The following is a 115,343-nucleotide window of genomic DNA, read 5'->3' as shown; positions in this document are numbered from 1 at the left end:
GTAAGACCCAGCATCGCGACCATTGCGGCCAACAGTAATGAATATTTCATCGTAATCCTTATTGAGTGAGAGAAAAATACGTACACAAGGGTACGTAGGCAGCTGCTTCCTGCCCGTCCGTGAGTTGCTTGAAAATTATTCCTGCCACGGACAACAGGATCAACCTTCAATCTATCCGAGAAGTTCAGCGCGCGCTGTAGGACGATCCCACGATTGAGTGTCCGCGCACGGGGCCAATGAAGGCTCCTGGCGTCTTGTAGCGGCCATTGAGAAAAAGATTACAGCGTTAATTCACCAGCGCTTGCTTGCAAGACTTCGCTTTTGAGCAGCCGTCGACAGCCGGGCAACAGCATGCCGGGATTGGCGCTGGTATTGAAGGCGCTGACCAAATGGTCTGCCGTCATCAGCGTGACCGTCCGATCCGTGACTCCCGGCATAAGGCACCGAAGCTTTCCGCTTACTGTCCAAGCTTGGGGGCGTTTTGCAACAAGTCCGCAAGGTGGCGCGCCCAGAGTTTGGCTTGTTGACCTGTTGTGCCATGGCCGGCAGTGGTTTCACTCGCCAGCAAAATCACGTAGCGTCCATTCGTCACGCGCTTGACCTCGTTTTGCAACAGGCCCAGCTCCGGCGGGTTGCGTTCGTCATCGGCCGAGTTGATGGCAAGCAGCGCCGCCTGAATTTTCTCCAGCCCGGGTGACGGGTTGTAGTCGCGCGAGGAATCCCACTGATACAGGTGGTCATTCGCGTCGCCAGCGAACGGCGCGTTCAGGCGCTGGTTGAGCAACTGGTCGGCCTTCTCGCGCGTGGGCGCCGCCTTATAAAGCGCCTGCGTTCCGCCGTTGCTTGCAAAGGCATAGAACACCGAAGCGAATTGCAAGCTTTTGGGCTGCTTGGTGTAGTTGCCGTTCATCCACTCCGGGTCGTTGCGAATCGAATCGACGATAAGGCGGCGCATGATCCAGTTGCGGCTCGCCATTTCGGTAGGCAGCGAGGCCATCGGCACCAGCGCGTCCATGAACGCGGGGTAGCGCTGTCCCCATATCCAGGTTTGCATGCCACCCATCGAGTTACCTATGACCAAGCGCAGATGCTTGACGCCCAGATGCTCTTTCACCAGCCGGTATTGCGCGTCAACCATGTCGTCATAGTTGTACTGCGGAAATTTGGCGCGCAGTCCGTCTGAGGGTTTACTGGATTTTCCGGTGCCAATTGCGTCCGGAAGGATGACGTAGTAACGGCGCGCATCCAGCGCTTGTCCGGGGCCGAACAGCTCACCGCCGAAGCCCGGCGTGATCATGCTGGCGCCTGAGCCGGTGGTGCCATGCAACACCAGCACCGGCTCGCCGGTGGGCTCACCCACCGTGGTGAAGTTCAGGCGCAACTCGGGCAGCGTTTCACCGGTGTGAAAGCGAAAGTCACGCACGACCCAACTGCCTTCTTTAGGTACGGGAAAGTCCGCCGCCCATATCGAAGAGCCAATCAGGCAAAAAACCGCGCTGCAAGCCGCACGGGCAAGCGCTTTAAAAAACATCATGGTGGTGTCCTTAACTTGTTGACTCGGTCAATGCAGCACCGTACTGCGCTGTGCAACGTTGATCAGCGCCGCAGCGTTGAGCAGCCACGTCAGGCCGCTGGCCTGCGGCTTTTTGATCACGTATGAGGCGACAGTTTCATCCATCACGATGCGCGCGATGCGGGGCATCATAGAAAGTCGAAAAAATCTCATTTTTGTCTCCGTATTTTTATACGTTCGCGCATGCGTCTGGCGCACCACGCACTGTTTGAGAAAGTGTATCGGATGGCATGAAAATCTGTCCATCGGCAACAGCCTGGGAAGGCAGGGAAATCCCGTGGTTCTGTATGCAGTACGGGGTCATGGCCTTTGGTCACTACCCACCACCAGAGCCCCGACCGCAGCGCGGGCAAGCGCTGCGCACGACAATCCATACCATGAAAGCACTAAAAAATATCGCACTGTCCATGCTTGATCTGGTAGCCGTCCGCGAAGGCGGCACGGTAGCCGATGCGCTGGCCCTTGCCCTGCGCACGGCGCAACATGCCGAGTCACTCGGCTTCGCGCGCTACTGGCTGGCCGAACATCACAACATGCCGGGCATTGCCAGTTCAGCCACCGCTGTACTGGTGGGCTATATCGCCGGAGGCACGCAGCGCATCCGCGTCGGTTCGGGCGGCGTCATGCTGCCCAACCACGCGCCGCTGGTGGTGGCCGAGGCCTTCGGCACACTGGCCGAGCTGTACCCGGGTCGCATCGACTTGGGCCTGGGACGCGCACCCGGCACAGACCAGGCCACGATGCGGGCGCTGCGGCGCGATCGGGCAGAAACTGAAAATGACTTTCCGCGCGATGTCGCAGAGCTGCAGCACCTGCTGGGCCCGGCGCAGCCCGGCCAGCGCCTGATTGCCATGCCGGGCGCGGGCACCAATGTGCCAATCTGGTTGCTAGGTTCCAGCCTGTTTTCTGCGCAGCTGGCCGCCGAGCGTGGCCTGCCCTACGCCTTTGCATCGCACTTTGCGCCCGGCCTGCTGCTGCAGGCGATTGCGCTGTACCGCAGCCGCTTCCAGCCCTCGGCCACGTTGGCCCAACCGCATGTGGCGATTGGCGTGCCGCTGATTGCGGCGCCCACCGACGAGGAGGCAGACTACCTGGCCAGCAGCACTTACCAGCGCGTACTGGGAATTTTGACGGGCCAGCGAAGCGGCCTGCCACCGCCGGTGGCGCACTTCATGGCGCAGCGCCATCCGCAAGAGCGTGCCGCCATTGACGACTTTTTGGCCGCCGCGGTGATAGGCGGCCCCGAGACGGTGAAGCGTGGCTTGAACGCGCTGGCGCAGGCTACGGACGCCGACGAATTCATGCTGGTGTGCGACATTTTTGACCCGGCCTTGCGGCTGCGTTCGCTGGACATCGCCGCCGCTGCGCGCGCCGACTGACGCGCCCGGCCCTTAATCCCGCCGGGCTTCGGTGTGTCCGATGCCCGATGCCTGCCTCGTTTTGCCGCCCGGCGCTGTCCCGGGGTTTGACCCACAGTACAAATCGCGCAGTGACCGGCCCACGGGCCCGCGCCCGCTCAGGCACAGCCTGTCGGGCTCAATAGTCCGCGCGCATCAGCCGCTGGGCGCGAACGCTCATATTGCCGCGGATGTCAGCAGTCAGCCAGGGAAAGCGCTGGTCGCTGCTGATATCCGGCACGACGGCCGGCGCTGTAAAGATCGCTTGCGCGGCGTTCAAAACCCTGCGGACCAGGGACAAAGCGGGCGACCTGCGTTTGCCTACGGACGGTGCGGTGGCATCGGCAGGGCCGGCGAACAGTGCGGTGCGGGTCATGGAGCTTCCTTTCAAAGGGCACGAACGGCAGAAGAAAGATTGCCGAAACAGTAGCCATGAAGCAAATGTAGGGTTAACTACTACAAAAGTAAAATGACTTATATTGCATTTCAGTGCAATTTTTTTGTTTTATAAATTGACTACAGTCGGGAGCCGACGACATGGATATCAACCTCGCCCGTACCTTTCTTGAGATCGTGTCAAGCCACAGCTTTGCCCAGGCTGCAGAGCGGCTGCATGTCACCCAGACGGCGGTCAGCGCGCGCGTGAAGACGCTGGAGGAGTTGCTGGGGCGCCAGCTTTTCGTGAGGAACAAGACCGGCGCATCGCTGACTGCGGCGGGTGAGCAGTTCCTTCGCCATGCCATGACGCTGGTACAGGTCTGGGAGCGTGCCCGCCAGCAGATGGCCGTGCCGTCCGGGCGCCGCGCGCTGGTTATGGTCGGCTGTGAAATCAGCCTCTGGCAACCCTTGCTGCTCGACTGGCTGCTCTGGATGCGCCGTGGCGCGCCCGACCTGGCGCTGCGCACCGAGATCGGCATTGCCGAAGATCTGCTTGAGCGCGTGGCCAATGGAACACTGGACATCGTCATTGCCTATGCGCCACGGCAGCGCCCCGGTTTGCGGGTCGAACTGCTGATAGAGGAAAAGCTGGTGCTGGTCGCCACGTCCCCCGGCCTGCAAGCGCCGCTGGCGGCCGATTATGTGTACGTGGACTGGGGCCGCGAGTTTGCGGCGCAGCACAGCCTGGCGTTTCCCGAGCTGTCAAGCGTCGGCGTGTCTTCTAGCCTGGGCCCGCTCGGACTGGAGTATCTGCTTGCAGTTGGCGGCGCAGGCTATTTCCGGCAAAACGTGGTGCACCAGCACATCAGCGATGGACGGCTGCACCGCGTGCCAGGCGCGCCTGAATTTCTATACCCGGCTTATGCCGTTTATGCGGCAGACGCGGATATGGCGGTACTGGCGCCTGCGCTGGCCGGACTGCGGCAGGCCGCTGCCGGGGCCGTGCGCCAGCAGAAGGCGCCAGAGGCCTTCAGGACAGCGAAAACAGGGAACAAGAAAAGCAGCAAGACCGCAACGCCTTCGCCTTAAAGGCTGCGCGCTCAATGCGCCCCGGCCGCCGCATCAGCACGGCCCGCCCCGGCTTTACCATGCCGGGTCAAAAACACCAGCGGAATCAGCAGCAGAAAAATCAGCGCCGACACATAAAACACATCCGACGCGGCCAGCATGTAGGCCTGCTGATCCACCAGCCGGTTGATGCTTCCGAGCGCCTGCTCAGGCGTCAGCCCGGCGCTGGCCAGGCCCGACAGCGCGCTGGTGGTGGCGCTGCTGCCCAGGTTAACGGATTCACTGAGGTGCGCATGGTGCATGGCGGCGCGGTCTTGCCACACCGTGGTGGCAATCGAGGTACCGAAAGAACCGGCGACGATGCGCACGAAATTGGACAGGCCAGAGGCCGCCGGAATCCTCTCGGGTGAGATGCCCGACAGCGTGATGGTGACCAGCGGAATAAAAAAGAAGGCCATGGCCACGCCCTGGATGATGGTGGGAATCAAGATGGTGCCAAAGTCGGCCTGCGTGTTGAAGTTGGAGCGCATCCACAGCACCAGCGCAAACACCACAAAGGCAAAAGCGGCAAAACGGCGCGGGTCAACCTTGCCGATGCTTTTTCCGACCACCGGCGACAGCAGCAAGGCCATGGCACCGACCGGCGCCAGCACCATGCCGGCCTGCGTGGCGGTGTAACCCATGTACTGCTGCAACCACAGCGGCAGCAGCACCACGTTGCCGAAAAACAGGCCGTAGCCCACCGACAGCGCGAGTGCGCCGGCCCAGAAGTTGCGGCGTTTGAACAGCGTGAGATCGACCACCGGGTGCTCTTCGGTGAGCTCCCAGATGACAAAGGCAATCAACCCCACCAGCGCAACAATACCGAGCGCCACCACTTCACCGGAGTGAAACCAGTCCAGTTCCTTGCCCTTGTCGAGCATGATCTGCAGCGCGCCAACCCAGAGCACCAGCAGCGCCAAACCGATCGAGTCAATCGGCAGTTTTTTGGTCTGGCTTTCACGTTTCCTGAAAATACTCCAGGTGATGAAGGCTGCACCAAAACCCACCGGAATGTTGATGTAAAAAATCCATGGCCACGAGATGTTGTCGGTGATCCAGCCGCCCAGCAGCGGCCCCATCACCGGCGCCACCAGCGTGGTCATGGACCACAGCGCCATCGCCAGCCCAGCCAACGCCTTCGGGTAACTCGACAGCAGCAGCGCCTGCGACAGCGGAATCATCGGCCCTGCCACCAGCCCCTGCAGCACGCGAAAGAAGATCAGCGTGGTCATATTGGGCGCCAGGCCGCACAGCCATGAGGTGATGACAAACAAGATGATGCTGGCCATGAACAGGCGCACCTGGCCGAAGCGCTCTGACAGCCAGCCGGTCAGCGGCACGGCAATCGCGTTGGCCACGCCAAAACTGGTGATGACCCAGGTGCCCTGGTTCGGGCTGACGCCCAGGTCACCGGCAATGGCCGGCAGCGAGACATTGGCGATTGACGTGTCGAGCACGTTCATGAAGGTGGCGGCCGACAGCGCCAGCGTGCCCCACAGGCGAGCCGAGCCGCTCAGCGGTGGCAGGTGGACATAGGCCGGCGGCGATGAGGTGGATGCAGGTTCGGAAGCCATGAAAGTCCTGGAAAAATAGCGCGGGAAAACTACAGCGATCGACAGCAATCGACAGCGAACAATTGCGATAGCGCGGCCGCTTTAGTGCACCTGCGCGACGCTACTGCTGACCGCGAGGGCGCTCGCCTTGACGGCCGCTTTTTCAGTTGTCTTGGTGGCTGCTTTGGTTTTTCCGTCATTGGCGGCAATCACGCGCCGCACATCGGCGTTGGCGGCATCCTCTGACGCAGCAATAGCCGGGGCAGGCGCCAGTGCGGCTGCGTTCGGTGCATCGGCCAGGGTCTTGCCGTCTTGCTTGCTCACGTCGACTTCCGCTTCCATCGACAAGCCCACACGCAGCGGCTTGTCGGCCAGTTGCGCGGCGTCCAGCGCAATACGCACCGGCACGCGCTGCACCACCTTGATCCAGTTGCCGGTGGCGTTTTGCGCCGGCAGCAGCGAAAAGGCGGCGCCCGTTCCAGCGCCCAGGCCGGTCACCGTGCCGTGGTATTCCACCTTCTTGCCGTACAGGTCAGCCACCAGTCTTGCGGGCTGGCCGATACGGATATGGCGCAGCTGCACTTCCTTGAAGTTGGCATCGACCCAGACCTGCCTGAGCGGGATGATGGACATCAGCGGCGTGCCGGCGGCGACGCGCTGGCCCAGCTGCACCGTGCGCTTGGCCACATAGCCATCGACCGGCGCTGTCAGCGCGGCCCGCTGCGTTGCCAGAAAGGCCTCGCGCACCTTGGCTGCGGCCATCTGCACGCTGGGGTGCTGCTCGATACTGGTGCCTTCGGTCAGCGCCTGGTTGCTGGTGAGCTGCTCGCGCGCGGCCAGCACACCGGCCTGCGCGGCGGCCAGCGCGCTGTTGGCGTTGGCCAGCTGGCTTTGCGCATGCTTGAGTTCTTCCTGGGACACGGCACCGTTGCCGCTGAGCGACTGGCGCCGCTTCAGGTCGTCGGCCGCCCGGGCAATGTCGCTTTGCGCCTTGACCACGTCGGCAGCGCGCAACGTAATTTGCGCCGCCAGCGTGCCGTTGTTGGCATACAGCGTGCGCACCTGGCGCACTGCCTGCGCCAGCGCCGCTTCGGCCTGATCGAGTGCCACCCGGGCGTCGGCCGGATCGAGCTGCACCAGCGCCTGGCCGGCTTTCACGAAATCGGTGTCGTCGGCCAGGATGGCCATGACCGTTCCGCCGATTTGCGGCGTGATCTGGATCACATGGCCCTGCACGTAGGCGTTGTCGGTCGACTCGTAGTGGCTGGCGACCAGGTACTCGTAAATCGCCCAGCCCAGACCGGCCACCACGACAACACTGGCCAACAAAGTGAGGGCCTTTTTGCGCCTGGGGTTGCCGGCTGGCGGGCGCGCTGGCGCGGCGGCAGGATTAGTAGCTGTGGAAGTGTTGGAGGGAGTGGATTCTGGATTCATGGTGTTTGATTGATTGGTGGCTTGCGCCATAGCGGGTGCAACGGGTGCAGCGCCCATTTATGGGATAAATAGGTCTCTAGCCCATTAAGGACGGGCGCCAGCAGCTATTATTTTGATAGCATTTTCAGACCGCGCCGAAGTTTGCGCTGCGCTGGATTCAGGCGCGTAGCCGCCACCGAGCGCTCGTATCAGCGCGACCTGCGTATCCAGCGCACGGCCCGCCAGGTCAACCGCCAGGCGGCGCTGCGCCAGCACGCTGGTCTCGGCCGTCAGCACATTCAGATAAGTGCCCAGTCCGGCCTTGTAGCGCTGCACGGCGATTTCATAAGCGCCCTCTGCAGATTCCTGTGCGGCGCGCTGCTCGGTCTGCTGGCGGGCTATCGCTTGCGAGGAAGCCACTTGGTCGGCCACATCGCGCACCGCGTCAATCACCGCGGCGTTGTAGCTTTCGACTGCGGCATCCAGGTCGGCGGTTTTGCCGCGCAAATTGGCGCGCAGCCGGCCCGCATCAAAAATCGGCAGGCGCAGCGCCGGGCCGACGCCCCACTGCTGGCTGCCCGCGTCAAGCAAGCGGCCCAGGCCTATGCTGGAAAAACCGGCGAAGGCGACCAAATTGATGTTGGGGTAAAACTGCGTTTTGGCATTGACCACATCCTTGGACGAGGCTTCGACGCGCCAACGCGCGGCTGCAATGTCGGCGCGGCGGCCCAGCAGGTCGGCGGGGATATTCGCCGCCACTGCTACGTTTTTAATAGCTTCTTGCGCAGGTACCACCTGGGCTACAGCACTGTTTGGCTTCCCAATCAGGGCGGCCAGCGCGTTCCGCGTGAGCGCCAGCTGTTCTTGCACGGTTTCGAGTTGCAGGCGCGCCTCGGGCAGACCGCCTTCGCTTTGGCGCAGTTCCAGCCGCGTATCCAGCCCCGCGTTGACACGGTCTTGCACCAGCTTGAGCGCCTCGGTGCGCTGCGCCAGGGTGCGGCGCGCAACGCCAGCCTGTTCGTTCAGCCGTACCAGCTGAAAGTAGCTGCGCGTCACGTTGCTGGCCAGCAGCAGGCGCGCCGCCTGCGCATCGGCCTCGGCGGCTTTGACGCTGCCCAGGGCGGCATCGAGTGCAGCGCGGTTTTTGCCGAAGAAATCAAGCTCCCAGCTGGCGCTGAGCTGCGCCGTGCCGCTTTCGCGGATGGCGCCGGCCAGCGGCGGCGGTACCGCGCCATTGGCAGTGTAGCGCTGGCGCGTCAGGTCAAGCTGGCCATTGAGCTGCGGCCGGGTGGCCGCATCAGCCACTTCGGTGACAGCTTGCGCGCGGGCCAGCCGCGCCTGTGCCAGCTTCAGACTGGGGTTGGCCTGCAACGCCTGGGCCACCAGCGCATTAAGCGGCTCGTCGCCGAAATCGCGCCACCATTCGGCAGCGACCGGCGCCTGGGCGTTAACGGAAGAAGAAGCAGACGCCGCAGACGGGGCCGCCAAGCCCAGCGAAGCGCCATCGCGCAGGCTGGCCTTCGGGCTGATGCCCGACATGTCAGCACAGCCGCTGAGGCCAGTGGCCATCAGCCCCGCAGCCGCCAGACCGGCAGCCGCAACGAGAGCCATGCGGAACGAGGCGCGCCACATCGGCAGCGGCTTGGGGCTGTACCCAAGCGCGGCAATTTGAACGTTTTGGACTTCTTGAACGTCTGCCAGGCCGGCAAGGGTATTGGGTTTATTTTTCATTTTTCTCTACCGAGGCTTGCAGGGTCTGCGCCGTATTGAGGATGCGGCGCAGGTAGCCCTGGAGGGTCTGCCATTCTTCGACCGAGAAGCCCGCCAGATGGGCGTTCTGCACATGGCAGAGGATTTTAGGAATCTCTTTGGCGGCAACGCGCCCGGCGTCCGTCAGTTCGATATTGACCACGCGCCTGTCGTCCGAAGAACGGACACGGCGGCACAGCTGCTTGGCCTCCAGGCGGTCCAGTAAACGGGTCATCGAGCCCGCGTCCAGATCGCATTCACGCGCCAGCTCGGCCACCGTCGAGGCGCAGCCCATGTGCAGCTTCAGCAGCGGCACCCACTGCGCGTTGGTCAGCCCGGCCGGTTCAAGTTCACGCTCAATGCCGTGCCCCACCAGCGAGATGATGCGGCGCATCAGGTAGCCGACGCTGTTTTCAGGCTTGTAGCCTTGCGCACGGTAAAACTCGACCAACGAACATGACGTCGCGCTGGTGGAAGGGTCGGAATCGCTTTTGGGTGGGGTGCTAATAGCCATGAAGCAGATATTAACTGCTTAGGCAATTATTGTCAAAGCTATCTTTGCAGAGGCAACCTAATTGCCGAGTTCAGTTGATGGCTGCATGCCCATCCCTGCATCTTCAGTTTTGCCGCCGAGCTTTGGAAACGTTGAACAGCGCGCCATCAAGAACCATCCGCAAGAGCGGACGCTTCGACGATGTTTGAAAAGCCACTTCAGCGCCTTTGCCTTTGATACGCAACAGGCCTACGCTTACCCCCAGGGGCCAAGGCGACCCCGGCTGCGGCGCCTAGACCAGCGCGAAATGAGCAGCACCATGTCTTGCCCCCGTCCGTGAGGATGAGCACCAACGACGCCACGATGAACAGAAACCATGAGAAGTCGACCATGGCAACTTCAGGGGAAGTTTAAGTTTTAAGGTCGCATTTGAGGCAGGCGTCGCTTTGCCCGCATGCGATTGTTTTTGGAATTGGTGCTCAAGCACGCGCAGCGTCAACGCTGGAGTTTGACTCAGCCGCCAGGGCTTCCGTGAAGTTCAGCGGCGCGGTGCCGGCGCGCGCCGCTGGAACGGCAAGTTGGACGCGGTCTCTTCGAGGCGCTCAGCAAGCCAAACCTTGATCACGGATTGCCGTGTGCCCCCCATCTTGCTAGCTTCGCGATCTAAAGAATCAATCATCCACGTTGGAAAATCGACATTCACGCGCTTTTGCTCTTGCAAAACGCGCTTGGCTTTGGATAAATCCAACGATGCAGAGGTCGACACCCTGGTCAAACTGCTGCTCGAAATTTTTAGCTTTCATATATGGCCGCCTCGTCTGTGGGTGCGCGACGAACGGATATCAATCGAATAGTTGTGCCTTGGTAAGTAATGACGGCTGACCAATGCCTCCTATCGATAAGACCAATCACCAAATATCGAGGTTCGTCCTCTGTTTTCGCCGGTATTTCCAGCAGCAGCGGGTCATTTCAGAGACGCTGCGCTCCCACGAAGTCAATGCTGTGCTTTGCACTGCCGTTGATCCGGGCTTGTCCAATAACCGGTTCAGATCGCGGCTGCGCTTTGCTTGCGCGATCTAACCTTATTCGTTAGGCGTCTGTGTTGGTGCTGTGAGCAGCCGCACGTAAATATCCAAGCTACTCATCCGAGAGAATTTCGTGCGTAAGGTTGTCAACCACGACGGGGCTGTCAAAGTAAGTGACCGATGGATCTGTACCGTACTTCTCCCGTACGAAAACCCTCCAGCTCTCGGTGTACATCGCCTCAGCTTCAGCGCGGGAGTTCCAGAGATAGATTCCGCCGGCTGTATTCCCGTCTTCGGACAGGATATAGCACTTACGAAAAAGGCCCGCTACGCCCTGATATTTTGGAGCTGTGCTCAGGAAAATGCTTCGTGCCTCTTCCCGTGTGATCGACTTTGGCAACTGAAACGTGGTGATGGCGGTGATCATTCGGACTCTCTTTAAGGGGTAATGGTGACTGTGAGAGACACTAACATTCGCGTACAGCGGCTGCCGAAGCCCGACCGCTGGAACGCGGGGTTGGGCATTATCACGTTGACTTCGCTGGGGGCGTACGGTTCTTGCGGTAGGAATTTTTCAAGTGGATCTTGCCGTCTCTGAGAGTGAACAGATCACAGCCATGAACTTCGACCCGAGTTCCGTCCGCCCGTGTTCCCGTGAACGTCCACTCCGACACTCCCCTGTCGCCATGGACAAAATGCCGCGCGTTGCCCCAGTGGGCATCGGGAAAGACTGCCCAGACCTCCGCGAAGCCAGCTCGCACTGCCTCGCTGCCTACGTATTGGGTTCCGCAGACGTCAGCACCGGCGGAGGACTCGAAGATACAGTCCTCTGTCATGAACGACATGAGGGCATCGACATCGTGGCGATTCCAGGCGTCGGCAAAGGCCTGCAACAGCTCTGTGGTCACATCAGAAATCACCGTCTGCATGATTGGGCACCTCCATATAGCCTCTGCACTGGCTTGCAGTGTACTGACGCCCTGCAATCAGCGTATATCTGCCGCCGCGCTAAGTTTTCGTAAATCATCGATTGCCTTCTGCGGAAGATAAACCTTGTTGGGCTGAACCCCGGCGAGGCAGTCGATACGGGGATTGAAATCTTCAAGCCCTATTGACCAAACCAATTATGGATTGGTGCCTGCGCCGTTAGCAAGCCAAAGCTGAGCCGGCACAGGCAGGCGGGTCATTTTTTGGGTAGAGCCCTTCACCGGAGCGATCTGCATGAGCCGCATGGCGATTGACAGACGTTGCGCTGGCACCCTGGCCCGCCTGAGACTGCCGCGCAAACGCGCCGCAGCACGGCTGGGGTGTGATGGATGGGCTCGGCCAAAAACAGAAATCTGGCGGTGTCTGCCGGCACAACAAGCCCGCTGAATGCGTTGATGGAGTAGCGCCATAAGCCACATTTTTGCTATTCTTTTTATAGCTGCTTGCGCACGTTCTACTTGGGCTAACTGCCCTATTTTCCACTTTAGCTGTAGCTGCGCGCCGTTCCAAAAGTAACTTGTGTTGGGCTTTGCTGGGCGACTACTTCGCTTAGCCGGCAGCGCCAGGACGCGATCACCGATGTCGGGTTACGCTGCGCTAACGCGACCTACCTGGGAGACTTGGGACAACTGAGGCAGCTGAACCTCGGGCTTCGAGTGAACTGGTATGGCCGCGGTTGCGCCCCCCATTGGCAAACCCGCGAGTCAGCGGCTGTTTCTTTCATAATGACTGGACCCAATTCCCCCCGCTGTTCGTGAAAAACCGCCGGCGCCGCGCACTCCCGGCTCTTTCAATGATGTTTCTTATCACCCTTCAATCACCCTTTTGGTTGCTCCTTATTTGATAGCTTCTTGCACCCGTCCTTTAAGGGCTACAGGCATTTTTACACCCTAAACAGCCAAAATCGGGCTGTTCGTTCTTCGCTCCACGCAACCCTACCCTCCCCTCCATGCCCACTGATCGCGCCAAAGCCCAAAGCCCCAAGTCTCTTTCGGGGCTGCTGCCGTTTTTGCGGCCTTACCGGGGCCGCATTGCGCTGGCCATTCTGTTTCTGGTGCTGGCGGCAGTGGCCACGCTGATTTTCCCGCTGGCCTTGCGCAGCCTGATTGATGGCGGGCTGGTTAGCGGAGTTACAGCCGGGGGTGGCAGCGACGCGGCCAAGGGCACGCAGCTGATGGCGCTGCGCGAGCACTTTGTGACGTTGTTTGCGGTGGCGGTGGCGTTGGGCCTTTTTTCGGCGGGCCGGTTTTATCTGGTGAGCTGGCTCGGCGAGCGGGTGACCGCTGACCTGCGCAACGCGGTGTATGCGCATGTGCTCAAGCAGAGCCCGGAGTTTTTTGAAACGACGCAGACCGGCGAGGTGCTGTCGCGCCTGACGACGGACACCACGCTGGTGCAGGCGGTTGTGGGCTCGTCGCTGAGCATGGGCCTGCGTAACGCGGTGATGGGCGTGGGCGCGCTGGCCATGCTGGTCTGGACCAACCCTTATGTGATGGTGCAGGTGCTGGGGATTTTGGTGCTGATCGTGCTGCCCAGCCTGTGGTTTGGGCGGCGCGTGCGAAAGCTGTCGCGCGCCAGCCAGGACCGAGTGGCCGACTCCAGCGCGATTGCCGCCGAAGTGCTGAACGCCATTCCGGTGGTGCAAAGCTATACCGCCGAGGCGCGCGAGTCTGCCCGCTTTGACCTGTCGACAGGCAGCGCCTTCAAGGTAGCGGTGCGGCGCACGCGGGCGCGTTCGGTGCTGGTGGCCTTCATCATCATTGCCACGTCGGGTGCGCTGCTGTGGGGGCTGTACCAGGGCACGCAGGCGGTCATGCGCGGCGACATCACGGCCGGTCACCTGGGGCAGACGGTGGTTTACGTGATTATTCTGGCGAGCGCGTTTGCGGTGCTGGGCGAGGTGTACGGTGACTTGCTGCGGGCGGCCGGCGCCACCGAAAGGCTGATGGAGCTGCTGGGCAGCCGCTCGCCTGTAGTTTCACCCTCAAATCCGGCTGTAGCCCCCGTCATACGGGCGGGAAGCGCTATCGATTTAGAAGCAGTGACGTTTCACTACCCATCGCGCCCGGCGCAAGCCGCGTTGAGCAATTTCAGCATGCGCGTGGCGCCCGGTGAAACTGTCGCGATTGTGGGCCCTAGCGGTGCCGGCAAGAGCACGGTGTTTCAGCTGCTGCTGCGCTTTTACGATCCGGCCGCTGGCCGCATCGAGCTGGACGGCGTTACTACGCGCGAAATGGCGCTGACCGACTTGCGCCAGCGCATAGGCATCGTGCCGCAGGACGCGGTGATTTTCTCGACCAGCGCGCTGGAAAACATCCGCTACGGCAAGCCTGGCGCCAGTGACGAGGAAGTGAAGGCTGCGGCACAAGCGGCGTTTGCGCACGAGTTCATCACCGCTCTGCCCGAGGGCTACGCCACTTTTCTGGGCGAGCGCGGCGTACGCCTGTCGGGTGGCCAGCGCCAGCGCATTGCGATTGCGCGGGCGATGCTGAAAAACCCGCCGCTGCTGCTGCTGGACGAAGCCACCAGCGCGCTGGACGCCGAGAGCGAACGCATGGTGCAGGCGGCGCTGGAGTCGGCCATGAAAGGCCGCACCACGCTGGTGATTGCCCACAGGCTGGCGACCGTGCAGCAAGCCGACCGCATCCTGGTGCTGGACCACGGCCGGCTGGTGGAAGAAGGCAACCACGCCGAGCTGGTGCGCCAGGGCGGCATTTACGCGCGGCTGGCGGCACTGCAGTTCAACGCCTGACCGGCCCGCCCCCTGCGGCAGGACCAGGCAGGCGGAACCCCCAGTCCTTAGCATAAAACGGCCCCCAAGTTAAGACGGATGTGCGCAGGATTGGAGCCACTCATGACGGCATCCGCGCGGCTTGATCGAGTTAAATTGCCAGATGTATGCGCGGTCGGCATGCGTCAACCCATTCACCATTAGCAAGAGGCAAGCATCCATGAAACCGGCGCTTCAAGAAATTGACGAACGCACCAACCTGACGTCAAGCAACCAGTTCGAATTGTTGCTGTTCCGGCTGGGGGAAGCTGCAAACTCTGGAAACCGGGAGCTGTTCGGCATCAATGTGTTCAAGGTGCGTGAAATCCTGGTCATGCCGCCCATCACCAGCATGGCCAATGCATCTGCCCATGTGATGGGCGTGGCCAACGTGCGCGGCCAGATCATCCCGGTCATCAACCTGTCGTCGGTGGTCGGCTGCAAACCCAGCAATGGCCTGGCCATCCTGCTGGTCACCGAGTTCGCGCGCAGCACCCAGGCCTTTGCCGTTGAGGAAGTTAGTGAAATCGTGCGCGTCGAATGGGAGCAGGTGCTGTCGGCCGAAGGTCATGGCGGCGGGCTGGTCACCAGCATTGCCCGGCTTGACGGCGCTGCAGAAAACACCCGGCTGGCCCAGGTGCTCGATGTCGAACAGATATTGCGCGACGTGATGCCCGCGCAAAACCAGATGACCACCATCGGCTCGGGTATCCAGGTTAGCCTGCCTGCGGGCACCGTGGTGCTGGCGGCCGACGACTCCGCCCTGGCCCGCTCGATGATCGAGGAAGGGCTCAAGTCCATGGGCGTGCCCTTCATCATGACCCGGACCGGCAAGGAGGCCTGGGAGCGGCTACAGGCCATTTCCGACGAGGCGGTGGCCGAAGGCAAGACGGTGCGCGACAAAGTGGCGTTGATCCTCACCGATCTGGAGATGCCCGAAATGGACGGATTTACCCTGACGCGAAACATCAAGGGCGACGCACGTTTCAAAACCCTGCCCGTCGTCATCCACTCGTCATTGACCGGTGCGGCCAATGAAAACCACGTCAAGAGCGTGGGGGCCGACGCCTACATCGCCAAATTTGCCGCCGATGAACTGGCCGCCGTCCTGACGGAAGTGTTGTCACGCCGCTAGCCCCGCGATCATGGAAGGCGCCAATGGCCCGACCACGCCCGCAGCCGTCGACATTTTGAAGGAGCGCAATGTCCTGGTGCTGCCCGACGTGATCGCTAACGCCGCCGGCGTGACCGTTCCCAAGATTGCTGGCCAGCGAAGCCTCGATCACCGGCGCTGCTGAGAGTTTCAAGCTCTTTTCGCCGGGGCCGGCTTCCTGAAGGCGTTAGTAGCTATCACTTTTATAGCATGTAAGCCTGCTTGAAAACCGCTGGAATTTACATCGGCAGCGGTGACGGGTTCGGCTGAGGTGGGCCAAGTGCATCAGCGACGTCTTGAGGAAATCTGTTTTTTCACGCACTTGGCAGCTGCGCTTCTTGTAATTTTTGGTAATTTATAACGCGCCACGCCTTGCTGGCAGCGTGCCACTTGCAACGGCACTTTCTGCACGCGCGCCTCCCGCAGGAGGCTGTCTTTCAGCGACAAGCCGACACCCACTGGCGTTGGTCTCAAATGCCCAGCCATCATCCTCCTCGCTCCACACAAGTCACGCGACTGACATCTCGCCCTCCTAATCTGCGATGACCGCTTGTCGTGGCATCACAGCGGTGCCGCTTCGTTCCCATATCGGCTGCGTTTTGGCATTCTTGCCTCAACTTCGTAGGAGTGATTTGTATGGATTCCAAACTCAATGTTCGCGGCGATGTGCCGCTTCAGCGCGGGGTACTTTCGCTGTTGTGCGCCAGCGGCTTTTTGCTTGCACCTGTCGCCAGCCTTGCCAACGAGGCCGAATTCAACCGCTACCAGGGCAACCTGGTCAAGGGCGAGAGCATTCCAACAGGTGTCGAGATCACGCCAGCGCTGGCCCGTGGCGCGCTGTTCCAGCCCTTGAACCCTGACCTTGCGAGCCGCCCCGATTTCGTCGCAGGCCAGGCGGTCACCAGCGTGACCAGCCCCGACGGCAAGACCTTGCTGGTGCTGACGAGCGGCTACAACCGCAACAACGATGTGGCCGGCAAGCGCATCGCGGCCGAGTCCAACGAATACGTCTTCGTCTACGACATCTCAGGCCAGACCCCGGTGAAGCGCCAGGTGCTGCAGGTGCCCAACACCTTCGTCGGCATGGCCTGGAACCCGAACGGCAAGGAGTTCTATGTCTCCGGCGGCCGCGACGACAACGTCCACATTTACGCCCAGGCAGGCGGTGCATGGGCCGAAGTGGCCGCCGTGGCACTGGGGCATGCCTCCACAGGCGCCGGCAACCTTGGCGGCCTGTCGATCAACAACCGGCCCAACGCTGCGGGCCTTGCCGTCAACGCCGCCGGCACGCGCCTGGTCGTCGCCAACCATGAGAACGACAGCATCAGCGTGGTCGACCTCACCACACGCACCAAGCTGGCCGAGCTTGACTTGCGTCCCGGCAAGATCAACTCCGCAGACCGCGGCAAGCCGGGCGGTTCCTATCCATTCTGGGTCGCGATCCAGGGCAACAGCAAAGCCTACGTGACCAGCCAACGCGACCGTGAGGTGGTGGCCATCGATATCGATCGCCTCGCAGTGCTGCGCCGCATCCGCGTTGGTGGGCAGCCTAATAAGGCGCTGCTGAACAAGGACCAGAGCCTGCTGTTCGTGGCCAACGGCAACACCGACACCGTGTCAACCATAGACACCGCCTCGGACAAGGTGGTCGCGGAGTTCGCGACGACCGCGCCCAAGGACGTGTTTGAAAACCCGAAGCGCCTCAAGGGCAGCAACCCGAACAGCCTGGCGTTGACCCCGGACGAGCGCTTTCTGCTGGTCACCAACGGCGGCTCCAATTCGGTTGCCGTGATCAAGCTGGCGAAGGACAAAGAAGACAAAGAGGAAAAAGATAAAGACGACAGTGAAAAGCTTGCTGATGGCCGCGCCGAGCGCAGCAAGGTGCGCAATCGCGTGGTCGGCCTGATCCCGACCGGCCGCTACCCGAACTCAGTGAGCCTGAGCCGCGACGGCGCCAGAGTCTACGTCGTCAACGGCAAAAGCAATGCCGGGCCCAACCCGGCTGCATGCCGCGATTCCAACTCGATTGCAGCCGGCTCACAAAACAACTGTAACGCCGCCAATCAGTACGTCTGGCAGCAAACCAAGGCGGGCTTCTTGTCCATTCCCATGCCATCCGGCGCTGAACTGGCGAGCCTGACCTGGCAGGTGGCCAAGAACAATTACTTTCCAAAAACCGTCGGCGGCGACCGCAATGAAGCAAAGCTGGCTCGCATGCGCGGCCAGATCAAGCATGTGATCTACGTCATCAAGGAAAACCGCACCTACGACCAGGTGCTGGGTGACCTGCCTAAGGGCAACGGCGACCCGCGGCTGGCGGTTTTCGGCGCTGCGACAACGCCGAACCACCACCGGCTGGCGAGCAACTTCGTGACGCTGGACAACTTTCTCGACAGCGGTGAAGTCAGCGGTGACGGCTGGAACTGGACCACCGCCGGACGCACCACTGACTACACCGAAAAGACGGTGCCGGTGGCCTACGGTGGCCGCCGGAGTTTTACCTATGACTGGGAAGGCGATAACCGCAACATCAACGTCGGCCTGCCCACGCTGGCCGAGCGACTGGCACTTAATCCCGCGCTGCCAAACGATGCGGACCTGCTGCCCGGCACGGCCGACGTGGCTGCGCCCGACGTGGAAGGCGCCGCGGGCTTGGGCTACCTGTGGGACGGCGCGCTGCGCGCCGGCCTCACCGTGCGCAACTACGGCATCTATGTGGACAACATCAACGCCGTGACGGCCACGCCGTTTGCGGACGGTGTGAAGCAAGCCGTGCCGACCAAGGCTGGTCTGCGCGACAACACCGACCTGTTCTTCCGCGGCTACGACCAGGACAATGCCGACTTCTATCTGTTCAAGGAGTGGGAACGCGAGTTCGATCAGTACGCAGCCCATGGGAAGCTGCCGAATCTTTCCTTTGTGCGTTTCCCGCACGACCACTTCGGTAATTTCGGCACGGCGAAGTTCGGTGTGAACACGCCCGACACGCAGATGGCCGACAACGACTACGCGGTCGGCCTGCTGGTAGAGAAAGTGGCTAACAGCCGCTTCAAGGACGACACGCTGATCGTGGTGATTGAAGACGACGCCCAGAACGGGCCGGACCACGTGGACGCGCACCGCAGCATCGTCTTCTTCGCGGGGCCGTTCGTGAAACAGGGCGGTGCGGTTGTCTCCAAACGCTACACCACGGTCAACGCGGTGCGCACCATCCAGAGCGTGCTCGGCATCACACCCATGGGTATTACCGACGGCCTGGCCGAACCGATGCTGGACGTGTTTGACGATGTGGCGCGCCCCTGGACCTATCGGGCCATCGTGCCCGAAGTGCTGCGCACGACGCAACTGCCGCTGCCCACCCGGACCGCCGAGAACAGCCTGCCGCTGACCAAATCAGTGGTGGCCCATTCCAGGCCGCGCGGCGACGCCAACTACTGGGTCAAGGCCATGGCGGGGCAGAACTTCGAGCGTGAAGACGCGCTGGACGAGCCGCGCTACAACCGCGCACTGTGGAAGGGCCTCAACGGCACGCCCTATCCGGCCGTTCGCCATGGGCGCGACCTGAGTACGCGGCGCGACTCGCTTTTGAATGGGAATATTCCGTTGCTTAAATAGGCTTGATCGGATCGGTGCTGCCCGGCTCTATCGACGGGCGGCATCGAGGCAGCAAACCACCTACTCCTGTTTTAATAGCTGCTAGCGCCCGTATCTATTGGGCTGGCAGCCGTTTTAATGCTGAGGAATGGTCGTTTCACGCCTTGTCGGCTGGACCGGTGAGCTGTTGATTGGCTGATCTTGCGCCCCCAACGACAGCCGTCTTTCAGGTATAAAAGTCCTACAGCCCTTTATATACGTGCGTTAGTAGCTATCAAATTAATAGCGTCTTGGCGGCGTTTGGCCAGACGCAGGTAAATGGGCAGCAGACCCCAAGCGCGCCCTACTGCAGCGTCTCTTTCAGCGCCGCAGGCAGCGGCAAGGGCATCACATCAATGCCTTCCTCCAGCAGCTCCACAGCTTCCCGCGCACTGGCCTGGCCGCGAATGCTGCGCGCTCTCACCTCGCCGTAGTGCATGCGGCGCGCTTCCTGGGCGAACTGCTCCCCGACGTCTTCGGTGTGGGCCACCACATGGCGCAAGGCCTTGAGGAAGGCGGCCTGCGCGGCAGGGCTTGCGCCGGCCGGGTTGCCCGCCCCAGCATCGGTAGCGCGGTCTAAAGCGACAGCGCCCTTGGGCGCACCGGCCGGCGTGGATGACGTGGTTGGTGGCGACTCCTGGCTGCCGGTGCCGGGTGCGCCCTGGCTTTGCTGTGCGCCAAAATTGAGACGCGGCGCGCTGGGCATTTTGTAAATGCTTTTGTCGGCACACAACGGGCACTCGATCAGGCCGCGCGACAGTTGTGCCACAAAGTCGTCCTCGGACGCGAACCAGCCTTCAAACGAATGCTGCTGCGAACACTGGAGATTTAGGACTTTCATAGGCAGATTATCGCGAGGGCGCTACAGCGCAGCGGGCTGCCAATCCAATGTCCATACGCCTGACAACACGTTTTGCAGCCACAGCATGCCAGTCAGTGTCTTCGCGTCAGTCACCTGACCGTTAGCGCACCAGGCCAGCAACTCGGCCGGAGTGGCGGTGAACACGTCCAAAAATTCACCGTCGTCGAGCTTGCGCTGGCCCGGGGTCAGTCCACGCGCAAACCAAATGTCGATGAACTCGGTGGAGTAGGAAATTACCGGGTGCAGCACGCCGGCTTTGGCCCATTCGCGCGCGCTGTAACCGGTTTCTTCGCGCAGCTCTCGTTGCGCACAAGCCAGCGAAGTTTCGCCTGGGTCAAACTTGCCGGCCGGGAATTCAAGCATGACGGCCTGCATGGGATAACGGAATTGACGCTCCAGCACGAGGCGGCCGTCGTCTAGCAGCGCCACCACCATCACCGCTCCGGAGTGAACCACGTATTCGCGCGTGGCCAGGCTGCCGTCGGGCAGCTTGACGCTATCGCGCATTACTTGCAGAAAATGGCCTTTGAGAATTTCCTGGGAGCCTAGCGTGGTCTCGACCAGATGGGGATGATCTGGCTTGCTGGCCTCGTCCGGACCATGCGCGGGTTTCATGTGCGGTGCTTGAACAGATATCGGTAGGTAAAACCGGGAAAGGCAAAGGTCACGAAGAGTGCGCCAGTGATGGCGTAGAACTCCCAGCCCTGCGGCGCAATTTGTCCGTTGCGCTGCTCCAGGTACAGCCCGAATCCACCTGCCAGAAGATAGCCGGCGAAAAGCTCTGCCAGCCGCAACGCCAGGCTTTTAGGGGTGTTGAGCGCCAGCACCGCGAACAGGCGCTTGCTGAAAAAAGGCAGATTGGCCAGCAACAGGGCCAGCAGCACAACCAGCCAGACCGAAGCGGTTTGCGTCATGAAGGGAAAGCTAGCTGCCCAGAGACCGGACGATGCTGCTGATCGATTCTGCGCACAAGGTCATCAGGCCGCCGGGCATGATGCCCAGGATCAGGATCAGCGCGCCATTGATTGCCAACACGACCTTGGCATCGGCGGGGGCCGAGATTGGCTGGGCGTTGTGGCGCTGGGGCACATCGAAGTACATCACCTTGACCACGCGCAGGTAGTAGAAAGCGCCAATCAGCGACATCAATACGGCAAAAATGGCCAGCACCAGATAGCTGGTTTGCTGCGATGAAATGAGCGCCTGCAAGACGGCCAGCTTGGCATAAAAGCCCACCAGCGGCGGCAAGCCGCCCAGCGAAAACATGCAGATGGCCATCACGCCGGCATACAGCGGACTGCGCTGGTTCAGCCCGGCCAGATCGGCGATTTCCTCGGACTCGTGTCCGGCACGTGCCAGCAGCAAGATGATGCCGAACGCGCCCAGCGTGGTGAGCACGTAGGTAATGGCGTAAAACATGGAGGCGCTGTAGGCTGATTCCGTATTGATCTGGTTGCCGTTGACGACACCGGCCAGCAGGCCGAGCAGCAAAAAGCCCATTTGCGAAATCGTTGAAAACGCCAGCATGCGCTTGAGGTTGGTCTGGGCGACTGCGGCCAGGTTACCGATCAGCAGGGAACCGATGGCCAGCAGCGCCAGCATCTGCTGCCAGTCAATCGCCAGCGGCAGCAGGCCTTCGACCAGCAAGCGAATGCAGATGGCAAAGGCCGCGAGCTGCGGCGCGCCGCCTATCAGCAGCGTCACCGCTGTGGGCGCGCCCTGGTAAACGTCGGGCAGCCACATATGAAAAGGCACAGCGCCCAATTTGAAGGCCAGACCTGCAACGATGAACACCAGCCCAAATACCAGCACCTGATGATTGACTTGACGGCTGGCAATGGCGTTAAAGACTTCATTGAGGTCCAGCGACCCGGTCGCGCCGTACAGCATGGACAGTCCGTAAAGCAGAAAGCCCGAAGCCATGGCCCCCAACACAAAGTACTTCATGGCTGCCTCTGTAGCGGTCGCATGGTCGCGGCGCAAGGCCACCAGTGCGTAGCTGGACAGTGTCAGCAACTCCAGTCCCATATAAAGCACCAGGAAGTTGTGCCCCGAGATCATCACAAACATGCCGAGCAGGGCAAACAGGCTGAGCGTGAAATATTCGCCGCCGCGCAGCATGCCGCGATCAAAGGCGTAAGGCCGGCCGTAGACCAGCGTGACCATCAACGCGATGCAGGAAAAACACTTGAGCCAATTGCCCATGGGGTCGCTGACCACCATGTTGCCAAAACCGTAGAAGGTTTGGCCGCCCAGCGCGTAAACCGCTTCCATCACCGCCACCACGCCCAGCGTCAGCAAAGTCAGGGCATAGGTGCCGGTGCGGCGTGGCGATTTCACCCCAAGATCGGCCAACAAAATAATGCAAGCCATGGTGACGAGAAAGATATCGGGAAAAACCGCGACCCAACTGAGTTTGTCAATCATCTGAATTCTTTGGATAGGGTTGCTTAGTTCAGTTTCGGGGTCGCCACGTGCGTGAGCAGGTCAGCCACCGAGGTGTTCATCACGTCGGTAAACGGCTTGGGATAGATACCCATGAACAGCACCGCGATGGCCAGCAAGGCGAGCATCAGGAATTCACGGCTATTGATGTCACGCAACGCTCTGACGTTTTCATTGGTAACAGGCCCGAGGTAAACGCGCTTGAACATCCACAGCGTGTAGGCCGCACCAAAAATCAGCGCGGTTGCCGCGGCTCCACCAATCCAGAAGTTGTATTTGACAGCGCCCAGGATCACCATCCATTCACCGACGAAGCCGGCCGTGGCGGGCAAGCCGCAATTGGCCATGGCAAACAGCAAGGCAAAGGCCGCAAACTTGGGCATGGTGTTGACCACGCCGCCATAGCTGGCAATCTCGCGGGAATGCACGCGGTCGTACAGCACGCCAATGCACAGGAACATGGCAGCCGAGACAAAGCCGTGCGCGATCATCTGCACAATCCCGCCGGACACGCCGAGGTCATTAAAGATGAAGAAACCCAGCGTGACAAAACCCATGTGCGCCACGGAAGAATAGGCCACCAGCTTTTTCATATCCTGTTGCACCAGCGCGACCAGCCCCACGTAGATCACGGCGATCAGCGACAAGGCAATCATCAGCCAGGCCCATTCGTGCGAGGCATCAGGCGCGATAGGCAAGGAGAAGCGCAGGAAACCGTAGGCGCCTAGCTTGAGCATGATGGCTGCCAGCACGGCTGAACCGCCAGTGGGCGCTTCCACGTGCACATCGGGCAGCCAGGTGTGGACCGGCCACATCGGCACCTTGACGGCAAAGGCCGCAAAAAAAGCGAAGAACAGCAGGGTCTGCACCGTGCCGCCCAGCGGCAGCTTGTGCCACACAAGAATGTCAAAACTGCCGCCAGACTTGCTGTACAGGAAGATCAGCGCAACCAACAGCATCAGGGAGCCCAGCAGCGTGTACAGGAAAAACTTGAACGCCGCGTAGATCTTGTTGGGCCCGCCCCAGACGCCAATGATCAGGTACATCGGGATCAGCGTGGCTTCAAAGAACACGTAGAACAAGATACCGTCCAGCGCGCTGAACACGCCGATCATGAGGCCACTGAGAATCAGGAAGGCGGCCATGTATTGGTTGACACGCGTGGTGATGGCTTCCCAGCTGGCGAGGATGACGACTACATTGATGAAAGCGGTAAGTAGCACAAACCACAGTGAAATGCCGTCGACGCCCAAATGGTAGTTAACATTGAAGCGCTGGATCCAGCTGCTTTTCTCGACGAACTGCATGGCCGACGTACCCAGCTCAAAGCCGCCGTACAAGGGCAAGGTCACGACAAGACTGACGACGGCACCGATCAACGCGATCCAGCGCACACTGCGTGCGTTTTCGTCACGACCGAGTGCCAGCAAGACGACGCCAAAAATAATCGGCGTCCAGATGGCAAGGCTCAACAAACCCATTCTTATTCTTCCTTCTTCGTTTCGACTGAATAATCGAAAGCTTTATTGATTGAGCCAGACGAAATAGGTCATCAGCACGAAAACGCCGATGATCATGCCGAAGGCGTAGTGGTAGATGTAGCCAGACTGCAAACGTCGCACCATGCTGGAAACCCAGCCCACCAGCTTCCACGATCCGTTGACCAGGGCACCATCGATCAGCTTCTCGTCGCCGCCCTTCCACAAGCCCATACCAAGTGCCCGCGTACCACGGGCCAGCACGTTTTCGTTGAACCAGTCTAGGTAGTATTTGTTTTCAAGCAGGGTATAGATTGGTTGTGCCTTGCGCTTGATCGCTGCAGGCAAGGCCGGGTTAACCATGTACATGTAGTACGCCAGCACGACGCCTGACAGCGCCAGCCAGAAAGGCGCAGCCGTCAAGCCGTGCAACGCCATTTGCAGCGGACTGTGGAACAGCTTGGCCAGTTCTTCCATGGCAGGATGCCGCTCCAGATTGACGGAAATAGACCCTTTGAAGAAGTCACCGAACAGCATCGGCTGGATCGTCATGAAACCGATGACGACCGAAGGAATCGCCAGCAAAATCAGTGGTACCGTCACCACCCAGGGGGACTCGTGCGGTTTTTGCGGCGCATGGTGATCGCCATGGTGAGCATGGTCGTCATGATGGGCATCCGGGTTCTGGTCGTAGCGTTCCTTGCCGTGGAACACCAGAAAGTACATGCGAAATGAATAGAAAGCCGTGACGAAAACGCCCGCCAGCACGGCGAAATAGGCAAAATCTGCGCCCATCAGATGGCTTTCATGAACGGCTTCGATGATGCTGTCCTTGGAGTAAAAGCCGGCAAATAACGGCGTACCGATCAGCGCCAGCGAGCCCAGCAGCGAGGTAATCCAGGTGATTGGCATGTACTTGCGCACGCCGCCCATCCAGCGGATGTCCTGGTTGTGGTGCATGCCGATGATGACCGAGCCGGCCGCCAGGAACAGCAGCGCTTTGAAGAAGGCATGCGTCATCAGATGAAACACCGCAACGGAATAGGCCGAAGCGCCGAGTGCCACCGTCATGTAGCCCAACTGCGACAAGGTGGAATACGCTACCACCCGCTTGATGTCGTTCTGGATGATGCCGAGAAATCCCATGAACAGCGCCGTGATCGCACCAATGATCATGATGAAGCTCAGCGCGGTATCGCTGAGCTCAAACAGTGGCGACATGCGCGCCACCATGAATATACCGGCGGTCACCATGGTTGCCGCATGAATCAGCGCAGAAATGGGGGTCGGGCCTTCCATGGAATCCGGCAGCCACACATGCAGCGGGAACTGGGCCGACTTGCCCATCGCTCCAATAAACAGGCAAATGCAAATCACGGTAATCAGCATCCAGCCGGTCCCCGGGAATACCAGGTTGGACAGCTCGTCGGCCTTGGCAAAGGCCTCGCCGTAGTTGAGCGTGCCGGCGTAAGCGGCAATCAGGCTGATGCCCAGAATGAAACCAAAGTCACCGACACGGTTGACGATGAAAGCCTTCATGTTGGCAAAAATGGCGCTCGGCTTGTTGAACCAGAAGCCAATCAGCAAGTAGGACACCAGGCCCACCGCCTCCCAGCCAAAGAAAAGCTGCAGCATGTTGTTGCTCATGACCAGCATCAACATGGAGAAGGTGAACAGGGAAATATAGGCAAAGAATCGGTTGTAGCCTTCGTCTTCTTCCATGTAGCCGATCGTGTAGATATGCACCATGAGTGAGACAAAAGTCACCACGCACATCATCATGGCGGTCAGGCCATCAACCAGAAAGCCGATTTCCATTTTCAGGTTGCCAACCGTCATCCAGTTGTAGAGCGTTTCATTGAAATACGCGCCATCCACCACCACGCTCCGAAGCGTCATGGCCGAGATGATGAAGGCCACCAGCACGCCCAGTATGGTCAGGCTGTGCGACATGCGGCGGCCTATCCAGTTGCCTCCAAAAGTCGTTCCAAGAATACCGGCCGCCAGAGCGCCGGCCAATGGTGCTAAAGGAACGGCCAGCAGCGCGGCGACAGAAAGGGTTTGGCTCATCTTTTTATTAACCCTGCAGCGTGTTGAGTTCGTCGACGTTGATACTGGACTTGTTACGGAACAGCAGCACCAGTATGGCCAGTCCGATGGCGGATTCGGCGGCAGCGACGGTCAGGATGAAAAACACAAAAACCTGTCCGGCCATATCGTTGAGATAGTACGAAAAAGCCACGAAGTTCATATTGACCGCAAGCAACATAAGCTCAATCGCCATGAGCAACACGATCAGATTCTTGCGGTTCAAGAAAATGCCAATGACCGACAGCGCGAAGAGCATGGCGCCCAGCGAAAGAAAATGTCCCAGCGTCAGCATCATGATTGTTTTTCTCCGGTAGCTGCGCCCGCAGAAGCGGCAATGGGTGCCGCAACCACAGACTTCATCTTGACCAGGCGAACCCGGTCGCCCGGCTTGACGCGGATCTGATCGGCCGGATTTTGGTATTTGGAGTCTTTGCGTTCGCGCATGGTCAGCGCGATGGCCGCGATGATGGCGACCAGCAGGATCACGGCGGCGATTTCCAGCGGATAGAGATACTCTGAATACAGCACCTTGCCCAACTCTTTAGTGTTAGAAACCTGCGCGTCAATCTGCCCTGGCAAAACGGCCCCGGATGCCAATTTGGGGGGCTCGCGGAACCCACCCATCAGCACATAGGACATTTCCAGCGCAATGATGGCCCCCACACTGCCGGCAAGCGGGAAATGCTTCCAGAAGCCTTTGCGCATACCGTCGATATTGATGTCCAGCATCATGACCACAAAGAGAAACAGCACCATCACCGCGCCGACATAGACCAGCACCAGCGTGATAGCCAGAAACTCGGCCTTAAGTAAAATCCAGATGGCCGCCGCCTGAAAAAATGCCAGCACCAGGTACAACGCTGCATGCACCGGATTGCGCGCGGTAATCACGCGGAATGCGGCAAACAGCAACACCGCGGCGAAGACATAAAAAAGACCTGTTTTAGCGTCCATGTTCTTTGGATTCTTTCTTGAGCCAGCTACTTAAGCGTATGAATTCAGCGGTACTTGGCATCTGCCGCGCGGTTGGCGGCGATTTCGGTTTCGTAGCGGTCGCCCACTGCCAGCAGCATTTCTTTGGTGAAATACAGGTCGCCCCGTTTTTCACCGTGGTATTCAAAAATATGGGTTTCGACAATCGAATCGACGGGACAGCTTTCTTCGCAAAAGCCGCAAAAAATGCATTTGGTCAGGTCAATGTCGTAGCGCGAGGTGCGGCGGCTGCCGTCTTCGCGCACGTCCGACTCGATGGTGATGGCCAGCGCCGGGCAGACCGCCTCGCAAAGCTTGCAGGCTATGCAGCGCTCTTCGCCGTTTTCATAACGGCGCAACGCATGCAGGCCACGAAAACGCGGGCTTAACGGGGTTTTCTCTTCGGGGAACTGAATCGTGATCTTGCGCTTGAACATGTACTTGCCGGTCAGGGCCATGCCCTTGAACAGCTCGGTCAACATGAAGCTTGAAACAAAGTCCTTGACGGATGCTATTGACATATAAGTTTCCTGACGCAGGCGTGTGAGCCGATGTTTTTCCGCAGGGCCGCCCCAAGGAAAAATGCGCCCCCTCGGGGGGCAGCGTAGTACGCGAAGCAACAAGCGTGGGGGCTCATATTCACTTCCAGATGTTGTAAGGGGTCTGCATCCAGGCCCCGACGACCACCAGCCAGACCAGGGTCACAGGTATGAATATCTTCCAGCCCAGACGCATGATCTGGTCATAACGAAAACGCGGGAAAGTTGCCCGTACCCACAAGAACATCGTGACCACCACAAACGCCTTGATGCCCAGCCAGATCCAGCCCGGAATCCAGTTGAAGAAGACACTGTCAATCGGGGACAACCAGCCACCCAGAAAAAGGATGACGCACAACACCGAGACCAGAATCATGTTGGCGTACTCGGCCAGAAAGAACATGGCAAAGGCCATGCCGGAGTACTCGACCATATGGCCCGCCACAATTTCGGACTCGCCCTCAACCACGTCAAACGGGTGGCGGTTGGTCTCGGCCAGACTCGAAATAAAGTACACCACGAAAATGGGGAACAAAGGTAGCCAGTTCCAGGACAGGAAGGTCAACCCCCTGTCCGCAGCCATGCCTTTTCCCTGACCCAGCACAATGTCGGTCATGTTCAGACTGGCAGATACCATGAGCACCACCACCAGGCAAAAGCCCATGGCAATTTCGTAACTCACCATCTGGGCCGAAGCCCGCATCGCGCCCAGAAAAGCGTACTTGGAGTTCGATGCCCAGCCTGCAATGATGACGCCATACACCTCCATCGACGTGATGGCCATCAGGAACAACAGGCCAGCGTTAATGTTGGCCAGCGCGATATCGGGACCAAAGGGCACCACCGCCCACGCCGCCAGCGCCGGCATGATGGTCATGACGGGACCGAGCACAAACAGCCCTTTGCTTGCGGCCGTGGGGATGATGATTTCCTTGGTCAGCAGCTTGAGCGCGTCGGCAATCGGTTGCAACAATCCCAGCGGACCCACCCGGTTGGGGCCCAAACGGATCTGCGTAAAACCGATCGCCTTGCGCTCCCACAGCGTCAGGTAGGCCACACAGCCCATCAACGGCGCCAGAAGGCAAACGATCTTGATCAACGCCCACAAGACGGGCCAGACCGTACCCGGCCAGACGCCGCCCATCAAGCCTTGGCCAAAGCCGTAAACTGCCTCAATCATGCGCCGGCTCCTTCGAGGCTTTGACTGGCATGGGCCTGCCGGGCATCTGCGGTCAACTGCAGCGATGTGGCTCGCCGCACCAGACTGTCGAGCTGGTAAATGCTGGCAACGGCAGGCGCCGCGCCGGCACTGGCTGACACGGTGATGCGGGCCGGGCTTGCACTGCCCTGCTGCTGATTCAAGCGATCTGCAGACATTTGGCTTGCGTCAACATCGGCAATCTGCTTGAGCACATCCTGCGAAGATTCAAACTCAAAGCCGGGCAGACCCAGCAGATTGGCCAACACGCGCAACACCTTCCAGGCCGGACGGGTGTCCCCCAAAGGTTTTACGACTGCATGAAAGCCCTGCACCCGCCCTTCGGCGTTGACAAAAGTACCGGAGGTCTCCGTGAAAGGGGCAATCGGCAACAGCACATCACTGATACTCATGTTGGCCTTGAAAGGGCTCAACGTGACAACCATCTGGACGGCATTCAGCGCAGCCATGGCGCTGGCACCCGAAGCCGAGTCAAATTCCGGCTCGTTATTCAGCAGGAAGACGGCTTTGAGTTGGCCCTTCAGCATCTGGCCGGCATGAAGGCCTTGGCTGCCTGGCATGGCACCGGCCAGTTGCGCACCGACGGTGTTGGCCGCTTCGGTCAGATAGCCCACCGTGGCGCCGGTTTGCGCGCCAATCCACTGCGCCAAGGCCAGCAGGCTGGAGGCATTGACGTGGTGCGCTGCGGCATTACCCAGCAAGATGGCCTTTCGCTCGCCGCCGAGCATGGACTTGGCGATGGCCTGGGCGGTGGCCGTGGCCTGACCAGCGGCCGGTGCGGAAACGCCCTTCTCTGTCGCGATTACCGAGGCCACATCAGCCAGGGCCTGGGCCCAGGCATCAGGCGCTGTCGTCAGCGCGTTGGCGACCGGCATGGCCCAGGCATCCGGAGCAGCCAGCTCAGCTACTGAATTGATAGCATTGAGCGCGCATCCCTTGCGGACTGACTGCCGAATGCGTTGCGCAAACAGCGGATGATCCTTGCGCAGGTTGGAACCCACCACCAGCGCGCGTTGCAACTGCGACAGCGAGGCAATCGAAGTACCCAGCCAGTGCACCGACGCGACAGGCGAAAATTCGGCGTTGCGCAAGCGGTAGTCGATGTTTTCGCTGCCCAGTCCGCGCATCAAAGACGCGGCCAAATACAGCTCTTCCAGCGTGCTGTGCGGGCTGGCCAGCGTACCAATACTGGCTGCACCGTGTTCGCTCTTGATCTGCTTGAGGCCATTGGCCACATATTCCAGCGCGGTTTGCCAATCGACGGTTTGCCACTCGCCCCCCTGTTTGATCATGGGACTGGTCAGGCGCTCATCACTGTTCAGGGCTTCATAAGAAAAGCGGTCGCGGTCGGCGATCCAGCATTCGTTGACGTCTTCGTTTTCCAGCGGAACGACACGCATGACCTTGTTGGACTTGACCTGAACAATCAGGTTGGCACCGGTGGAGTCGTGCGGGCTAACCGACTTGCGGCGCGACAGTTCCCAGGTGCGGGCGCTGTAGCGAAAAGGCTTGCTGGTCAGCGCGCCTACCGGGCAAAGATCAATCATGTTGCCCGACAGCTCGGAGTCCACCGACATGCCAACGAAGGTTTCAATTTCCGCGTGCTCGCCGCGATGCGACATGCCGAGCTCCATCACGCCGGCCATTTCCTGACCAAAGCGCACACAGCGGGTGCAGTGGATGCATCGGCTCATCTCCTGCATGGAGATCAGCGGGCCCACATCTTTATGGAACACCACGCGTTTTTCTTCTTCGTAGCGGGATTCGCCGGCACCGTAGCCTACGGCTAAATCCTGCAGCTGGCACTCGCCGCCCTGATCGCAAATCGGGCAATCGAGCGGGTGGTTGATCAGCAAGAACTCCATCACTCCCTTCTGGGCCTTGATGGCTTTGTCGTTCTTGGTGTGCACGATCATGCCCTGCGTGACCGGCGTGGCGCAAGCCGGCATCGGCTTGGGCGCCTTTTCCACATCGACCAGACACATGCGGCAGTTGGCCGCGATGCTGAGCTTCTTGTGGTAGCAAAAATGAGGAATGTAAGTGCCGGCTTTTTCAGCAGCGTGCATTACCGTGCTGCCTTCTAGCACTTCCACTTTCTGGCCGTCGAGTTCTATTTCAACCATATTTTTTCTTCTTTCCCCGGCTCAAGCCTGCGTTGCAGCCGGAACTGCGGCCTGGAGGGCTGCAGCCTGATGGATTTGTGGTTTGATCATGGCCTCAAACTCATGACGGAAATGTTTAATCATGGCGCGCACCGGCATGGCCGCTGCATCGCCCAGCGCACAAATGGTGCGCCCTTGAATGTTGTCCGCCACCGAATTGAGCAAATCCAGATCACTCTGGCGACCCATCCCGTTGTGGATGCGGTCCACCACGCGCCAGAGCCAGCCCGTGCCTTCACGGCAGGGCGTGCATTGCCCGCAGGATTCGTGCATATAAAAGTAGGACAGGCGTTTCAGCGACTCGACCATGCAGCGGCTGTCATCCAGCACGATCACGGCACCGGAACCCAGCATGGAGCCGGCCTTGGCGATCGAGTCGTAGTCCATGGTGCAGTCCATCATGATGGAAGCCGGCAGCACCGGCGACGAGGAGCCACCGGGAATCACAGCTTTTAGCGTGCGGCCCCCTTTGGCATTTTTCACGCCGCCGGCAAGTTCCAGCAGCTTTGAAAACGGCGTACCCATCGGCACTTCATAGTTGCCAGGCAACTCGACATCGCCAGACACCGAATAAATTTTGGTACCGCCATTGTTCGGCTTGCCGCATTCGAGGTAGGCCTGGCCACCGTTGCGAATAATCCACGGCACGGCTGCGAAGGTTTCAGTGTTGTTGATGGTGGTGGGCTTGCCGTACAAACCGAAGCTGGCAGGAAACGGCGGCTTGAAGCGCGGCTGTCCCTTTTTGCCTTCCAGCGACTCCAGCAGAGCGGTCTCTTCGCCGCAAATGTAGGCGCCAAAACCGTGCGAAGCATGCAGTTGGAAATTGAAACCGCTGCCCAGAATATTGTTGCCGAGCAGGCCGGCTGCGCGCGCCTCTTCCAGCGCTTCTTCAAAACGCTGGTAGGTGGCAAAGATTTCGCCGTGGATGTAGTTGTAGCCTACGCTGATGCCCATCGCGTAGGCAGCAATCGCCATGCCTTCAATCACGCTATGCGGGTTGAACTGCATGATGTCACGGTCCTTGCAGGTGCCAGGCTCGCCTTCATCCGAATTGCAAACCAAATATTTCTGACCCGGAAACTGGCGTGGCATAAAACTCCACTTCAGTCCGGTCGGAAAACCTGCGCCGCCGCGGCCGCGCAGGCTACTCGCCTTGACCTCGGCAATCACTTGGTCGGGCGTCATGCCCACAGCGACGGTGTCGCCGGCCGACTGACTGTCGCCCTGGGCCAAAATCTTGCGCAACGCCTGATAGCCGCCGCGCGCTTCATAGTCCTTCAGTCGCCAGTTGTTGCCATTAAGGTCGGCAAGAATTTGCGGATTGATGTGCCGACCATGAAAACTGGTCTGCACACCACTGGCAGAAAATTGCGACAACACACGCTGCGCCGCTGCGTTGATATTCGATTTGCTTACGGGCGTCATGATTTTTCAGCCTCAGCGGATTGGAGACCCACGATGAGCTGGTCCAGTTTTTCATTGCTCATAAAGCTGCACATCGTGGTGTCATTGACCAGCAGCACCGGCGAGTCGGCACAGGCCCCCAGGCACTCGGACTGCTGCAACGTGAAAAGGCCGTCCGCACTGGTTTCGCCCATGGCAATGCCGAGTTTTTGCTCCAGGTGCTTGAGTGCCCGAGCGCCGTCTCGCAACTGGCATGGCAGGTTGGTGCACACGTTGAGCTTGTACTTGCCTACCGGTTGCTGGTTGTACATGTTGTAGAAGGTCGTGACTTCGTGCACGGCTATCGGCGCCATGTGCAGATATTCGGCCACCAGCTTCTCGCTCTCGGCGCTGACAAAACCTTGCTCTTGCTGCACGATGGTGAGGCAGGCCATGACGGCCGACTGCCTCTGGTCCGTAGGGTACTTGGCAACTTCGCGGTCAAACCGGTCCAGGGACTGCGCCGACAACGCAGGCGTGCGCGCTTTGGCTTGTTCAGAATTCATGGGTGACATCGTGGGAATGCTCCTGAGAATTAGCGGTCAATTTCGCCGAACACTATGTCCATGGTGCCGATGATGGCGACGGCGTCGGCGATCATGTGACCACGCGACATCTCGTCCATGGATGCCAGATGCGAAAAACCGGGCGGACGAATCTTCAGCCGGTAAGGCTTGTTGGCGCCATCGCTGACGATGTAAATGCCGAACTCGCCCTTGGGATGCTCGACCGCGGCATAAGACTCGCCCTCGGGCACGTGAAAACCTTCGGTGAAGAGTTTGAAGTGGTGAATCAGCTCTTCCATGTTGGATTTCATCGACTCGCGATCAGGCGCCGCGACCTTGTGGTTGCTGGTAATCACGGGGCCGGGGTTGACGCGCAGCCAGTCAATACACTGCTTGATGATGCGGTTGGACTGACGCATCTCCTGAATGCGGACCAGGTACCGGTCGTAACAATCACCCGTCTTGCCGACAGGAATGTCGAAATCCATGCGGTCATAAACTTCGTAAGGCTGCTGCTTGCGCAAATCCCATGCGAAGCCAGAACCTCTAAGCATCGGTCCGGTGAAGCCGAGGTTAAGAGCGCGCTCTGGCGACACCACGCCGACCCCGACAGTGCGCTGTTTCCAGATGCGGTTATCGGTCAGCAGCGTTTCGTATTCGTCCACATACCCCGGAAACTTGCCTACGAAGTCGTCAATGAAGTCGAGCAGCGAACCCTGGCGGTTTTCATTCAGCGCATCAATCGCCTTGGCGTTCTTGACTTTGCTGACCCGGTACTGCGGCATGCTTTGCGGCAGGTCGCGGTAAACGCCGCCCGGCCGGTAGTAAGCCGCATGCATGCGAGCGCCCGAAACGGCCTCGTACATGTCAAACAATGATTCGCGCTCGCGAAAACAATAAATCAGGATATTCATCGCGCCACAGTCGAAACCATGCGCGCCCAGCCACAACAGATGGTTGAGCAGTCGCGTGATCTCATCGAACATCACGCGTATGTATTGCGCACGGACAGGCACATCGACGCCCAGCAACTTCTCGATGGCCAAGCAATAAGCATGCTCGTTGGACATCATGGACACATAGTCCAACCTGTCCATGTACGGCAGCGACTGGATGTAAGTTTTGCTTTCAGCCAGCTTTTCGGTGGCGCGGTGCAACAGGCCGATGTGCGGGTCGGCGCGCTGGATCACCTCGCCGTCAAGCTCCAGCACCAGGCGCAATACGCCGTGCGCCGCAGGATGTTGCGGTCCAAGATTGAGCGTGTAGTTTTTGATTTCAGCCATGTCGTCTTTATTTCGTCACCCGAGCCAGCGCGGCTTAATGAAGGCCGCCGTAGTTGTCCTCGCGAATCACGCGTGGCGTGATTTCTCGTGGTTCGATGGTTACGGGCTGGTAGATCACCCGCTTCTGGACGGAGTCATAACGCATTTCCACGTGACCCGTGGTCGGAAAGTCCTTGCGGAAAGGATGGCCAATGAAGCCGTAGTCGGTCAGGATACGGCGAAGGTCGTTGTGGCCTTCAAAGACAACGCCAAACAGATCAAACGCTTCGCGCTCAAACCAGTTTGCTGAGTTCCAAATCCCCTGGAGCGAATCAACGACAGGAAAATCGTCGTCACTGCAAAACACCTTAAGGCGTACACGCTGATTGAGGCTCACCGACAGTAGATGTGACACCACGCAGTAGCGCAAGCCCTCATGCTGGCCATCCTTGTATTCGGAATAATCCACGCCGCAAAGGTCTATCAGCTGCTCGAACTGGCAACCCGCCGTGTCACGCAACAGCGTTGCAGCCGCCAGATAATCGGCTGCAGCCACGGTCACCGTGACTTCACCCAGCGCAACTTTCAAACTTTTGACTTTGGCGCCAAGCACTGCAGCGACGGACTCGCCAAGCTGCTGAGCGGAAACGGGCGTTAAAGACGGCATCAAGCCCTCGCAATCGTGTTGGTGCGGCGGATTTTTTGCTGCAGCTGGATGATGCCGTATAGCAGCGCTTCAGCAGTCGGCGGGCAACCCGGCACATACACATCCACCGGCACGATACGATCGCAACCGCGAACCACTGAATAACTGTAATGGTAGTAACCGCCGCCGTTGGCGCAGGAACCCATGGACAACACCCAGCGCGGCTCGGCCATCTGGTCGTAGACCTTGCGCAAAGCCGGGCCCATCTTGTTGCACAGCGTACCGGCGACGATCATCAGATCAGACTGGCGCGGGCTGGGACGAAACAGCATGCCAAAGCGATCAATGTCGTAACGCGCTGCGCCGGCATGCATCATTTCAATTGCGCAGCAGGCCAGACCGAAGGTCATGGGCCAAAGCGAGCCGGTCTTGGCCCAGTTGACCACGGAGTCATAGCTCGTGGTCATGAAGCCTTCGTTGAAAACACCTTCAAGTGACATAACTGTACCTTTATGGCAAGGACCCTGTCGGGTCTTTTTCCAAGTTCTTTCTCATTCCCAGTCCAGAGCACCTTTTTTCCACTCGTAGATAAAACCCACGACCAAAATGCCCAGGAAAATCATGACCGACCAGAAACCTACCGGCCCGATTTCCTTAAGCGCAATCGCCCACGGGAAAAGAAACGCGATCTCGAGATCAAAAAGAATAAAAAGGATAGCGACGAGGTAGTAGCGCACGTCAAACTTCATGCGGGCGTCTTCGAAGGCTTCGAAGCCGCACTCGTAAGGGGAATTTTTCTCAGCGTCAGGGCGCACAGGCCCCAACAGACGACCAAGCACTTGCGGCGCAACACCTACACCCACGCCGACCAGAATAAACAGGAGAACGGGAAGGTATTGATCAAGGTTCATCGTGAATTCAATTTCTGGCAAGTTGCCTGCCAGGTGCCAGGGCAACTCATACCAGTTTGCCTTTGAATTGACGGCGGCGCTGGGCGCTACTGCCAATGCTTATCAATCTGGTGCGGACGGCGAGACTCGAACTCGCACAGCTTTCGCCACTACCCCCTCAAGATAGCGTGTCTACCAATTTCACCACGTCCGCGGTGCTTAACTGCCTGGAGTGCATGAGGAAACCTTGCGGTTTTTAGCTTTCCAGTCAGTCTTAGAGTTTACCCTGAAATTTGGCGACTCCCGCCCGGAAGCCGCAGCACAATGCCCTTATTTCGTCGGGATTTGCGCGGCACCCGATGCGGCAGGTACAGGTGGCGCCGGCACAGCGGCGCTGCTTGTCACCGGTGCGTTGGTTCCGGGAATTTGCGCTGCACCAGAAGCGGCTACTGCGGGCGCCGGCGCCGTGATGGCAGCACCTTCCAGAACGCTGGAACCGGAGCGCGGTTGCGCATTACCAAAGTAGGCCAGCAGCAAGGTAGAAGCAAAAAACACCGCCGCCAGGACGCCCGTGGTGCGCGACAAAAAGTTGGCACTACCACTCGCACCAAACAGGCTGCCCGAGCCGCCGCTGCCAAACGCGGCGCCCATGTCGGCGCCTTTGCCGTGCTGAACCAGAATCAGGCCAATCATGACGAGCGCGGACAGCATTTGTGCGGCGAGGATAAGGGTCAATACAACGTTCATGGTTACTCCAAAATTAATAGCGGTCTGCGCCCGTTAAACGTGGGCTGCAGCAATAATTGTCAAGAAATCCGGGGCTTTGAGCGCAGCGCCGCCAAGCAGGCCGCCATCAATGTCGGGTTGCGCCAGCAGCAAAGCCGCATTGGCGGCATTCATGCTTCCGCCATACAGGATTTTCACGCGCGCCGACTGATCGGTCGCGGCTTTGAGCTGGGCTCGCAGCACGGCGTGAACCGCTTGCGCCTCTTCAGGCGAGGCGGTCTTGCCGGTCCCGATGGCCCACACCGGTTCATAAGCCAGCACGATCTCGCTAATGCAGTGGCCGTTGGTATGAATCACGGCGGCCAGCTGACGCTTGACCACTTCCTCGGTACGACCGGCTTCGCGCTCGGCAAGGGTTTCGCCAATGCAGACGATGGGCGTGAGGCCCACGGCCAACGCCGCTTTGGCCTTATCGGCCACCAAAGCATCGGTCTCGAAATGGTATTGGCGGCGCTCGGAGTGGCCCACCGTCACATAACGGCAACCCATGTCCTTGAGCATGGCTGCGCTCACCTCACCGGTGTAAGCGCCAGCGGCTTGCGCCGAAACATCCTGCGCGCCCAGCTCAATGACGGACAGGCCAAGATGGGCAGATTTCAGCGCTTGCACCTGAGCCAGGTAAATCGCCGGCACGCACACCGCAATGTCGCAATCCGGCCTGGTGCTCAGCCCCTGAGCCAACGCAAGCATCAAGGCTTCATTGGTGGCCAGGCTACCGTTCATTTTCCAGTTTCCTGCGATCAGCTTTTTCATGGGGTTACCAAGTTAAAACAATTTTGCCGACATGCTGGTTGGATTCCATCAGCGTGTGCGCTTTGGCCGCATCAGCTGCAGCAAAGGTGCTGTGGATCACCGGTTTGATGGCACCGCTGGCAATTAATGGCCAGATTTTTTCCCTCAGCGCCTTGGCGATCGCAGTCTTGAACTCCAGCGAACGCGGGCGCAGGGTCGAGCCGGTAATCGTCAGCCGCTTGCGCAACACCAGGCCGGCATTGACCTCCGCCTTGACGCCGCCCTGCACCGCAATGATGACCAGGCGGCCGTCCTCGGCCAGGCATTGAACTTCGCGCGCAACGTAGCTGCCAGCGACCATGTCCAAAATGACGTTGACGCCCTTGCCGTTCGTCAGCTTATTCACCTCTTCAGCAAAGTCACTGGTCTTGTAATTGATCGCATGGTCGGCGCCCAGTGCCACGCACGCAGCGCACTTGTCGTCGCTGCCAGCGGTCACCAGCACCGTGGCGCCCAGCGCTTTGGCCATCTGTATGGCCGACACGCCGATGCCGCTGGAGCCACCTTGAATCAGCAGGGTTTCACCGGCCTGCAGGCGGGCCCGTTCAAAGACATTGCTCCACACCGTGAAAAAAGTCTCTGGCAACGATGCCGCCTGCACATCACTCAGGCCAGGCGGCACCGGCAGGCATTGACCGACAGGTGCGACGCACAACTCGGCATAACCGCCACCGGCGACCAGCGCGCAGACCCGGTCGCCGATCTTGAAACCGGCTTCGGCCATCGCTCGCGCATCGCCAGATACGATTTCGCCGGCGACTTCCAGTCCCGGAATGTCCGAGGCACCGGGCGGAACCGGATAGTTGCCGGTACGCTGCAGCACGTCAGGCCGGTTTACGCCACTGGCGCTCACGCGTATCAGGATTTCGCCAGCGGCTTCGACCGGTGCCGGACGCGTGCCCAGACACAGCACGTCAGGCGCGCCGTACGAAGTAATTTCAATGGCTTTCATGATTTTTACTAGTAGTTTGTGCCGTTAGCCCAATAAAATTGGGCGTCAGCAGCTACAAAATAGATAGCAGATGCAGATCAACCGTTGTCCTGATTTTGACCAGGACGGTCCAGTAAAGCCTTCATCGACAGCTTGACGCGGCCTTTTTCGTCGGTTTCCAAAACCTTGACTTTAACGATCTGGCCTTCCTTGAGGTAGTCGGTGACTTTCTCGACACGTTCATGGGCGATCTGGCTGATGTGCAGCAGTCCGTCCTTGCCGGGCAGCAGGTTAATCAGTGCACCGAAGTCCAGAATCTTGGTGACCGGGCCTTCATAGACCTTGCCGATTTCGACTTCGGCGGTGATCTCGGCAATGCGGCGCTTGGCCTCGTCAGCCTTCGCACTGTCGTTCGACGCGATGGTGATGGTGCCGTCTTCCTCAATATTAATCTGAGTGCCAGTCTCTTCGGTCAGCGCGCGAATCACAGCGCCGCCCTTGCCGATCACATCACGGATTTTCTCGGGGTTGATTTTCATCACGTACAGGCGCGGTGCGAAGTCCGACACTTCGGCCTTGGCTTCGCCCATGGCTTCCTGCATCTTGCCCAAGATGTGCATGCGCGCTTCCTTGGCTTGCGCCAGTGCGACCTGCATGATTTCCTTGGTGATGCCTTGAATCTTGATGTCCATCTGCAATGCGGTGATACCGAAAGTGGTGCCAGCAACCTTGAAGTCCATGTCACCCAGATGATCTTCATCGCCCAGGATGTCGGTCAGAACGGCAAAGCGGTTGTCTTCCTTGATCAGGCCCATGGCAATCCCGGCCACGTGCGCTTTCATGGGAACGCCAGCGTCCATCAGCGACAGGCAGCCACCGCAGACCGACGCCATTGACGACGAGCCATTGGACTCGGTGATCTCACTGACCACACGCATGGTGTACGGGAACTCTTCCTTGCTTGGCAGTACCGCCATCAGCGCGCGTTTGGCAAGACGGCCATGACCAATTTCGCGGCGTTTCGGGCTGCCAACACGGCCGGTTTCGCCGGTAGCGAACGGAGGCATGTTGTAGTGCAGCATGAAGCGGTCTTCGTAGTCGCCCGACAAGGCGTCGATGCGCTGCGCATCGCGCTCGGTGCCCAGTGTGGTCACGACCAGCGCCTGGGTTTCACCACGGGTAAACAGGGCCGAGCCGTGCGTGCGTGGCAACACGCTGTTGCGGATTTCGATCGGGCGCACGGTGCGGGTGTCTCGGCCGTCAATGCGCGGGTCGCCGGCCAGAATCTGGCTGCGCACGATTTTGGCTTCGATGTCGAAAAGCATGCCGTCAACGGCCACGCTGTCAAATTCAACGCCCTCGGCCTTCAGGCCCATCTTGGTCCAGGTGGTCACTTCACGTGTGGCGTGGGTGCGGGCCTGCTTGTTGCGGATCTGGTAGGCGGCAACCAGCTTTTCTTCAGCCAGTGCAACCACTTTGGCGATCAGCACATCGTCTTTGGCTGGCGCTTTCCAGTCCCAGACCGGCTTGCCGGCATCCCGCACCAGTTCGTGAATCGCGCTGATGGCAATATTGCCCTGCTCATGGCCAAACACCACGGCGCCCAGCATGATTTCTTCGGACAGCTGCTTGGCTTCGGACTCGACCATCAGCACGGCGGCTTCGGTACCAGCCACCACCAGATCCATGGTGGAATCCTTGAGCTGGGTCTTGCCGGGGTTCAGCACATACTGGCCGTCGATGTAGGCCACGCGGGCGGCGCCAATCGGGCCGTTGAATGGAATGCCGGAAATTGCCAAGGCTGCGCTCGAAGCGATCAGCGCCGGAATGTCACCTTCGACTTCAGGATTGAGCGACACCACATGAATCACGACCTGCACTTCGTTGAAGAAGCCTTCGGGAAACAGCGGACGAATGGGGCGGTCGATCAGGCGGGATGTCAGCGTTTCAAACTCGCTCGGACGGCCTTCACGCTTGAAGAAGCTGCCGGGAATGCGGCCGGCGGCGTAGGTTTTTTCGAGGTAGTCAACGGTCAGGGGGAAAAAGTCCTGCCCCGGCTTGGCTTCGGTCTTGGCCACCACGGTAGCCAGCACCACGGTGCCGTCCATGTCCAGCAGCACTGCGCCGCCAGCCTGGCGTGCCATTTCGCCGGTTTCCATCGTGACCTTATGCTGGCCCCACTGGAAGGATTTGGTGACTTTGTTGAAAATACTCATGTTTTTCTCTCTATGGTTTCAGGCACCCGTGAGGCACCGAATTAAGCACATAAGGCAGCGCAAGGAGCCCGAAGGTGTGGCAGATTGGGCACGATGCCATTCCACAAAACGCCTGCCTTTCAGGCTACCTGGATTGCAGGACGTATCTTGTGGAATGACACAGCGCGTGCTTGTCTGGCCTTGCTCCGAAGTAAGTCAGTTATGCCGGGGGGCACTTCTGAAATTTTTTGCATATTTAAACTGCAAAACGCCTGAGCTAGTGAACTAACTCAGGCGCTTCCTGTTGGATTTACCGTTTATTTACGCAGGCCAAGCTTGGCAATCAGCGCAACATAACGGGAAGCATCTTTGGATTTCAGGTAGTCCAGCAGCTTGCGGCGACGGCTCACCATGCGCAGCAGGCCGCGGCGGCCATGGTGGTCTTTGGCATGGGTTTTGAAGTGGGGCATCAATTCATTGATGCGACCGGTCAGCAGGCCAACTTGAACTTCAGGACTGCCGGTGTCCGTGGCGGAACGGGCATTGTCTTTAACAATCTCGGCCTTGATTGATTTTGCGATCATGGATTTTCCTCTTGCAACTTGTGTTGCACTTGCGAGCGAGGCAGTGTTTCCCACTATTGGGAGGTGACCACCTTCGTCGTGATATCTGCCAAAAAGCCTGATGCTTCTTCGGTCCAAGCCCTTTGTAACGCAGAGCCTTGGATTATAGCCCAAGCCAACGCCTGAGCCGGCCCACGCCCTGCTCCAGCCTGGCGACATCCCGGCTGGCAAAACACCAGCGCAGCCAGCCTTGCGCCTCGGCTGTGGGGTTGACCATGAAAGCGTTGCCCGGTGCCAGCCCCAGCCCGGCCTCCACGACCAGCCGCTTGGCAGTCTCCAGCGAGTCGCCAAAGCGCTGCTGGTCCACCAGCCTGAAAAAGGCGTACATACCGCCTCTGGCCGGCGCGACCTCGACACCCGGCACAGCCTGCAGCTGTGGCACCAGCGTGTCCCGGCAAATTTTGAGGTGTGCCACCAGCTGCGGCGTGACGTCGCCGGTTCTTTGCAGCGCGACCAAGCCCGCCCGCTGAATAAAAACCGGTGCGCAGGACGTGTTGAACTCCACCAGCTTGCCCACCTGCGGCGTTATGGCCGGCGGCATCACCAACCAGCCCAGGCGCCACCCCGTCATCAAAAAGCTCTTGGAAAAACTGTGCACAACGACCAGCCGGTCCTCGGGGTTGGCGATGTCCAGAAAACTCGGCGCGCAGCCATTGATGGTGTCTTCAAAGTAAAGCCGCTCATAGACCTCGTCCGCCAGAATCCAGCTGCCGGTGCGCCGGCAGTGCGCCAGAATCGTCTCTTGCTCGGCTCGGCTCAAGGTCCAGCCGGTCGGGTTATTCGGCGCGTTGACGATCAATAGCCGGGTCTTGTCGGTGATTGCGGCCAGCAGCGCGGCCATGTCCAGCTGCCACTGACCAGCCACCGGTTTGAGGCTCACGCATTTGACGACCGCCCCCATGATGGCGGGCTGGGCAATCAGGTTGGGCCACACCGGCGTCACTACCACCACCTCGTCGCCCGCATCGACCAGCGCCTGCACGGCCAGCATCAGGGCGTTCACTCCACCGGAGGTGACGGCGATGCGCTCGGCGCCGATGGCTGTGGCGCCCGGGGTGCGCAGCGCCGTCGCGTAGCGTGCGATGGCTTCGCGCAGCTCAGGCAAACCGAGGTTGTGGGCGTAGAAAGTCTCGCCCTGCTGCAGCGAGGCGACAGCGGCATCGCGGATAAACGCCGGCGTGACCTCATCGCTCTCGCCAAACCAGAACTTCAGCACATCGCTACGCCCCATGCCCGCATTGGCCACCTGGCGGATCATCGATTCTTCAAGATTCAAAACTGCCTGTCTCATGCCAGCCTTTCGTTTTTTTTGAACGGGTTCGATGAAGCTTCAGGGCCGCACCATCTTGCAGCCGTGCGGCTGCTCGGCACGCTCGGGTGCAATCGTCTTGATGACACGAAATCCGTAACCCGATCCTTCAACGTCAAACTTCACGCCAGGCGCGCCCTGCCGCCCCATCAGCGCCACCTGCAGCGGCTGCTGGAACTGATGATCAGCGGCACGCATCGTGCCGCGCTGACCTGAAAGACTGACGGTGGCCCGCTCCAGCTGTGCAGCCACGGCAGTTGCATCGCTGACGCCGGCCCTCTCGAAACTTTGCGCCAGCGCTTCAATCATCAGCTGCATGCGCATGTGCACGTAGTCGTCCTGCGGCTTGGGAAAGCGCTGGCGGAACGATTGATAGAAGGTCTCCGATGGCACGCCGTCAGCATTGGGAAACCACTCGGCCACCGCGATCACCTTGTTGACGCCGGCATCGCCCAGTGCGGCCGGCACGCCCAGCGCATTGCCGTAAAACGTGTAGAACTTGCCTTCGTAGCCGACCTCTTTCGCCGCCTTGATCAACAGTGTCAAATCGTTGCCCCAGTTGCCTGTCAGCACCGCCTGCGCGCCGCTGGCCTTGATTTTCACGGCATAGGGAATGAAGTCCTTGACGCGGCCCATCGCGTGCAGCTCGTCACCGACGATTTGCACGTCAGGCCGCTGCGCGCCTAGCTGTTTGCGCGCCTCCTTCAGCACGGCCTGGCCAAAGCTGTAGTCCTGGCCAATCAGGTAAACCTTTTTGACGGCCTTGTCGTCTTTCAGCACCTCCATCAGCGCGGCCATGCGCATGTCGGCATGGGCGTCAAAACGGAAATGCCAGTAACTGCATTTTTCATTCGTCAAGATGGGATCGACCGCCGAATAATTGAGGAACAGCACGCGCTTGCCTGGCTCGCGCTCGTTGTGTTTGTTGATGGCATCGATTAGCACCGCTGCAACGGCCGACGAATTGCCTTGGGCAATCACCGTCACGCCATCGTCAATTGCTGAGCGCAGTGCCGCCAGCGCGTCCTCGGCCTGGCCTTTGCTGTCATAGCGCTCAACCAGCAGTTCGCGCGCACCGGCCTTGAGTTTGACGCCACCGCGCGCATTGACACGTTCGCTCGCCCAGACGAGGTTGCGAAACACGGCTTCACCGGTGTTGGCAAACGGCCCGGACAGGCTTTCAATCAGCGCAATACGAAGGGGTGGAAGAGGTGAAAGGATGGGCTGGGTTGCCGGCTGCGCCGCTGCGGCCAGCGCGGCGCCCAGGCCTAGGGCCAGCAGCGCAGGTTTCAAGAGCTTTCGCATTAAAAAATACATTCCAAATCCATCCTTCTTTTCACTTGAATAAATCGTTCGCACACTTAACTGAGGTGCAAGCGGCAATCACGGTGAGCGCCGCGCATCTTAGGGGAAGCAGCGGTTTAACGCAGCCGTTTAATTTAGCTTTTCCCCTTGTTCACCCATCAAGGAAACAACCATGTTTTATTCAGTCGCGACCCGCCCTGCCCGCAGTTTTAACGGCAGCTACGCGCCCGCCGCAAGCCATCAGGCCCTTCAAAAATTTCTCAGCGACACCGTCTCTTCTCTCGCCGGTACCGGCGCGGCCCAGCCCGCTGAAGTGCAAGACTTGGAGAAAACCTACAGCCTGCAACTTGATGTTCCCGGCATTGCCAAAGAGCAGTTGGACATCGGCATTGAAGGCGACGTGGTGCGCGTGTCCAGCAAGGCTGACGCCGCCCGCAGTGTCAAAGCGGCCTGGCGTTTTCCGCTGGAGATTGACGTGGCGAGCAGCAGCGCCAAACTCGAAAACGGGGTGTTGACGCTCAGCCTTGGCAAGAAAATACCAGTCAGCAACGTCAGCCAGCTTGTTGTTGAATAGAGATTGAATCAAGCAGGCGAACAGCAGATCAACCGGCAAAGGCCGGTTCAGCTTGCAGTTCAGCAAGATTCCAGCGCGGCCTCACATCAAAAGTGTAGCCGCGCTGCGGCTTGTCCAATTTCACTAGCCCCGCCTGCAGGCGCATGCCCGCGGCCAGGGCAATCATGGCGCCGTTGTCGGTGCAAAATTCCAGCTCGGGGTAATGCACGCGCACACCGCGCTGCTGGCAGCCGGCGTTGAGCTGGCTGCGCAGCAAGGCATTGGCGCCCACACCGCCCGCCACCACCAGTCGCTTCAGTCCGGTCTGCGCCATGGCGCTCAATGATTTTTTAACCAGCACCTCGACGATGGCCGCCTGCGCGGAGGCCGCCAGGTCGGCCTTGCGGCTTTCCAGTTCAAGCCCGAGTTTTTTAGCCTGCGTCAGCACTGCGGTTTTCAGGCCGGCAAAAGAAAAATCCAGGTTGCCGTTGTGCAGCAGCGGGCGCGGCAGCTTGAAAGCCGCGCCGTCACCCTGCAGCGCCAGTTTGGCCAGATGCGGCCCACCGGGATAAGGCAAGCCCATCAGCTTGGCCGATTTGTCAAAGGCCTCGCCGGCGGCGTCGTCAATGGTTTCGCCCAGCAATTCGTAGCTGCCCACCCGGTCAACCCGCATCAACTGGGTATGGCCGCCTGAGACCAGCAGCGCCACAAACGGAAACTCCGGCGGGTCGGCGCTCAGAAAAGGCGACAGCAGATGGCCCTCCAGATGGTGCATGCCCAGCACCGGCTTGCCCAGCGCAGCGGCCAGCGCGCAGGCCACGCCCGCGCCCACCAGCAGCGCGCCCGCCAGGCCGGGCCCGCGGGTATAGGCGATCAAATCGACTTGGCCCAGCGCGCGCTGCGCCTGCGCCATCACCTCCTGCGTCAGCGGCAGCACACGCCGGATATGGTCGCGGCTGGCCAGTTCGGGCACCACGCCGCCGTAGGCTTGGTGCATGACGATCTGGCTGTACAAGGCGTGCGCCAGCAGGCGCGGCACCGCGCCGCAGGCGGTGTCCACCAGCGCCACACCCGTTTCGTCGCAACTCGATTCAATTCCCAGTACAAGCATGCGGCAAGTGTAAGGTTTGGATTGTTGGCAGAATCTGCAGCGCATTGCTCTGGCCGCAACACCGCCCAAGTGTGCGGTGCAACTTCAAGGCGCTACGACGACCCGGGAAGGCTGGATTTGCTCGAAGCTCAGGTACTTCGCTTGGCGACGTCCCTCAATGCTGACGCGATGGTTTTGCGCCTGCTGAAAGGTCGCGACCTGCTCCGGGGTTGGTGAGGCGATCTTCCAGACGCGCCCCTTATCGTCCGTCACCGCCCACCAGGCGCCCGGCTGCGAACCTTTCAGCGTTAAATGGCCTGAGACGCTGACATCGGCACTGTCGCGGCTCGGCTTGCCGGCACCGTTGCCACAGGCGGTCAGCACCAGCGCCGAGACTAGCAGCAGGCAGTGCAGGCCGGCCACAGCACGCGCAGAAAACGCTGGCGCTTTCATTGGATGACCAGCGTCAGCGTGGTGCGGGCCGGCACCAGCACGCCATTGCGGACGTAGCTGGTTTTTCCGGCGGCGATGGTGTCGCGCTGGTAGGTTTGGGATGTTGCGGTGTAGCCCGAGGCAAGTGCGGCAGGCGGCCGCGGGCCTGAAGCCGAAAGGTCATTGGCTTGCAGCGTATAACCGCCTGCCTTCACACTGGGGTAGCCATAGCCAGCGGGTGCACCAGCAGCGGGAAGCTGGCCAAAAACGGTCGCGCCAAAACGGGAAAATTCATCGCTAAAGCCCGCGCCTCCATTGGCCTTGATTAATCCATCCAGACAGTCATAGCTGGTCCGCGCCGGCGCCGAGGCAGTGGCGGGCGCGTCACTGCAGGACGTGATCAGTTGCTGGTAAATAACCAGACCGTAGCGGCGATTGAGGAAAGCGCCAAACCCGCCGCCCAACCCGTAGTGCGGTGAGGAGTCCAGCAGCGCCGTCGGCCAATTGAGGTAGCTGACATTGCCTCCGGCCTTCAGATAGGCCGGTAGCCGAACGCTCATGATTTTGTTGTAGCCGCCAACAATGACTGCAGGTGCCACGATGTCCTCTGTCATCATCGCTGCAGTCTCTTCCAGCCAGGTGTCGTGGGCAACGCCACGCACCACCGCACGCTGGTAAAAGTTCACCATGTGGGTGGATTCATGCAGGAGTGTGGACGTCGTGAAATTAAGGTCGATTTTCAATTGGTCAGCGTTGACAAAAAACGCGAGCGCTTCGTTTGAACTGGCGCGAGAAGTTTTAAGCAGGTTGTTGCCGGCAAAGAAATAGCCCGCCCAGCCGATGTTGGGGGGGACATTGAGCAGCACGACATTGACGTCTTGCAGGGAAGGCGTGTCTTGAATGACGTCAATGAACCTAGACGCGGCAGAACCCCAAACGTCATTAAGCAGCGCGGGCGCGGTAAGTTGTGCCAGGCCTCCACCACTACCGGAAGGGCCGCAGTACGAATCCTGCATGGCTTTCAGTGCGACATCCAACGCAGGCTGGGTGAATTTTCCCGACGCTACGATGTTCGGATCGACCCACCACACCACCTTGCGACCGGTCGGCAAGGCGCACACAAACTGCGCGCTGGTTGGGTAGGAAACAGGCGTTGCCGGAAAGTTGTCGATCCAGCTTTTGTTCGTTCCCACCGCCGGAGAAAACGACAACCGCGCCACGCCGGGCAAGCTGCTGGCCAGGTCGCTGGACGCGTGGGTGGTGGTGCGCGACCGTATAAGCCCGCTTGCCACCGCGCGGTTTTTATCCAGCATTTGCGTGTGTGCATCGTCGTGACCGGCTGGCTTGGCCGCTGCGCCGGCAAAACTAGCGGCCTCGGCGCCCGCTGATGCAGGTGCCAACGCAGGCGTGACCGGCGATGCAAGCACGCCCGACGAGGGCGGGCTCGCCGTCGCCTGCGAGCCATTGGAAAAAACCAGCGTGGCGGTTTTTCCGGCCGGCACGCCGGCGATGTCGACATTGAACCTGACGTCGGCGCCTGAGGTGTTGTTGAAGCGCCAGACGCCAATGCCAGAGCCGCTGTAGGTATTGGCGTTGACGGCTGCGCAACTGCCCCCGCCGCACTCTGGCGTGAGCGCGCCTGCCAGTGCAGGCTCAGGGGCAGCATTCGGGCCGTCGCCCCCTCCTCCTCCACCGCAGGACACCAGGGTCAGGCAAACAAGCGGGACGAACAGGGACTTGATGGACAAGGTGGTCAAGGGCTTCATGTGAGCTTGGAAGTTGTTGTTGATGGCGAGTTCCCCAGAGTGGGGAATAACTGCGCGGGGTATCTTGCCTGGCACTCTTTTTCATGGCCGCCGATTCATTGGGTCGCGCGGTTCTCCGTACGCAAGGGTTATAGCATTGTTGGCATTCGGCGCTGCCATGCTGCGAGAGGGCGCGCCGCACCTACCTGTCCCAAATATTTGGCTCAAATCTTGCATCGATGGCGCATGACTTCCTCCCAGTCCCTGCGCCTTGTCGTGATTGCCCCCGATCTGGTGGACGCGGCAGCTGACGACGCCCCGGCAAGCGCGCTGGCCGAACGCTCGCGCAAGCTGCGCATTGGCTTGCTGGAAAACGGCTACAACATCGTCGCGGTGTTGCCGGTGGACACTTTTCTCTCCGAACGTCTCGCCCAGTTGCAGCCCGACATGATCATCGTGGACGCGGAGAGCGAAGCCAGAGACGCGCTGGAGCATGTGGTGATGGCGACCCGCGAGGCACGGCGACCAATTGTGCTTTTTACCAATGACAGCGACACCAGCCACGTCAGGGCTGCCGTGGCAGCGGGCGTTTCGGCCTATATCGTGGCCGGCCTGTCGCCCGAGCGCATACGTCCGATTCTGGATGTGGCCATGGCGCGCTTTGAGCACGAACAAGACCTGCGCAGCGAACTGGCCAGTGCCAAAACCGAGTTGCAGGACCGCAAGGTCATAGACCGCGCCAAAAGCCTGCTGATGCAGCGGCAAAACCTCGATGAGGCGGCGGCCTACGCCAGGCTGCGAAAGGCCGCGATGGACAAGGGCCTGCGGCTTGGCGAAGTGGCGCAGCGCATGCTGGACGCCGCCGATCTGCTGGGCTGAGCTGGCTTGCTACCGTTTCGGTTCGACGCTGAAATGGTGCACCGCACAACTACGGTGCGTCTGGCCGTGCGTCCGTAGCCTTTTGGACGCTTCCAAATTCAGACAATTCAGCCTTCCGCGTTGCTATTTTTTTGATAGCTACTTGCGCCCGTCTCTATTGGGCTAGAGGCACATTTAATCATTTTTTTTGGCCATTTCCTCAATCCCCGGTTGCTTGGCACAGGTATTGCACTGAGTGAGCCAAGAGGCAGTTCACTTCAACGGCGAAGCGAAAGGCCTCCAGGAACAACGGCGTTCGCACCGGGCAATCACGACTTCAAAGTGACCCAGGTCGAGCGCCTTTTTTGTTTTCAGTTTTCTTTTTTCGGAGCCAACGCCATGACAGACCTGCTTAGATCCTCGTTGACACGCCGTACCGTTCTGCAAGCTGCCACCGTCGGTGCCGTCGGTATCAACCCCGCGCTACGTGCCGCCGTGTACGCCCAGGGCTCAGACGCGCCGGAAAAGAAGGAAGTGCGGATCGGCTTCATTCCGCTGACCGATTGCGCCTCGGTGGTGATGGCGTCGGTGCTAGGCATAGACAAGAAATACGGCGTCACCATCATTCCGACCAAAGAAGCCAGCTGGGCCGGCGTGCGCGACAAGCTGGTCAATGGCGAACTTGACTTTGCCCATGTGCTCTACGGCCTGGTCTACGGCGTGCACCTGGGCACGGCCGGCCCCAAGAAAGACATGGCCGTCTTGATGACGCTGAACAACAACGGCCAGGCCATCACCCTGAGCAAGAAAATTGCCGACAAGGGCGGAGTTGACGGCGCGGGCCTGGCCAAACTGATGGCTTCCGACAAGCGCGACTACACCTTTGCGCAGACCTTCCCCACCGGCACGCACGCCATGTGGCTTTACTACTGGCTGGCCGCCAACGGCGTCAACCCTATGAAAGACGCCAAAGTCATCACCGTGCCGCCGCCGCAAATGGTGGCTAACATGCGCGTCGGCAATATGGACGGCTTTTGCGTCGGAGAGCCTTGGGGCCAGCGCGCCATCATGGACGGCATCGGCGTGACCGCCATCACCACGCAAGACATCTGGAAAGACCATCCGGAAAAAGTGTTGGGCACGACCGCCGCCTTCGTCAAGGAGTATCCCAACACGGCGCGTGCCGTCACTGCCGCCATTCTGGAGGCAGGCAAATGGATTGATGCCAGCCTGGCCAACAAGAACAAGATGGCCGAAACCATTGCCAACAAGAGCTATGTCAACACCAGCGTGGACGCCATCAACCAGCGCATTCTGGGGCGTTACCAGAACGGCCTGAGCGGCTCACTTGCCAAGACCTGGGACGACCCGAACCACATGAAGTTCTCAGGCGACGGCGCGGTCAACTTCCCCTACTTGTCCGACGGCATGTGGTTTTTAACGCAGCACAAGCGCTGGGGCCTGCTGAAGGAGCACCCCGACTATCTGGCCGTGGCCAAACAGATCAACCAGATCGACATTTACAAGCAGGCCGCCAGCGCCGCCAAGGTGAGCGTACCCAAGGACGCGATGCGCAGCAGCAAGCTGATGGACGGCACGGTCTGGGACGGCAAGGAGCCCAAAAAGTATGCCGACAGCTTCAAGGTTCACGCCTGAGCCTGCCGAACTCTCACTTGAACTTCCACCTGAATAGCCACTTGAAGAGGTGCCACCATGGTCAGTGCCGTAGCCCATTCCCCGCGCAGTTCCGCCCTGCCCACAAGCCGCAGCAGCCCCCGAGATGCTACACATTTAATAGCTAGCAGCGCCCTTGAAACGGGGGCTGCAGGCCTGAATGATGGTAAAAGCAGCACCCAGACGACGACGCAGGCGGCCGCTGCTGCAGCGGCGGCACGTCGGCCCTGGGACAGCACCTTTATCTGGCAACGCCTGCTGCCGCCGCTGCTGGGCCTGGGCCTGCTGGCGCTGCTCTGGGAACTGGTTTCCCTGGGCACGGCCGCCAGTATCCCCTCGCCCAGGGACACGTTCTGGCAAGCGGTGCAGATCTTCAGCAACCCGTTTTACAGCCAGGGGCCCAATGACCAGGGCATTGGCTGGAACATTCTTTCGTCGCTGAAACGCGTGGCGCTGGGCTTTGGCCTGGCGGCCATCGTCGGCATTCCGGTCGGTTTCCTGATTGGCCGCTTCACCTTTTTGGGCCGCATGTTCAACCCGCTGATCAGCCTGCTGCGCCCGGTGTCGCCGCTGGCCTGGCTGCCGATTGGCCTGCTGGTGTTCAAGGGCGCCAACCCGGCCGCCATCTGGACCATCTTCATCTGCTCGATCTGGCCCATGATCATCAACACCGCCGTCGGCGTGCAGCGGGTGCCGCAGGACTACATGAACGTGGCGCGCGTGCTCAATCTGAGCGAGTGGAAGATCGTCACCAAAATCCTCTTCCCCGCCGTGCTGCCCTACATGCTGACTGGCGTGCGGCTGGCCGTAGGCACCGCCTGGCTAGTGATTGTGGCGGCCGAAATGCTGACAGGCGGCGTCGGCATCGGCTTCTGGGTCTGGGACGAGTGGAACAACCTCAACGTCAAGAACATCATCATCGCGATTTTCGTGATTGGCGTCGTCGGACTGGTGCTGGAATACGCGCTGATCCGGCTGGCCACGGCGTTTACGTTTGAAGAAGTCAAGAACTGACCTGGACCCAATCAACCGGGGAACACAACCATGAAGACCTCCATGCACAACCCAGTCAACGCCAGGTACATCAACATCCAAGGCGTCGAGCAAACCTTCAAGACCAAGAACGGGCCGTTCTGCGCGCTGCAAAACATCAACCTCACGGTTGCCAAGGGCGAATTTGTTGCGCTGATCGGCCATTCGGGCTGCGGCAAATCGACGCTGCTCAACCTGCTGGCCGGCTTGAGCATGCCTACCCAGGGCGTGCTGCTGTGCGCCAACCGCGAAATCGCTGGACCCGGCCCGGAGCGCGCCGTGGTGTTTCAGAACCATTCGCTATTGCCCTGGCTAACCTGTTTTGAAAACGTCTATCTCGCGGTGGAACGGGTGTTTTCCGCAACGGAAAACAAGGCCCAGCTCAAGGCGCGCACCGATGCGGTGCTGGCCATGGTCGGCTTGAGCGCGGCGGCGCAGAAACGTCCGGGCGAGATTTCGGGCGGCATGAAGCAGCGCGTCGGCATTGCGCGCGCCCTGGCGATGGAGCCCAAGGTGTTGCTGCTTGACGAGCCCTTCGGCGCGCTCGATGCGCTGACGCGCGCCAAGCTGCAGGACGAGCTCTTGCAGATCGTCGCCAACACGCAAAGCACGGTCGTGATGGTGACGCACGATGTGGACGAAGCGGTGCTGCTGAGCGACCGCATCGTGATGATGACCAACGGCCCGTCGGCCACGATTGGCGAAGTGCTGACTGTGCAGCTGCCGCGTCCACGCAATCGCGTCGCGCTGGCGGAAAGTGCGCCCTACCAGCACTACCGCAAGGCGGTCATGGACTTTTTGTACACGCGCCAGGCGCATGTGGAAAAGCTGACGGCCTGAAGGGCTGGGAGCCGGAGTCATTGCCGGCGCTGGCCGCCTTGCCGCGCGTTAGGGCGCACCCTCCGGCATTTTGTGTGCCATCAAAAACGTAGCAAACAGTTTCCGTGGCTCATGCACCAGGGGCGTATTTCATTACCAGAATAGCACCAGACGCGGACAGTGCCGGGCGGAGTCGCGCCATGGTTCATGGTTGGGAGCGATGCAGACGGTCACCGCTTGCCTCCGCCACCTCCGCCGCTGCCGCTGCCGCCCGATGAACCGCCGCTACCCGACGAACCACCACCGGAGGAACCACTGCCGGACGATCCCGACGAACCGCTGCCGGAACCACTGCCTGATGATCCCGATGAACCGCTACTGGAACCACTGCCTGATGATCCCGATGAACCGCTACCGGAACCACTGCCGGACGATCCCGACGAACCGCTACCGGAACCACTGCCGGACGATCCCGACGAACCGCTACCGGAACCACTGCCGGACGATCCCGATGAACCGCTGCCAGAGGAACCTTTGCCTGACGATCCCGATGAACCGCTGCCGGACGAGCCGGAGCCGGAGCCGGAGCCGGACTTCGAGCCCGAGCCATCGTCGCCGCCCGAGCTGCCTTTGCCGCGGCTGCCGTCCGAACTGTCCGAACTGCTCCCCTTACCGCTGCTCGAGGTACTGCTTCTGCCGCTGCTCGCACCGTCCGCGCCCGAGCCGGATCCACCGCCCCTGACATCAACCCGATCCACCGTGATGCGCTGATCCGCACCGACCCGGCCCCTGACCTGGACCCGCTGATCAATCGCCAGCGGACTGCCACTGGGGCCCGAAATCTGCACGTTGGGCGCCAACGTCATCAGGTTGCTGCCCAGGCTAAGTTCGCTCCCGCTCAAGGCATGCACGTAACCTTCCAGAACCACGTTGTCGACACGGCCCACACTCTGGCGCGTCGGTTCAAGCTCAATCGCCTGGGCGAGCAGTCGGGTGCCGGTCCAGCTGCCGCGCACCACCACTTCGGAGCCCGTTACCGCGCCGCCCGGCAAGCTCAGGTTACCCAGACCAACGCGGGTACCGTGCAGCGTGAAGCCACCAACATCGACCTCGCCGATCTGCCCGCTGATCTGCGCCCGCGCCCGCGCGGCAGTCGGCTCAACGCGCGACGCCGCCACCTCACCCGACGCCAGCCTGTACCCGCTCACCTGTACCCAGTCACCCGGTTTCAGGTTGGACAGATCGCCGGGATTGTTGACACGCACCGATTGGCCCAGCAGTTCGAGCTGGCCCGTGGCTGCATCAGCCCGACTGACCGGACCGACGACGACATGAATCACGGCGATGTTGCTCGCCGAGAGTTGCGCCCCCGCGCCTGCGGCCCGCACCGCAACCACTTGGCCCACCGCCAGTTCGCCCGCCGTGGCACCGCGGCCATCGGCGAACACTGGGGTGCTGGCGTCATACTGGACTTCCAGCCCGTTGACACAAATGCTGGCAAACCCGGTGATCACACCGACGATGCCGGTGCCGCCCATGCCGCCCGTAACGCCGTTGCGGATGCCGGTACCACCAATGCCCGGGCGACCTCCCGCCACTGCTTCGTCACGCCGCGCGCCAGTGCCTCCCATGCCGCCGCTACTAATACCCGAACCACCAATACCGGGGCGTCCCGCGACCGCCTCGTCACGCGGCGCACCAGTACCACCCATACCGCCGCTGCTGATACCTGAACCGCCGACGCCGGGACGGCCCGCGACAGCCTCATCACGCGGCGCACCAGTGCCGCCCATGCCGCCGTTGCTGATGCCGGTGCCGCCAATGCCGCCGGTTTGCCCCGTGATGACGTCGGTACGCGGCGCACCGGTGCCGCCGAAACCAGGAGATAAGGCCGCTGCCGGGTTGACCAGCGACGCTTGGGAGTCGCACATGTTTTGCGCCTGCACGGGCGAGCAGAAAATGACTGCAGCGACCAGCGCTGTCACTGAATATCGCATGACACCCTGCGGCAAGGAGTGAGAGTTGGAATTCACGGCGCGTTCCTTAATGCCTGCCCTGCGGTTGGTAATTCGTCTTTGGCAGGCGTCGCCGGCTCAGCATAAAAGTAAATGCCAAAGGTCATGCGCTGGCGCGGCGCGCTGCTGCTCGCGTCGGCCGCTTCCAGCGCCATGGCGCTCTTGTTGATAGCCAACAGAGCTTCCATGCCGACCTGCCCCGACTGCGCGGCCAGTGCCGCCACCGAGTTGGCGCTCAGCGCGTCGTAATGCACGGTTCGCTCAAGAAACGGCTTGCCGGCGCCAATCAGGTTGTGCGCCGCTGCGGCCGCGTGGTCGTGCAGGTTGTGGCCAAAGTAGTAGGCTTTTTCATCGAAGCCTTCAGCTGGAATAAAGGCTTCAACATTCAGGCAGACGCGGTGCGCTTCGTCGAAACGCACCACCCCCAGGCGCAGCCACTCGTCAAGCACGACGCGCGGCCGGATGTCGCTGTTGACGCCGGCAACCAATGCCTCGAACGACATACTTCCGCCTTCGCTGACAAACCGCGTCAGCGGCTTGGGCCGGTTGTTTTCATCCAGATACTGGACAGACCCCAGCCAGACGGCCACCAGTTGCGCGCCCAGCGACACCACAGAGGGCACGATTTCGGCGTCAGAGGCCATTTCCTGGCGCAGCCGATTGACCTCTTTGCGATGCACGCCCGACACCAGGCTGACGCGGCTGTCGGTCGGTAGTTTCTGGTCCAGTCGGAAATCCTTGTCGGACACGTCCACAAAAAGTGCTTTTAGCAGATCGGCAAGGTAGGGGTAAGTGATGCCGCGCGCGAGCATCAACCTGACCATCGGGCGCAACACACGACGCAAGGCCAGAACGAGCGCCGGCGAAGGCGTGGTGGCGGGAGTTTGCGGAGTCAGCATTTGGATAAATGGCCTTGTGTTAACTCACTATATCACATGACGTGGGAAAATATTCCACGTACATTGCCTGCCGTGCAATTCACCCCATGAATTCCCTTGAAATGACCGGCTATCTCGCTGCGGAGCAAGCACCTATGCGTCCGAACTTCAGCGGCAGTGCACAACAAATTTATTTTAACTACAAAACAGCGCGAGTTCCCATATCTGTTGCGCAAGCAGCTATTGAAATTATAGCAATAACGCTTTGCTGGGCGTGTTAAGCGGCGGCTCTTCTGAACTGAAAAAGTTTGTTTGGCGACAGGGCCGGCAGCTGCCAGCAAGTCAGCGTGCAAGCGAAGACCGACTTTGCAGATCGCTTTAATTACAGGCTGCAAAATTAATCTGTGGGAAATAGTTACACAAATATTCTTGACGTAGTGTTTTTTTCGAATACATTCGAAGTGTGCGTGGGAAATAATCACACACAAACGCGGAGCAAAAGAAGAGATGGCGAACGCAAACCGGCTTTTCGGCCAGCGCTTGCTTCAATCGACCAGGATTGACTTTTTTATGTTTCTGGTGGTTTTTCAAACTTTTTATTCAGGAGAATCTTTCATGTTCAACCTCAGAAAAATTGCAGTGGCAATAGCAACGGTGGTAGCAGTTGGTTTGGTCGCAACGCCGGTCATGGCTCGCGGCGGTGACGGCGGTGGAGGCTCGGGTAGCGGCGGCGGCGGCTCGGGTAGCGGCGGTGGTGGCAGTTCGGGCGGCGGCAACTCCGGAGGAGGATCTAGCAGCGGCAATTCCGGTGGCGGATCTAGCAGCGGCAACTCCGGTGGCGGATCTAGCAGCAGCAACTCCGGTGGCGGATCTAGCAGCAGCAACTCCGGTGGCGGATCTAGCAGCGGCAACTCGGCCGGCGGCTCGTCCAATGGCGGCAACTCTGCAGGTAACTCCAATTCAGGCGGCGGCAAATCCGCGAACAGTGGCTCGGACAGCCGTGGCGGCGCAAGCGCCAGTGACAACAGCCGAGGCCGCAGCTCAGACAATTCTGTAGGAAGCCGTGGCCGCAGTGCTGACGATTCGGTAAGCGGTCGCACGCGTAGTCGCGGTACCGATGACGCGCCTGGTCATGTACGTGGCGCTGACGACGCACCTGGTTACGCCCGCCAGCCCCGCGCCGCTGAGGACGCACCTGGTTACGCCCGCCAGCCCCGCGCCGCTGAGGACGCACCTGGTTACGCCCGCCAGCCTCGCGCCGCTGAAGACGCACCTGGTTATGCCCGCCAGCCCCGCGCCGCTGAAGACGCACCTGGTTACGCCCGCCAGCCTCGCGCCGCTGAAGACGCACCTGGTTATGCCCGCCAGCCTCGCGCCGCTGAAGACGCACCTGGCCGTGTCCGCGGTGCCTATGATGCTGCCGGTCGCGCCCGCCAAGCTGACAACACGCCTACCGGCCGCCTGTAATAGCGATATCCGGGCGGTGAGGCGCTGCAGTCCTGCAGTTTCTCATCGCCCGGGCAAATTAGCTGGCTGTGCTGGCAAAGTAATCAAGGCCTTGCCAGCCGGGGCTTACCGCCCGGTCCCCAACACAATTGCAGGCGGGCCAGCACATGGCTCGCCCCCAACAACACATCCATCACAACAACGCTGACCGGCAAGATCGCGCCGCTCGCGTCCACCTGGTTTAGGTGAAAAATCAGGCGCTAGCCCATTATTTACGGGCGCTAGCAGCTCTCACTTTGATAGCAACATCAAATCGATGCGCCGCCTCACAAGTATGGCCCGGCGAGCCCACGCGAAGCGGGCGACGACGCCTCAACGGCCAGTGCCCCAACACCACTCCTATCGCGCCGTGGTTGCAGCACCGGCCGGCACGTCGCCGACCATGCAGCTCAGCACGAAGCCATGAACGGATTTGGTGCGACGCACCATAGCTGGCCCAGATGTTGCAGTACTTAGGTGCAAATCGTTCTTCCCACCTCAACGCAAGCACCGTCCTAGTGAACTTCTTCAAAACATTCCTCAAATCAGGGCACTCCCCCACCCTGTTCGCTGCGTTTTTGTATTTTTCATTTTCGTGCTGCATTTGGGTGCTCAACGGGGCCATGGCGCCCTTTATTTCCGAAACCTTCAACCTCAGCCCGGCGCAAAAAGGGTTGATGCTTTCGATTCCGATCATTGCCGGAGCGCTGATGCGTTTTCCGCTGGGGATTTTGTCGCAATACATTGGCCGCAAAAATGCCACGCTGGTCGAGATGGGCCTGATTGCCGTGGCCATGCTGTTCGGCTTCTTTTTCGTCAAGAGCTTCAACGACCTGCTGGCGATGGGCGTGTTGCTCGGCATTGCGGGCGCCAGCTTCGGCGTTGCGCTGTCGCTCGGTTCGGGCTCGTTCCCGCCCAAAAACAAGGGGCTGGCGATGGGCCTGGTGGGCGCCGGCAACGTCGGCACGGCCATCTCGGTGTTGATCGCGCCGCCGCTGGCGCAGACTTTCGGCTGGATCACGGTCTATGGCTTTGCGGCAGCCGCCATCAGCATTCCCATGGTCGTGATGATCATCTTTGCCAGGGAGCCACCCGATCTGGACAAACACGCATCCTTTCGCGAGCATGTCGCCTGCTTGTTCGAGAAAGACGGCTGGGCCTTCAGCCTGATCTACGCGGTGACGTTCGGCGGCTTCATCGGCCTGGCGACTTTTTTGCCGACTTATTACTACGACCAGTTCGCCGTCAGCAAGGTGCAGGCCGGCCAGCTCACCATGCTGGCGGCCTTCATGGGCGCAGCCCTGCGCGTCTTTGGCGGCTGGATTTCAGACCGCTGGGGCGGAATCAACACGCTCACCGTGGTGTTGTTGACGGTAGCTGTCACGCTTACGCTGTGCGGCCTGGCGGGCGGCTCGCTGGTAGCCACCACGCTGCTGGTGATGGCCTGCTTTGCGGCGCTGGGGGCCGGTAACGGCGCCCTTTTCCAGCTGGTACCGCTACGCTGGCCGCTGGCCACGGCCGTGGCGGGCTCGATGATTGGTGAGGTCGGCGCCTTGGGTGGCGGCCTGGTGCCCAGCACGATGGGCCTGTCGCGCCAATACGCCGGCAGCTACGCCTGGGGCTTTGTGTTCTTCGCCTGCCTGGCGCTGGTGATGCTGGCGATGCTGCGCTTGATGCAGATACGCTGGACCCGGACTTGGGCTGAAAAAGGCGGTCGTGCACGGAGTGCATGAGATTTTTTGCGCAGCTAAAAGTGGCGGGCGCGACCCGCGCGTCACCGCCCTTTTCAGTGCAGGCTAACTTTGATCTAAACCAAAACGGAGCAAGGATCTGCTATATTTTTAATAGCTGCTAGCGCCCATCCCTATTGGTCTATAGGCATTATTTTATCTACGAATCGGATGCAAGGCGGATGACGGACGATTGCCCCACTCAAGGACTCGCCGCGTGGACGCGGGCCTTACGGCATCAAATACCAAGGCGCGCGCCGCGTCTGGAGTGACAGCCAGGGCCGCATCCGGGTCGCTGAATGGCTAAGTGGCAATCTCTCAATGCATAACCCGCTTGGCAAGCGCTGGCGCAGCTCGAAAGCGCCGGGAAGCACACCGCGCCCCTATGCGGTATGAGTGGACGAACGCGACCAGGTCTGGGTCAGCGAATTAGGCGGCGATGCGGTCTGTTGCTTAGGGCCGGGCAGAAAGCAGTTTGAAAATACTGGTGAATACTCAAATCACGCGCTGTTCACGCAGCGCGTCGATCTGCGCCGGTGTGTAGCCAAGTTGTTCCAGCACCTCGACGGTGTGCTCTCCCAACAGCGGCGAGCGCGTCACTTCCGTCGTGCTGTCTGACATCTTGATGGGGTTGCCCACTGTCAGATACTTGCCACGCACCGGGTGGTCGACCTCGACAATGGTGCCGCTGGCGCGCAGCGAAGCGTCCTCAGCGATCTCTTTCATTGACAGGATCGGGCCGCAGGGGATGTCGTACTGGTTCAGTATCTCCATCGCCTCGATCTTGTCCTTGGTCATCGTCCACCGCTCGATGCGCGCGAAGATGGGTTTGAGGTGCAACAGCCGCACTGCCGGGGTAGCGAAGGCTTCGTCAGTGATCCAGCCTTCCTCGCCAATCACGCGGCACACTGCCGGCCAGGCGGCCGCCTGGGTAATGAAGTAGATGTAGGCATTGGGATCGGTTTCCCAACCCTTGCATTTCAGGATGGAACCCGGCTGGCCGCCGCCCGAGGCATTGCCGGCGCGCGGCACGGCGTCGCCGAACTTGCCGTCGGGGTATTGCGGGTACTCGTGCATCGTGCCGGTACGCTCCAGGCGCTGCTGATCGCGCAGCTTGACGCGGCACAGGTTAAGCACCGCGTCCTGCATAGGCGCCAGTACCTTCTGGCCGCGGCCGGTGCTGTGACGCTGCAGCAGCGCAGCAAGAATGCCCAGCGCCAGATGCAGGCCAGTCCCACTGTCGCCGATCTGCGCGCCAGTGACCATAGGCGGGCCGTCGTCGAAACCGGTCGTCGAGGCCGAGCCGCCGGCGCACTGCGCGACGTTCTCGTAAACCTTGCAATCCTCATACTGACCGGGGCCAAAACCTTTGATTGAAGCCACCACCATACGCGGGTTGAGTTCGTGAATGCGCTCCCAACTGAAACCCATGCGGTCGAGTGCGCCGGGCGCAAAATTCTCGACCAGCACGTCGCATTGTTTGATCATCCGCTCCAGCACTTCCTTGCCGGCGGACTTTTTTGCATCAACGGTGACCGAGCGCTTGTTGTGGTTGAGCATCGTGAAATACAGGCTGTCGGCATCCGGGATGTCGCGCAACTGCCCCCGCGTGGCGTCCCCCTCGCCAGCGCGCTCGACCTTGATCACATCCGCGCCGAACCAAGCCAGCAACTGCGTGCAGGTGGGGCCCGATTGCACATGCGTGAAGTCGAGAATCCGGTAGCCTTCAAGTGCCTTGCTCAAGTCAATCTCCTGATATTCATAAGACCCGTCACTTCGCCGCGCCTAATTGGGCTTCCAATTCGGTCAGCCGCTTGCGCAGCGCGCGATCGTCGTTGAAACGGGTAGTCTCGTCGCGAATGACGGCGACGACGGCACTGACCTTGTGCTCGGCATCGAACAGCATGGCCACGGTAAAGGCGATCGACATGGCGCGACCGTCCTTGTGCACGGCCGGAACGCGCAGCAGGTCGCTGCCGTACTTGGTGGTGCCGGTTTCCATCGACTTGTGATAGCCGTCCCAATGACGTTGGCGCAAACGCTCGGGCGTGATCAGGTTCAGCGAATTGCCCAGCGCCTCGGCTTCGGTATAACCGAACATGCGCTCGGCGCCCGGGTTCCACAGCGTGATGGCGCCGCTGGCGTCGGACGCAATGATGGCGTCACCGACGGAGGCGACAAGCTGGCGGCAATCAATGGAAGTGTTCACGATGCGCTCCTCTACGAAAAATCGGCTGACTCTAGCATAAATCACAAACAAAAAAAACGGCACCCGTCGGGCGCCGTTTCTCTGGCAGTCGGGACTTTTTTAGACGGCCTGTGCCGCGTGCAGTGCTTTGATCTGCTCTGGCGTGTAGCCCAGATCTGCCAGGACTTCGTCGGTGTGCTCACCCAACAACGGCGAGCCGGTGATCTCAGGCTTGAGGTCCGAAAACTTGATCGGGCTACCCACCGTGAAGTAACTGCCGCGCTCCTTGTGGGGCACTTCGACAATAGAGCCGCTCTTGCGCAAGGACTCGTCGTTCAGCAGTTCTTTCATGGACAACACCGGCGCGCAGGGGATGTCGAACTTGCGCAAGATGTCCACGGCCTCGAACTTGGTCTTGTCCTTGAGCCAGTCTTCGATTGCGGCGAAGATGTCGGTGATGTGCGGCTGGCGGGCCTTGGGTGTGGTGTAGGCCGGGTCGGTCTTCCACTCGGGCTTGCCGAGCGCGTCGCAGATCGGCTCCCAGGCATGGCCCTGAACCGTGAAATAGATGTAAGCGTTGGGGTCGGTTTCCCAGCCCTTGCACTTCAAAATCCAGCCGGGTTGCCCCCCGCCGCCGGCATTGCCACCGCGCGGAACAACGTCCGAGAAAGACTCGTGCGGGTATTGCGGGTACTCTTCGAGATAACCCAATTTTTCCAGACGCAACTGGTCTCGCATTTTTACGCGGCACAGGTTCAGCACGGCATCTTGCATGGCCACGGCCACCTTCTGGCCCTTACCGGTCTGCAGGCGCCCGATGTAGGCCGTCAGGATGCCGATGGCCAGGTGCATGCCGGTGTTGCTGTCGCCCAGCGCGGCGGAAGAAATCATGGGGCCGGCTTGCTCGCCCTTCCACCAGCCGGTGGTAGAGGCGGCACCGCCAGCACATTGAGCCACGTTCTCATAGACCTTGAGGTCTTCGTAGTGGTGGCCGTCGCTGAAGCCTTTGACCGAGGCCAGGATCAGCTTGGGATTGAGTTCCTGAATGCGTTCCCAGGAAAAGCCCATCCGGTCCAGCGCGCCCGGTCCGAAGTTCTCAACCAAAACATCGCTTTCTTTGATGAGCTTTTCCAGAATGGCCTTGCCCTCCGGCTTCTTCGTGTCCAGGGACAGGGAACGCTTGTTGCTGTTGAGCATGGTGAAGTACAGCGCGTCGACATTGGGAATGTCGCGCAGCTGGGTGCGGGTGACGTCCCCGGCGCCAGGGCGCTCGACCTTGATCACGTCGGCACCAAACCAGGCCAGCATCTGGGTACAGGCAGGGCCGGCTTGAACGTGGGTGAAGTCGATGATCTTGATGCCGTTTAGCGGTTTGTTTGACATTTATATATCTCCTTTAATGTCGCTGGTTAACTTATTTATTTTTCGCCGCGCTTTGCGGGTTCAGGCTGGTGATGCGGCCGCTTTCAGTGCCAGCGGTTTCATCGATGACGGCATTGATCAAAGTCGGCTTGCCGGACGCGACCGCCTCTTCCAGGGCCTTTGCCAGTTCCGCAGGGGTGGTGGCGTGGACGCCGACACCACCGAAGGCCTCCATCATCTTGTCATACCGAGCGTTCTTGACGAACACGGTGGGTGCCACGTCGGCGCCGCCGGATGCATTCACGTCGATGCCGCGATAAATGCCGTTGTTATTGAAGACGATCACGCAGACCGGCAGGTTATAGCGGCAGATGGTTTCGACCTCCATGCCGCTGAAGCCGAAGGCGCTGTCACCCTCAATGGCAATGACAGGCTTGCCCGTCACCACGGCTGCAGCAACGGAGAACCCCATGCCAATGCCCATGATGCCCCAGGTGCCGACGTCCAGACGCTTGCGCGGCAGGTACATGTCCACAATGCTTCGGGCGAAATCCAGCGTGTTGGCGCCTTCGTTGACCACGATGGCTTCCGGGTTGGCCTTGACTACATTGCGGATCACATTCAGCGCGCTTTGAAAGCTCATCACTGGCGGATTTTTAGCCAGCGTCTCGGCCATCTTGGCCACATTTTTGTCTCTGCGCTCGTAAATCGCGCCAGTCCATTCGACCGGTGGTTGGGTCCAGTTCGAACCCATGCCAGCGAGGAGCGCTGACACGCAAGAGCCGATGTCACCTATCAGCGGCGCCTCAATGGCCACGTTGCTATCGATTTCAGTTGGCGCAATGTCGATCTGGATAAATTGCTTTGCACCCTTGTCCTGCGCCCAGGTTTTTCCCTTGCCGTGTGACAGCAGCCAGTTCAGGCGGGCGCCGACCAGCATGACGACGTCGGCCTCGGCCAGCACATAAGAGCGTGCGGCAGATGCACACTGCCCGTGGTTGTCGGGTAGCAGGCCCTTGGCCATGGACATGGGCAGGTAAGGAATGCCGGATTTCTCAACCAGCGCGCGGATGTCGGCATCGGCCTGAGCGTAAGCCGCCCCTTTGCCGAGCAAGATCAGCGGACGCTTCGCACCTTTGAGCAGGTCGAGCGCACGCCGGACCGAGTCCGGTGCCGGGATCTGCCGCGGAGCCGCATCGACGACCTTGATCAGCGACTTCTTGCCTGAAATGGCATCCATGGTCTGCGCGAACAATTTGGCGGGCAAGTCAAGATAGACACCGCCGGGACGACCTGATACGGCAGACCGGATGGCACGGGCGATGCCCACGCCGATATCTTCAGCGTGGAGGACACGAAAGGCCGCCTTGCACAAGGGCTTGGCGATGGCGAGCTGGTCCATTTCTTCGTAATCGCCCTGTTGCAGATCGACAATCTCGCGTTCGCTCGAGCCGCTGATCAGGATCATCGGGAAACAATTCGTTGTCGCATTGGTCAGCGCGGTCAGACCGTTGAGGAAGCCCGGCGCTGATACCGTCAGGCAGATACCGGGCTTCTTTGTCAGGAAACCTGCGGCGGCGGCGGCGTTACCGGCGTGCTGCTCATGACGGAACGAAATGACACGCATGCCTTCGGCTTGTGCCATGCGCGTGAGATCTGTGATGGGAATACCCGGCACACAGAAGATCGTGTCGATTTCGTTGAGTTTCAGCGCGTCGATTACAAGATGAAACCCGTCGGTCAGCTCTTTTGATTGCGTGTCGTTTGTCATGATGAAATGTCTCTTCGTTTGACTTCAAAAAAGATCGATCAATGCGGCTGGCAGTAACTGATAACCCTGGGGAAAACGCTAATCCAGGGCGTACGCCGTGAAGGACAGCAACGGTGGATTTCTCCGCCTCGCTGGTATTCCCAAACGGGTCACTTACACCGTCGGGGGTATCATAGGAAACGATTCAGATTCCGCCATTGACCACGGTCAATTTTCGAGATATCAGCTGTCGCTGCATGATCATTTCCCCACTCTTTTTTACTTATGTCTTCAGTTGAAAATCATCCTGGGAAAAACATCATTCGCGTCCAGCTCAGACAAAATTTTTTACTGAAGGATATGAGTGAGAGCCAGTGCGCTGAACTCGAACCGCATTTGATCGTGGTGGATTGCCATAAAGGTGATGTCTTGCTGCACCAGGGCGTGCATGAGATGGAGCAGTACTTCATTCTTGAGGGAATTTTGAAGCGGGTGGTCACGAATCAGCAAGCCAAGGAAATGATCCTGCGCTTCGCGGCCGAAGGCGACATGGAAACCAGTTATGCCGCGTGGTGCCTAAAGACGCCAACGCCCTACAGCATTGTTTGCGTCACCAAAGCGCAGGTTGCAAAGCTACCTCTGCAGCAGTGGGTGGCCTTCCTCGATCGGCATCCGGAGATCAAAAAAACGTTTGAATTCTGCGTCATGAGCCTGATGAGCGAAATCATGGCGCATACCATTACGCTGCACCTGCTCGATGCACCAGGACGAGTTCATCGCCTGTTGCGCAAACATCCTGACCTGTTTGATCGCGTCCCCAAGAAAGAACTGGCGTCCTATCTGAACCTGTCGGCAGAAACGCTGAGCCGGCTGAAGCAGCGCGGCAAAATCTAAATTCCGGTGGTCGAGGCGTACAGCCGTGACCTGGCCATCAAGCCTAACTGGTTGTCGACGCTGCTGACGCCGGCCACCGTGCTGACAATCCCGGCGACTTCCGCGCTTTCCTGCACATTGAGCACAATCCCGCGAAGCATCACCCTGCCGCTACGTGATTCGATATGGATCTTGATGTTGCGCGTTGCGTCGTGGTCCTTCAGCGCTGCGCGGATGCGCGCATTCAGCGCCAAATCGGCCAGCATGGCGCGCGACTCGGCGGTTTCCTGAAATTCCGGGCGGCCCGCCAGCTGCTGGATTTGCGCCACGCAGCTTTCCACCGAGATCCTATCGGTGTTCAATACCAGGTCATAAAGCAGCGGATCGCCCCAGGTCACGCCGAACTGGTCATGCATCTTGGTTGCGTGCGCGTCGTCGCTGCGGCGCACCTCGGCTTCGGCAAACGCCACATCGTCGGTTTCCAGGTTGCCCATCAGCCATTCAACCCGCTTTTTGAACGGGCCGGTCACCCGCACCGTCACCACATGCTGAACGGGGCGCAGCAGACAGGTCGCGCCCCAGCCGCGCAACACGACATTGCCCTTTTCGGCCAGCGTGAAAAGCTCTTGGGCGGTGTACACCGCCACGCGTTCATGGTCGGTGGTGAAGCGCTCCACCAGGCCGGCCTTGCCCTCACGCAGCCGACTGATCAGGCTGCTGGGCACATGCATCTTTCCGGCGACGTGCTCCAGCACCTCATGGCGCATCACGGCAAGACTGGACGACTGGGCAAGCTGCAGGGCAACATCCTTGGCGAGGGAACCCATTTCATGGGTGATGGCGACTACTGGCATCGTGTTTGTCCTCGATTAATCTACGGGCTGCTCAACGGCAAAATCCTTGGGCTTGGGCGGACGGATTTTGGCCAGCACGCGCGCCAAGAGTGGCCACAACAGCAGGATAAGGGCCAGCGTGGTGATGCTGCCGACCAGCGGGTTTGACCACATGATGGAGACTTCGCCCTGCGAAACCAGCATCGCCTGGCGGAACGAGTCTTCGGCCTTGTCACCCAAAACCAGGGCCAGGACCAGCGGCGCCAGCGGGTAATCCAGCTTCTTGAAGAGGTAGCCGACCACGCCAAACAGCATCATGAACCAGATGTCCAGCATGGCATTGTGGACGGTGTAAGCGCCGATGGCGCAGATCACCACGATCACCGGGGCGATGATGGAAAAGGGGATGCGCAGGATGGACGCAAACAGCGGCACCGTAGTCAGCACCACGATGAGGCCGACGAGGTTGCCCAGGTACATGCTGGCAATCAGGCCCCAGACAAAGTCCTTTTGCTCGACGAACAGCAGTGGCCCGGGCTGCAGGCCCCAGATCAGCAGGCCACCGAGCAACACGGCAGCCGTCGGCGAGCCCGGAATACCCAGGGCGAGCATGGGCAGCAAGGCGCTGGTGCCGGCGGCGTGGGCCGCCGTTTCAGGAGCGATCACGCCCTCAATCTGGCCGGTGCCAAACTTGGCGCCATTTTTGGACATTTTCTTGGCCAGGCCGTAGCTCATGAACGACGCCGGGGTAGCGCCCCCAGGGGTGATGCCCATCCAGATGCCGACCAGCGCGCTCCTGATGGAAGTCATCCAGTACTGTGGCAGCTTTTTCCAGGTTTCAAACACGACCTTGGCATTGATCTTGGCGCTTTTACCGGAAAAGGCCAGACCCTCCTCCATCGACAGCAGAATCTCGCCTATGCCGAACAGGCCGATCACGCCGATCAAGAAGTCAAACCCTCGCATCAGGTCGGGAATGCCGAAGGTCAGGCGCAGCTGGCCGGTGACCGTGTCCATGCCCACAGAGGCCAAGGCGAAGCCGATCGCCATGGAGGCCAGTATCTTGAATGGCGAGCCCTTGCCCATGCCCACGAAACTGCAGAAAGTCAGCAAGTAGACGGCAAAGAATTCTGGCGGACCGAACTTGAGCGCGAACTTGGCGACCAGGGGCGCCATGAAGGTGATCATCACCACGGCGACAAAAGCGCCAATGAAAGACGAGGTGAACGCCGCTGTCAGTGCCGCGCCGGCCTGCCCTTGCTGGGCCATGGGGTAACCGTCAAAGGTGGTGGCCACCGACCAGGGTTCACCCGGAATGTTGAAGAGGACTGAGGTGATTGCGCCGCCGAAAAGAGCACCCCAGTAGATGCACGACAGCATGATGATGGCCGAGGTCGGCGACATGGTGAAGGTCAGCGGCAGCAAGATGGCCACGCCATTGGCGCCACCCAGTCCGGGCAGTACCCCGATCAGCACGCCCAGGATGATTCCCACGAACATCAAGACGATGTTCATCGGCGTCAGGATGACGCTGAATCCGTGAAAAAGCGAGTTTAATTCGTCCATGTAGTGTCCGGTCGGTAAAGTTTCAGTGGGCCAGAGGCAGATCGGCGGGCTCAGTAGCCTAGAAAACTCAAAAGGTCGAGTTTTCCCTTGAACAGAGGCACCTTGAACCAGACCTCGAACATCAAGAAAAACAGCACGTTTACGGCCAGCGCGGTGATGACGCTCTTGATCCTGGAGTACTTGCCCAGGATGATCATGAACAGGGCGATGTACAGGGCCGAGGCCACGTACAACCCCAGAAACTGGACTGCCAGCACATAGACCAGCGCCGGTAGCAGCACCGACAAAACGCGCCTGAGCTGCTCGCTGTCGACAAATATCTCGGTGTTTTTATTCTTGCCGAGCAAGGCTTGAAACATGGTGCCCGCGCCGGAAATGCACAGCAGCACCCCGATATAGAACGGGAAATAGCCGGAGCCCGGGCCGTCGCTGGTCCAGCCCGAGCCAAGCGCCCAGCTGCCCTGAATGACCACAGCCCCCAAGACCAGGATGAGAAAGGCAACTATGGCCTCGATGACATTGGTGGCGACGCCCGTGCGTTGCCCGTCGCCGGAATGCTCGATTGGTTCCATCAGGAACTCCTGCTGAATTGAATAGCCCTGGAATCAGGGTAAACAGTTGCTGGGTGGCCGGGCCGACAAGAATTGCCGGCCCGGAGGTGTAGACGCAGAACCCTTGCGGGACCATTCCTTACTTGGCGATGAAGCCGGCTTCTTTCATCAGGTCGCGATGCCTGTTCTCGGCGATGCCGAGCCACTTGCCGAATTCCTCGCCGGACATGGTGGTCTGGTTGAAAGCACCTTTTTCCATGTAGTCCTTCCACTCGGGTGTCTCGCGCACCTTTTTCAGCAAGTTGACGTAGAAATCGAGCTGGTCCTTGGACACGCCTGCGGGCATGAAGATGCCGCGCAGCATGGTGTAGTCGGTCGGCACACCGGATTCCTTGCAGGTAGGGATATCGGACCACGACAGAGTGTCAGTCACCTTGGTTTTGTAGCTCATGCGTTTGTCGTCGAACACGCACAAGGCGCGCAGCTGGCCGGCACGCCATTGGGCAACGGCTTCAATCGGATTGTTCACAGACGAGTCAATGTGCTTGCCAACCAGTTGCACCGCGACTTCGCCGCCGCCTTTGAAAGGCACGTAAATGAACTTGGTACCGCTGGCGCGCTCCAGGCCCACGGTCAGGATCTGGTCTTCCTGCTTGGAACCGGTGCCTCCCATCTTGGTCTTGCTGGGCCCGGCGGTTTTCACCGCAGCCAGGTAGTCCTTGGCGGTCTTGCTGGGATTTTCGGCGTTGACCCACAGCACAAACTGGTCAAGCGCCATCATGGACACCGGCGTCATGTCGCGCCAGTTGAAGGGCACGCCAGTCGCCAGCGGGGTAGTGAACAGGTTGGACAGCGTGATGACGATCTTGTGCGGATCACCCTTCGCGCCCTTCACCTCAAGAAAGCCTTCCGCACCGGCGCCGCCGGACTTGTTGACGACAATCAGCGGCTCTTTCATCAGCTTGTGCTTGATGACAATGCCCTGGATCAGACGTGCCATCTGATCGGCGCCACCTCCGGTACCGGCGGGTACTACAAACTCCACCGGCTTGGTTGGCTCCCATGCGGCAAGAGCCGGCGCTGCCGCTGCCAGGGCCGCCACGGCCAAGCTGCAGGCAGTTGCCCGGCCAAATTTAGAAATGAATCCTGAGCGAAGCGTTTTCATTATCTTGTCTCCATTAATTAGTTGTTTGTGCAGCATTCGTTGGAATTGCAGGCGCACTGCCAACGTAACTTGATACGTATCTTCTGGCGATTCAGCGAGAAATCTCTTGATGGGGGTCAACAACACGGGCAAACCCCTATCAATATGGTGGCGCTTTAATGTGGCAACATTCGGTCAGGAGATCCGCCATGAACGCCCCCGAACCCCAAGCACTTGCTGCTACTGCGCTGATGTCCGGCAACGACTTTCGCGAATCGCTGCGCCGCTACAAGCCTCGCGTGTTTCTGGATGGCCGGCAGGTCGCCAGTGTGGTGGACGAGCGCGGCTTTGGACCCGGCATCAATGCCATCGCCCTGACTTACGACTACGCCCTCAAGGCGCAATACGCGCCTGTCATGACGGCGCTGCAGAACAGCAGCGGCAAACTGGTGAACCGGCTCAGCCACATCAATACCAGCAGCGCTGACCTGCTCAACAAGCTCGAAGCGGTGCGCCTGGTGTGCCAGGAAACCGGTTGCGCCCAGCGCTACCTGACACACGACGCGCTCAATGCGATAGGCCAGGTGTCGGCGCGCATCGACGACGCGCGCGGCAGCACCGAGCACACCGCGAAATTCCTCAACTACCTGCACCGTGTGCAGGACCAGGACCTGACGCTGGGCGTGGCCATGACCGACGCCAAGGGCGATCGCAGCCGCCGCCCGCACGAGCAGGCCAATGTCGACAGCTATGTCCATGTCGTCGAGCGCAACGCACTGCACAACGGCCAGCGTGGCATCGTCATCAGCGGCACCAAGGCCATCGTCACGGGCGCGCCTTACGTGCATGAACTGCTGGTCATGCCCTGCCGCAACATGGGACGCGAAGACGCCGACTTTGCGGTCTGCTGCGCCGTACCGATTGACGCGCCCGGTATCACCATCGTCGCGCGACCGGCAGGTCGCCCCGGTGAAAAGGTCGAGCACGGCGAAGCGCTGTTCAGCCGCAAATACGGCCAGAGCACCGGCGTGGTGATGTTTGACAAGGTTTTTGTGCCTTGGGACAACGTGTTTTACGCTGGCAATGATGGGACTTGGGAACACTCGGGCCACCTCACCTACAGCTACGCCACGCACCACCGCCACACCTGCATTGGTGCGCGCGCCGGCTTTGGCGACCTGCTGATAGGCGCCGGCGCGCTGATGTGCGAGGCCAATGGGTTTGATCCGGGCAAGGAAACGCATCTGCGTGAACAGATGGTCGAGCTCATCACCATCACAGAAAGTTTTTTTGCCTGCGGCGTGGCGGCGAGCGTCTATGGCAAAGCCGATCCGCATAGCAAAACCTTCATGCCCGACCCGGTGTTTTCCAACATTGGCAAGCTGCTGCTGGCCACCAAGATTTACGACATGCACCGCATTGCGCATTACGTCAGCGGCGGCCTGATCGTCACGCTGCCCGGCCCGGATGAAGACCACAACCCGGAAACCGGCGCCAAATTGTCCGAGGTGCTGCGCGCCAACCCGGACGTGCCCTACGAGCAGCGCATCGAAACGGCCCGCTTCATTGAAGACCTGACGGCCGGCTACCAGGGCGGCTGGTACAGCGTGATCAGCCTGCACGGCGGCGGCTCACCGGCCGCCATGAAGCAGGAGATTTACCGCAACTACCCGATTGGATCGAAAGTGGAACTGGTCGAGCGCATCCTGGAACGCGGCATAGGCGCAGACGGCTCGCCGGCCGCTGCGCCGCATGACCCGAAGCGCGCCATCACGAAAAACCGCCAGCCCGGCAAATGCTGCGACACCGGCTGCACGACGCCGGGCCAGCCAGTGATGGTGGACTTGCCTGCGGTTGAGGCGACTTTGCCTTCGCGACGGCTGAAGTAGTTCCGGCAACCACACTGCTATACTTTTAATAGCTGCTTGCGCCCGTGCTACCTGGGCTACAGGCACTTTTCATTGATATTCTGGGCTTGGGAAGGCTACCCGCCGGGTAAATCGCCAAACTTGAGCACGCGCGTAGCCAGCAGCGTTTCAGCCAGAAAACACAAGAGCGCCAGCAGAAAGCAGGTCACGCCGGACAAGAAGCACACGGTGGCGATTCTGAGAATCGGCAGCTCGGTGGTCTCCCCCAAAAACAGCAGCATGATGGTTGTCCCGATCAGAATCGCACAAAAGGTCAGCAAGGCAATGCAGCCGTTAACCAGCCAGCCACGGTGCCGGAGTTCGCGTAACTCGGCGTACATCCTGGCGCTTCGGGGTTCGTCAACACGGCCGGCCTCCAGCAGGTTTTCCAGAAAGCGCGCGCGGTCAATGATGCGGCCCAACCGGCCCGCCACCGCCGCGATCATTCCCGAAACTGCAGTCAGCAGAAACACCGGTGCCACGGCCAGCTGAATGCCGTGAGTGACCGCCGCAAGGTCGGGCGCAAAGTTCATCCGGGAACTCCAGTTGGCGAAAGGGTGGGTGATGCGGTATTTTGTCACGCACTGCCGCAGCCCCGAGACAGCTGCCAGAAGCAGCCGCAGCGGCTTATGCCCTGGGCTTACATGAATGTCGTCGCAGTCCGACATCACGCGTCCATGCTGAGTCGCATAATGAAATTTGCCGTTGGGTTGTGAACACCGCGACCAGCCAGTCAACGCTTTTCCATCAACGATTTCAAACCAAAGGATTCCCATGCTGACCAACAAGGAAGGACAACGCGTCCCCAATGTCACATTCAAAACACGCCAGGACGACAAGTGGGTCGAAGTGAGCAGCACGGATATTTTCAAGGGCAAGCGCGTCGTGCTGTTCGCACTGCCAGGCGCCTATACACCGACCTGTTCCTCGACCCATCTGCCGCGCTTTAACGAGCTCGCTGGCACCTTCAAGGCCAACGGCATAGACGAGGTGGTGTGCCTGTCGGTCAACGATGCTTTTGTCATGAACGAATGGGGCAAGGCGCAGGAAGCCGAGAACCTCAGGCTGATCCCGGACGGTAACGGCGCCTTCGCCGAAGGCATGGGCATGCTGGTTGACAAAAGCGATCTCGGATTTGGCAAACGCTCCTGGCGCTATTCAATGCTGGTCAAGGACGGCGTCATCGAAAAAATGTTTATCGAACCTGAAAAAGACGGCGATCCGTTTGAAGTGTCCGACGCTGACACGATGCTCAAATACGTCGCGCCCAAGGTTACTGCGCCAGCACCCATCACGATATTCACCAAGCCAGGTTGCCCTTTCTGCGCCAAGGCCAAGTCCCTGCTCAAGGAAGCAGGACTGACTTATGAAGAGATCACGCTGGGCCACGGCATCACATCGCGCACGCTCAATGCCGTGGCTGGTGCCGGCACGACGCCGCAAGTTTTTGCAGGCGGCAAGAAAATTGGCGGTTCTGAGGAGTTAGAGACTTGGCTCGCCAAGGCCAAGCACTGAGACCGGCTTAACACCGACCGCTTAACCAAACTTGCGCCTGGCGTCCAGCGCCAGTCCGGCGCCAATGCTGCCAAACAAGTCGCCCTCCACGCAACGCGCCTGCGGTGTCAGCGCCAGGATGCGCTGGCGCAGCAGAGGCACGCTGCTGGAGCCGCCGGTAAAAAACACCGTGTCTATGCCTGCGGCGGCAACCCCGGCGTCGCTCAGCAGGCGCGCCACGGTCTGCTCGACCGACGCCACCAGCCCGTCAATCGCGCGGTTCAGGTCGGCGCGGTGCAGGCTGATGCTTTCGCCCGCTGCAATGCGGCCAATATCGATCTGCGCCACGTCCGCATCGGACAAGGCAATTTTGGCCGCTTCCACCTGCAGCGCGAGCCAATGGCCAGCGCGCTCGCGCACCACGCCCAGCAGCCGCTCCAGCTTGGCTTTGTCGCAGGCTTCGCGGTGCAGCGCGCTGAGTTGTGACCAGGCTTTTTTGGTGTAAGCCAGGTTGATGGTGTGCCAGGTCGCCAGGTTGAAGTAGTGCGCCGACGGCACTTGCAAGCCGCTTTGCAGCAGGCTGCCCAGCCCCAGGGTCGGCATTACGCTGACCAGGCTCAACGCCTTGTCCAGATTGGTGCCGCCAATGTGCACGCCACTGCTGGCCAGAATATCCTCGCGTCGGTCCAGCCCGGCCTCGGAGCGGGCGGCACGCTCGGGTCCAAGGCGAATCAAGGCAAAGTCCGAGGTGCCGCCGCCAATGTCCACCACCAGCACCAGTTCTTCACGCGAGATTTGCGACTCGTAGTCGAAGGCCGCGGCAATCGGCTCGTACTGAAAGGCGATGTCGCGCAGGCCCACCGAATTGGCAATCTGCGCCAGCGTGTCCTGGGCGCGCTGGTCGGCCTTGGCGTCGTCGTCAACAAAAAATACCGGGCGCCCTAACACGGCACGGGTAAACGGCCGGCCCGCCGCCTGCTCGGAGCGCCGCTTGATCTCGCCTATGAACTGCGCCAGCAGCGAGCGAAACGGCAGCGCGCGGCCGGCGACTTCGGTGTGGTCGTCGATCATCGAGGTGCCCAGCAGGCTTTTCATGGAGCGCATCAAACGCCCCTCGTTGCCCGTCAGGTAGTCGGCCAGCGCGGCGCGGCCGTAGCTGACGTGGCTGTCTTCGGCATGGAAGAACACCACCGACGGCAGTGTCAGCTTGCCGTCTTCCAGCGCCAGCAGCGCAGCTTGCGACGTGCTTTGCCCGGGCTGGCTCCAGCCGGCGGTGGAGTTGGAGGTGCCGAAGTCGATGCCGCAGGCGCTTGATGCGGCGCTCACCGCTCGGCCGGCCGGCTGAAATCGCTCTCGGCCCAGGCCACGGCGCTGACGCGGTTGAGCTTGAAGGACGGCGCCACGCGCAGTTCGGCCAGCAACTCGCCACCTTCGTCGTGCGCGCTCAGCAGCGCATGCGGATGCTCTTCGTCGGGCACGATGTCGAGTGACACCGTGACCCGGGCCGATTTGGCGCTGACGGTGATGCGCTGGTGCAGCGTCGCGTGCAACTGCTGCTCATGGCGGCGCACAAACTCTGCGGCGGTCTTGACCAGCGTGTTGAAAGCGTTGACATCGAGCGGCTTGGGGTTCTTTTTGTCGCGCCCCATGGTCCAGGGGCCGACCAGCGCGGGCTCGGGCTCGCCGTCCTTGATCATCGCCACGGCCCAGCCGTCATCGTCTTCATTTTTAAGAACGCGTGCCGTCCAGCCGTCGCCGCACCAAAGCCGCGGCTCTTGTGTCTTGGGAAGAGATTCGAAGGGGGAAGGGGCGGCCGAATCGGGCGGCGCGGTGCGGGGGTCGGTCAAGGCTCGTTCACTCTGGTCAAAAAATCAGATCAAAAATCAAGTCCGCGCAGCGTACTAAAAAACCTCGCTGCGAGTCGGGCGGGTATTTTACTGCCCCACAACAGCATCCGAACCACGGCGGTCAAAGCCCCAGATCGCTCAGCCCTGGATGTTCATCCGGACGACGCCCAGGCGGCCAGTGGAATTTGCGCTCGGCAGCCTGGATGGGCAAATCGTTGATGCTGGCATGCCGCACCGCCATCAGTCCCATGTCATCAAACTCCCAGTTTTCATTGCCGTAAGAGCGAAACCAGTTGCCTGCGTCGTCATGCCATTCGTAAGCAAAACGAACGGCGATGCGGTTTCCGCCAAAAGCCCAGAGCTCCTTGATGAGGCGGTAGTCCATCTCACGCACCCACTTGCGCGACAGCAAGCCGACGATTTCTTCGCGGCCCGAGACGAACTCTGCGCGGTTGCGCCAGCGGCTTTGCAGCGTGTAGGCCGTGGCTACCCGCTTTGGGTCTCGCGTGTTCCAGCCATCCTCGGCGGCGCGCACTTTCTGCACCGCAGTCTCAAAGGTAAAAGGTGGCAGCGGGGGTCTTGTTTCCATGACGTCTCCTGGGGGGATAACACGTTCAAGCAGACAGGTTTGTCTACTGGTTTAAATTCTGCCACCGGCAGGCTGCTCTGTCTGGCGCGCCTGCCGCGCCGGCCGGACTGCAGTTACTGCTGGAAGCACCGGATCCCTTAAAGAATATGAAGCCGCCTGGCGCGGAGCCTGGGCAGATTCGCCTTTTTCATAGCAAAACAGGCTGTAGCCCAATAGATACGGGCGCTAACTGCTATTGTATTTATAGCATCAAGGGTTTGACCCGCAAGCTAACCCGCGCCGTCCAGCCCTCCGAATCCCCGGCTCACGGCATGGAATAGCATGCGCGCTATTGGAGACCTGTGGCGGCTGGCGCATAGTCTTGTTTGGAATACTCGAAGGCAGTCGTGGCCTTCCTGGAGGCCTCAATGGCGTCAGTGCGCAAGTCCAACCCTTTATATGGCCGAGCAACGGCAGGCGCGCGCCTGTCCAGGCGTGCCATGTCGCTGTGGTTGGCATTGATTCAGGGCTTGGGACTGGCCTTGCTGCTGCTGGCGGCGCCGGCCGTTGGCGCTGCGCCGGTGCTGGTGCTGACGCTGCAGGGCGCCATCGGTCCGGCCAATGCCGATTATCTGGTGAGCGGTATCCACCGGGCCGAGAGCAGCGGCGCACCGCTTGTGGTGATCGAGCTCGACACGCCGGGCGGGCTCGACAGCTCGATGCGGCAGATCATCCAGGCCGTGCTGGCCTCTCGGGTGCCGGTGGCGGTCTATGTGCACCCCGAAGGCGCACGCGCCGCCAGCGCCGGTACTTACCTTCTTTATGCCGCCCACATTGCCGCCATGGCGCCGGCCACCACGCTGGGTGCGGCCACGCCGGTGGCCATCGGCCTGCCAGGGATGGAACGCAAAGCGCCCGGACCGGCCCACGACCCCAAAGCGGACCCCGAGCCAGGCAAAGGCAGCGGCCGTGAAGATCGGGCAGACCGGGCAGACGCGAAGCCGGCCGGCGGCCCGAACGACGCCATGACGTCCAAACAGGTCAACGATGCCGCCGCCTTCATCCGCGGGCTGGCGCAGCTGCGCGGCCGCAATGCCGACTGGGCCGAGCGCGCGGTGCGCGAGGCCGCCACCCTGACGTCCAGCGAGGCGCTGCGTGACCAGGTGATCGACGTGGTGGCGAAAGACCTGCCCGACCTGCTGAGCCAGATCGACGGCCGCACCGTGCGCGTGCAGGACGCAGACGTCAAGCTGGCCACCTGGGGCCTGGTTCATGAAAGGCGGCCGCCTGACTGGCGCCAGCGCCTGCTGTCCGTTATTGCCAACCCGGGGCTGGCGCTGATCCTGATGATGATTGGCATTTACGGCCTGATTTTCGAATTTGCGTCACCCGGCGTCGGCCTGGCGGGCATTGCCGGTGCCATTTGCCTGCTGCTGGCCTTGTTTGCGCTTCAAATGCTGCCGGTGAACTACGCCGGGCTGGCGTTGATCGGGCTTGGCCTGGTACTGCTGGTGGCCGAGTTGCTGGCGCCCAGCTTTGGCGTACTGGGCGGCGGCGGGGTGATTGCCTTCATCGCCGGCGGCCTGCTGCTGTTCGACCGGGACGCTCCTGGCTTTGGCGTGCCGCTGGTGCTGGTGCTGGCGCTGGCCGCCACCTCGGCAGCAGTCATTTTGCTGGGCGGCTCCATGGCGCTGAAGGCGCGCCGGAGGCCGGTGCTGGGCGGACGCGAAGGCCTGCCAGGCACCTTGGGCGAAGTGCTGGAGGTCAGCGACGGAGAAATTTGGGCGCAGGTTCAGGGCGAGCGCTGGCGCGTGAGTAGCCAGCAGCCGCTGGAGCAACTGAGGCCCGGCCAACGCATACGCGTGCTTGGGCTGCGCGGGCTGACGCTGGATGTGCAAGTTGAACCACAAGAACAAACCCAAGAAAAAACTTAAGGAGAACGTCATGAGCAGCAGTTTTAATCTCGGCCTGGGCGGTGTGCTGATCCCGCTATTGATCCTGTTCATCGTGCTGCTGGCCAGCGCGGTGCGCATCCTGCGCGAATACGAGCGCGCCGTGGTGTTCCAGCTCGGGCGTTTCTGGAAGGTCAAAGGGCCGGGGCTGGTGCTGCTGATTCCGGGACTGCAAAAGATGGTGCGCATCGACCTGCGCGTGGTGACGATGAACGTCGATCCGCAGGACGTGATTTCGCGCGACAACGTGTCTGTCAAGGTCAGCGCGGTGATTTTCTTTCGCGTCATCGATCCACAAAAAGCCATCATCCAGGTGGAAAACTACCTGATGGCAACCAGCCAGCTGGCGCAAACCACCTTGCGCGTGGTGCTCGGCAAGCATGAGCTCGATGAAATGCTGGCCGAGCGCGAGCGGCTCAATGTCGACATCCAGCGCATTCTGGACGCGCAGACCGACGGCTGGGGCATCAAGGTAACCAACGTCGAGATCAAGGACATCGACCTGAACGAAACAATGGTGCGCGCCATCGCCCGCCAGGCCGAAGCCGAACGCGAGCGCCGCGCCAAGGTGATTCACGCCGAGGGCGAAAAGCAGGCCGCCGCCGCCCTGCTGGAAGCGGCGCAGACGCTGGCGCGGCAACCCGAAGCCATGCAGCTGCGCTATTTGCAAACCATGACGCAGGTCGCCGGCGACCGCGCCTCAACCATCGTGTTTCCTCTGCCTATGGATTTGCTGGGCTCGCTCTTGTCCAAGGACAAGCCGGCGGCTGCCAAGCCCGATTGAGCCGTGGTGCGACACCTGCCAACCGCGCCGCCAGGCCTTCAACTGCTATTCTTTTAATAGCTGCTTATGCCCGTTATATATGGGCTTTAGGCCTATTGCTCTGAGGAAGCGAGCCAAGCTGCGCGCCTTATCCGCCAGTTTCAGCCTGCAGCCACTGCAGGTAATCGGCAGAACCTGCCGTTATCGGCAACTGCACGATCTCGGGCGTTTCGTAGCTGTGGTGGGCGCGAATGAAGGCTTCCAGCGCCGGGTAGCAGGCCTGGCGCGTCTTGATCTGCAGCAGGAACTCGGACTCGTCGCGCACCTCGTTTTGCCAGCGGTAAAAACTGCGGATGGGCTGCAGCTGCACGCAAGCGCCCAGGCGCGCGCCGACGATCAGCCGGGCCAGCGCCTCGGCCTGGGCTTCGCTTGCCAGCGCCGTCTGCACCATGCAATACGCCGTCGTTGTGGGCGAAGGCGAAGGCGATGGCGTTTCAGCAGACGTCTTTTCAGGCATTTTTCCGTTCCTGGTGTTCAGCCGGTAATTTCAAACTGCGCATCGCCCATGTAACGGTTCGGCCCCAATGCCGCAGTGACGGCCGCCGCCTCTGCGGCCTGCCACTGGCTGAAGATTTCCAGCTCGCCCGGCGACAGTGCATCTTCGGGCGGCGTCTCGCTGTAGCTCGCGACTATCTTGAGGTAGGCGGCATAGACCGGCGCGACCAGGCTGGCGTCGCCCAGCTCGGCCTCCAGTGCCGCTTTGAAGCGCTGCTCTGCCGCCTGCAGTTCCTGAGGCGAGACGTCTTCAAAGGCAAAAAGCCTGAGGGTATAACTCACTTGCTTTCCTTCACTGCCTCTTTCGGCGGCAAAGCGCTGGCAGGCGCATGCTCGGCCAGCGCGATGCGCCGGCGCAGCCTGGCGGCCTCCTGGGCATCACCGCCCTGCTCGGCCCGCTGCGCCTGCAGGCCCAGCCAGGCCAGCAGCGGGCGACGCCAGCCCTGGCTTGAGGCGCTGTCAATCGCCTGCGCAATCACGGCCGGGCTGGCCTTGCCGCTTTGCAGCAACACCCCGGCCGCGACCAGTTGCGAAAGCGGATCGGCCATGCCCTTGACCGCGCCCGCGTTACCGGCGGCGGCGGCGCGTTGCTGGGGCGGTAGCAGCGCGATGCCCTGCGGCTGCAGCTGGCCACGCAGGTAGTCGGCATAGGCGCGCTCGGCGGGCGCGGCATCCTGGCGCAGTTTTTCAAAACCAGCGCAGGGCTCAAACACCAGACTGGCGACGCGGGTGGCGCAGTGCAGCAGCTCGGCCGTGGCCAGCAGGTCGGCGCGGCCGGTGCGCGAAAGTTGGCTGCGCGCGCGCGCCAGTTCGGCCAGCTCGACACGGCTGTTGCCTTCCATATAGGCGGCCACCGAACGCTCCATGGCGCCCTTGGCTTCGAGTTGCCAGTCAGGAGTCTTCGGGCCGCTGGCGCAGGCAGCCAGCAGTAGCGTGGTGGCAAGTGGAACGGCGAATTTCGTCACGGTGGGCATCATGGCGGTTTTGGCAGTCTTCATGGCAGCTTCAACTCGGCATCGCGGGCAAACGGCCATTTGCGGTTGATCTCATTGACCAGGCCTTCAACCTTGCGCAAACTGGCTTCCACTTCGCCGCGCAACGCGCCCAGGTCATTGGTGGCGTCCTTGGCGTTGGCACTGATGGCCTGCGCATCGACCAAAATGGCATCGACCTTTTTCAGGCTGGTGCGCGCCTCGCCCAGCATGGCGTTGAGCTGCACGATGGTGGCGCGGGTCTCGGGCATCACGCCCTTGGCGCCAAATACCTGGGTGTCGGCCTTGGCGGCTAGACCGTCTAGCCTGGCCAGCAGAGAGTTGGTGCGCTCCAGCGTGAGCGCCAGTTTTTTGGACTCCGCCTCGCTGCCGAGCAGTACCGTCAGCGCACCGCCCGGGCCGTTAAGCCGCCCGGTCAGGGTCTGCAAATTGGCCAGCATGGTGCCGACCGAGCCGCTGCTGCTGGTCAGGTTGCTCAAGTTCTCTATCAGGTCTTTGGCGGCCGAAATCACTTTGGGAATTTCCGCGCTGGCGTCGCCCTGAAGCACGCTGCGCACGGCGCCATCGGGCAGCAGCGGGTCATTGAGCAGCCCCGTGTAGGCACGGATGTTGGGGCCGCCGACAATGCCGCGCACCAGCGTGAAGATGCTGCTGGTGCGCAGCCAATGTGCGTCCTTGGCGGCAACGTCGACCAGAATGCGCGCCTTGCCGTCCTGCGCCAACTCGATGCGCCGTACCCGGCCGATCGGAAAACCGGCAAACGTCAAGTCCATGCCGACCACCACTCCCTCAGAGTCTTCCGCCACCAGCACCAGTCGCTGGGTCGACTCAAACGCGCCACGGGCGTACAGCACGTACAGCGCCGAGGCGCTCACCAGCAGCAGCATGAAGAGCAGCAGCAGCCTGGCCTTGAATTCCAGGTTGGCGCCCTGCGCAGGGGGAGCCGTCATGGCGTCAGGGCCAGCCGCAGGCGGCGTAGGCTGCGCTAAGGGGTCGCGGGGAGAACTCATGGGTGTGCGGTGTCCTGGGTCAAAGCTGGTGTCAATAATAGTTGCCGACCAGCGAGCTCACTTCAATCAGCAACACCACGGCAAACATGCGGACCAGCCCGCGCATTTCAGCGCTGGTGCGCAAGCTGGCGCCGCGCATGCCGTACAAGGCCGAGGCCATGGGAATCAGTGAGACGGCCAGGCAAAACAGCAGAGTCTTGAGGACGAAGATCAGCGTCACGGCGGGGCTGAACACCTGGCCAAACAGCCGGGTGTAGCCCGCCACGCCCGACAGCGTGAAGCCGAACACCGCCACATACGCCACCACCAGCGCCACCACACTGCTTAGCGTGGCCAGCGTTATGCCCGAAAACATGCCGGCGACGACGCGCGGCAGCACCTCGCGCCGCACCGGATCAATGCCGCGCGCGCGCATCTCGTCCAGCTCTCCGCTGGACTGCATGACGGTAAGTTCGGCGCCATCGGGAATGGTGCAGCGCAGCGCCACAAACAGCGCCGCCGTCAGCGGAATCAATTCAAGCACCAGCACGCGGATGACCACCTGCAGCCCGTACTGCGACAGGCCATAGCTCAGCGCCGTCACCATCACGATGCGCGTCAGCACCACCGTGATCAGGGCACTCAGCACGGTAAACCAGAGAAGAATCGGCGCGGTATTGACGTAGATGTGGCGCGCCAGCACCAGGCGACTCTCGCGGCTGTAGCTCGACGGCGACAGCGTCAGCACCAAAATCATGGCGCCCAGCTGAATCAGCCGCCACCACTCGACCAGCCAGTGCTGCGCGGCTTCGCCGGTCTGCGTCAGACGGCTTTGCAATGAATCCCTGTAAGTCATGCAGGCATGATAACTGTGGGCCTTGCCAAGGCCGGCTGCGCGCCGTCTTAAGCTCTGCAACGGCCTATCGGCGCGGCGCGCGCCAGCGCAAGCTCTCGGACGCTATAAAAATCATAGCTATTAGCGCCCATGGCTACTGGGCTTGCAGCCTGATTCATGCTTTATTTCGGCTGAAGTGCCGGGGCGCAATGGACTGGCCGCCTCCGGTGAATCGTCAGTTCGGCTGCAAACGTATCAGCTTGCCGTTGTTGCTATCGGTCAGCACATAAAGCAGACCATCGGGGCCCTGGCGCACGTCGCGAATGCGCTCGCCCAATTCGACAAGCAGCCGGCTTTCGCGAAGCACCTTGCCGCCAAAGGGCTGGGACAGTTCGATGCGGTTGAGGTAACTGAACTTGAGCGAGCCCACAAACAGATTGCCCTGCCAGGCCTTGCCATAGCGCTCGCTGGTTAGAAAGGCCATGCCCGAGGGTGCAATCGAGGGCACCCAGTAGTGCAGAGGCTGCTCCATGCCGCTCTGGCTGGTCAGGCCCGCACCGATTTTTCCGCCGCCGTAGTTTTCACCATAGGTGATCACCGGCCAGCCATAGTTGGCGCCAGGCTTGGGATTATTGATTTCGTCGCCACCCTGCGGCCCATGCTCGTGCATCCAGAGCCTGCCGTCGGGCGCCAGCACGGCGCCCTGGCCATTGCGGTGGCCGTAGCTCCAGATTTCCGGCAAGGCCCCGGCTTTGCCGACAAACGGATTGTCTGCAGGCACGGAACCATCCTTGTTGATGCGAACAATCTTGCCGTGGTGGTTGTCGAGCTTTTGCGCGTCTTCCTTGCGCGAAAAGCGATCGCCCAGCGTTAAAAACAGCTTGCCGTCGGGCTTGCCGTTGGCCCCAGGGCTACGGCTTTCGACAATACGGCAGCCAAAGTGCGCCGAGCTGGCAACTTTCGGCTTCTGGCTAAAAATAATCTTGAGGTCTTCCAGCCGGGCGTAGTCTGCGCTCAGGGTGGCGCGCGCCAGCGCCGTACTGTTGGCGCTGCCAACGGCTGCGGGTTCGGAAAAGCAGAAGTACAGCGCGCGGTTGCGGGCAAAGTCGCTGTCCGGCAGCACATCGAGCAAGCCGCCCTGCCCACCGGCGGCAATGTCGGGCAGGCCGCTGACGGGCTGGCCCAGCTGGCCGTCGGGCGCTATCACCCGAAGCCGGCCGGGGCGCTCGGTCACCAGAAAACGACCGTCGGGCAAAAAAGCCAAAGCCCAGGGGTTTTGCAGGCCGCTGGCGAGCGTTTCAGGACGCAGGGCCTGAACTTGAGCATGAACCTGGGCTAGCCCGGCGCACAGCACATTAGCTATCAAAATAATAGCTTGAAGCGCCCGTCTCCGTTGGGCTGAAGGCATATTTAGCTCCTTAAATGAATAGGCTGGGCGCCCATTTTGCAGTTTCAGGGTTTTAAAGCCGGAATATCCCATAAGCCGCTGACGGCTGCCTACGCCAGCGGATGCCCATTGGTGGCGTGGCAGTTCCCCGGCGGCGTTGCTACCAGCGACTAAATGCTCCGTTACGTATTAATTCATTAAAAATCAAAGGTTTACTCGTGAAATCAAGAAACCCTCTGAGCTTGACGTAGGACCAATCCTTCAAGTAAGCTTGCCGCCATGCGAACGATTGCCCCTACTCTCCTCATTGCTTCTGCTTTGCTTCTTGCAGCCAGCGCTCATGCAGCCCCCGGCAATTCTGGCGATGACATGGACAAAATGCTCACCGACAAAGGCTTTTTAACGCAAATCGACCAGGTTCGCCAAAGCGTGACACTGAAAGCGTCCGAATTGGTGGTGAACGCCATGGGCTTTCTGGGTGTGCCTTACAAACGCGGTGGCAACAACGCCGAAACCGGCTTTGACTGCAGCGGTTTTGTACGCGCCATCTACCAGCAAAGCGTGGGAATGCTGCTGCCGCGCCGCGCTGAGGAACAAGCGGCCGCCACCCAGCGCATCGAAAAAAACGAGCTGCAGCCCGGTGACCTGGTGTTTTTCAACACGTTGAGGCGCACCTTTAGCCATGTCGGCATTTATGTCGGTAACAACAAGTTCATTCACTCGCCCAAGCCCGGTGCCGAAGTGCGCGTTGAAAACATGGGCATCAGCTACTGGCAAACGCGCTTCAACGGGGCGCGCCGCGTTACCGCTGCGCAACCTGCAGCCACAGCACCAGCCGCCGCGCAGGCCTTACAGGCCGTTCCGCTAGCGGTGGCGCCTGTCGCTTCGCCTTTTTCGGCCTTTGCCGGCGATTCAGCGCTGCGCTAAGCAACCCGCTTGCCAGCCGGCCTCAAGCCGCCGAGCAGCAACCCTGTAGCACCTGACACTACGCATCTAACCCAGCGCTTTCTACTTTTTTTTGCTATATTTTTGATAGCTGCTTGCGCCCTTCCCTATTGGGCTAGAGGCATATTTCGTGGGTAAAACCGGCCAGGAAGGTCACGCCGCCGCAACGCTGGACTGGCAGCGCACGCGAACGGCCAGGCCGCCCAGCGCCACCGAGCGCTCAATCTGAAGGTCCATATGGTGCACGGCAGCGATGCGCCGCACGATGGACCAGCCCAGTCCGCTGCCGCTATCCAAGCTGCCAACTACCCTGAAGAAGCGCTCACCAAGTCTTTGGCGATCGGCCTCGGTCAGACCGGGCCCGCTGTCTTCAATGCTTAAGACCACCTGCCCGCTCTCCCCGCTTTGCCCTTCCACGGCCTGCAGGCTTACCTTTATGCGCGCCGACGGCGGGCTGTAGCGCACGGCGTTGTCGACCAGATTGCGCACCAGCACGGCCAGCAGCGTCTCGTTGCCGGCAACGCTGCAGGGCTCCAGGGCATCGAAGTCCAGCGTCTGGTTTTTGCCGATGGCCTTGGGCGCCAGTTCGGCCACGACACGCTGGGTCAGTGCGCGCAGATCGACGGCAGCCAGGTCGGGAGCCGCAACGGCTTCGAGCCGCGACAGGGTCAGTAATTGATCGACCAGCCGGGTGGCGCGGTCGCAGCCGTCCAGCGTGAATTGCAGCGCGTGTAGTCGCAAGGCTTGGTCGGTCTCGCCGAGTGCCACCTGCGCCTGAATACGGATCGCAGCGATCGGCGTGCGCAGCTCGTGCGCGGCATCTGCCGTGAACCGGCGTTCGGATTCGAGCAGTGTGCCAATACGCTCGAACAGCGCATTGAGTGCGCTGACCATAGGGGCCATTTCCGAGGGTGCGCCGTCCAGCGCGACCGGGTGCAGCGCCTGCGCCTGGCGCTCGGCCAGCGCACTGCCAAGCCGGCGCAGCGGCGCCACCCCCAGGTAGACCGCCCACCACACGGTGAGCGCCAGCAGCGGCAGCGCCACGGCCATCGGCCACAGCGTGCTGCGCAGCACGGCCCACAAAATGGCGGCGCGCGAACTCGCCTGCTCGCCCACGTACACCTGCACGTCGCGCTTTGCGCCGCTGGTGGCAAACACGCGCCACGCCGTGCCGGCGATTTGCACGGTGTCAAAACCCGCCTCGAAACCCTTGCCGGGCTTGACCATGGGAAGCGTGGGCGCGTTGGCCGAGCGCAAGGTCAGCCGTCCTTCGTGGAAAACCTGGAACGCCACCTTGGGCGCATAGCGGTGCAACGTCGGTGCGTCGACGCCGCGGTCATCTTCCTCATCAATTTCCTGTGCCTGCTGAACCACCAGCAGCGCGGCCGCCTGTGCCAGGTGCCCGTCCAGCAGTTCGTCGAGCTCATGGCTTGCATCCAGCCAGGTCAGCGCGGCGGTGGCCAGCCAGACCAGCACCACCAAGGAAAGCACCAGTACCAGCAGCCGGCCTTGCAGTGAACGCGGCGGCTTCATCAGCCTCATGATTTAGGTGCGTCGCGCTGCAGCATGTAGCCAACGCCGCGCACCGTGTGGATCAGCGCGGCGCCCAGCTTGCGCCGCAGATTGTGGATATGCACCTCTACCGCGTTGCTTTCCACCTCCTGGCCCCAGCTGTAGAGTTGCTGCTCGAGCTGTTCACGCGAGAGCACGCGGTCGGCGCGCAGCATGAAGGCTTGCAGCAGGTCAAACTCCCGGGTTGACAGCACCACCAGCTCGCCGGCCTTGCGCACTGAGCGCGCTGCCGGGTCGAGCACCACATCCTGCGCGCTCAGGCATTCCTGCGGCTGACCGGCCGCGCGCCGCACCAGCGCACGCAGCCGCGCCGCCAGCTCATGCAGATCCACCGGTTTGACCACGTAGTCGTCGGCGCCCGCGTCAAGCCCGCGAATGCGCTCGGGCACCGCATCGCGCGCGGTCAGCACCAGCACCGGCGTCAGGATACCGGCGCGGCGAATGGCCGCCAGCACATCCAACCCGTCTTTGCGCGGCAGCCCCAGATCGAGCACGCAGGCGGCATAGGCCTGGCCCTGCAGCTCGCGTTCCGCAGCCTCGCCATCGCGCACCCAATCGACCTGAAAGCCAAGCTGTTTGAGCCCCGCGCGCAGGCCATCGCCTAGCAGCGGGTCGTCTTCGGCAAGCAGGATACGCATAGCAGCGATTGTCCCATGCAGGTCTGCTCAGTCGCCATCGCGAGCAGACTTGCCCTGCTGCGTCGCTGCAGCGGACCGCTCCTCAGGACCATTGCCCGAAGGCGCGCCCTGCCACTGCTGCCACCAAAAACCCAGCACCGCCACCAGCATCAGCGCGGCCACGCTGCGCCAGGCGCGACGAATCCCCTCTTCAGGCGTGCCGAGCTTGCGACCACTCAGCATGGCGAGCGCCAGGTTCTCGCGATGCAGCCAGCTGGAAAGTACAACGCCGACTATGTGCAAGCCGACGACGGCCAGCATCAGGTTGGCCGCTGCCTCATGGATGTCTTCCAGCCAATTGCCGCCAACTTCGTTGTAGCTGGCCCAGCCCGACGCGGCGACGCCCAGCGTCAGCGCCAGTAACGCGACGATGGCCAGCGCACCGGCCGGGTTGTGCCCGGCATGGTGCTCAGGTTGGCCGCGCAACAGGGCACCCAAGTAGCGCCCCACCGCTTTGGGGCCGCGCACAAAGCTTGCAAAGCGCGCGTAGCGCGTGCCCAGCAGGCCCCACAAAATGCGAAAAACCACCAGGCCCGCCATGGTGTAGCCCAGCGTCACATGCAGCAAACGCCAGCGTTCACTTTCGGCGCTCAGGTAAGCACCGGCAAAGCTCAGCACCATGAGCCAGTGAAAGACCCGCACCGGTGCATCCCAGACCAGGATCTTGCGGCCGGCTGGCGAACTCGCCGGCGTATTGAGCGGCGTATCGAGCGGATTACTTGCGGGGAATGCGGACTTTGTCTTCATTGAAATCTCCCTGGTTGGCGCCGTTGTGGCAGGCGACGCAATTGGCAGCGCTCTTGACGGCCGGCAGCTTCCAGCTGGCGGCGGACACTTCATCGTGCTCGCGGATGAACCACGTCGAGCGCGTGATGCGGTCTTGCGGCGGCTCTTCGCGCACGCGTTTGGTGTTGCCGGCGTTCGCGCTCAGCCAGCGCTGCAGTTCCTGCATTGTTGGCGCATCAAGCGAAGCATCGGTGCCGTAGTGGCTGTCCAGCTTGCTCATGAGCCGATTCCATGAGGCCGCTGGCAGCATGCCGGGCGGGTAGGCCACATGGCAAGCGCCGCACTCCTGCTGGTACTTCGGCAGCAGCGGCGCCGTGCGCTGGTTGCCTTCGGCGTGAGCCGAGTGGCTGAAGGCGGCGACCGCGATCAGGCCGAACAAGACCTGATAGACGGTGGCGTGAAGTTGAATCGACATGATTTTTATCCTTGGAGTTGTAGCGTGAAAGAAAGACGGCACATCAACGCTTGAGCGTCATCAGCCAGCTCAAAACATCGGCCTTTTCAACGGCCGAGCACTCGCGGCCCACCACGTCATTGCAGTTGCGGCGAAACCATTTCTCGGTCTTGGCCGCGTCGGTAAAACGTTCTGCGCTGAAGGCCGGCGCCAACGCGGTAATGGGCTTGCCGGTAGCCGCGTGCTTGCCGCCCTGCGTGGGCACGGCGCCATGGCATGACGAGCAGCTCCACTCCTTGCCGTGGCGTGTCGTAAAAAACTGCTGGCCGCGTGCTGGCACGGCCGGCGCGCCCGCTTGGGCGGTGTAGCCCGACAGCAGTTCAGCCGGAGCGGCGGCGTGGGCGGGAACCAAAGCGGCGCCAGCCAGCGCTGCCAAAGTAAGGAGAGATCGCAGCGGGGATCGGACTTGCGCTGACAGCTTCATGGTGACGCCTTGGTTGGTGATGGCTCCATGATGCTGGCGGCGTCTTAGCGCTTTCTTAAACGCGGATGCGCTTCTTTCAGATGCCGTTCAACCACCCTTCAGACGCAGTAAAGCTGCGGCGGCCAGGACGCAGGCGTCGCCATCCGCCATCGCGCGTAAAAAACGCAAAAGTGCGGCTAGGCCAAGTAATCGGCTGGCTCGGCTTCAGCGCCCACCGGCTTGCTTGCAGCGCGAGCGAGCCATTTCAGGACGATGGAAAAAAAAGCTTCGTGGTTAAACGGCTTGGAGATGAAGTCGTTCATGCCTGCATCCATGCAGCGTTCCATGTCCTTGGCAAACACGTTCGCCGTCATGGCCACGATGGGCACCTGCCTGCCCTTGGCCGAGGCCCGAATGATTCGGGTGGCGTCTACGCCGCCCATCTTCGGCATCTGCATGTCCATGAGTATCAGCGCGTAGTCACCGCGTGCCGCCATTTCAACCGCGCTGACGCCGTCCTCGGCGAAGTCAATGGTCAATCCGGCTTCTTCCAGCAAGATGCACGCAATCTCCTGATTCAGCAAATCGTCCTCGACCAGCAAAATTCGACGGCGTGCGAAGTCCCGCTTCAGCACCTGCTCGGCTAAAGCATCACTCGGCTCGCTGGTATTGGCTATCACGCAGGCCCTGCTCTTCTTGAGCCGTACCGTGAACCAGAACGTGCTTCCAGCGCCCAGCACGCTCTCAACGCCCGCTGTGCCGCCCATGAGTTCAGCCAGACGCCGGGTAATGATTAGTCCAAGGCCGCTGCCTCCGTACTTGCGCGTCGTTGAATTGTCGGCCTGCTCGAAGGCGAAAAACAGCTTGCCCAAAGTGTCCGGGGCAATGCCGATGCCAGTGTCCTGAACCTCGAAACGCACCAGCACGCTGTCGTCGGACGCGCCCTCCACCCTGCTGCGCAAATGAATGGTTCCAGCTTCGGTAAATTTGATGGCGTTGGTCAGGTAGTTCAGCAGCGCCTGCTGTAGCCGGGCGGCGTCGCCCAGCAAGAGCTGCGGCAGCGACTCGGTCTCAACAACTAGCGACAGGCCTTTCTCTTGCGCAGCAGTGACAAGCATGGAAGCTACTTTAGAGGTGATGGCCCCAACGTCAACCGCGGTTTCCTCCATGACAACCCCGCCGGCTTCGATTTTGGAGACATCCAAAATGGCGTTGATGACTTCCAGCAGATGCTGGCCCGAAGCATCAATCTTGTCGAGCTTTAAGGACTGCGCAGGTGTGACACCGGCGCGCCGCATCAGCTGCGCCATGCCGCTGATGGCGTTCATCGGCGTACGAATTTCATGGCTCATGTTGGCAAGAAAAGAGCTCTTGGCCACGTTGGCGGCTTCGGCGGCTTGCTTGGCGTGGGTAAGCTCGCGGGTTCGCGCTTCGACCAGCTGTTCGAGGTGGTCGCGGTGTTGATGCAGCTCCGCCTCGGCCAGCTTGCTGCGCGCATTGGCCTCACTCAGGTCGGACAAGGCACGCGACGCACGCAGAAAATAGTGAGCGCGATGACCGAGGAGCGCCCAGTTAATGGGCTTGGCGATGAAATCGGTGGCCCCCGACTGAAAGCTTGCCTCCACTGACTTGACATCGTCCATGCCCGTCACCATGACGATAGGCAGATATTCACCACCCTGAGCGCGCAATGCCGTGCAAACGTCTATTCCGCTCATGCCTGGCATGTCCACATCGAGCATGACCAGGTCAAACGAGTCACCAGCAAACTGGCGCAACGCGTCGGCGCCATCCACCGCCAGCCGGACATCGAAACCAGTTTGTTGCAGCGCAGCGCGCATCAGCAGCCGCGCCGTTGGGTCGTCGTCAACCACCAGGATTTTCGCAAAAGTAGTCATGTGGCCGTTTCCTCCAAAATTTCGTGAATACGCGCCACGGCCTGCTCATGTGCTTGGCGCAGCGGATCGAGCAGCGCGGGCGCCGCGTTGACTTTTTGCTCTCGCCCGAGCAGCTCTAGCTGACCATAAAAGTCCGAAAGCGTCTGGGCTCCGACGTTGGCCGCCGCTGATTTGAGCGTGTGCGCCGCTGCAGCCAAGGCCTTGCTGTCGGCGGCGAGCACGGCGTTTTCAACGCTGCGAAGGCCCGGTTGCGCCATCGTCAGAAAGGTTTGCAGCAGCTCTGCCGCCAACCCACCGCTTCCGTGCGGATCGAACTCGCGCAATGCCTCAAGCGTGGCCGGGTTGATGGCCGGCGTCTTGGGCGAAGCTGCTTGGGCCACCGATACCGCGGCGGGCACGGCAGGCAACGCGGCTGCGCTCGCGGCAAGCACTGCAGGGGGCTGCGGCAGCCAGCTCGCCAGCATGGCGCGCAATTGCGCCAAGGTAAAGGGCTTGGCAAGAAAATCGTTCATGCCGGCGTCCAGGCACTTTTGCTTGTCGCCCTGCATCGTGTTGGCCGTCAAGGCAACGATGGGCAGGCCTTCGCCACGCCCGTCGGGCAAGTTACGGATGGCGGCGGTGGCCTGGTAGCCGTCCATCACCGGCATCTGGCAGTCCATCAACACCAGGTCGAAATCAGATTGACGTGCCAGCTCGACAGCCTCCAGGCCGTCGCCGGCCTGGGCAACCTGCAAACCCAGTTTGCGCAGCATGGCAAGGGCCAGGTTCTGATTGACCGGGTTGTCCTCCACCAATAAAACGCTGCCCCTCATCAATGCCGCAACATGCGCTGGCGTTGACTTACTGGGCGTTGCCTGCGTTGGGACGGCGGCCACGGTGTCGCTGAGGACGCGAAACAGCTCGGCGCGGCGGATCGGCTTGTTCACATAGCGCAAGATGCCCGCCTTGCTGTGTGCCTGCCGGTCAGCGCTGGCGTAGGTCGATGAGAGCATCAACAGGCGCGTCACCTTGAGTTCGGGCCGTGCCTGGATGGCGCAAGCCAGCTGCAATCCGTCCATCCCGGGCATGTGCATGTCCAAAACAGCGACCTCGAAGGGCTGGTCATGGTGTGCCGCCAACGCCAGCAGGCGCAGCGCTTCATCGCCGCTGGCTGCGCATTGCACTTGCATGTGCCAGCGCGTGAGTTGCTGCTGCAGGATTTGCCGGTTGGTCTGGTTGTCTTCCACCACCAACACGCGCACGCCTTCAAGTATCTTTGACTCGGGGGCCTGCGCGGGCAAGCTGACTCCCCTGGGCAGACGCAGCTCGACGAAGAACCGCGCGCCTTGTCCCGAGGTGCTCTCCACGCGAATGCTGCCGCCCATCAGTGCCAGCAGCCGCTTGCAGATCGCCAGGCCCAGACCCGAGCCACCGAACTCTCGGGTGGTGCTGCCATCGGCCTGCGAGAATTGCTCGAAGATCTGGCCGTGCACCTCGGGAGCGATGCCGATGCCCGTGTCTTCGACGGACAGCCTGATGCCGACATCGGTGTCGGTGACCGCGTCGAATTCGACCCGCACCAACACCTCGCCTGCCTTGGTGAACTTGACTGCATTGCCAATCAGGTTGGCCAGCACCTGACGCAGCCGAAACGGGTCGCCACGCACGCCCCTGACGGTGCTGTCAGGCGGGAACTGAACCGCAAGTTCGAGCCCTTTGCGCTCGGCCTCCTGGGTGAACATGGCCAGCGCCTCGTCCACCAGTTCGGCCAGGTCAAAGTCAACCGACTCCAGCTGCAATTGTCCGGACTCGGTTTTGGAGAAGTCCAAAATATCGTTGAGCACGCTCAGCAAGTGCCGCCCGGATGTCTGAACCTCCTCAGTCCACTGGCGCTGCTGCGGGTTGAGTTCAGTGTCGAGCAGCAATTCATTCATGCCGAGCACGCCATTCATGGGAGTGCGGATTTCGTGGCTCATGGTTGCCAGAAACTCGCTCTTGGCGCGGCTGGCCGTTTCAGCCGCGTCTTTTGCCGCAAGCAAATCCACGGTGCGCCGGCTCACCTCTTCTTCCAGGTGCTCACGGTGCGCTTCAAGGCTGGCGTCGCGTTGCTGGATCTGCTCGAGCATGCGGTTAAAACCCTGGGCCAGCAGTTCAAGCTCCGAGATGTTGCTGGACCGCGCGCGCAGTCCATAGTCGGCATCCATTGAAACCCGTTGCGTGATTCGATTCAGCTCCACCAGCGGCTTCAAGACCGAGACATTGAGCCGTTTCACCAGCGCGCGGTTGGCCAGCAGAGCCAGCAGCGCAGCGCCCAGCGCCGCCAGCAACTGCCACAGCGTCTGCCAATAAAGCTGCGCCAGGCCGACTCTCAAATGGACAGTGCCGCGCAACTGCCCCGCGAAAACAATCTGCTCAACCACCTCAAGGTAGGCCGGGCCGACCGTTTGGCTTGGGGCCATCGATGCCGGAGACCCGTCGATCGACCTGTGCGTGTGGCGCTGGTAGTTCGCCAAGACCGTTTGCTGCACCGTGTAAAGAGCAGCGCTGTGCACTTGCGGCAAGTTGCGCAGTGGCTGCAGCAACAGGTCGGCCGCACTGGCATCGTTGAACATCATCGGGGCGGCCGCACCCTCGGCCAGCACCCTGGCTTGCAGGCGGCTGCTGTCCAGCAGACCGAACAGACCGAGCGTGAAGCTGCTGCAGACAACGATCACCAACATGATCGCAATGGAGACCCCCAGCGTGATGCGGTTGATCCGAAGCAGCCGCTCGCCCAGCGTGGTTCGTCCCGTAGCGACCGTGGCTTGCGTCATTGAATGACCTCCGTGGCCAGGCTCAGCATTCTGGCGCTGAGTTTGAGACCGGCACTGCGCGCTGTGACCAGGTTGGCTTCAAACGTAACGCGCCCCTGCGCCAGCTTCATGTTGAGGGCTGCGCCCAGGCGCGCGGCCCCTGGGCTGTCGGCCACGACCAGCACCGGCAAGCCACGCAGCGTGTCGAGCAGTCGAGGTAGTTGATCGATGTCAGCACCGGCAATGAAAACGATCTGGCAGCCTTGCAGGGCCGCTGGGCTGCTCTTGCGGTGCACAGCGAGCGTGCGCGATCCTGTGGCCTTGCCGTTCAGCCCGTCAATTTCCACGCCGAATGGATCGCGGCCGTAAATGCACAGGTTGAGCAGACTGCCCAACTGCGGCGGCCACTCGGTGAATGCTGCAAAGTTGTAGAGAAACGCAGCCTTCAGCTGGTACTCCGAGAACTCCTGGCTGCTGGCCGGGGGGGAAAAGCAAAAGCACATCAGGCCAAACCCCAGAAAGCGCCAGTACCAGCGTTTCTGCCAGGGTGGCGGGCCGGGGTGCAGCCCTGCGATGGCGTTGAGTGGTTTCATCAAGCTTGCTCAGAACCTGTAGGTGGCTTGCAGGCGCACACTGCGGCCGTCCTGCTCCAGCGCGTTTTGCCAATTGGTGTCGGCACCGGGGTGGGCGTAGCGCTTGTCAAACAGATTGCGGATGCCCAGGCCGACCTCCAGATCTTTAGCCAGCTTGCTCGTGCTGAGGTGCAGGTTCGACATTGCGTAGCCGTCTGTGTCGCTGCCGTCAATCGTTCGGCGCTGGCCATCGTATTGCAGCTCATAGCCCAGGCGCAGGCCAGCGACCGACAACGGTGCCGAGAAATTGAGTTTACCCAGCAGCTGCGGCGAATTTTTCAATTTGGCGCTGCTGGCGTCGCGCACTTGCTGCAACGAGAGGCTGCCGCGCAGGCGGCCGCCCCAGTCCCAGGTTTTGTCGGCGGACAGCTCCAGTCCCTTGGCCGTCACCCGGTCACCCGACTGGTATTGCGGCAAGCCGCTGACCGGATCGATGCCCAGTACCACCAGATCACGCATGCGCCACTGATAAGTCGAGGCGCGCAAGTTCAGGTCGCGTCCGACGCGATGGTCGGCCACCAGTTCCAGCGTGTCGATGCGCTCGCCTTTGAGCGCCGGGTTGGCGACCTGCGAGACGCCGTCGCTGTAGTCGCGCTCGTAGGCGTTCGGCGCGCGGTGGGCACGGCCGTAGAGCGCTTTGAGCGTTGCCCCGGGTGCGGCCTGCCAGATCAGCGCTGCGCGCGGGCTGGCCTGGGTGCCGGTGACGTTGTCGTGATCGACCCGCAGGCCCAGGGTAGCCGTCAGCGTATCGGCGATGCGCCATTCGTCCTGGGCATAGACGCCGACGCGCCGGCCCGGAGCTGTGAACAGCAGGTTATTCGCCGGGATCGTCACATCAAGCGTCTGCTGCTCGACCCGGGTATTTTTCTGCGCCTCCAGGCCGAACATCAACTTGTGATCGGCCAGCGCTGTGTAGAGCAGGCGCAGTTCGCCGCCGTGCCAATGGCTGGTCGCCGCGAGGTTAAAAGCCGTGCCATAGCTGAGAAGGCTGGTGTAGTCGTAACGTCCAGCAAACAGCCGCGCCTGCAACTGCAACGCGTCGCCCGGAAAACTGTTCTGATAGCGCGCTTGCGCCAGCGTGTAGCGGTCGCCCTGGTAGTGCCCCGTCACCAGCGGGTCCGAACGGTAGGCGCCGGTGGGGTCATCCTTGCGGCGATCGCTGGTAATCAGCTCGAAGGCCCAAGGGCCGCGGGCAATACTTGCGAAGAACTGCTTTTTGCGTTCGCCGTCCAAGCCGGTGGCCACGCCCGAAACACCGGCAGCGCCGAAGTTGAAGAAGCGGTCTTCGCCTTGCGCATGCAAAGCGGAGACCGAAACCAGCACATCGACATCGTTGTCCAGCAACTTACCGAAACTGGCCCGGCCCTCGCCCAGCGCCTGCGGGTCTTGCCAGGCCGCTGCGAATTCGGCGCCATCAACTGCTGCACCAGTGCGGGTGATCACATTGACCACGCCGAACATGGCGTTTTGGCCATACACCGCACCGCCCGGGCCGGGGATGAACTCGATGCGCTCAATCAAGTCGAGATCAAGCGGGAACTGCCGACCCGTCGGGCCGGAGTCGTAGACCGCCTCGTTGGTGCGGTTGCCGTTGATGGTGACCAGCACGCGGGTGGTGTAGTCGCCCGGCAAGCCGAATCCGCGCGTGCCGAGATAACTGTACTGGCGGTCGTAGGTGGTGTGGATGCCGGGCAGGCTGGCCAGCGCCTGGTCAAGCGTGCGCCAGCCAAAGGCGCGAATTTCGTCGCGCGTAATGATGCTCACCGCCGCCGCTGCCTCGGCCTGCTTCTGCTCGTACTTGGAAGCACCGATCACCTTGAGGTCCATCAATTGCTCAAGGCTGAGCGTGGTGAGGTCGCGGCTGGCGAGGGCAGGAAAAGCTGCGGCCAAGGCAAGGATGAGCAAAAGGCCACGAAGGCAGTGTGGCATGAGGCTGAAAGTAGCGGGCGTACGGTGAGTCATAGGGAATAGGAAATAACAGACAGGTACCCAAAAAAACCTGGTCGTCTTCCCCGCAAACCGCCACTTAGCGCGAACACCTCGGCCAAGCCGTTCAGATTTGGTCGCGCATCAGCAACTCGTCATGCACTTCGTGGCGCGCCAGCGCTCGCCACAGAAGTAGCGCCATTGTCACTTCAAGTAACAAATATGTAAATAAAACTATTTTTTGTAACTAAAAAATGGAGCTCATTTAGTTTTGAACCGTTCGAAAAATTTAAAAGCAGTGGCAAAAGCCTTGCAATTTAACTATGGCGTCTCGCGGCGTCATGTGGGCCAGCACAAGGGAGCTGAACACTCGCGGATGGAACATGGAAGCGACGCAGTCTGCAGAACCCGCCCTTAAGACACGCCCTTGCCGAGAGTTTCAATACAGGCAAGGACAGACAGAAAAGACGCCAACTCACCACGGCATAGCTTCCAATTCGCTTTTCCTGAACTTTTTTACTATCTTTTTTATAGCTGCTTACGCTTATGGAATAGAGGCTAAAGGCCGATTTTGTAGTTAATCAGGTCAGCTTGACCGGTTGCGGACCTTTTTTCCATCGCGCTTGCAGCCGGGCCCCCTGGCACGGGCTTGATGACAGAACGCCTAAAGCAGCCGGGGCGCTCGTCTTTGGTTCCTGACTAACTCAATGCAAAAAAAGCAGCAGCGCATCTACGCGTTGCTCTTTCGCTTGGAAGCCATCGGACCCGTGTTGCCTGCGTCTACAAAGGGGCAAAGGCATCGGTTTTGCCACTGATTGCGTTGCTTTAGGGCAACGGACACACCGCAGGGCCGGTTCACGTTTACAACGTTGACCGCCATCAATAAGGGTTTTCCTTTAGCTTCCTACTATGTGAGCACATGTTTCACAAATGGAGGTCTTGCATGCGTAATCAATTGCGGGTCACGGGGCTTGTTGCTGCCCTGACGTTGTTTGGCGGTGGTTTGCTGCTGTCGTGGTTCACCCACGGCAGCGGCGTGGTTCACGACGATCTCAAGCGCAATATCAGCATTCCCAAGCAGCTGACCGTGCCGCTGCAGGTACAGGCTGCCTACAACGGGACGGACATGTTTTTCCGCTACCGCTGGCCGGCTCAAAAACCCGGCATCTTTCATGATGTCGTGAAGTTCGAAGACGGCAAGTGGGTGCGCAAGGGCGCGGGCAACCCCGGCCCTGAATTAAGCGGACTGCAGGAAGATCGCGTGGCGATGATGCTGGACGATGGCAGCGTGCCGGAGTTTGCACGCTACGGCGGTTACCTGGCCATTGGCTCAGGCATTGCCACCTTCACCAAGCATGCCAACGGCGACGAGGTCAAAGCGCAACCTTATCTGGGTAAAAAGCTAAAGCAGGAGGAAGTCAGCAAGTCCCTGCCGGGGACCCGCACCGACATCGACGACTGGGCCAGCGTGCAGCCGGAAGAAAAGCTGAAAGCGCAACGCGAAGCCGGCTACTTTCTGGACCTGTGGCATTGGCGTGGTCATCGCTCCAACCCCATCAACATGTCCGATGACCAGGTGATCGCCGAAGGGCGCATGGGCGACGAAGGCAAAAGCGCCGCCGGAAGCAACTGGGATGGCGAAAAAAAGCAGCCCAAACTGATGTTCAATGCTGCAGCCACCGGCTACAAGGCACTCAAATGGGATGACGTCCAGCAAGGGAAAATCGACCAGGATTCCACCTACTTTCTGCGCGAAGGCGAGGCAGTTGCTTTTGATCCGGCCGCCGGCTGGGTCAATGGCGACACCCTGCCCAGACGCACGCTGCGCACACCCGAAGGCTCCATGGCCGACATTGCGGTGCAAGGCAAGGGGCGTTGGGCCGACGGCTACTGGGACGTGACGCTTTCACGCAAGCTCGATACCGGCCATCCACTGGATGACAAGGTCCTGAAAGACCAGGGCGCGTATTCCGTGGCATTTGCCGTCCACCGAAATGCAACGGGCGGTCGCTGGCACTATGTGTCGCTGCCTTCTTCGCTCGGCCTGGGACGCGCCGGCGACATCGTGGCGCAGCGCTTTGAAGGGGCCGCGCCGCAGCAGTGGAAGGACCAATGGTCCAACGTCACGCTGTTTTATCCTGGCCAGGTCAGCTGGCCCATGCTCAACAGCGCCAAGCATGCCGGTGCCGAGAACATCAAGAAAGGTGTTCCAGTGAAATATCGGCACAGCGAAAGCCAACTCGCCAACTACGGTGTTGAAGCCGAGTTTGCCGACGAAATCCGCCGCCAGTGGCTGCTGACGCTGGTTTCCGGCGTCTTCCTGATCGCCGCCTTCGGCATCGCCTTTAATCAGTTGCTCAAACGTAAAGAAGGAGTTTGACCATGGCCCCGTATCACGTAGTTCTTGTTCACTTTCCGATTGCCCTCTGGATGACAGCGACTCTGGCTATCTTGTTGCGCGCGTTTTCCGACGGTGCGCTGGCCAAGGCGATCGATCGGGCTCTTGTCCCGCTGCTGTCCATTGCGCTTGTCTTCGGCCTGGTGGCCTTCGGCATCGGTCTGCTGGTGTGGCCATGGGAAACGATTTCTTCAACGCCGCTTGGGCGCAACCACATGCTGATGGCCAGCTGGACAGTGGCTTTCTGGGCGATTGTCCTGTTCGCGCGCTGGCGCCGGGGTGAAACGGTGTGGGAGGGCATGGCGCGCTGGATCATGGCCGGCCTGGCACTGCTGGGCGGCCTGCTGGTGGGCATTACCGGCACGCTGGGCGGTCATCTGGTCGGTATCTACTCGGCCGTCTCAGACGGATTGCGCCTGCTGGGCTGGGAGGTCTACAGCACCTACTACGTGCCCGACGTGACCCTGGTAGCCCTCTGCGTCATGGCAGTTCTTCTGCTGGCTCTCGGCTGGTGGAGTCGCAGCAAGCCGCAGACCCTGTAAAAACCGCCGCCCCGCGCCATGCAGAGCGCGGCGGTGACCGGTCGGCCTCTGTGCGCTGGCGTACGGTGAAACGACCGGGATGAACATATATTGGAGCAATGTATGACGTAGAAGAAGATTCAGCTTCTTGCGTTCACACCATCTTAAGTAAATTAGTTATGAACAGAAAACTCGCTTTAGCCCTGGTAATTTTTCTTCTGGGGGCCGGCAGTGCCTCCGCCCAAGAAATCACTTTTCGCAAAGACATTGCACCCCTGTGGCACGCCAAATGCAGTGTTTGTCACAATGATTCGGCGCCTGAGCGCGCTGATTTCCTGCTCGACGAAAAGGGGTTTGAGGCCAAATTAAAGGGACCGCGCATGGACACGTACGAACGCTTTATCGCCTTTGTCGCCTGGCCTGATACCGGTGCCTTGATGCGCCGGCTAGACGATGGAACCAGCCCCAACGCTGGCGGAAAACCAGGCAATATGTATCAAAATCTCGGCTCGACGGACGCCGAGCGTGCCGCAAACCTGAAGATATTCAAAGCCTGGGTTGGAGAAGGCGCCTGGAACCTCAATCGCTGGGAAAAGCGCAAGGATGTGGCCGCCGTCACCAAAGACCAACTCGACAAAATCAAGATCAAGTATTGATCGGTTATTCCGTTACTAGATCATTCGTGAAGGTGAAGGTGAACGTGAACGCAAAGCGGCGACAGACGTACGGCTAGAAACCGCCAAAGTGCACGGATGATCTGAAATGGAATAGTTCTATTTGCTTAAGGCAGACCATCAGATCTGCTATAAAAAACAAAGCGCCTCACGCCCGTCTTACGTGGCCTGAGGCGCTTTTTTTTCGCCAATTGTGCATTCTGTGGAGTACATTGTGGCAAGGACTGCTTCGTTATGTACCTGATAGAAAATAACGCGCATGAACAAGCTCGCGACACAAACGATTGGGCAACCGGACCTTATGGCTGAGAAAAATGGCTCTCGGGCAGGCGGGTTCCGCCTGATGCACTACTTCACGTTAACCAGCCTTGTCGCCTTTACGGCTGTCGCATTGGCGCTGTATTTCCTCCAGCAGATGGAAGGCAAATTCTTCGAGAAAGTACAGCGCGAGCAAAACATTTTCTTCGCGCAAGTGCAAACAGAGTTCATGCGCCAGCAAAAGGCGACCGCGCGCGACGACTTGCTGATGCTGCACCAAGCCAGCCACGTCAATTTGACCCATGTGTTTTCAAATATGCTGTGGGACGCCGACTTCGCACCCTTCATTGCCCAGGCGCGGCAGATCCCGATTGACTACTGCCGCGCGATCGCCGCGCCTCAAGCCACCACTCAGCCAGACGCGCGCCTGGCATGCTTTGCCGAGGTGGGCCGCCAGATCATGGTGCTGCCGGGATTCGCAAAATTGGATGCCAAGGTGCATGCGACGATGCGCAAGAGCACTGTATTCAAGATCAAGGTGTTCGATCTGCGCGGGGTTACGGTCTATTCCTCGGAGCACCGGCAGATCGGCGAAGACAAGGCCGACAACGGCGGCTGGCAATCCGCAGTGAGCGGCCGGGCTGCAAGCGAGCTGACCCATCGCGACCGCTTCAGCGCCTTCGAAGGCGTGGTCGAGAACCGCGACATGATTTCTAGCTACATTCCAAAGCGGGGTGGCAATGGCGAGGTCATCGGCGTGTTCGAGATCTATTCGGACGTCACGCCTATCCTTAAACAGATCGAGAGCGCGTCAACCAAGATTGCGGATCTGACTGCCGAAAATCTGGCAAGGGTTGAGCAAGCCTCCAAAAAAAACCAGCACCAGGTCGATACGAGCTCCGAGCAATTTCTTCTGATCATGGGCGCATTGCTGGCATTGCTGTATGTCGCGCTGCTGGTCCTGGTGCGCAACGGCCAGCGCATCATCGATGTACAGGCGCGTGCGCAAGAGCTGTCAATTCTGCGCGAGGAGCGATGGTTTAAAGAAAAAATGGCAGCGCTGGCCACCATGGCAGCCAACGTCGCGCACGAGGTCGGCAACCCGCTGGCAACGATTGCCGCGTTAGCCGAGCAGATGGCCACCGAGCAGGCAAACAGCGGCTGCATCGCTTGTCAGCCAAAATCGATCCTGGAGCAAACACAGCGCATCGCGGGCATGATGCGCCAGATCGCCGACTTCGCGGCGGTCCGCAATGCGTCGCCCGAACTGGTCGATGTCAATCAGATGGTGAAGGCGGTCTGCGATTTCCTGAGCTTCGATCCCCGCTTCAGTGCAATCCACATCGAGTTCCAGCCGGATCACCAATTGCCTGCTCGGCTGGTTATTCCAGATCATCTGACCGAGGCGCTGATGAATCTATTGCAGGCGTGCGCGGAAGGCAAATCGGCGCACCACCCATTGCCACCGCGAATCCTGGTCGAAACCAGGGTACGCGGAGAAGACGTTGTGATTCGCATCGGTTGCGAATCAGCCGCCGTCGATGGTGTATTGGTACTTGCCGACGCGTTTCCAGATTCCCGCTTCGAGTCGGCACGGCGCCGGGTGGTGAGTATCGGTGGGCAGCTGTCATTGACCGGCTCGACCATCGAGATGACCTTGCCGACGCCTCCACCTGAGATCACGGCAAGCTGATCACGGGCCGCAGGCATAGCCGCTGACGGTGTGCCAATCCAATATTAATGGATGCCCACGCTGGCACTCAGACAGCAAAAAGCCCGGCATCTCAGAGGCCGGGCTTTTTGCAAAACGTCGCTACTTGCTTATTTGCGCGCAGGCGGCAAGTCGGTACAGCTGCCGTGCGCCACTTCCGCCGCCATGCCGATGCTTTCGCCTAGCGTGGGGTGCGGGTGAATGGTCTTGCCGATGTCGACGGCATCGGCGCCCATCTCAATCGCCAGTGCGATCTCGCCAATGAAGTCTCCGGCGTGCGTACCGACGATGCCGCCGCCAAGAATCTTGCCGTGGCCGTGCGCCTCCGGGCTGTCGTCAAACAGCAGCTTGGTGACGCCTTCGTCGCGGCCATTGGCGATGGCGCGACCCGATGCCGTCCACGGGAACAGCCCTTTTTTGACCTTGATGCCTTGGGCTTTCGCCGTGTCTTCGGTCAGGCCGACCCAGGCGATTTCGGGGTCGGTGTAGGCGACGCTGGGAATCACGCGGGCATTGAAGGCTGCGCTGGCCAGTTCCTTGTTGCCCTGCAACTCGCCGGCAATCACTTCGGCAGCCACATGCGCCTCGTGCACCGCCTTGTGCGCCAGCATGGGCTGGCCGACGATGTCGCCGATGGCGAAAATATGCGGCACGTTGGTGCGCATCTGGATGTCCACCTTGATGAAGCCGCGGTCCGTCACGGTCACGCCAGCTTTGTCGGCGGCGATCTTCTTGCCGTTCGGTGTGCGGCCAACGGCCTGCAACACCAGATCGTAAGTCTGTGGCGCGGGGGCACTGCCGCCCTCTTCTGCCGCCGCAAACGTCACTTCGATGCCAGCCGCCGTGGCTTTGGCGGCTACGGTCTTGGTCTTGAGCATGATGTTGTCAAAACGCGGCGCGTTCAGCTTCTGCCAGATCTTGACGAGGTCGCGGTCGGCGCCCTGCATCAGGCCGTCGAGCATTTCAACGACATCGAGCCGCGCGCCCAGCGAGGAATACACCGTGCCCATTTCTAGGCCGATGATGCCGCCACCCAGAATCAGCATGCGCTTGGGAACACTTTGCAGGTCTAGCGCGCCGGTCGAATCGACCACGCGCGGGTCTTCCGGCATGAAGGGCAGGCGCACCGCCTGCGAGCCGGCCGCGATGATGCAGTTCTTGAAGGCGATGGTTTGCTTTTTGCCGGTCTTTTCCTGCGCGGTGCCGCTGGTCTCTTCCACTTCTACATGGTTGGCGCCTACAAAAGCACCGTAGCCGCGCACGATGGTGACCTTGCGCATCTTGGCCATGGCTGCCAGACCGCCGGTCAGCTTGCCAACGACATTTTCCTTGTGCGTGCGCAGTTTGTTGATATCCAGCGTGGGTTCGCCAAAGGTCACGCCCAGGCTATCAAAGTGCTTAACCTCGTCCATTACCGCCGCCACATGCAGCAGCGCCTTGGAAGGAATGCAGCCTACGTTCAGGCAGACACCGCCCAGCCTGGCATAGCGCTCAACCAGCACGACTTTCAGGCCGAGATCGGCCGCGCGAAAGGCGGCCGAATAGCCGCCCGGACCTGCGCCCAGCACCAGCAGGTCGCAGTCCAGGTCGGCCGTGCCGCTGAAACTTGCGGCTGCCGGGGTCGGTACCGCTGCAGTGTTTGCTACTGTTTTTATAGCTGATTGCGCAGGTAGGGACTGGGCTGCAGCCTGCTTTTGCTCCTGAGCCGGGGCCGGGGCCACTGTTGCAGCACCTGCAACTTCAAGCGTCAACACGACGGAGCCCTGCTTGACCATGTCGCCCAGTTTGACCCTGAGCTCTTTGACCACGCCGCCCTGCGATGACGGAATTTCCATCGACGCCTTGTCGCTTTCGACGGTGATCAGGCTTTGCTCGGCCCGGATGGTATCGCCGGCCTTGACCAGCACTTCAATGACGGACACTTCGTCAAAATCGCCGATGTCCGGCACTTTGATATCGATCAGATTCGCGGGAGCGCTCATTTGGAGGCTTTCATTTTGAGGGTAAATATTTCAATCGGCGCCGCCGAATTTTTGTCGAACTCGCAACCGGCATGCAGGCCGGTCATGGCCACTTCTCTGGCCGTTTTTGCCTTGTCCCAGCAGGCGTGCATGGCGCCGAGGGCAAAACTGCGACCCGAGCCAATACCCCAGAACTCCTTGAACTCAAAGACTTCGCGGTAGCTGTACAGGCCAAAAATACCGCTGGCATTGGCAATCACCACGCTGAACTGGCTGGACTCATACGGGTCGTTGTCGTCTTCCTTGGTCTGCAGGAAAAACGTTTCCTTGAGCAGGGGGTGCAGCTTGACAAAGGTGTCGAACACCTCGTCGCGGCTGCCCAGCTTGAGTTGCTCTTTCGGGAGCGCCGCCATGGCCTTGCGCAGAACGGGAAAGTGCGCCACCGTGCCGGCCATACCAACATAGCTCAGGCCGGCGGGCGTGTCGACTTTGAACACTTTGCTGTTGGCCTCAAAACGGTGGCTCAAACTGGTATCACCAAAAGTCACCAGCGTGTCAGCGGCGATCGCCACCTGGCCGGCCTTTTTTACGACTACCAGCGTTGTCATAGGCTGGAGCCCGCACCATGAAGAACGGGAAGCAGCGGCGTCCCCAAGCAAAAGCTCGCTCCCTCGGAAGGCAGAGCACCACACGCAGCAAAAAGCGTGGGGATCATAGCATGGTGCGGCGAAAGTCTGCGAGGATCTGGCCCAGGTAAGCGTTGAAACGCGCTGCGGCGGCGCCGTCAATCACGCGGTGATCCCAGCTCAACGAAAGCGGCAGGATCAGCCGCGGCTGGAATGCCTTGCCGTCCCACACCGGTTCGATCTGGCTTTTACAGACACCCAATATGGCCACCTCGGGCGCATTGATGATGGGCGTGAAGTAACGCCCGCCAATGCCGCCCAGCGACGAAATGGTAAAGCCGGCGCCCTGCATGTCGGCCGGGCTCAGCTTGCCGTCGCGCGCCTTCTTGGCGAGTTCGCCCATCTCTTGCGAGATTTGCAGCACGCCTTTTTTGTCGGCGTCCTTGATGACGGGCACCACCAGGCCATTGGGCGTGTCAGCGGCAAACGCCACGTGGTAATACTGCTTGAACACCAGCTGGTCGCCATCGAGCGAGGCGTTGAACTGGGGAAACTTCTTCAGCGCAGCCACCGAGGCCTTGATCAGGAAGGCCAGCATGGTGAGCTTGATGCCGGCCTTCTCGTTTTCCTTATTCATCTGCACACGGAACGCTTCCAGTTCGGTGATGTCGGCATCGTCGTGGTTGCAGACATGCGGAATCATCACCCAGTTGCGGTGCAAATTGGCGCCGCTGATCTTCTTGATGCGCGACAGTGGCTGACGCTCGACTGGGCCGAATTTGGTGAAATCGACCTTGGGCCATGGCAGCAAGTCGAAACCTGCCCCAGCGCCACCCCCCGACGCCGCTGGCGCCTGGGCCGCTTGTGCCTGGGTGCGGGTGGCGCCCGCCATCACCGACTTGGTGAAGGCCTGCACGTCGTCTTGCGTGATGCGCCCTTTAGGGCCGCTGCCTTTGACTTCGGCCAGCGGCACGCCGAGCTCGCGGGCAAACTTGCGCACCGACGGCGAGGCGTGCGGGAAACCGCCCTGCGGTGGCGGCGCGGTGGGTTCATGCGCGGGGACGGCAACGGCCGCTGCGGCAGGGTCGGCGGCGGCGGCGGCGACGGCGGGGACAGCAGCCGGCGCGGCTGCGGCCGATGGCGCTGCGGCGGCGACTGCCGGTGCAGCGGCAGCTGTCGCCGAACCTTCCAGCATGGCCAGCAGGTCACCGATATTGACCACATCACCGAGCTTGACCTTGAGTTCCTTGAGCACACCGGCGGCCGATGACGGGATTTCCATCGAGGCCTTGTCGGACTCCACCGTGATCAGCGATTGCTCGGCCTTGATGCTGTCGCCCACCTTGACCAGCACCTCGATCACGGAGACATCCTTGAAATCGCCAATGTCAGGCACGCGCACTTCGATGGGGCCGGCCGCCGTCGACGCAGCGGCAGGAGCGGCAGGAGCGGCCACTGCAGGCGTGGCAACTGCTTCTTTTTTAATAGCAGCTTGCGCAGGCGCAGCGGGCGCTGCAGCCTGATTTGACCCGGATTCTGCGGCGCCGGCGACTTCCAGCGTCAACACGACCGAGCCTTGCTTGACCTTGTCGTCAAGCTTGACCCTGAGTTCCTTGACCACACCGGCGTGGCTGGACGGAATTTCCATCGAAGCCTTGTCGGACTCCACGGTGATCAGCGATTGCTCGGCCTTGACGCTGTCGCCGGGTTTGACCAGCAGCTCAATGACCGTTACTTCGTCGAAATCCCCGATGTCGGGAACTTGAATGTCTACCAATGCCATGTTGTTTTTCTCCTGGTGCGTTTTGTTTTTAGCGCAAGCTTCAGTTCAGGTTGACGCTCAAGCGTAAAGAGGGTTGATCTTGTCGGCATTGATGCCGTATTTCTGAATCGCTTCGGCGACTTTGGCGACCGGCACCGTGCCCTCTTCGCTGAGGGCCTTCAGCGCCGCCACCACTATGTAATGGCGGTTGATTTCAAAATGCTCGCGCAGCTTGCTGCGGAAGTCGCTGCGGCCAAAGCCGTCGGTGCCCAATACTTTGTAGGTGCGCCCTTTTGGAATGAAGGATCGAATCTGCTCGGCATAGGCTTTCATGTAGTCGGTCGACGCCACCACCGGGCCGCTGTGCTTTTCAAGCTGCTGGCCGACGAAAGGCACGCGCGGCGCCTCCAACGGATGCAGCAGGCTCCAGCGCTCGGCGTCTTGGCCGTCTCTGGCCAGCTCATTGAAGCTGGGGCAGCTCCAGACGTTGGCGGTCACGCCCCACTCTTTTTCCAGCAGGTCTTGCGCCGCAATGGATTCACGCAGAATGGAGCCCGAGCCCAGCAGCTGCACGCACGGCGTGACGGCGCTGGATCGGCTTTTTGGCAAAGCGGCGCCCTCCTTGCAGAGGTACATGCCCTTGATGATCTGCTCTTCGGTGCCGGCCTTGAGACCCGGCATGGCATAGTTTTCATTGAGCAGCGTGATGTAGAAATAAACGTTGTCCTGCTTTTCCACCATGCGCTTGAGGCCGTGGTGCAGGATGACGCCAACTTCATGCGCGAAGGTCGGGTCGTAGCTGACGCAGTTGGGAATCGTGCCGGCCATGATGTGGCTGTGGCCGTCTTCGTGCTGCAGGCCCTCGCCGTTGAGCGTGGTGCGGCCCGAGGTGCCGCCCAGCAGGAAGCCGCGCGCCAGCATGTCGCCGGCCGCCCAGGCCAGATCGCCGACACGCTGAAAACCGAACATCGAGTAGTACACGTAGAACGGGATCATGATCCGGTTGTTGGTGCTGTATGAAGTGGCCGCAGCAATCCAGCTGCTCATGCCGCCGGCCTCGTTGATGCCTTCCTGCAGGATCTGGCCTTTCTTGTCTTCCTTGTAGTACATCACCTGGTCTTTATCGACCGGCGTGTATTTCTGGCCATCGGGGTTGTAAATGCCGATCTGGCGGAACAGACCTTCCATGCCGAAGGTGCGGGCCTCGTCCACCAGGATGGGCACGACGCGCGGGCCGAGTGCCTGATCGCGCAGCAGCTGCGTGAGAAAGCGCACGTAGGCCTGCGTGGTTGATATTTCGCGGCCTTCGGCGGTGGGCTCAATCACGGATTTGAAGATTTCAAGAGCTGGTACGGTAAAGCTCTCGTCGGCCTTGGTACGGCGATGCGGCAGGTAGCCGCCCAGGGCCTTGCGACGCTCGTGCAGGTACTTCATCTCAGGGGTGTCGTCGGCTGGTTTGTAGAAGGGAATACTGGCCAGCTGGCTGTCCGGAATCGGAATGTTGAAACGGTCACGGAAGGCCTTGATGTCCTCGTCGCCAAGCTTCTTGGTCTGGTGAACATTGTTCTTGCCCTCGCCAATTTTCCCCATTCCAAAGCCCTTGACGGTCTTGATCAACAACACGGTGGGCTGGCCCTTGTGGTTGACGGCGGCGTGAAAGGCCGCATAAACCTTTTTCGAGTCGTGGCCACCGCGGCGCAGGTTCCAGATGTCGTCGTCGCTCATCTTGGCAACCATCTCCAGCGTCTTGGGGTTCTGGCCAAAGAAGTGCTTGCGCACGTAGGCGCCATCGTTGGCCTTCATGGCCTGGTAATCGCCGTCCAGCGTGTCCATCATGACCTTGCGCAGCGCGCCGTCCTTGTCTCTGGCCAGCAGCGGATCCCAGGTGCCGCCCCAGAGCAGCTTGATGACGTTCCAGCCGGCACCGCGGAAGTCGCCTTCAAGCTCCTGCACGATCTTGCCATTACCACGTACCGGGCCGTCGAGCCGCTGCAAATTGCAGTTGATGACGAACACCAGGTTGTCGAGTTTTTCACGTGCGGCCAGGCCGATCGCGCCCATCGATTCCACCTCGTCCATTTCACCGTCGCCGCAAAACACCCAGACCTTGCGATTTTCGGTATTGGCAATGCCACGAGCGTGCAAATATTTAAGGAAACGCGCCTGGTAAATCGCCATCAGCGGGCCCAGGCCCATGGACACCGTAGAAAATTGCCAGAACTCAGGCATCAGCTTGGGATGCGGATAGCTGGATAGGCCCTTGCCGTCGACTTCCTGGCGGAAGTTGAGCAACTGCTCTTCGGTCAGGCGGCCCTCAAGGTAGGCGCGGGCGTAAACCCCGGGCGACACATGGCCCTGGATGAAGAGGCAATCGCCGCCGTGTTCTTTTCCCGGTTCAGCACTCTCTGCATGCCAGAAATGGTTGAAGCCCGCGCCAAACAGGCTGGCCAGCGAGGCAAACGAGCCGATATGGCCGCCCAGGTCGCCGCCATCGGCCGGGTGCAGCCGGTTGGCCTTGACCACCATGGCCATGGCGTTCCAGCGCATGTAGGCACGCAGGCGCGCTTCAATTTCAAGGTTGCCGGGAGAGCGTTCTTCCTGATCGGCCTCGATGGTGTTGACATAGCCGGTATTGGCGGAAAACGGCATGTCGATGCTTTTCTGACGGGCATGCTCGAGCAGTTGCTCGAGCAGAAAGTGGGCGCGCTCGGGGCCTTCACTTTCAATCACCGCCGACAGCGCATCCATCCACTCCCGGGTTTCCTGCGTGTCTTTGTCCAACGCATCGTTGGCAGCAGCGGGCAACTTGGGGGCACCTGCTTCGTTTGCTTCATTGGGATTGGCAGCCATTTTTTGTCTCCTGAGTAACTAAGTAACGCTGGATAAACTGCAACCCCACATTTTTAGTGGTCGCGAACCAGCCTGTGTTTAACCGGGGCCTAAAACGTCTTGTAAACGCAAATTAGATTCGGATCCGAAGTTTCTCATAATTTTTCTTAAATTTCAAATAGTGCAAATTGATTTCATATTACGCAATATAAGAACTAAGACAAACAACAACAAAATCCGCCACCCTGTCCGTAAAGCTCCGCGGTGGCTCCCCGTCTTTGCTCTTAAGAGTTGCAGGTCCATTCTGCACTGCACCGGCTATCTCACTTAAACTGAGAAGGTTCTTCTATGTCCACGCCAGCCCCTTTTACCCCCCCGCCGACCAGCCCCACGCCCCTGACTCTATGGCGCCGCTGGTGGGGCAAACAGTCGCCTTCCCGGCAAGACCGCTTCATTACATTGGGGCCCCTGTTGGCCGTGGTGCTGTTTCTGGCCGCTGTCATTGCGGCATTCGGCTACCTGCGCATTGAAGAGATTGACCGTGAGCAGCAAGCCGTCAAGCGCGATGTGGAGTACGCGCAGCAGCGCCTACGCTTGCGCCTGCTGGAGCGGCAAGAGCAGCTTATGCGGATTGGCCGGGATGTCTCCAACAAAGAGGTCAACTCGGAGGGCTTCATTCTTCAGGCCGAGGCCTTGGTCAATCAGTACCCGGAGCTGATGGCAGTGAGCTGGGTCGACAGCAGGCGGCGCATACGGGTCACCTACGTATCGCCCAGCGCGCATGCCAGCCAGATACGTGCCAAGGGCGACCTACTTAAGGTGGGCGAGACCGACGGCACCTATGACCTGGCGCGGGAACTGCGCCAGCCCGTTTATTCCCGCCCGCTGGTGACCAAAGAGGCCAGCGGCTACAACGCCCCGACACTGCAATTGCAGGTGCCGCTCGATGACCAGGGAAAATTCGCCGGCGTCATCATGGGTGAGTTCTCTATCGACGGCCTGCTGCGTTTTGGCGTGCCGACCGAAGTCACTGCCAAATATGCGGTGACGCTGATCGATGACAAAAACCAAGTGTTGGCAGGCAACCTGCCGCCACCGCGCAACCGCGCAGCCCACCTGCTGCCCTGGTCAAGCAATGCCGCCGAGTACGAGATCCCGGTTTCCCCGGTGGGCAATGGCTTGCTGATACGCGCCGAAGGCTACCGCGCATCGCTGGGCGTGGTGGGCAGCGGCTTTTTCTGGCTGGTCAGCGCCCTGAGCGCACTCACCGTCTGGATGCTGCTGGGCACTTGGCGTCACACGCGCCGCCGGGTGCAGGCCCAGCAGGCCCTGATCTCCGAGACCAATTTTCGCCGCGCGATGGAAAACTCCATGCTGACCGGCATGCGCGCACTTGACTTGCTAGGGCGCATCACCTATGTCAACCCGGCCTTCTGCCAGATGACCGGCCTGACGGAAGCCGAGCTGGTGGGCTGTACCCCGCCCTTCCCCCATTGGCCCGAGTCGGAGTTTGAGACCATGAAGGCGCGGCTGGATGACGAACTGCACGGCAGAACACCGCCGGGCGGCTTCGAGATCCGGGTCAAGCGCAAGAACGGCCAGCTCTTTGACGCCCGCATGTATGTGTCGCCGCTGATTGATCCGCGCGGGCGGCAAACTGGCTGGATGACGTCGATGACCGACATCACCGAGCCCAAACGCATTCGGGAAGAGTTGTCCGCTTCCTATGAACGTTTCACGACGGTGCTGGAGGGCCTGGATGCGGCGGTTTCCGTCGCGCCGCTCGGCAGCGTTGAGCTGCTGTTTGCCAATCGGCTGTACCGCTCCTGGTTTGCCGGCGATGCGGACGGCCATATGAACCTGATTGCCCAGGCGGGCGTGCCAAGCACCGCGCCTACCGACGATGCCCTCGACGCAGTGGACGGTCTGGCCGGTCTTCCCACCGACGGGCTGACCGCGGCCCAGTCGGAGAACGCCGAGATTTTCGTGCCCGAACTGGGCAAATGGCTGGAAGTGCGTTCGCGCTATCTCACTTGGGTGGACGGCCGCCTGGCGCAGATGGTGATTGCCACCGACATTACGCCGCGCCGGCATGCCGAGGAACAAGCGGCCCAACAAAACGAACGCGCCCAGACGGCAAGCCGCCTTATCACCATGGGCGAAATGGCGTCCAGCGTGGCCCACGAACTGAACCAGCCGCTGACGGCCATCAACAACTATTGCAATGGCATGGTGTCGCGCATCAAGAGCCAGCAAATCAGCAACGAAGACCTGCTGGTGGCACTAGAAAAAACCGCCAGGCAGGCGCATCGTGCCGGGCAGATCATCCAGCGCATTCGCGCGTTTGTAAAACGCAGCGAGCCCAACCGCACGCCGGCCGATGTGGCCACCCTGGTCAGCAACGCCATGGAGCTGGCCGACATTGAACTCAAGCGCCATCATGTGCGGCTGAGCCACTACATCGCAGCCCGGCTGCCCCAAATCATGGTGGACCCTATCCTGATCGAGCAGGTGCTCATCAATCTGATGAAAAATGCGGCTGAATCGATCGCCCACGCGCACCTGCCCACAGCCCGCCGCAGTGTGGAACTGCGCGTGGTTCCCAAACAGATGGAAGGCCAGAACGTGGTGGAGTTTTCGGTGCTTGACACCGGGCACGGCCTGTCGCCGGAGGTCATGCCGCGGCTATACGAAGCGTTTTATTCGACCAAGGCCGAGGGCATGGGCATTGGCCTGAAATTGTGTCGCAGCATTGTCGAGTCGCACCAGGGCAGGATGGACGCCGGGAACCTCTACAATGGCGACGAGGTGGTGGGGTGCCGTTTCACCTTTTGGATTCCCGTGACACCCCTTATTTCATCAGCGCCGGCTGCTACTGATAACGTAGCAATCAAGGACGCTGGCGTGCACTGAAACAACCCCAAAAAGTTGGCTGAAAAAGTTTACGAAGAAAGTATTGACATGAGCTTGATTCCAAAAAAAGGTACTGTCTACGTTGTGGATGACGACGAAGGCGTGCGCGACTCGCTGCAATGGTTGCTGGAGGGCAAGGATTACCGGGTGCGCTGTTACGACTCGGCCGAGACCTTTCTGAGCCGCTACGATGCACGCGAAGTGGCCTGCCTGATCGTCGACATCCGCATGGGCGGAATGACCGGCCTGGAGTTGCAGGACCGTCTGGTCGAACGAAAGTCACCGCTGCCTATCGTCTTCATCACCGGCCACGGCGACGTGCCCATGGCCGTGAACACCATGAAAAAAGGTGCCATGGATTTCATTCAGAAACCGTTTCAGGAAGAGGCGCTGATCAACTTGGTCGAACGCATGCTGGAGCAGGCCAAGGAAGCCTTCGCAGGCCACCAGCAGGCTGCCAGCCGGGACGCACTGCTGTCCAAACTGACCTCGCGCGAAGCGCAGGTGCTGGAGCGCATCGTGGCGGGCCGCCTGAACAAGCAGATCGCCGACGACCTCGGCATCAGCATCAAAACCGTGGAAGCCCACCGCGCCAACATCATGGAAAAGCTCAACGCCAACACCGTGGCCGATTTGCTGAAAATTGCGCTGGGCTCCAGCAGCCCCAAAGCCTGAGCCCCGCCCGACCTTGAGTTGCTATTTTTTTGATAGCTGCTCGCGCCCGCTGGTCATGCACTTGCGGGCTTTTTTACTTGGAAAACCAAAAAATGACGGCTCAACTCATCGACGGCAACGCCCTCTCCAAACAACTGCGCGCCGAAGTGGCCCAGCGCGCTGCTGCGCTGCGCGGGCGCGGCGTCACGCCAGGCCTGGCGGTCATCATGGTGGGTGAAAATCCCGCCAGCCAGGTCTATGTACGCAACAAGGTCAAGGCCTGCGAAGACAGCGGCCTGTATTCGGTGCTGGAGAAATACCCGGCTACTTTGCCGGAAGCTGAACTGCTGGCACGGGTGGGTGAGCTGAATCAGGACCCAAGCATTCACGGCATTCTGGTTCAACTCCCGCTACCGCCGCATATTGACGCGCACAAAGTGATTGAGGCGATTTCACCGGCCAAGGACGTTGACGGTTTTCACGTCGCCAGCGCCGGCGCGCTTATGGTCGGCCAGCCCGGGTTCTGGCCCTGCACGCCGTACGGCTGCATGAAGATGCTGGAGAGCCTCAACGGTGGCAAGGGCTACGAGCTGCGCGGCAAACATGCCGTGGTCATAGGCCGCAGCAACATCGTGGGCAAACCGATGGCGCTGATGCTGCTGCAAAAAAATGCCACCGTGACGATCTGCCACAGCGCCACTGCAAATCTCAAAGCCATGACGCTGCAGGCCGACGTGATCGTGGCCGCCGTTGGCAAGCAAGGCGTGCTAACCGCCGACATGGTCAAACCGGGCGCGGTGGTGATCGACGTCGGTATGAACCGCATTGCGGCAGGTGAGCCGGGCGAAGGCAAACTTTGTGGCGATGTGGATTTTGAAGGTGTCAGGCAGGTTGCCGGCTACATCACACCGGTACCCGGCGGCGTCGGCCCCATGACCATCACCATGCTGCTGGTCAATACGCTGCAGGCGGCAGAGCGCAGCTGAGAATGCTCAATCAGGCAGGCGGCGGAAAGCTGCGTGACCTGCGCGCCAAACGCCACAGGGTGAAGCCGGCGCACAACCACTGGCCGAAATACATGGCGCTGCCAAGGCCGTGCCAGAGCCTGAGGTTGCCACCTTCCGCCCGCACGCTGACGATGCGCGGCGCCACTCCAAACTCAACCAGCAAGGCCAGCAGCAACCCGGCCACTATGAATTTCATAGCTGTAGCCGCATAGGGCGCAAGGGTTGGATCGTCTTTTTTATTGAAAGCCAGCAACATCGACATGGCGCAGGCGACGCTGAGCCAGGTTTGCGCGGTAAAGAGTTTGGCGGCCATGGCGCCAGCCGTAGCGGGGTTGCCCAGATGCTTGAACAGCAGGGGCACCACGACGAAGCCCAGTCCGGTCAGGCTGCCCCACCAGAGGGCTGCCGCCATCATTGCAAGACTCTGACGCAGCGGCAGGCGCATTAGATCTCAGATATAGCTGACGGTCACAATCTCGTAGCGTTTGATGCCGCCCGGTGCCTGCACCTCGGCGGTATCGCCTTCGTCCTTGCCAATCAGGGCGCGGGCAATCGGCGAGCCGATGTTCACCAGCCCGAGTTTGATGTCGGCTTCGTCTTCCCCCACGATCTGGTAGGTCACGGAGTCGCCGGTGGCTTCGTCTTCGAGCTTGACGGTAGAGCCGAATACCACCCGGGTGCCGGCCTCCAGCGCCGAAGGGTCAATGATCTGGGCGGCCGACAGCTTGCCTTCAATTTCCTGGATGCGGCCTTCAATAAAACCCTGGCGGTCCTTGGCGACCTCGTATTCGGCGTTCTCGCTCAAATCGCCCTGCGCACGCGCTTCGGAAATCGAGTTGATGACCCAGGGCCGGTCAACGGTTTTAAGCTGATGTAATTCGGCCTTGAGCTTTTCTGAACCGCGCTTGGTAATCGGAATGGTTGCCATGTTTTTTGCTCCTGCAAAAGCGAAACCGCCACCAGCTAGCTGGCGGCGGCGTATTAAATCTTAAATATCTGCTCAAGTTTAATGCAAATACGGCGGTCAATCGCCCCACTTATCAAACTGTCACATTAACCCAATCAACCTGATTTAACCCAATTGGGCATGGAGTTCCTGCACAGAATAGACGGTCAGATTGTCCAGGTATTTCATGCCCTGCACCGCAGCTTCCGCACCGGCAATGGTGGTGTAGGTGGTGACGCGGGCCAGCAGCGCCGAAGTGCGTATCTCGCGCGAATCGGCTATCGCATTGCGCCGCTCTTCCACTGTATTGATCACCAGTGCAATTTCGTGATTTTTAATCATGTCCACCACGTGCGGCCGGCCTTCAGTGACCTTGTTGACCACACCACAGGCAATGCCTGCAGCCTGAATCACCGCCGCCGTTCCCTTGGTAGCCACCAACTCGAATTTGGCGGCCGCCAGGGCACGCGCGACCTCCACGGCACGCGGCTTGTCATTGTTCTTGACCGTCAGGAAGACTTTTCCGGAGGTCGGCAGTTTGGTGCCAGCGCCCAGTTGCGACTTCACAAAAGCCTCACCGAATGTCTTGCCTACGCCCATGACTTCACCGGTCGATTTCATCTCGGGGCCAAGAATGGTGTCCACGCCCGGAAATTTCACGAAGGGGAAAACGGCCTCCTTGACGCTGAAATAAGGTGGCGTAACTTCACGGATGATGCCCTGCGAGGCGAGCGACTGGCCGACCATGCAGCGTGCCGCCACCTTGGCCAGTTGAATGCCGGTGGCCTTGCTGACAAAAGGCACGGTACGCGAGGCGCGCGGATTGACCTCCAACACGTAAATCACGTCCTTGCCATCGATACACTGAATCGCGAACTGCACGTTCATGAGGCCAACCACATTCAGGGCCTGCGCCATGGCGGCAGTCTGGCGCTTGATTTCGGTCACCGTTTCAGCGCTCAGCGAATACGGCGGCAAAGAACAAGCCGAGTCGCCGCTGTGAACGCCGGCCTGCTCGATGTGTTCCATCACGCCGCCGATGAAAGTCTTGCCTTCCGAATCGCGGATGCAATCCACGTCGCACTCGATAGCATCGTTCAGAAAGCGATCCAGCAGCACCGGCGAGTCATGGCTGACCTTAACGGCTTCACGCATGTAACGCTCCAGGTCGCGTTGCTCGTGAACGATCTCCATGGCGCGGCCACCCAGCACGTAGCTGGGGCGCACCACCAGCGGATAACCAAGTGCCGCGGCTTTTTCCAGCGCTTCGGGCTCGGTACGCGCCGTGGCATTCGGCGGCTGGCGCAGTTTCAACGCGTGCAGCAGCTTCTGGAAGCGCTCACGGTCTTCGGCGGCGTCAATCATGTCGGGCGAGGTGCCAATGATGGGCACGCCATTGGCTTCCAGATCCAGCGCCAGCTTCAAAGGTGTTTGTCCGCCGTACTGGACGATGACACCCAGCGGCTTCTCCTTGTCGACGATCTCCAGCACGTCTTCGAGCGTCAGCGGCTCAAAATACAGACGATCGCTGGTGTCGTAGTCGGTTGAAACCGTCTCGGGGTTGCAGTTGACCATGATGGTCTCGTAACCGTCTTCGCGCAACGCCATCGCCGCGTGAACGCAGCAGTAGTCAAATTCGATACCCTGGCCAATGCGATTCGGACCACCGCCCAGCACCATGATTTTTTTCTTGTCGGTAGGCGCCGCTTCGCACTCGCTGCCCTCAGCCTCGTAGGTCGAATACAGGTAGGCGGTGTTGGTCGAAAACTCGGCGGCGCAGGTGTCCACGCGCTTGTATACGGGGCGCACACCCAACGCCATGCGCTTTTCACGAATCGCGGTGTCCGTTGTTTTGAGCTGTTTGGCCAGGCGGCGGTCGGAAAAGCCTTTTTGTTTGAGCGCGCGTAGCGTGACGGCATCAATCTTGTCGAGCGATGTGGTTTCCAGTTCGAGTTCAATCTTGACGATCTGCTCGATCTGAACCAGAAACCAGCGATCAATTTTCGTTAGCGCAAACACCTCTTCGACGGTGAGACCCATGGCAAAAGCATCACCGACATACCAGATTCGGTCAGGGCCGGGAGCGCCCAGCTCTTTTTCGAGCACTTCGCGGTCCTGGGTTTTTTCGTTCATGCCATCGACGCCGACTTCCAGCCCGCGCAGGGCTTTCTGGAATGATTCCTGAAAGGTGCGGCCCATCGCCATGACTTCGCCGACCGACTTCATTTGCGTCGTCAAACGTGAATCGGCGGTCGGAAATTTTTCAAACGCAAAACGTGGAATCTTCGTGACCACGTAGTCGATACTGGGCTCAAAACTGGTGGGCGTGGCGCCGCCGGTAATCTCATTGCGCAGCTCGTCGAGCGTGTAACCCACGGCCAGCTTGGCGGCGACCTTGGCAATCGGGAAACCGGTGGCCTTGGATGCCAGAGCCGAGGAACGCGACACGCGCGGATTCATCTCGATCACGACCATGCGGCCGTCTTCAGGATTGATGGAGAACTGCACGTTGGAGCCGCCGGTATCCACGCCGATTTCGCGCAGCACCGCCAGCGAGGCATTGCGCAGGATCTGGTATTCCTTGTCCGAGAGCGTCTGTGCCGGCGCCACCGTGATGGAGTCGCCGGTGTGCACGCCCATCGGGTCGAGGTTTTCGATCGAACAGACAATGATGCAGTTGTCCGCCGTGTCGCGTACCACTTCCATCTCATACTCTTTCCAGCCCAGCAGCGACTCCTCGATCAGCAGCTCGCTGGTCGGCGAGGCCTCAAGGCCGCGCTTGCAGATGGTTTCGAACTCTTCCGGGTTGTAAGCGATGCCGCCACCGGTTCCGCCGAGCGTAAAGCTGGGGCGAATCACGGTTGGAAAGCCGACGGTTTTCTGCACGACCCAGGCCTCTTCCATGGTGTGCGCAATGCCCGAACGCGCCGAACCAAGACCGATCTTGGTCATCGCGTCCTTAAACTTCAGACGGTCTTCGGCCTTGTCAATGGCTTCGGGCTTGGCGCCGATCAGCTCGACGTCGTACTTGTCGAGCACGCCGTTACGCCACAAGTCCAGCGCGCAATTGAGCGCAGTCTGGCCGCCCATGGTCGGGAGAATTGCATCCGGGCGTTCCTTGGCGATGATTTTTTCCACCGTCTGCCAGGTGATGGGCTCGATGTAGGTGACGTCGGCGGTTGCCGGGTCGGTCATGATCGTGGCCGGGTTGCTGTTGATCAAAATGACCTTGTAACCCTCTTCGCGCAGCGCCTTGCAAGCCTGCACGCCGGAATAGTCGAACTCGCAGGCCTGGCCGATGATGATCGGGCCGGCGCCAATGATGAGAACCGATTTGATGTCTGTGCGCTTAGGCATTCTTGCTCCCGCAGGACCGCACCAAGGCAGCAAAAGCCCCTTCGCGGGGAAGTGAAACGGCGTAGCCGCGAACGTGGGGGGTCATAATTTTTGCTCCGCGGCCTG

General features: G+C 60.5%; 102 protein-coding genes, 1 tRNA gene and 1 pseudogene (1 of these 104 cut by a window edge). 27 read left to right on the top strand and 77 right to left on the bottom strand.

Annotated features, from left to right (window positions below; translation table 11 throughout):
* Positions 1-457: 457 nt before the first annotated feature.
* Together HHJ18_RS13795 and HHJ18_RS13790 are read right to left on the bottom strand one after the other, a co-directional pair.
* Positions 458-1,534 (bottom strand): alpha/beta fold hydrolase, encoded by a 1,077-nt coding sequence (locus HHJ18_RS13795; protein ID WP_296916157.1) that lies wholly within the window; start codon positions 1,532-1,534, stop codon positions 458-460.
* 27 nt (positions 1,535-1,561) lie between these two features.
* Positions 1,562-1,705: a hypothetical protein gene (locus HHJ18_RS13790; RefSeq protein ID WP_296916155.1), complete on the bottom strand. Its 144-nt coding sequence runs from the start codon at positions 1,703-1,705 to the stop codon at positions 1,562-1,564.
* 245 nt (positions 1,706-1,950) lie between these two features.
* On the opposite strand from HHJ18_RS13790, the gene HHJ18_RS13785 reads away from it, so the two are divergent.
* Positions 1,951-2,952, top strand: coding sequence for an LLM class flavin-dependent oxidoreductase (locus HHJ18_RS13785; protein WP_296916154.1), 1,002 nt, complete (start codon positions 1,951-1,953; stop codon positions 2,950-2,952).
* A 157-nt stretch (positions 2,953-3,109) separates the two neighbouring features.
* Here HHJ18_RS13785 and HHJ18_RS13780 read toward each other — a convergent pair whose 3' ends face one another.
* Positions 3,110-3,346, bottom strand: a complete 237-nt coding sequence (locus HHJ18_RS13780) for a hypothetical protein (protein WP_296916153.1) — start codon at positions 3,344-3,346, stop codon at positions 3,110-3,112.
* 161 nt (positions 3,347-3,507) lie between these two features.
* Between HHJ18_RS13780 and HHJ18_RS13775 the strand changes: the two genes are divergently transcribed.
* Positions 3,508-4,437 (top strand): LysR family transcriptional regulator, encoded by a 930-nt coding sequence (locus HHJ18_RS13775; protein ID WP_296916151.1) that lies wholly within the window; start codon positions 3,508-3,510, stop codon positions 4,435-4,437.
* A gap of 11 nt (positions 4,438-4,448) precedes the next feature.
* On the opposite strand, the gene HHJ18_RS13770 is transcribed toward HHJ18_RS13775, so the two are convergent.
* The 8 genes from HHJ18_RS13770 to HHJ18_RS13740 all read right to left on the bottom strand — a co-directional run bounded on the left by HHJ18_RS13770 (position 4,449) and on the right by HHJ18_RS13740 (position 11,620).
* Positions 4,449-6,032 carry a DHA2 family efflux MFS transporter permease subunit gene (locus HHJ18_RS13770; protein ID WP_296916150.1) on the bottom strand — a complete coding sequence of 528 codons (1,584 nt, stop codon included), beginning with the start codon at positions 6,030-6,032 and terminating at the stop codon, positions 4,449-4,451.
* A gap of 81 nt (positions 6,033-6,113) precedes the next feature.
* Entirely contained in the window at positions 6,114-7,445 is a 1,332-nt protein-coding gene (locus HHJ18_RS13765; protein WP_296916148.1) for an efflux RND transporter periplasmic adaptor subunit, read from the bottom strand.
* Positions 7,446-7,529: 84 nt separating this feature from the next.
* Positions 7,530-9,035 (bottom strand): efflux transporter outer membrane subunit, encoded by a 1,506-nt coding sequence (locus HHJ18_RS13760; protein ID WP_296916620.1) that lies wholly within the window; start codon positions 9,033-9,035, stop codon positions 7,530-7,532.
* Between the two features lie 109 nt (positions 9,036-9,144).
* Positions 9,145-9,687, bottom strand: a complete 543-nt coding sequence (locus HHJ18_RS13755; protein ID WP_296916146.1) for a MarR family winged helix-turn-helix transcriptional regulator — start codon at positions 9,685-9,687, stop codon at positions 9,145-9,147.
* Positions 9,688-10,337: 650 nt separating this feature from the next.
* Positions 10,338-10,469 (bottom strand): hypothetical protein, encoded by a 132-nt coding sequence (locus HHJ18_RS13750; RefSeq protein WP_296916144.1) that lies wholly within the window; start codon positions 10,467-10,469, stop codon positions 10,338-10,340.
* Complete coding sequence (locus tag HHJ18_RS20990; protein WP_366558841.1) at positions 10,459-10,623, bottom strand: BrnT family toxin; 165 nt, start codon at positions 10,621-10,623, stop codon at positions 10,459-10,461. Before HHJ18_RS20990 ends, HHJ18_RS13750 begins: the two co-directional genes overlap by 11 nt.
* Before the next feature lie 180 nt (positions 10,624-10,803).
* Entirely contained in the window at positions 10,804-11,118 is a 315-nt protein-coding gene (locus HHJ18_RS13745; protein ID WP_296916142.1) for a YdhR family protein, read from the bottom strand.
* A gap of 100 nt (positions 11,119-11,218) precedes the next feature.
* Positions 11,219-11,620: a nuclear transport factor 2 family protein gene (locus HHJ18_RS13740; RefSeq protein ID WP_296916140.1), complete on the bottom strand. Its 402-nt coding sequence runs from the start codon at positions 11,618-11,620 to the stop codon at positions 11,219-11,221.
* A gap of 1,007 nt (positions 11,621-12,627) precedes the next feature.
* Here HHJ18_RS13740 and HHJ18_RS13735 point away from each other — a divergent pair.
* The 4 genes and pseudogenes from HHJ18_RS13735 (at position 12,628) to HHJ18_RS13720 (ending at position 19,216) form a co-directional block, all read left to right on the top strand.
* On the top strand, positions 12,628-14,430 hold the full coding sequence (locus tag HHJ18_RS13735) for an ABC transporter transmembrane domain-containing protein (RefSeq protein ID WP_296916138.1): 1,803 nt from the start codon (positions 12,628-12,630) through the stop codon (positions 14,428-14,430).
* A gap of 199 nt (positions 14,431-14,629) precedes the next feature.
* Positions 14,630-15,583 (top strand): chemotaxis protein, encoded by a 954-nt coding sequence (locus tag HHJ18_RS13730; protein ID WP_296916136.1) that lies wholly within the window; start codon positions 14,630-14,632, stop codon positions 15,581-15,583.
* Between the two features lie 7 nt (positions 15,584-15,590).
* Positions 15,591-15,701: pseudogene (locus HHJ18_RS13725) on the top strand (hypothetical protein); the annotation flags it as partial.
* A 536-nt stretch (positions 15,702-16,237) separates the two neighbouring features.
* Positions 16,238-19,216, top strand: a complete 2,979-nt coding sequence (locus HHJ18_RS13720) for a beta-propeller fold lactonase family protein (RefSeq protein ID WP_296916134.1) — start codon at positions 16,238-16,240, stop codon at positions 19,214-19,216.
* Positions 19,217-19,538: 322 nt separating this feature from the next.
* Here HHJ18_RS13720 and HHJ18_RS13715 read toward each other — a convergent pair whose 3' ends face one another.
* The 25 genes from HHJ18_RS13715 to HHJ18_RS13595 all read right to left on the bottom strand — a co-directional run bounded on the left by HHJ18_RS13715 (position 19,539) and on the right by HHJ18_RS13595 (position 43,690).
* Positions 19,539-20,075: a DUF1178 family protein gene (locus HHJ18_RS13715; protein ID WP_296916133.1), complete on the bottom strand. Its 537-nt coding sequence runs from the start codon at positions 20,073-20,075 to the stop codon at positions 19,539-19,541.
* A gap of 21 nt (positions 20,076-20,096) precedes the next feature.
* Entirely contained in the window at positions 20,097-20,711 is a 615-nt protein-coding gene (locus tag HHJ18_RS13710; RefSeq protein ID WP_296916131.1) for an NUDIX hydrolase, read from the bottom strand.
* Positions 20,708-21,010, bottom strand: coding sequence for a DUF2818 family protein (locus tag HHJ18_RS13705; protein WP_296916129.1), 303 nt, complete (start codon positions 21,008-21,010; stop codon positions 20,708-20,710). Before HHJ18_RS13705 ends, HHJ18_RS13710 begins: the two co-directional genes overlap by 4 nt.
* Positions 21,011-21,020: 10 nt before the next feature.
* Positions 21,021-22,523 (bottom strand): NADH-quinone oxidoreductase subunit NuoN, encoded by a 1,503-nt coding sequence (gene nuoN, locus HHJ18_RS13700; protein WP_296916128.1) that lies wholly within the window; start codon positions 22,521-22,523, stop codon positions 21,021-21,023.
* A gap of 23 nt (positions 22,524-22,546) precedes the next feature.
* The gene (locus tag HHJ18_RS13695) at positions 22,547-24,022 is read right to left on the bottom strand and encodes an NADH-quinone oxidoreductase subunit M (protein WP_296916127.1); all 1,476 of its coding nucleotides are present in this window, start codon (positions 24,020-24,022) and stop codon (positions 22,547-22,549) included.
* Positions 24,023-24,064: 42 nt separating this feature from the next.
* Positions 24,065-26,089, bottom strand: a complete 2,025-nt coding sequence (gene nuoL / locus HHJ18_RS13690; protein ID WP_296916126.1) for an NADH-quinone oxidoreductase subunit L — start codon at positions 26,087-26,089, stop codon at positions 24,065-24,067.
* Positions 26,090-26,096: 7 nt separating this feature from the next.
* Positions 26,097-26,405, bottom strand: coding sequence for an NADH-quinone oxidoreductase subunit NuoK (nuoK, locus tag HHJ18_RS13685; RefSeq protein WP_131418801.1), 309 nt, complete (start codon positions 26,403-26,405; stop codon positions 26,097-26,099).
* Positions 26,402-27,064, bottom strand: a complete 663-nt coding sequence (locus tag HHJ18_RS13680; RefSeq protein ID WP_296916124.1) for an NADH-quinone oxidoreductase subunit J — start codon at positions 27,062-27,064, stop codon at positions 26,402-26,404. The genes nuoK and HHJ18_RS13680 overlap by 4 nt, the downstream gene beginning before the upstream one ends.
* Before the next feature lie 44 nt (positions 27,065-27,108).
* Positions 27,109-27,603, bottom strand: a complete 495-nt coding sequence (gene nuoI, locus HHJ18_RS13675; RefSeq protein WP_296916122.1) for an NADH-quinone oxidoreductase subunit NuoI — start codon at positions 27,601-27,603, stop codon at positions 27,109-27,111.
* A 118-nt stretch (positions 27,604-27,721) separates the two neighbouring features.
* A complete protein-coding gene (gene nuoH, locus HHJ18_RS13670; protein ID WP_296916120.1) occupies positions 27,722-28,801 on the bottom strand; it encodes an NADH-quinone oxidoreductase subunit NuoH in 1,080 nt (359 codons plus the stop codon).
* A complete protein-coding gene (gene nuoG / locus HHJ18_RS13665) occupies positions 28,798-30,963 on the bottom strand; it encodes an NADH-quinone oxidoreductase subunit NuoG (RefSeq protein ID WP_296916118.1) in 2,166 nt (721 codons plus the stop codon). The genes nuoH and nuoG overlap by 4 nt, the downstream gene beginning before the upstream one ends.
* A 21-nt stretch (positions 30,964-30,984) precedes the next feature.
* Entirely contained in the window at positions 30,985-32,427 is a 1,443-nt protein-coding gene (nuoF, locus tag HHJ18_RS13660) for an NADH-quinone oxidoreductase subunit NuoF (RefSeq protein ID WP_296916116.1), read from the bottom strand.
* The gene (gene nuoE / locus HHJ18_RS13655; RefSeq protein WP_296916114.1) at positions 32,424-32,951 is read right to left on the bottom strand and encodes an NADH-quinone oxidoreductase subunit NuoE; all 528 of its coding nucleotides are present in this window, start codon (positions 32,949-32,951) and stop codon (positions 32,424-32,426) included. The genes nuoF and nuoE overlap by 4 nt, the downstream gene beginning before the upstream one ends.
* Positions 32,952-32,980: 29 nt before the next feature.
* Entirely contained in the window at positions 32,981-34,234 is a 1,254-nt protein-coding gene (locus HHJ18_RS13650) for an NADH-quinone oxidoreductase subunit D (protein ID WP_296916112.1), read from the bottom strand.
* 34 nt (positions 34,235-34,268) lie between these two features.
* The gene (locus HHJ18_RS13645; RefSeq protein WP_296916111.1) at positions 34,269-34,880 is read right to left on the bottom strand and encodes an NADH-quinone oxidoreductase subunit C; all 612 of its coding nucleotides are present in this window, start codon (positions 34,878-34,880) and stop codon (positions 34,269-34,271) included.
* On the bottom strand, positions 34,880-35,359 hold the full coding sequence (locus HHJ18_RS13640) for an NADH-quinone oxidoreductase subunit B family protein (RefSeq protein ID WP_296916109.1): 480 nt from the start codon (positions 35,357-35,359) through the stop codon (positions 34,880-34,882). Before HHJ18_RS13640 ends, HHJ18_RS13645 begins: the two co-directional genes overlap by 1 nt.
* Before the next feature lie 51 nt (positions 35,360-35,410).
* Positions 35,411-35,770, bottom strand: a complete 360-nt coding sequence (locus HHJ18_RS13635) for an NADH-quinone oxidoreductase subunit A (protein WP_296916618.1) — start codon at positions 35,768-35,770, stop codon at positions 35,411-35,413.
* 108 nt (positions 35,771-35,878) lie between these two features.
* Positions 35,879-35,963: transfer RNA gene (locus tag HHJ18_RS13630), tRNA-Leu, on the bottom strand.
* A 116-nt stretch (positions 35,964-36,079) separates the two neighbouring features.
* Positions 36,080-36,496 carry a preprotein translocase subunit SecG gene (gene secG / locus HHJ18_RS13625; RefSeq protein ID WP_296916108.1) on the bottom strand — a complete coding sequence of 139 codons (417 nt, stop codon included), beginning with the start codon at positions 36,494-36,496 and terminating at the stop codon, positions 36,080-36,082.
* A 33-nt stretch (positions 36,497-36,529) separates the two neighbouring features.
* Positions 36,530-37,288, bottom strand: coding sequence for a triose-phosphate isomerase (tpiA, locus tag HHJ18_RS13620; protein WP_296916106.1), 759 nt, complete (start codon positions 37,286-37,288; stop codon positions 36,530-36,532).
* Positions 37,289-37,292: 4 nt separating this feature from the next.
* Positions 37,293-38,279 (bottom strand): NAD(P)H-quinone oxidoreductase, encoded by a 987-nt coding sequence (locus HHJ18_RS13615; protein WP_296916104.1) that lies wholly within the window; start codon positions 38,277-38,279, stop codon positions 37,293-37,295.
* Between the two features lie 77 nt (positions 38,280-38,356).
* Positions 38,357-40,474, bottom strand: coding sequence for a polyribonucleotide nucleotidyltransferase (pnp, locus tag HHJ18_RS13610; RefSeq protein ID WP_296916103.1), 2,118 nt, complete (start codon positions 40,472-40,474; stop codon positions 38,357-38,359).
* Positions 40,475-40,770: 296 nt separating this feature from the next.
* Positions 40,771-41,037 (bottom strand): 30S ribosomal protein S15, encoded by a 267-nt coding sequence (gene rpsO, locus HHJ18_RS13605; RefSeq protein ID WP_296916101.1) that lies wholly within the window; start codon positions 41,035-41,037, stop codon positions 40,771-40,773.
* A gap of 142 nt (positions 41,038-41,179) precedes the next feature.
* Positions 41,180-42,400, bottom strand: a complete 1,221-nt coding sequence (locus HHJ18_RS13600) for a pyridoxal phosphate-dependent aminotransferase (RefSeq protein WP_296916616.1) — start codon at positions 42,398-42,400, stop codon at positions 41,180-41,182.
* Positions 42,401-42,406: 6 nt separating this feature from the next.
* Positions 42,407-43,690, bottom strand: coding sequence for a branched-chain amino acid ABC transporter substrate-binding protein (locus HHJ18_RS13595; protein ID WP_296916099.1), 1,284 nt, complete (start codon positions 43,688-43,690; stop codon positions 42,407-42,409).
* Positions 43,691-43,862: 172 nt separating this feature from the next.
* Between HHJ18_RS13595 and HHJ18_RS13590 the strand changes: the two genes are divergently transcribed.
* Positions 43,863-44,264 (top strand): Hsp20/alpha crystallin family protein, encoded by a 402-nt coding sequence (locus tag HHJ18_RS13590; protein WP_296916097.1) that lies wholly within the window; start codon positions 43,863-43,865, stop codon positions 44,262-44,264.
* 28 nt (positions 44,265-44,292) lie between these two features.
* Here the strand turns inward: HHJ18_RS13590 and tsaD are convergent, their stop codons facing one another.
* The 3 genes from tsaD to HHJ18_RS13575 form a co-directional block, all read right to left on the bottom strand.
* Entirely contained in the window at positions 44,293-45,354 is a 1,062-nt protein-coding gene (gene tsaD / locus HHJ18_RS13585) for a tRNA (adenosine(37)-N6)-threonylcarbamoyltransferase complex transferase subunit TsaD (protein ID WP_296916095.1), read from the bottom strand.
* A gap of 84 nt (positions 45,355-45,438) precedes the next feature.
* Complete coding sequence (locus HHJ18_RS13580; RefSeq protein WP_296916093.1) at positions 45,439-45,786, bottom strand: hypothetical protein; 348 nt, start codon at positions 45,784-45,786, stop codon at positions 45,439-45,441.
* Positions 45,783-47,531, bottom strand: coding sequence for a hypothetical protein (locus tag HHJ18_RS13575; protein ID WP_296916091.1), 1,749 nt, complete (start codon positions 47,529-47,531; stop codon positions 45,783-45,785). Before HHJ18_RS13575 ends, HHJ18_RS13580 begins: the two co-directional genes overlap by 4 nt.
* 225 nt (positions 47,532-47,756) lie before the next feature.
* On the opposite strand from HHJ18_RS13575, the gene HHJ18_RS13570 reads away from it, so the two are divergent.
* The 4 genes from HHJ18_RS13570 (at position 47,757) to HHJ18_RS13555 (ending at position 51,914) form a co-directional block, all read left to right on the top strand.
* Positions 47,757-48,389 (top strand): ANTAR domain-containing protein, encoded by a 633-nt coding sequence (locus HHJ18_RS13570; RefSeq protein WP_296916089.1) that lies wholly within the window; start codon positions 47,757-47,759, stop codon positions 48,387-48,389.
* Between the two features lie 378 nt (positions 48,390-48,767).
* Positions 48,768-50,024 (top strand): CmpA/NrtA family ABC transporter substrate-binding protein, encoded by a 1,257-nt coding sequence (locus HHJ18_RS13565; RefSeq protein WP_296916088.1) that lies wholly within the window; start codon positions 48,768-48,770, stop codon positions 50,022-50,024.
* Positions 50,025-50,081: 57 nt separating this feature from the next.
* Positions 50,082-51,056, top strand: coding sequence for a nitrate ABC transporter permease (gene ntrB / locus HHJ18_RS13560; protein ID WP_296916086.1), 975 nt, complete (start codon positions 50,082-50,084; stop codon positions 51,054-51,056).
* Between the two features lie 42 nt (positions 51,057-51,098).
* Entirely contained in the window at positions 51,099-51,914 is an 816-nt protein-coding gene (locus HHJ18_RS13555) for an ABC transporter ATP-binding protein (RefSeq protein ID WP_296916614.1), read from the top strand.
* Positions 51,915-52,123: 209 nt separating this feature from the next.
* Here HHJ18_RS13555 and HHJ18_RS13550 read toward each other — a convergent pair whose 3' ends face one another.
* Complete coding sequence (locus tag HHJ18_RS13550) at positions 52,124-53,926, bottom strand: DUF5666 domain-containing protein (protein ID WP_296916085.1); 1,803 nt, start codon at positions 53,924-53,926, stop codon at positions 52,124-52,126.
* Complete coding sequence (locus HHJ18_RS13545) at positions 53,923-54,807, bottom strand: DUF6502 family protein (RefSeq protein ID WP_296916084.1); 885 nt, start codon at positions 54,805-54,807, stop codon at positions 53,923-53,925. The genes HHJ18_RS13550 and HHJ18_RS13545 overlap by 4 nt, the downstream gene beginning before the upstream one ends.
* An 86-nt stretch (positions 54,808-54,893) precedes the next feature.
* On the opposite strand from HHJ18_RS13545, the gene HHJ18_RS13540 reads away from it, so the two are divergent.
* Complete coding sequence (locus HHJ18_RS13540) at positions 54,894-55,067, top strand: hypothetical protein (protein ID WP_296916082.1); 174 nt, start codon at positions 54,894-54,896, stop codon at positions 55,065-55,067.
* Between the two features lie 315 nt (positions 55,068-55,382).
* Here HHJ18_RS13540 and HHJ18_RS13535 read toward each other — a convergent pair whose 3' ends face one another.
* Positions 55,383-55,811, bottom strand: coding sequence for a hypothetical protein (locus HHJ18_RS13535; protein WP_296916081.1), 429 nt, complete (start codon positions 55,809-55,811; stop codon positions 55,383-55,385).
* A gap of 92 nt (positions 55,812-55,903) precedes the next feature.
* Here HHJ18_RS13535 and HHJ18_RS13530 point away from each other — a divergent pair, with 92 nt between their 5' ends.
* A complete protein-coding gene (locus HHJ18_RS13530) occupies positions 55,904-56,440 on the top strand; it encodes a hypothetical protein (RefSeq protein WP_296916080.1) in 537 nt (178 codons plus the stop codon).
* Between the two features lie 349 nt (positions 56,441-56,789).
* Complete coding sequence (locus tag HHJ18_RS13525; RefSeq protein WP_296916079.1) at positions 56,790-58,004, top strand: MFS transporter; 1,215 nt, start codon at positions 56,790-56,792, stop codon at positions 58,002-58,004.
* A 492-nt stretch (positions 58,005-58,496) separates the two neighbouring features.
* On the opposite strand, the gene frc (HHJ18_RS13520) is transcribed toward HHJ18_RS13525, so the two are convergent.
* The 4 genes from frc (HHJ18_RS13520) to oxc form a co-directional block, all read right to left on the bottom strand.
* On the bottom strand, positions 58,497-59,744 hold the full coding sequence (gene frc, locus HHJ18_RS13520) for a formyl-CoA transferase (protein WP_296916077.1): 1,248 nt from the start codon (positions 59,742-59,744) through the stop codon (positions 58,497-58,499).
* 28 nt (positions 59,745-59,772) lie between these two features.
* Positions 59,773-60,210: a PAS domain S-box protein gene (locus HHJ18_RS13515; RefSeq protein ID WP_296916075.1), complete on the bottom strand. Its 438-nt coding sequence runs from the start codon at positions 60,208-60,210 to the stop codon at positions 59,773-59,775.
* 99 nt (positions 60,211-60,309) lie between these two features.
* On the bottom strand, positions 60,310-61,572 hold the full coding sequence (gene frc / locus HHJ18_RS13510; RefSeq protein WP_296916073.1) for a formyl-CoA transferase: 1,263 nt from the start codon (positions 61,570-61,572) through the stop codon (positions 60,310-60,312).
* 31 nt (positions 61,573-61,603) lie between these two features.
* Positions 61,604-63,322, bottom strand: a complete 1,719-nt coding sequence (gene oxc, locus HHJ18_RS13505) for an oxalyl-CoA decarboxylase (protein WP_296916072.1) — start codon at positions 63,320-63,322, stop codon at positions 61,604-61,606.
* A gap of 264 nt (positions 63,323-63,586) precedes the next feature.
* On the opposite strand from oxc, the gene HHJ18_RS13500 reads away from it, so the two are divergent.
* Positions 63,587-64,195 (top strand): Crp/Fnr family transcriptional regulator, encoded by a 609-nt coding sequence (locus HHJ18_RS13500; protein WP_296916070.1) that lies wholly within the window; start codon positions 63,587-63,589, stop codon positions 64,193-64,195.
* Here HHJ18_RS13500 and HHJ18_RS13495 read toward each other — a convergent pair.
* From HHJ18_RS13495 to HHJ18_RS13480, 4 genes are all read right to left on the bottom strand, one after another.
* Positions 64,192-65,028 (bottom strand): cytidylate kinase family protein, encoded by an 837-nt coding sequence (locus HHJ18_RS13495; protein ID WP_296916069.1) that lies wholly within the window; start codon positions 65,026-65,028, stop codon positions 64,192-64,194. The two genes, HHJ18_RS13500 and HHJ18_RS13495, sit on opposite strands and share 4 nt — an antisense overlap.
* A 15-nt stretch (positions 65,029-65,043) precedes the next feature.
* Positions 65,044-66,573 (bottom strand): tripartite tricarboxylate transporter permease, encoded by a 1,530-nt coding sequence (locus tag HHJ18_RS13490; RefSeq protein ID WP_296916067.1) that lies wholly within the window; start codon positions 66,571-66,573, stop codon positions 65,044-65,046.
* 50 nt (positions 66,574-66,623) lie between these two features.
* Positions 66,624-67,145, bottom strand: a complete 522-nt coding sequence (locus HHJ18_RS13485) for a tripartite tricarboxylate transporter TctB family protein (protein ID WP_296916065.1) — start codon at positions 67,143-67,145, stop codon at positions 66,624-66,626.
* Positions 67,146-67,263: 118 nt separating this feature from the next.
* On the bottom strand, positions 67,264-68,289 hold the full coding sequence (locus tag HHJ18_RS13480; RefSeq protein ID WP_296916063.1) for a tripartite tricarboxylate transporter substrate-binding protein: 1,026 nt from the start codon (positions 68,287-68,289) through the stop codon (positions 67,264-67,266).
* A 188-nt stretch (positions 68,290-68,477) separates the two neighbouring features.
* Between HHJ18_RS13480 and HHJ18_RS13475 the strand changes: the two genes are divergently transcribed.
* Positions 68,478-70,157 (top strand): 4-hydroxyphenylacetate 3-hydroxylase N-terminal domain-containing protein, encoded by a 1,680-nt coding sequence (locus tag HHJ18_RS13475; RefSeq protein ID WP_296916061.1) that lies wholly within the window; start codon positions 68,478-68,480, stop codon positions 70,155-70,157.
* A gap of 95 nt (positions 70,158-70,252) precedes the next feature.
* On the opposite strand, the gene HHJ18_RS13470 is transcribed toward HHJ18_RS13475, so the two are convergent.
* Positions 70,253-70,708, bottom strand: coding sequence for a DUF2721 domain-containing protein (locus tag HHJ18_RS13470; protein WP_296916059.1), 456 nt, complete (start codon positions 70,706-70,708; stop codon positions 70,253-70,255).
* Between the two features lie 241 nt (positions 70,709-70,949).
* Between HHJ18_RS13470 and HHJ18_RS13465 the strand changes: the two genes are divergently transcribed.
* A complete protein-coding gene (locus HHJ18_RS13465) occupies positions 70,950-71,690 on the top strand; it encodes a glutathione peroxidase (protein WP_296916057.1) in 741 nt (246 codons plus the stop codon).
* 21 nt (positions 71,691-71,711) lie between these two features.
* Here the strand turns inward: HHJ18_RS13465 and HHJ18_RS13460 are convergent, their stop codons facing one another.
* The 3 genes from HHJ18_RS13460 to HHJ18_RS13450 form a co-directional block, all read right to left on the bottom strand.
* Positions 71,712-72,995 (bottom strand): Hsp70 family protein, encoded by a 1,284-nt coding sequence (locus tag HHJ18_RS13460; protein ID WP_296916055.1) that lies wholly within the window; start codon positions 72,993-72,995, stop codon positions 71,712-71,714.
* Positions 72,992-73,516 (bottom strand): hypothetical protein, encoded by a 525-nt coding sequence (locus HHJ18_RS13455; RefSeq protein ID WP_296916053.1) that lies wholly within the window; start codon positions 73,514-73,516, stop codon positions 72,992-72,994. Before HHJ18_RS13455 ends, HHJ18_RS13460 begins: the two co-directional genes overlap by 4 nt.
* Before the next feature lie 121 nt (positions 73,517-73,637).
* Positions 73,638-74,105 carry a nuclear transport factor 2 family protein gene (locus tag HHJ18_RS13450; RefSeq protein WP_296916051.1) on the bottom strand — a complete coding sequence of 156 codons (468 nt, stop codon included), beginning with the start codon at positions 74,103-74,105 and terminating at the stop codon, positions 73,638-73,640.
* A 365-nt stretch (positions 74,106-74,470) separates the two neighbouring features.
* Here HHJ18_RS13450 and HHJ18_RS13445 point away from each other — a divergent pair, with 365 nt between their 5' ends.
* Both HHJ18_RS13445 and HHJ18_RS13440 read left to right on the top strand, forming a co-directional pair.
* Positions 74,471-76,018: a nodulation protein NfeD gene (locus tag HHJ18_RS13445; protein ID WP_296916049.1), complete on the top strand. Its 1,548-nt coding sequence runs from the start codon at positions 74,471-74,473 to the stop codon at positions 76,016-76,018.
* Between the two features lie 10 nt (positions 76,019-76,028).
* On the top strand, positions 76,029-76,820 hold the full coding sequence (locus HHJ18_RS13440) for a slipin family protein (RefSeq protein WP_296916047.1): 792 nt from the start codon (positions 76,029-76,031) through the stop codon (positions 76,818-76,820).
* A gap of 127 nt (positions 76,821-76,947) precedes the next feature.
* On the opposite strand, the gene cutA is transcribed toward HHJ18_RS13440, so the two are convergent.
* From cutA to HHJ18_RS13410, 6 genes are all read right to left on the bottom strand, one after another.
* Positions 76,948-77,316 carry a divalent-cation tolerance protein CutA gene (cutA, locus tag HHJ18_RS13435; RefSeq protein ID WP_296916045.1) on the bottom strand — a complete coding sequence of 123 codons (369 nt, stop codon included), beginning with the start codon at positions 77,314-77,316 and terminating at the stop codon, positions 76,948-76,950.
* 17 nt (positions 77,317-77,333) lie between these two features.
* Entirely contained in the window at positions 77,334-77,636 is a 303-nt protein-coding gene (locus HHJ18_RS13430) for a hypothetical protein (protein ID WP_296916044.1), read from the bottom strand.
* Complete coding sequence (locus HHJ18_RS13425) at positions 77,633-78,328, bottom strand: hypothetical protein (protein ID WP_296916613.1); 696 nt, start codon at positions 78,326-78,328, stop codon at positions 77,633-77,635. Before HHJ18_RS13425 ends, HHJ18_RS13430 begins: the two co-directional genes overlap by 4 nt.
* Positions 78,329-78,348: 20 nt before the next feature.
* A complete protein-coding gene (locus HHJ18_RS13420; protein WP_296916611.1) occupies positions 78,349-79,296 on the bottom strand; it encodes an MlaD family protein in 948 nt (315 codons plus the stop codon).
* Between the two features lie 91 nt (positions 79,297-79,387).
* Complete coding sequence (locus HHJ18_RS13415) at positions 79,388-80,191, bottom strand: ABC transporter permease (protein WP_296916043.1); 804 nt, start codon at positions 80,189-80,191, stop codon at positions 79,388-79,390.
* Positions 80,192-80,405: 214 nt separating this feature from the next.
* Positions 80,406-81,578 carry a PQQ-dependent sugar dehydrogenase gene (locus HHJ18_RS13410; protein ID WP_296916041.1) on the bottom strand — a complete coding sequence of 391 codons (1,173 nt, stop codon included), beginning with the start codon at positions 81,576-81,578 and terminating at the stop codon, positions 80,406-80,408.
* A 258-nt stretch (positions 81,579-81,836) separates the two neighbouring features.
* Between HHJ18_RS13410 and HHJ18_RS13405 the strand changes: the two genes are divergently transcribed.
* Positions 81,837-82,484: a C40 family peptidase gene (locus HHJ18_RS13405; RefSeq protein WP_296916040.1), complete on the top strand. Its 648-nt coding sequence runs from the start codon at positions 81,837-81,839 to the stop codon at positions 82,482-82,484.
* A gap of 171 nt (positions 82,485-82,655) precedes the next feature.
* On the opposite strand, the gene HHJ18_RS13400 is transcribed toward HHJ18_RS13405, so the two are convergent.
* From HHJ18_RS13400 to HHJ18_RS13360, 9 genes are all read right to left on the bottom strand, one after another.
* Complete coding sequence (locus tag HHJ18_RS13400; RefSeq protein WP_296916610.1) at positions 82,656-84,035, bottom strand: ATP-binding protein; 1,380 nt, start codon at positions 84,033-84,035, stop codon at positions 82,656-82,658.
* Positions 84,036-84,040: 5 nt separating this feature from the next.
* Positions 84,041-84,712: a response regulator transcription factor gene (locus HHJ18_RS13395; protein ID WP_296916038.1), complete on the bottom strand. Its 672-nt coding sequence runs from the start codon at positions 84,710-84,712 to the stop codon at positions 84,041-84,043.
* A gap of 27 nt (positions 84,713-84,739) precedes the next feature.
* On the bottom strand, positions 84,740-85,498 hold the full coding sequence (locus HHJ18_RS13390) for a cytochrome b/b6 domain-containing protein (RefSeq protein ID WP_296916036.1): 759 nt from the start codon (positions 85,496-85,498) through the stop codon (positions 84,740-84,742).
* Complete coding sequence (locus HHJ18_RS13385) at positions 85,467-85,952, bottom strand: diheme cytochrome c (RefSeq protein WP_296916035.1); 486 nt, start codon at positions 85,950-85,952, stop codon at positions 85,467-85,469. Before HHJ18_RS13385 ends, HHJ18_RS13390 begins: the two co-directional genes overlap by 32 nt.
* Positions 85,953-85,995: 43 nt before the next feature.
* A complete protein-coding gene (locus HHJ18_RS13380) occupies positions 85,996-86,415 on the bottom strand; it encodes a DUF1924 domain-containing protein (protein ID WP_296916033.1) in 420 nt (139 codons plus the stop codon).
* Between the two features lie 176 nt (positions 86,416-86,591).
* Positions 86,592-88,292 carry a response regulator gene (locus HHJ18_RS13375; protein ID WP_296916032.1) on the bottom strand — a complete coding sequence of 567 codons (1,701 nt, stop codon included), beginning with the start codon at positions 88,290-88,292 and terminating at the stop codon, positions 86,592-86,594.
* A complete protein-coding gene (locus HHJ18_RS13370; protein ID WP_296916031.1) occupies positions 88,289-91,084 on the bottom strand; it encodes a response regulator in 2,796 nt (931 codons plus the stop codon). Before HHJ18_RS13370 ends, HHJ18_RS13375 begins: the two co-directional genes overlap by 4 nt.
* Positions 91,081-91,656: a YfiR family protein gene (locus HHJ18_RS13365; protein ID WP_296916029.1), complete on the bottom strand. Its 576-nt coding sequence runs from the start codon at positions 91,654-91,656 to the stop codon at positions 91,081-91,083. Before HHJ18_RS13365 ends, HHJ18_RS13370 begins: the two co-directional genes overlap by 4 nt.
* 9 nt (positions 91,657-91,665) lie before the next feature.
* Complete coding sequence (locus tag HHJ18_RS13360; RefSeq protein WP_296916027.1) at positions 91,666-93,585, bottom strand: TonB-dependent receptor; 1,920 nt, start codon at positions 93,583-93,585, stop codon at positions 91,666-91,668.
* Between the two features lie 979 nt (positions 93,586-94,564).
* Between HHJ18_RS13360 and HHJ18_RS13355 the strand changes: the two genes are divergently transcribed.
* The 4 genes from HHJ18_RS13355 to HHJ18_RS13340 all read left to right on the top strand — a co-directional run bounded on the left by HHJ18_RS13355 (position 94,565) and on the right by HHJ18_RS13340 (position 99,165).
* On the top strand, positions 94,565-96,001 hold the full coding sequence (locus HHJ18_RS13355) for an ethylbenzene dehydrogenase-related protein (RefSeq protein WP_296916025.1): 1,437 nt from the start codon (positions 94,565-94,567) through the stop codon (positions 95,999-96,001).
* Between the two features lie 2 nt (positions 96,002-96,003).
* Entirely contained in the window at positions 96,004-96,561 is a 558-nt protein-coding gene (locus HHJ18_RS13350) for a DUF2231 domain-containing protein (protein ID WP_296916023.1), read from the top strand.
* A 98-nt stretch (positions 96,562-96,659) separates the two neighbouring features.
* Positions 96,660-97,196: a cytochrome C gene (locus tag HHJ18_RS13345; RefSeq protein ID WP_296916021.1), complete on the top strand. Its 537-nt coding sequence runs from the start codon at positions 96,660-96,662 to the stop codon at positions 97,194-97,196.
* A 277-nt stretch (positions 97,197-97,473) separates the two neighbouring features.
* Complete coding sequence (locus tag HHJ18_RS13340; protein ID WP_296916019.1) at positions 97,474-99,165, top strand: hypothetical protein; 1,692 nt, start codon at positions 97,474-97,476, stop codon at positions 99,163-99,165.
* A gap of 128 nt (positions 99,166-99,293) precedes the next feature.
* Here HHJ18_RS13340 and lpdA read toward each other — a convergent pair whose 3' ends face one another.
* The 4 genes from lpdA to aceE all read right to left on the bottom strand — a co-directional run bounded on the left by lpdA (position 99,294) and on the right by aceE (position 106,382).
* Positions 99,294-101,165, bottom strand: coding sequence for a dihydrolipoyl dehydrogenase (gene lpdA / locus HHJ18_RS13335; protein WP_296916017.1), 1,872 nt, complete (start codon positions 101,163-101,165; stop codon positions 99,294-99,296).
* Positions 101,162-101,752 (bottom strand): MFS transporter, encoded by a 591-nt coding sequence (locus HHJ18_RS13330; protein ID WP_296916015.1) that lies wholly within the window; start codon positions 101,750-101,752, stop codon positions 101,162-101,164. Before HHJ18_RS13330 ends, lpdA begins: the two co-directional genes overlap by 4 nt.
* 103 nt (positions 101,753-101,855) lie before the next feature.
* Positions 101,856-103,553 carry a dihydrolipoyllysine-residue acetyltransferase gene (gene aceF, locus HHJ18_RS13325; protein WP_296916013.1) on the bottom strand — a complete coding sequence of 566 codons (1,698 nt, stop codon included), beginning with the start codon at positions 103,551-103,553 and terminating at the stop codon, positions 101,856-101,858.
* Between the two features lie 57 nt (positions 103,554-103,610).
* Positions 103,611-106,382: a pyruvate dehydrogenase (acetyl-transferring), homodimeric type gene (gene aceE / locus HHJ18_RS13320; protein ID WP_296916012.1), complete on the bottom strand. Its 2,772-nt coding sequence runs from the start codon at positions 106,380-106,382 to the stop codon at positions 103,611-103,613.
* A gap of 327 nt (positions 106,383-106,709) precedes the next feature.
* Between aceE and HHJ18_RS13315 the strand changes: the two genes are divergently transcribed.
* The 3 genes from HHJ18_RS13315 (at position 106,710) to folD (ending at position 110,914) form a co-directional block, all read left to right on the top strand.
* A complete protein-coding gene (locus HHJ18_RS13315) occupies positions 106,710-109,274 on the top strand; it encodes a PAS domain S-box protein (RefSeq protein WP_296916010.1) in 2,565 nt (854 codons plus the stop codon).
* 48 nt (positions 109,275-109,322) lie between these two features.
* Complete coding sequence (locus HHJ18_RS13310; protein WP_296916008.1) at positions 109,323-109,949, top strand: response regulator transcription factor; 627 nt, start codon at positions 109,323-109,325, stop codon at positions 109,947-109,949.
* Between the two features lie 92 nt (positions 109,950-110,041).
* Positions 110,042-110,914, top strand: a complete 873-nt coding sequence (gene folD / locus HHJ18_RS13305; RefSeq protein ID WP_296916006.1) for a bifunctional methylenetetrahydrofolate dehydrogenase/methenyltetrahydrofolate cyclohydrolase FolD — start codon at positions 110,042-110,044, stop codon at positions 110,912-110,914.
* A gap of 10 nt (positions 110,915-110,924) precedes the next feature.
* On the opposite strand, the gene HHJ18_RS13300 is transcribed toward folD, so the two are convergent.
* From HHJ18_RS13300 to carA, 4 genes are all read right to left on the bottom strand, one after another.
* Positions 110,925-111,350, bottom strand: coding sequence for a DUF4149 domain-containing protein (locus tag HHJ18_RS13300; RefSeq protein WP_296916004.1), 426 nt, complete (start codon positions 111,348-111,350; stop codon positions 110,925-110,927).
* 36 nt (positions 111,351-111,386) lie between these two features.
* The gene (gene greA, locus HHJ18_RS13295) at positions 111,387-111,863 is read right to left on the bottom strand and encodes a transcription elongation factor GreA (RefSeq protein WP_296916002.1); all 477 of its coding nucleotides are present in this window, start codon (positions 111,861-111,863) and stop codon (positions 111,387-111,389) included.
* 144 nt (positions 111,864-112,007) lie between these two features.
* Positions 112,008-115,238: a carbamoyl-phosphate synthase large subunit gene (gene carB / locus HHJ18_RS13290; RefSeq protein WP_296916001.1), complete on the bottom strand. Its 3,231-nt coding sequence runs from the start codon at positions 115,236-115,238 to the stop codon at positions 112,008-112,010.
* Positions 115,239-115,319: 81 nt separating this feature from the next.
* Positions 115,320-115,343, bottom strand: partial view of a glutamine-hydrolyzing carbamoyl-phosphate synthase small subunit gene (gene carA / locus HHJ18_RS13285; RefSeq protein ID WP_296916000.1) — the final stretch only. Its footprint extends 1,170 nt past the window's final position; 24 of the gene's 1,194 nt are visible here — the last part of the coding sequence; its start codon lies off the right edge, out of view; it ends in the stop codon at positions 115,320-115,322.

The sequence above is a fragment of the Polaromonas sp. genome, assembly GCF_012927455.1.
Lineage (GTDB): Bacteria > Pseudomonadota > Gammaproteobacteria > Burkholderiales > Burkholderiaceae_C > Polaromonas.
Note: the sequence above shows the minus strand (reverse complement) of the source record. Positions and strands in the feature narration are given on the sequence as shown.

Coding starts and splice junctions, on each gene's coding strand:
- HHJ18_RS13770 (WP_296916150.1), bottom strand. CDS start 6,032: ATGGCTTCCGAACCTGCATCCACCTCATCGCCGCCGGCCTATGTCCAC.
- HHJ18_RS13375 (WP_296916032.1), bottom strand. CDS start 88,292: ATGACTACTTTTGCGAAAATCCTGGTGGTTGACGACGACCCAACGGCG.
- HHJ18_RS13555 (WP_296916614.1), top strand. CDS start 51,099: ATGCACAACCCAGTCAACGCCAGGTACATCAACATCCAAGGCGTCGAG.
- HHJ18_RS13380 (WP_296916033.1), bottom strand. CDS start 86,415: ATGAAGCTGTCAGCGCAAGTCCGATCCCCGCTGCGATCTCTCCTTACT.
- HHJ18_RS13355 (WP_296916025.1), top strand. CDS start 94,565: ATGCGTAATCAATTGCGGGTCACGGGGCTTGTTGCTGCCCTGACGTTG.
- nuoF (WP_296916116.1), bottom strand. CDS start 32,427: ATGACGCCCGTAAGCAAATCGAATATCAACGCAGCGGCGCAGCGTGTG.
- HHJ18_RS13785 (WP_296916154.1), top strand. CDS start 1,951: ATGAAAGCACTAAAAAATATCGCACTGTCCATGCTTGATCTGGTAGCC.
- HHJ18_RS13565 (WP_296916088.1), top strand. CDS start 48,768: ATGACAGACCTGCTTAGATCCTCGTTGACACGCCGTACCGTTCTGCAA.
- HHJ18_RS13395 (WP_296916038.1), bottom strand. CDS start 84,712: ATGCGTATCCTGCTTGCCGAAGACGACCCGCTGCTAGGCGATGGCCTG.
- HHJ18_RS13705 (WP_296916129.1), bottom strand. CDS start 21,010: ATGACGCAAACCGCTTCGGTCTGGCTGGTTGTGCTGCTGGCCCTGTTG.
- HHJ18_RS13590 (WP_296916097.1), top strand. CDS start 43,863: ATGTTTTATTCAGTCGCGACCCGCCCTGCCCGCAGTTTTAACGGCAGC.
- pnp (WP_296916103.1), bottom strand. CDS start 40,474: ATGAGTATTTTCAACAAAGTCACCAAATCCTTCCAGTGGGGCCAGCAT.
- HHJ18_RS13755 (WP_296916146.1), bottom strand. CDS start 9,687: ATGGCTATTAGCACCCCACCCAAAAGCGATTCCGACCCTTCCACCAGC.
- HHJ18_RS13740 (WP_296916140.1), bottom strand. CDS start 11,620: ATGCAGACGGTGATTTCTGATGTGACCACAGAGCTGTTGCAGGCCTTT.
- tsaD (WP_296916095.1), bottom strand. CDS start 45,354: ATGCTTGTACTGGGAATTGAATCGAGTTGCGACGAAACGGGTGTGGCG.
- HHJ18_RS13615 (WP_296916104.1), bottom strand. CDS start 38,279: ATGAAAGCCATTGAAATTACTTCGTACGGCGCGCCTGACGTGCTGTGT.
- nuoI (WP_296916122.1), bottom strand. CDS start 27,603: ATGTCAATAGCATCCGTCAAGGACTTTGTTTCAAGCTTCATGTTGACC.
- HHJ18_RS13750 (WP_296916144.1), bottom strand. CDS start 10,469: ATGAAAGCTAAAAATTTCGAGCAGCAGTTTGACCAGGGTGTCGACCTC.
- HHJ18_RS13545 (WP_296916084.1), bottom strand. CDS start 54,807: ATGCTGACTCCGCAAACTCCCGCCACCACGCCTTCGCCGGCGCTCGTT.
- HHJ18_RS13390 (WP_296916036.1), bottom strand. CDS start 85,498: ATGAAGACAAAGTCCGCATTCCCCGCAAGTAATCCGCTCGATACGCCG.
- rpsO (WP_296916101.1), bottom strand. CDS start 41,037: ATGATCGCAAAATCAATCAAGGCCGAGATTGTTAAAGACAATGCCCGT.
- HHJ18_RS13370 (WP_296916031.1), bottom strand. CDS start 91,084: ATGACGCAAGCCACGGTCGCTACGGGACGAACCACGCTGGGCGAGCGG.
- nuoL (WP_296916126.1), bottom strand. CDS start 26,089: ATGAGCCAAACCCTTTCTGTCGCCGCGCTGCTGGCCGTTCCTTTAGCA.
- HHJ18_RS13640 (WP_296916109.1), bottom strand. CDS start 35,359: ATGTCACTTGAAGGTGTTTTCAACGAAGGCTTCATGACCACGAGCTAT.
- ntrB (WP_296916086.1), top strand. CDS start 50,082: ATGGTCAGTGCCGTAGCCCATTCCCCGCGCAGTTCCGCCCTGCCCACA.
- HHJ18_RS13795 (WP_296916157.1), bottom strand. CDS start 1,534: ATGATGTTTTTTAAAGCGCTTGCCCGTGCGGCTTGCAGCGCGGTTTTT.
- HHJ18_RS13315 (WP_296916010.1), top strand. CDS start 106,710: ATGTCCACGCCAGCCCCTTTTACCCCCCCGCCGACCAGCCCCACGCCC.
- HHJ18_RS13635 (WP_296916618.1), bottom strand. CDS start 35,770: ATGAACCTTGATCAATACCTTCCCGTTCTCCTGTTTATTCTGGTCGGC.
- HHJ18_RS13775 (WP_296916151.1), top strand. CDS start 3,508: ATGGATATCAACCTCGCCCGTACCTTTCTTGAGATCGTGTCAAGCCAC.
- HHJ18_RS13760 (WP_296916620.1), bottom strand. CDS start 9,035: ATGGCTCTCGTTGCGGCTGCCGGTCTGGCGGCTGCGGGGCTGATGGCC.
- nuoE (WP_296916114.1), bottom strand. CDS start 32,951: ATGAATTCTGAACAAGCCAAAGCGCGCACGCCTGCGTTGTCGGCGCAG.
- HHJ18_RS13350 (WP_296916023.1), top strand. CDS start 96,004: ATGGCCCCGTATCACGTAGTTCTTGTTCACTTTCCGATTGCCCTCTGG.
- HHJ18_RS13715 (WP_296916133.1), bottom strand. CDS start 20,075: ATGAAAGTCCTAAATCTCCAGTGTTCGCAGCAGCATTCGTTTGAAGGC.
- HHJ18_RS13650 (WP_296916112.1), bottom strand. CDS start 34,234: ATGGCTGAAATCAAAAACTACACGCTCAATCTTGGACCGCAACATCCT.
- carB (WP_296916001.1), bottom strand. CDS start 115,238: ATGCCTAAGCGCACAGACATCAAATCGGTTCTCATCATTGGCGCCGGC.
- HHJ18_RS13720 (WP_296916134.1), top strand. CDS start 16,238: ATGGATTCCAAACTCAATGTTCGCGGCGATGTGCCGCTTCAGCGCGGG.
- greA (WP_296916002.1), bottom strand. CDS start 111,863: ATGGCAACCATTCCGATTACCAAGCGCGGTTCAGAAAAGCTCAAGGCC.
- HHJ18_RS13410 (WP_296916041.1), bottom strand. CDS start 81,578: ATGCCTTCAGCCCAACGGAGACGGGCGCTTCAAGCTATTATTTTGATA.
- HHJ18_RS13680 (WP_296916124.1), bottom strand. CDS start 27,064: ATGGACGCTAAAACAGGTCTTTTTTATGTCTTCGCCGCGGTGTTGCTG.
- HHJ18_RS13530 (WP_296916080.1), top strand. CDS start 55,904: ATGACGCGCCTGGTCATGTACGTGGCGCTGACGACGCACCTGGTTACG.
- HHJ18_RS13480 (WP_296916063.1), bottom strand. CDS start 68,289: ATGAAAACGCTTCGCTCAGGATTCATTTCTAAATTTGGCCGGGCAACT.
- HHJ18_RS13415 (WP_296916043.1), bottom strand. CDS start 80,191: ATGACTTACAGGGATTCATTGCAAAGCCGTCTGACGCAGACCGGCGAA.
- HHJ18_RS13495 (WP_296916069.1), bottom strand. CDS start 65,028: ATGCCAGTAGTCGCCATCACCCATGAAATGGGTTCCCTCGCCAAGGAT.
- HHJ18_RS13575 (WP_296916091.1), bottom strand. CDS start 47,531: ATGAAGCCCTTGACCACCTTGTCCATCAAGTCCCTGTTCGTCCCGCTT.
- HHJ18_RS13405 (WP_296916040.1), top strand. CDS start 81,837: ATGCGAACGATTGCCCCTACTCTCCTCATTGCTTCTGCTTTGCTTCTT.
- aceE (WP_296916012.1), bottom strand. CDS start 106,382: ATGGCTGCCAATCCCAATGAAGCAAACGAAGCAGGTGCCCCCAAGTTG.
- HHJ18_RS13765 (WP_296916148.1), bottom strand. CDS start 7,445: ATGAATCCAGAATCCACTCCCTCCAACACTTCCACAGCTACTAATCCT.
- HHJ18_RS13735 (WP_296916138.1), top strand. CDS start 12,628: ATGCCCACTGATCGCGCCAAAGCCCAAAGCCCCAAGTCTCTTTCGGGG.
- HHJ18_RS13450 (WP_296916051.1), bottom strand. CDS start 74,105: ATGGAAACAAGACCCCCGCTGCCACCTTTTACCTTTGAGACTGCGGTG.
- HHJ18_RS13540 (WP_296916082.1), top strand. CDS start 54,894: ATGAATTCCCTTGAAATGACCGGCTATCTCGCTGCGGAGCAAGCACCT.
- frc (WP_296916073.1), bottom strand. CDS start 61,572: ATGTCAAACAAACCGCTAAACGGCATCAAGATCATCGACTTCACCCAC.
- HHJ18_RS13385 (WP_296916035.1), bottom strand. CDS start 85,952: ATGTCGATTCAACTTCACGCCACCGTCTATCAGGTCTTGTTCGGCCTG.
- HHJ18_RS13695 (WP_296916127.1), bottom strand. CDS start 24,022: ATGGGTTTGTTGAGCCTTGCCATCTGGACGCCGATTATTTTTGGCGTC.
- HHJ18_RS13365 (WP_296916029.1), bottom strand. CDS start 91,656: ATGAAACCACTCAACGCCATCGCAGGGCTGCACCCCGGCCCGCCACCC.
- HHJ18_RS13645 (WP_296916111.1), bottom strand. CDS start 34,880: ATGCCGTCTTTAACGCCCGTTTCCGCTCAGCAGCTTGGCGAGTCCGTC.
- tpiA (WP_296916106.1), bottom strand. CDS start 37,288: ATGAAAAAGCTGATCGCAGGAAACTGGAAAATGAACGGTAGCCTGGCC.
- nuoG (WP_296916118.1), bottom strand. CDS start 30,963: ATGGTTGAAATAGAACTCGACGGCCAGAAAGTGGAAGTGCTAGAAGGC.
- oxc (WP_296916072.1), bottom strand. CDS start 63,322: ATGACAAACGACACGCAATCAAAAGAGCTGACCGACGGGTTTCATCTT.
- nuoK (WP_131418801.1), bottom strand. CDS start 26,405: ATGATGCTGACGCTGGGACATTTTCTTTCGCTGGGCGCCATGCTCTTC.
- cutA (WP_296916045.1), bottom strand. CDS start 77,316: ATGCCTGAAAAGACGTCTGCTGAAACGCCATCGCCTTCGCCTTCGCCC.
- secG (WP_296916108.1), bottom strand. CDS start 36,496: ATGAACGTTGTATTGACCCTTATCCTCGCCGCACAAATGCTGTCCGCG.
- HHJ18_RS13570 (WP_296916089.1), top strand. CDS start 47,757: ATGACTTCCTCCCAGTCCCTGCGCCTTGTCGTGATTGCCCCCGATCTG.
- HHJ18_RS13475 (WP_296916061.1), top strand. CDS start 68,478: ATGAACGCCCCCGAACCCCAAGCACTTGCTGCTACTGCGCTGATGTCC.
- HHJ18_RS13730 (WP_296916136.1), top strand. CDS start 14,630: ATGAAACCGGCGCTTCAAGAAATTGACGAACGCACCAACCTGACGTCA.
- lpdA (WP_296916017.1), bottom strand. CDS start 101,165: ATGAGCGCTCCCGCGAATCTGATCGATATCAAAGTGCCGGACATCGGC.
- HHJ18_RS13710 (WP_296916131.1), bottom strand. CDS start 20,711: ATGAAACCCGCGCATGGTCCGGACGAGGCCAGCAAGCCAGATCATCCC.
- HHJ18_RS13500 (WP_296916070.1), top strand. CDS start 63,587: ATGTCTTCAGTTGAAAATCATCCTGGGAAAAACATCATTCGCGTCCAG.
- nuoH (WP_296916120.1), bottom strand. CDS start 28,801: ATGATTGAGGCAGTTTACGGCTTTGGCCAAGGCTTGATGGGCGGCGTC.
- HHJ18_RS13310 (WP_296916008.1), top strand. CDS start 109,323: ATGAGCTTGATTCCAAAAAAAGGTACTGTCTACGTTGTGGATGACGAC.
- HHJ18_RS13595 (WP_296916099.1), bottom strand. CDS start 43,690: ATGCGAAAGCTCTTGAAACCTGCGCTGCTGGCCCTAGGCCTGGGCGCC.
- HHJ18_RS13425 (WP_296916613.1), bottom strand. CDS start 78,328: ATGCCCACCGTGACGAAATTCGCCGTTCCACTTGCCACCACGCTACTG.
- HHJ18_RS13470 (WP_296916059.1), bottom strand. CDS start 70,708: ATGAACTTTGCGCCCGACCTTGCGGCGGTCACTCACGGCATTCAGCTG.
- HHJ18_RS13780 (WP_296916153.1), bottom strand. CDS start 3,346: ATGACCCGCACCGCACTGTTCGCCGGCCCTGCCGATGCCACCGCACCG.
- HHJ18_RS13440 (WP_296916047.1), top strand. CDS start 76,029: ATGAGCAGCAGTTTTAATCTCGGCCTGGGCGGTGTGCTGATCCCGCTA.
- HHJ18_RS13340 (WP_296916019.1), top strand. CDS start 97,474: ATGAACAAGCTCGCGACACAAACGATTGGGCAACCGGACCTTATGGCT.
- aceF (WP_296916013.1), bottom strand. CDS start 103,553: ATGGCATTGGTAGACATTCAAGTTCCCGACATCGGGGATTTCGACGAA.
- HHJ18_RS13490 (WP_296916067.1), bottom strand. CDS start 66,573: ATGGACGAATTAAACTCGCTTTTTCACGGATTCAGCGTCATCCTGACG.
- HHJ18_RS13745 (WP_296916142.1), bottom strand. CDS start 11,118: ATGATCACCGCCATCACCACGTTTCAGTTGCCAAAGTCGATCACACGG.
- HHJ18_RS13300 (WP_296916004.1), bottom strand. CDS start 111,350: ATGATGGCGGCAGCCCTCTGGTGGGGCAGCCTGACCGGACTGGGCTTC.
- nuoN (WP_296916128.1), bottom strand. CDS start 22,523: ATGATTGACAAACTCAGTTGGGTCGCGGTTTTTCCCGATATCTTTCTC.
- HHJ18_RS13790 (WP_296916155.1), bottom strand. CDS start 1,705: ATGATGCCCCGCATCGCGCGCATCGTGATGGATGAAACTGTCGCCTCA.
- HHJ18_RS13330 (WP_296916015.1), bottom strand. CDS start 101,752: ATGACAACGCTGGTAGTCGTAAAAAAGGCCGGCCAGGTGGCGATCGCC.
- HHJ18_RS13465 (WP_296916057.1), top strand. CDS start 70,950: ATGCTGACCAACAAGGAAGGACAACGCGTCCCCAATGTCACATTCAAA.
- HHJ18_RS13400 (WP_296916610.1), bottom strand. CDS start 84,035: ATGAAGCCGCCGCGTTCACTGCAAGGCCGGCTGCTGGTACTGGTGCTT.
- HHJ18_RS13345 (WP_296916021.1), top strand. CDS start 96,660: ATGTATGACGTAGAAGAAGATTCAGCTTCTTGCGTTCACACCATCTTA.
- HHJ18_RS13580 (WP_296916093.1), bottom strand. CDS start 45,786: ATGAAAGCGCCAGCGTTTTCTGCGCGTGCTGTGGCCGGCCTGCACTGC.
- HHJ18_RS13485 (WP_296916065.1), bottom strand. CDS start 67,145: ATGGAACCAATCGAGCATTCCGGCGACGGGCAACGCACGGGCGTCGCC.
- HHJ18_RS13420 (WP_296916611.1), bottom strand. CDS start 79,296: ATGACGGCTCCCCCTGCGCAGGGCGCCAACCTGGAATTCAAGGCCAGG.
- folD (WP_296916006.1), top strand. CDS start 110,042: ATGACGGCTCAACTCATCGACGGCAACGCCCTCTCCAAACAACTGCGC.